This is a genomic window from Arthrobacter sp. UNCCL28, assembly GCF_900102805.1.
Lineage (GTDB): Bacteria > Actinomycetota > Actinomycetes > Actinomycetales > Micrococcaceae > Arthrobacter > Arthrobacter nicotinovorans_A.
On sequence record NZ_FMWE01000003.1, the window covers coordinates 171,697 to 287,039 of the forward strand.

Consider the following 115,343-nt stretch of genomic DNA (forward strand, 5'->3'; position numbering starts at 1 on the left):
CGAGCAAGCACCAATGCGAGTATCCGGGTTCAAGGAACACGACGCTCCCGCCTTTTCTGAGACTCAAACGTCGCCGCCACGGGCAGGGTATCTGCGGGCAGACGTACTCCGCCAAGATGAGGCCACGGCGGAAATATCATTCCGGGCAGTGAGGCCCTTGCCTCTTCCGCAACGGGCACTGGAAAAGTTGCATCTCTTTGTCCGCGCCCGCGACACTCATGGTCACAAGTATGCACCGAAGACACCTGAACTTCGTTCTGGCGACATCGAGGTCCTAGGCACCGTCACTCAAGTGGTCCTGGTGAAGGTGGCCGTCCGCAATTCGTCAGCGACGTTGAAGGTGGTATCGGGTACGCCCAGCATGCCGAAGATGAAGATCTGGCCCCCGGTGCCAGAGTGCGCATCCGCACGCGTGCGGAATTGGCACTGCTCTATCATGACAAGTCGCTCGTTGCTCACTAAGCCAGTGCGCGCCCCAAGACGACACGCAATAGTTTGCTTCCCGTTTAGGACCGGAAGCATTGCCGCTGCGCGCCGCTGAGGTTCTGGAGTTCTCTCCGCCTTCGACCCTGCCGAGGTAACGGTGGCCGCCACCGTCGGAGATGTTCCCGAACTTGGTCGCGTCGACGTGGAGCATTTCGCCCGGGGCCGTGTGTTCGTAGCGGCGGATTGGTTCGCCTATGATCTGGTCGATGTAGCGCGGCCGGTTGATCTGGCAGCGGACCAGGAGGGCGTGCACGGTCGAGGCCGGAATGCCTAGCCGCCCGGCGATCTGTACTGGGCCTAGCCGCTTGCCCCACCGCAGGGCAGCGATGCGTTTGAGCAGTTTCCGCGGGGGTGTGGTTGGGAATTCCTTGGGGCCTATGTTCGAGGTATCGGGTGACCCAGCGTTGAGCGGTGGGCCAGGAGGCCGTGTAGGGCTTGGCTGCTGCGGTGTTGGTCCGAACGGCCAATTGGGCGAGCTTCAAACGGGCTTTTGGGGTCAACATTGCGTTAGCGGGACACGAAGGCCTCCTAGGTGTGCAGCGGTTTCTTAGACAGCTCCGCTCCATACCCAGGAGGCCTTCGCCATCACGGAAATATCACGCAGTGTCCTCATACGGCTTCAACCAACGTCCCTGAGCAGTACAACTAATGCGGCTTTGGGGGTCACTCGCAGTACCACTAACAGGGGGGACTCCCTTGTACAGCGGGACCGTGATCCGATAGAGATCCTATGAAGACTGCAATGAGAGCGAGGCCTACCTCGCCCAACACATCCACCCCTCTTCAACGGCAAGATGCGGGACCGGTCAGCAGCGAGGAGCATCCTGCGCGCTGGGCCGGGGTCTTCGCCCTGTCATTCGGCGCCTTCGCCCTGGTCGCTTCCGAATTTATGCCCGTCAGCCTGCTCACTCCAATGGCAGCCGATCTACAGGTCTCTGAGGGGGCTGTGGGGCAAGGAATCGCGATCTCCGGACTGTTCGCCGTACTGTCCAGCCTTTCGATATCCAAGCTGGCCGGCAACCTTGACCGGAAGACCCTACTGCTCGGACTGACAGCACTTATGTGCGCCTCCGGTGCCTTGATCGCGTTAGCACCGGGATACTTGCCTTTCATGATCGGCCGGGCACTCATCGGCGTGGTCATCGGAGGCTTTTGGTCCATGTCCGCCGCTACCGCCATCCGATTGGTTCCAACCGTAAAGGTGCCCCGCGCCTTGGCCATCGTTAACGGTGGGAACGCCCTCGCCACGGTCCTCGCAGCACCCCTCGGCAGTTATCTGGGCTCCATCATGGGATGGCGAGGAGCAGTCTTCTGCCTGGTGCCGGTGGCTTTGCTCTGCTTGGTCTGGCTATGGCTCAGCCTTCCGTCACTGAAGGTCCGCCAACGGCCGATAACTTCAGGCGGCGTGTTCGCGATTTTCGGTGCCCTGAGAAACCGCCCGATCGCCTGGGGCATGGCGGCCTGCGGCGCCTTCTTCATGGGCCAGTTCACCCTGTTCACCTACCTGCGTCCCTTCCTGGAGACAGTCACCGTGATCGACGTGACCGCGATTTCAATCGTTTTGCTCGTGCTCGGGGCGACCGGCGTAGTCGGCACCATCGTCATCGGCCGATTCCTGGGGCCGGGGCTATACCGAACCCTCATCATCATTCCCGCCCTCATGGCACTAGTCGCGGCGGTTTTAGTACCATTTGGCAGTTCGTTCGCCGCCGTCGTAGTCCTCCTGGGACTCTGGGGATTGCTCTCTACCTCGGCGCCCGTGGGCTGGTGGAGTTGGGTCGCCAATGCCATGCCAAACAACGCGGAACACGGCGGAGGCCTTATGGTCGCCGTTATCCAGACCTGCATTGCGCTCGGCTCCACCATGGGAGGCCTTCTGTTCGATGCCTTCGGCTACCAGAGCACTTTCCTGACAAGCGCAGCGATGCTGGCTTTGGCCGCCATCTTGGCTCTCGCAACACTCCGGGCCACCCGGCAGACAGCCAAATAGCACGCACTCATGATCCAGGGCACACGAAAAGAATGAACCATGTCATGCGCCTTCGAATCGATGGATACATCTTCGCCGTCGCCTAAAAACCCAGCCAATGTCCCAAGGACACGGATGGACAGCATGGTGCAGTGGAGCCACCATTATTGGCGCAGCGAACCACCAAGGTCAGCCGAAGCGGGCCATCATGCCTTGTCACTATCTTCGAAGAAGGAGCAAAATGAAAACAACCATTGCAATAGTTGGTGCCGGTCCCGGACTGGGTCTAGCCTCTGCCCGACGGTTTGGAGCCGAAGGCTTCAACGTAGCACTTCTCTCCCGTGCTCAGGAACATGTCGATGCTCTCGCCAGTGATTTGACCGACGCAGGCATCACCGCCCGTGGCTACGCGGCGGATGTTCGAGACGATGAGTCTCTTCGAAGTGCTTTGGCTCGGGCAGCCAAGGATTTGGCGCCCGTCGAAATTCTTCACTACAGTCCCGTGCCGTCTCCGAACTATCTCCGGCCGGTGCTGGAGACTACCCTCGAGGAATTCCGTTCAGCTCTCGACTTTTCCGTGCTCGGAGCTGCTGCCGCCGTGAACTCCGTCCTTCCGGGCATGAGGGCCCTCGGCCGCGGAACCGCTCTCTTTATCAACGGCTCCAGCGCGGTCCGACCTAACCATAGATACGCTGGCACGTCCGCCGCGTTCGCCGCTGAATCCGCGTATGCCCACATGCTCCACGAGGCCTTGGCGCCCGAAGGAATCTACGTTGCGCAACTTATCGTTCCCTTGGGTATTGGCGGAGGCGACCCTGCACATGAACCTGCTGCCTTAGCTGAAACCCTTTGGCGCTTATACAGGGCCGGCGAAGACTTCCGTACCTTCGTTAAGCCCTACGCCTGAGCACCTAACCCGCGGCACGAAACGGCGCTTTGTCATAGATCCTCGTCATAGGCTGGTGGTAGGATGTCCGGTTGCCATCCCTGAGGCGGTTCACTAGGGCCTCTCACCAAGGATCCGTGAGGCGCGAGGATTGGCGTGTCGCTGGCCCCGCCGCATTGACATAGTGCAGGCGAGCCAAGGAAAAGCAGTCCCTGTCAACAATTAGAGGAGTTCATTCCATGCGTGGAGTTGTTATGCATGCCCCTGGTGATGTCCGAGTCGAGGACCGCGAGGACCCGACAATTATCGCCCCAACCGATGCGATCATCCGTCTGACCGCGACTTGTATCTGCGGGTCGGACCTTTGGCCGTATAGAGGCATCGAGCCCGTGGACCACACCCTAATGGGCCACGAGTATGTTGGCGTCATCGAGGAAATCGGCTCGGACGTGCAGACCCTCAAGGTCGGCGATTTCGTAGTTGGGTCTTTCGTTATCTCCGACAACACTTGTGAGATTTGCCAGAGTGGTTTCCAGTCCAAGTGTGTCCATGCTTCCTTCGTTGCGGGTGGAATTGGCACGCAGGCACAGCTAGCCCGTATTCCATATGCCGACGGAACGCTGGTCGCGACTCCGGGCCACCCGGATGCCGACTTGATCCCGTCGCTGCTAGCGGCCTCGGATGTCCTGGGGACCGGATGGTTTGCCGCCGACGCAGCGCAGGCTGGTCCAGGTAAGACAGTAGCGGTTGTGGGGGACGGCGCTGTCGGCTTGATGGCCATTCTTGCAGCGAAGCAGCTAGGCGCTGAGCGTATTATCGCGATGTCCCGTCATAAGGACCGTCAGGAACTGGCCCGCTTTTATGGTGCGACGGACATTGTTGAAGAGCGCGGGGAAGACGGAGTGGCAAGAATCAAGGAACTTACCGGCGGGCTCGGAGCACACTCCGTTGTAGAGGCTGTCGGAACGCAGGAGTCCTTCATGCAAGCAGTGGGCGCCACTCGGGGCGGAGGTCATCTGGGATACGTTGGGGTGAACTACGATGTCAGGATCCCCGGCATCGAATTGTTCTTCGCGGGAATCCACACTTTAGGGGGACCAGCTCCAGTTCGCCGGTACTTGCCCGACCTGATTCAGTTGATCTGGGACCGGCAGATCGACCCAGGCAGAGTTTTTGACCTCGTCATGCCCCTCGAAGAGGCGGCCGAAGGTTACAAAGCTATGGATGAACGACGTGCTACCAAGGTCCTGCTGACCCTCAGCTAAGTATCCCCACGTGGGAGGCCCGGGAGGGCCTCCCACGTGGAAGCGGTTCAGCCTAGATTGGATTTCATGAGTAGGAAAGATGACGTTAGGGAATTCTTGATCTCACACAGGGCATACGTGACTCCAACGCAGGCGGGGTTGCCCCACGATGCGGGGAGCGGTGTGTGCCGGGTCTGCGTCGGGAAGAAGTAGCCCTGCTTGCAGGCGTGAGTCTTGACTATTACACCCGCCTGGAATGCGGAAATATCAGGGGTGCGTCCGAGAGCGTTCTGAAAGCAATTGCCGATGCCCTACATCTTAACGCTGTGGAGCGGGGGCACCTTTTCGACTTGGCCCAGGCATCTTCTTCGTTGGGGAGGGACACAGGAAGACGTCCCACTCGCCCCAACGTACGGTCCTCCGTGCAACGAGTGCTGAAGGCACTGGCTGTTCCTGCTGTTCCTGCGATTGTCTACAACACGCGCCAGGATCTCATTGGAGCAAATCTCTTGGGGCGTGCGTTGTATGCCCCGCAGTTTGATACAAATGTCCAGCCCAATTTGGCACGCATTGTCTTTCTCGACCTGAGGGCCCAACGGTACTACTAAGACTGGCCGCTCGCGCGCAGCATGACGACTGCCATGCTGCGGCTGGGAGTAGGGCGCAATCCACTCGATTCGCAGCTAACGTCACTCATCGGGGAATTGTCGACTCTCAGCTCGCACTTCAGGCGGGATTGGGACGAGCATGACGTTCACGAACACAGCACTGGTCAAAAGGTCTTCAGACATCCCGACGTCGGGTCCATCTGCTTGACTTTTGATGTCTTTGAGATGGCGGGTGACTATGGTCTGTCGATCGTCACCTACAGCCCTGACCCTGGGACGGCTGACGCAGATCGCATTGCGCTCCTATCGAGTCTCGATGCCACGCCCCGGTTCCAAGTCGGTCTCCTTCGGGGCGGAATTTTGGGCGAGATTATTCCTGACAGACCGTGGTCCTTGTCCCCTATGAAGACGCGAGAGATTCTCAACAGCAACATCTAACCACCGGGAGCTCTCGCAACTGATTCCACTCCCGTGCCTTAACTGGCATGCATGGGTAGTCGTGAGCCAGGAGTAGGCCCGCTCCTGGAAGAGACTTCTTCCCTGGGGTTACGCCTGGCCAACGTCTTTCGAATCAGTGGAGATTTTCGGCTAACCGCCTATGCTGAGCCGACGGTTTTTGGCCGTGAGTCGAGGCGTGCTCGTGATGAGTCTGCCGTTTAGCCATCGCTTCATGGCGCCATGTTCTTGGATCCAGCAGGCGCAGCCGATCGGCTTTGAGCTAACTTGGGCATACCTTGAGGCGAAGTTGAATCCTTGTTGGTACGAGTCTGACTTCTTATTGCCAGCGATGAATATTTGGAGGCAGAACTAGCAATTCATCTGCGGGACTGCCCCCCGGTTTTGTTGATTCCTTGACCTAGCGGCCCATAGGGCTGGGGTTCTTGGACGAACGGCTGCGCGGCGGCATGACCCAAACAGCCCTATTTTCGGTGGGTGACACCCATCGTCGGGATCGCTTTGCCTGATGGGTACGGGGACCCGCCTTTGGTTCCAACATATGCGCCGTTATCGGCGGTTGCGGCCACGCTACTTCGCTAAGCGGATCTGTGCCCGGACCTGCTTTCCTGACACTGAGGCTTCCTCTGGCGGCGCATCCGAAGAGTTTCACAAGCATCTCCTTCTTGAGATGCTGTTTGGAACTAGCAGTTATTCTTGGCCCGCGCCACCAACCGGAAGCCTCAAGTGCAGTTTCCTTGTGAAAACGACCTCGGCCCAGCAAACGCCCAAAGAAAAGATCCACTTCGGATGGATGGCGGCACTCGTCCTAGGCGGGGCGATCCTCGGATATGTTGCATTTTTCATCAGTCCGCTGTTCGCTTCAGATGACACGCAAAGCTTATCTATCTGGCAGTCCATCCTGACCAACTTCGTAACGGGGCTCGTCTCCGCCGGTCTTTTGCTGCTTGTCGAACCGAAGATACGAAGAGCAGTTAAAACGTCAGTGACTAATGCGACAGTTGACGCAACAGCCGGCATCAAGGAAGATCTCCGTGACGAAGTCCAGGGCGATATCGAGCAGACATTCGCTTCTCTCGAACAGCGAATCAATTTAGCAGTCAACGGCAAATTGAGCGACCAAGACAAGAAGCTGGCTGACCTCTCAAAGGACTTCACACGGACAGCTGTGCTGGCCGCCCTAAAGTCCGCAGTCGACATGAACAGCCTCCACCAACAGGAAATCTTCGTTCAAGCCACCGGAAAATCTGGGGAGCTTCGCATCGGTTTGAGGCTAGCGCTGCCTGCCGAGCTCCAAGCTACACCCAGTTCGGCGGTCAAAAGTACACCTTGGACGACGAGATTCCCTACTTGGTCGCCTACTCAGGCGACTCCCTTGGTTTCTATTCTGAAGTGAGTTGGGATGAAACTGAAGATTTCGGTGACGTCGTTTCAAACCTTTTGACGGAGCTTCAACGCACTGGTAGCTGGGGCATGGCTGTCCCAATTGACTGGAAGGCCGTCACCGAGCGGCTAGTCGCCGGATTGAAAGTCGCCGTGGAATCACGCAGAAAGGAGCCCGGTAGCACTCGGCTCCAAGGCCGGCTCATCGAGGTCATCGGGACCGATGGCCCTTGGTACCTGACAGACGGTTCCATTGAAAACCCGACACATGACTCCGTTCTCGGACGAACTGCGTTTCCTTCTGTAGCCGTTCCTATGATTCCTGGCCAAGTGAATGTCGTTGAACAGATCGCGCCCAGGCCTGAACTTGCCGACCCCGACGAGTGGGACTATGTGGTCGGCAGAGCCTCCGCAGAATTCACAGTCCGATTCTAGGACAGCTATTTATGGGGGTCGCGAGGCCGGTCTCGACGCGGGTGCGACGGTGGCGTGTTGCGGTGAAGCATTCTCAGTGCAGTCACCTGCGTTGCTTTACGTTATTTCACCAGGCGTGGCTGAGGCTGGTGTCATACACGAATTGACTGCCACGAATCTTGTAACTTGTTGATACACAGAAGGGGCGATACGCGTGGTAATCATTGGGGAAACAAGGCGTCTTCATCCAGTCTCTTCGATGGAGAATATTCCGCGAAGCAGACAAAATGATCAAGTATTTTGGCGAGCAGGATTACCACCAGGCTATCCGCGGAACGATGTGGACGAGCAGTGGCGGCGACGAAGAGCTTGTGTCCAGGCATGTCCGGATTGCCTGCTGGGCGCAATCTTTGACCCAGAGGACCTCTAATGGCGATCGAGGTTCTGCTGGATGGCGATGCGGTCCCAATTGAAGAGGCGGCCTTCACTGAACTTCTCGACAATTCGGTAGCGGGAACCTACAGGGGGTATGAGAAGGCTCTTGATTCGGGCAGAATCAGTTTTGCCGACCTCGTTTCATTAGCGGATAAGGGCGACATTCCTTATTCCCTGTTCTTCGCCCCGTACGCGTTGGTACAGGAGCAGGTGAAGAAGAAGACTGAGAAGTTGCTCGCCGGGCTAAGTAAAGACACGTTCTCAATTGGGTCGCGTTCTAAGGTGCAATTACGGGATGTCGAGCTAATCGTCAAAGACCTAATCCGAAAGCAGCAGCTAGTTCGGAAACACGACAAGTCTCTTCACCGGAACAAGATAGTGGGCCTACTGCGTGACGCAGGCCCATCCGTGGAGGCGCAAGCGGCCAAACTTATGTCTGCTATCGGCCTCTCACATGAGTCACTTCGCGCGTGTAAGAGCAAGGAAAGGGCGCTCGAACTAATGATCGACCGTCTTGAGGCCAACCAAGTGCTGGTTTCGCGGAGTGTCCAGCACTATATGCCGCAGCGGCTAACGCATGTGAAGTTTAGTGGCATGACGATTCGAGACAACAAGGTTCCATACATTTTTCTGGCGGGTGGAGATCATGGTGACGATCAGGAACCCGCAGGTCGTACCATCTTTACACTTGCGCTGTTGACGGTTCTGATAGCCCGGCGAATCTTTGCTCCGATGACCTGGGACGGTGGCACTGCCGATATGGAGCCTGGGCTTGAGTATGATATTGCCGGCGCTATGCTGATGCCTGGCGAACGATTCACAGCCGTGAGGCCAACGTCCCTCGACGACATGCACAGCGCCTCGGAGACCTTCAAGGTCACCCCTAGCGCCGCAACTGTGCGCGCAATGCGACTGGGGATCATCAACCCAGCTACTGCAAGCGAATACCTTGAACAGTTCCGAGTAGAATTCCGGAGCCGCCCCAAAGGCGGGCCCAGAAATCAGATCCTCCCTCAGAATGCCGTTAGTAAGTACAACGGGAGGGAGCTCAATCGACGGATGCTGGGGGCGCTTGACGGACAAAACATCTCACCGGGGGAGTTCTGCCGTGCAGTTTGCCTAAACCGCCTCAAACCATCACAAATCGACGACCTCAGAAGGGCTCTCGGATGAGTGAATTCGGGCGACGGTACGTGATCGACACAAACGCGCTTAGTCAACTTGGAAGGCAGCGGCGAGCCAGCACATATTTCCAGGAGAACGCGGTCATACCCGAGGCGGTGCTGCACGAGTCTCAGGGATTTCCGGACATCACTTTGCTGCACAACAACGTCCATCCAACCACCCCAAGGATGCTTCGGCTACTGGTCGAAATTATGGCTTCTATACCGAAGGCAGACACGCGCCTGATTAACCTTTATGCCAATCTCGGTAACGCCGATCCGCTGGTTGTTGCGTGCGCTTTGGAGGGCCAGGAGCACGACGACCAGACTCTCATGCCGCCGGAGTGGTGTGTAGTGACTGGGGACGACGCAGTCAGTGACAAAGCCAGGGAATTCGGGCTGACCGTGCTCACCAACTCAGAGTTTGCCGGACTCATCGATCAGTCTGGACCCCTGCGAACCTTGAGCAACCGTGGCTAGCGGAATTGGTTATTTTGTCGGACACTCAGAAATTGGCAGGCATGGCCATTCTTAACATCCGCTGAAGACTTAAGCGTTCAACCACTAGCTCGTGGAGCCGGGGGTTTATGTCGTGCCAGTCAGGATCGTGAGCTATGAAGTCTCTAGATGAGTAGACGGTGTAACGGTTGAAATCCTCCGCCTTTAATGTCTTCCTTTGGTTTGAGCGATGAAGATGAATTCCCAATTCTGGCGTGAGGGCCATAGTTACACGCGCGGAGTCTTCCAGAGCGGCGGCAAAACCATGCATGGCCCAGCGGCGCTCCGTTTTGGTGTAATTTGGACGCGCTTCGTCCCGGATCCCGCTCTGGGCAGCAAAAGCATCGGAGAGCACGAGACTTGGGGTGCGATAGCGAAGTACGTCCCACCTGAGTTGCCGTAGATCTGCGGAGAACGGATTCCACTTGTCCTTAGCTTGCGCCAGGGGATTGTTGCGGTTCGACCAGGCTCCGAGGAACGGAGAAAGCGTTGAACCTAGTAAGGCCGTCTGTAGCTCTTCCGCTGGAAGGTCGCCAAACTCTTCCGCAATTCCTCCCTGCTCGAGCTGTCGTACGACGTAGCCTAGCGTGAAACTGCTGCGAAGGATCTGGAGCCCAGCAAACCAACACAGGACCTGCATCTGTGAATCTGTCACGTCGCGAGAATGCCCGGTCGCGAGTTCTTCGACCACGGTTGCGGCGTCGCGTTCAAGGTCGCTCATGGCCGACTCAAGCAATGTTCTATTCATGCCGGAGGCGCCGAACTGAGGTCCACACAGTGTGTGTCCATCGTTGCGATGACCCGTATTCCGGACGGTCGAGCGGAAACTCTGATTGCCCGCCAGCCGATGAACTTGAAGCTACTCTTCCGAGTCAGCGAAGTGCCGTAAGAGAAACTGCGGCACGAAGTGATGTTTGATTGGTTCGCTCACTCGAACTCTTTGATCGCAGAGGAATGGCAAAAGTCAAAACACGTGGAGTGATCGGAACAGCGGCACAAGACCGTGATCGCGAAACTTCTGATTGAGAGCGACATGGCTTCTCAGGTCGCCCGTGCACCGGTACACGCAACGAATCGACACCGTAAGGACCGACATGTGGGCCAGACACGGGAAAACGATGCGGTTGTGAGGATTATCGCCGCTGTAGTGTCTTTTTTGTGATGAACGAAGGTGCGGTGCATTCGAAGGCTGCTGATTGGTTGTTCAATGCCGTCCAGGACGCCAACGGCGATGTGCTGTTGGCCAGCCCGTTTCTCTCCTATGACGTTTGTAAGCGTTTAGCTCAGTGGGCCCTACAGGCGGACGCGTCGCGTACGTTGTTCACCTGTCTCGATCCGAGTGCCGTCGCCAACGGTTACTTGAGCGTTGACGGTCTTTTGCAGCTTATCCAGTCGGGCTTCTCGGTCTTACACGTGGACAGGTTGCATGCCAAGGCCTTCCTTCTTGGTTCCCGCGGATTCCTTGGATCAGCGAACCTCACTGGTGCCGGGCTGGGTAGTTCGGCTGCCAGCAATGTTGAGCTCGGCGTCGAACTGGGGCCTGCCCAGGTCCAATCAGTGCGGCAAAGCATGGACGCTTGGGCAAGTCGGCCTGTGACAACAGCCGACCTCCACAAGCTCACGCAGCAGGCCCGTCAACTGACGGTGGTAGACCAACCGGGTACGGATGGGTTGGACAGTGATTCGGGTCTTGCTTTGGTTGAGCAGCTTTTGGTGGATGCGCGCGACAGAGACAGGACCCTTTGGCTGAAGTCCGAGTACGGTGAGCCGGCACTGGATCAATGGCGACAGAACTGGTTCTTTGGCAGTCCTGCTAAGGGGCGGCCAAGCATCAAAGAAGGGGATCTCGTGCTGATCTCCGCACAGACGAGAGACTGCTACGCCGTGGTCGAGGTGACTTCGGAGCCGCTGTACATTCCGGATGACTATCGCGAAGAGCGGGGCGACGAAGCCGATCGTTGGCCGTGGGTCAGCCGTACCAAGCCGCGCTTCGTTCCGGATGGCCTGTTGGAGTTGAAGGCTCACGAGCTGGTCCGAAGCACTGGAGGGTTGCAAAACGGCCATATCAGGCTGAAGTTTGATCAGTTTACCTATGCGGTTCGATCGTTGGCCAGGTTGGTAACTGACTGAGAGGACGCGTCAGCGACTTATTGCGCCCTGTCCGGCGCGACTGACGGCCTTGTTGTGGCGATTTCCCGCTACACCTGCACACCGTCGGTAGCATCGCCCCAAGCTCTGCGAAGTCGAACCGTTTGGTGTGTTGTGGTTGGCCGCTCGGCCTCTTGGGCGGCAGCCCTTTCCAAGCGAGGTGTGCAAGTCAGGTTGCCCCCGGGTCGAATCGGTATGAATGTGCGAAAGGAGTAAATCTGATGATGATGTCCGGCAGAGGTCTTGTCGGCACTGCCGGCGAGGAACGCACCCTCCTCCCTTGTCGGGTTGTGCACTGCGGTTCCCGGTCGAGCGCGTCGTCCGCAAGGCAACATTCATGGGCAAAAATTAGAGTGTGGACAATGTCCACACTCTCCACCCCGGACTGCCTCGTACACCCTTCGGACTGCCCCGGATTCCGCATGTTTCCGCCACTTCCCAGCAATGCCAAGGCCCGGAATCCCGTTCGAGTCCCACCTCGGGCACGGCATACCCCCTCGTCAGAGGGGGTTTTTGCTTTAACGTGTGCACATGCTTGTTGGTCAGGTTCCTCTGACATGGGCCGCGGGGTGTGCCTGGCGCCTCGGGTCGCCTTTTTGGTTGTGGGGGAGCGGGTTCAGGGGCTTGGCTGGTTTGGCCCCCCGTGTGCTGGGGCTACGTGTTCCTCTCTTACTTCGCGCTTAGGGTGGCGTGTTCTCTACATCACGATCCGACTTGGGGAGGCGCTGGAGGAGTTCAGGCTGGTAGTGGATGACTTGCGCCACTCGCATCTCGGGGTTTTGCAGCTTTTCCCATGGGGTGGCTCCACTCGGCACATTGACCGTTGCCGCGAATGCACGCTCGTGGCCCTGTCAACTCGCGAAGCCGGCGCCAAAAACTGGCGTTGAGCTACGGCGTTTATCCGCGCCCATGTGCCCTAGCGACGTGGCGGGGCTGATGTCTTTCGCACGATGAGTCGCGGAGAGACGAGGACGTGCTCGGATTCGGTCCGGCCCTCGATCCTCGAGAGGAGCAGCTCCGCAGCTTGTCTGCCCATCTGGACACCCGACTGGTCGACGGTGCTCAAGCCTATAGGAGGGAGGCCCGTAGCCGGGATGTTGTCATAGCCGACGATCGACATGTCGTCCGGTATGTGGATGCCGGCTTCGAACAGCGCAGTGTAGGCGCCAAGCGCAGCAACATCGGCGCCGCCGTGCAGGGCAGATGGACGTTGGGCAAGGGGCCTGGCGGCGAGTGACCGGCCGGCTTCCAAGCCGCTCTCAGTTCCCCAGCGTCCGGGGACGTGATCAATCCACTGTGAAAGCCCGTGCTTCTCCATGGCGAGATCGTAGCCGTGGCGGCGGACTGTTTGTGGCATGCCTGGTTCGCTGTCGGGCTGCGTGTTGGCGAGCATCGAGATCCGCTCATGCCCCAGTGAGACAAGGTGGTCGACGATGAGCGCGCTGCCGGCGATGTCGTCGCTGGCGACGGTGTCAAAGTACTTCGCTGGTCCGTGGCGGCCCAGGACAACCACGGGGATGGTTTGGCCAAGCTTTTCAAGCTCATCGTTCGGTCCAAATGGTGCGATCAGGACCAGGCCGTCCATGCGTCTGTCGACCATTGCCTCGATGAGTTTCTGCTGTGCGTCGAGGCCTTGTCGCGCCTGCCCGATGAGCACCTGATACCCAAGTTCTTCTGCGACATCGCGGATGCCCTCGGCAAGGACTGAGAAGAAGGTATTCGAAAGGTCCACGAGGAACACGCCCAAGGTGTAGCTGTTACCGCGCATTCCGCGGGCCAGGGCAAGGGGGCGGTAGTTGAGGAGGGCCATTGATTCCTCGACCTTGGTCCGCATGGCGGGGCTGACCCCATAGGCATTGCGCAGGACTTTGGAGACTGCGGCGCGTGAAACGCCCGCGTGCTCAGCGACGTCGCTGATGGTGGCGCGCTTCAATTGCTCCGTCATGTGGATCCCCTCTTGAGTGCCTTCTCCGTAATTGTAGATTGATCTACGAAAAAGTCTTGGCAAGAGCTGTGACATGACTTACAGTAGAAAAACGTAGACCGATCTACACAAATCCACGCAGGGCTCGCAGCTTCACCAAGAGCCCGCTTTGAAACGTTCCACTGACTACGAAGTTCGTGGCTTTACGAGGAGGTAAAGATGGCTGCATCGAGCAAGCAGCGCTGGGCCGCTCTGGCTGGGGGAGTGACAGTCCTGGCGCTGGCTCTGACCGGTTGTAGTGGCAGTGGCTCCACCGCCGGCGGTGATGAAAAGACCATTACATGGCTGGTGGACAACGCCGAGAACACCGTTGCCGCTGCCGAGAAGGTCGCTGAAGACTTCACTGCAGCGAATCCCGGTATCAAAGTAGAGGTGGAAACCCGTCCGCAGGGTGGCGACGGCGACAACATCGTCAAGACGCGGCTCTCTACCGGCGACATGGCCGATGTCTTCAACTACAACACCGGCTCGCTTCTGCAGCAGATCAACCCCGAGCAGAACCTGCAGCCCATCACCAGCGAGCCCTACCTGTCCAACGTCACAGAGTCCTTCAAACCTGTGGTGACGTCCGGAAGTGAAGTGTACGGCGTGCCCTTCAGTACCGGCATGGCCGGAGCGGTGCTCTACAACAAGAAGGTATACGAAAAGCTCGGTTTGTCCGTCCCTAAGACCTGGGATGAGTTCATGGACAACAGCCGGAAGATCAAGGACGCGGGCATCGCGCCGATCATCCAGTCCTACCAAACGACCTGGACCTCCCAGCTCTTCGTCCTGGGTGACTTCGCGAACGTGGTGACCGAGGATCCCAACTTCCCGGCAGACTACACCGCCAATAAGGCCAAGTTCGCGACGAATGCCGCTGCGGTGAAGGGCTTTGAACACCTCGAAGAGGCCGGCAAAGCGGGCCTGTTCAACGAGGACTTCGCTTCCACGACGTATCAGCAGGCACAAGACATGCTGATCAACGGCGAAGGAGCGCAATACCCGATCCTGAGTTTTGCCCTGAACAACATCAAAGTGACCTACCCGGACAAGCTCAACGATCTGGGGCTCTTCCCGCTTCCCGGGGATGATGCTTCCAAGAACAAGCTAACAGTCTGGATGCCCGGCGGCACCTACATCCCCAAGTCCTCCAAAAACATGGAGGAAGCCAAAAAGCTCCAAGCATTCATCGCCAGCAAGGCAGGCTGTGACGCCCAAACCGCCGCAGTCGGCGCAGCCGGGCCGTACCTCGTCAAAGACTGCGAGCTGCCCTCTGATGTACCGGATGCGGTGAAGGACATGCTCCCGTACTTCGAAGATGAAGCCAAGAACAGCCCCGCGCTGGAATTCCTGTCCCCGGTCAAGGGTCCCGCCCTTGAACAGATCACCGTCGAGGTCGGCTCGGGTATCCGCTCCGCCAAGGACGGCGCCGCCCTCTACGACGAGGACGTCAAAAAGCAGGCCAAGCAGCTGAACCTGCCTGGCTGGAACTAACCTCCGAAACCTACAAGCCGTCCGGGCTTTCCCGGTCCGGACGGCCCTTGGAGAGATCTCATGACACTCAACACCGCACCGACGGCGACGGCGGTACGTCAAGTACCGCAGGTCACCAACCCCAAGCGCCGCAAGGGTAAGTCAGCTTATCCGTACTGGTTTTACCTTCCCGCTGCGGTCATTTACACCGCACTGTTCCTGGTCCCTACGGTTGTCTCGTTCTTCTTCAGCCTGACGCGCTGGAACCTCAACGAATTCACCTTCATTGGCATGGATAACTTTGTGCAGTTCTTCCAGGAACCTGCGCTGATCAAGGGCCTGACCAACACCTTCATCTATGGGATAGTCACCTCCGTCCTGAAGGTCGTCCTGGGGATGCTTCTCGCAGTCCTGCTGACCTCCCAGATCATCGCCCGCGGTTACCTTCGCTCGGTCATGTTCTTTCCCGTGCTTCTGAGCAGCATCGGCGTCGGCATAGTCTTCACCGCCTTGATGGATCCCCGTAACGGCATGATCAACGAGGGCCTCGCGGCCATCGGCATCCAAGGGCCCGCGTGGCTCACCGACCCGGCGTGGGCGCTGCTTTCTGTAGCTTTGGTGGATGTCTGGAAGGGCGTTGGCCTGGCCACGGTCATCTACATCGCGGGCATCGTCTCCATCCCCCAGGAGTACTTTGAAGCTGCCAAGATGGACGGCGCCAGCTCTTTCAAGAGCTTCTTCAACATCACCCTGCCACTGGCCCGCCCGGCTACCGCAACGGTCATCATCCTGTCGCTCATTGGCGGACTCCGCTCCTTCGACCTGATCTGGGCCATTACCAAGGGCGGCCCGGGATTTACCTCGGACGTCATCGCGTCCGTCATCTACAAGCAGTACCAAGCCGGCTTCTACGGCCTGTCCACGGCCGGGAACGTGGTCCTGTTCCTCATTGTCACGGCCATCATCCTGCCCCTGTCCATGTTCCTGAACCGTAAGGAGGTTGAACAGTGACCACCGCCCTCAAGCGCTATGGATTCGGTGTCCTGGCCATTGCCGTCAGCATTGTTGTTTTCATCATTCCGCTGCTCTTCATGGTCCTCACCGCCGTGAAGGACCGCAAGGAAGCGGCAAAGCTGGACTTCGCCTGGCCCACCAACTTCCAGTTCGTGGAGAACTTCACAGCAGTACTCTCGGCCAGAAAATTCATGCTGGTCACTGCCTTCATCAACAGCACCATACTGACGGTGGTCAGCGTGACCATCTTGGTGATCCTCGCGGCCATGGTGGCCTGGGTACTTCAGCGCCGTAAGTCCCGCTGGAACGGCGTTGCCAACTTCCTGATCCTGTCCGGCCTGATCATCCCGCCGGCGATCGTCCCCACGATTTGGGTGTTGCAGGGCATGGGACTCTTCAAGACGCTCCCTGGCCTGATCCTCATTGAAGTGGCCTTCGGCCTATCCTTCTGCGTCATGTTGTTCCGGGCGTTCATTGCCTCGATTCCCAAGGAACTCGATGAGGCCGCGGTCATTGATGGTTGCGGGCCCGTGAGGTTGTTCTTCCGGGTGATCTTCCCGCTCCTGCGCTCAGTCATTGTGACCGTGATCGTGGTCCAGTCGGTTCATATCTTCAACGACTTCCAGAATCCGCTCTACTTCCTCCCGGGAGACGCCAACGCCACCGTGCAGCTCACCCTGTTCAACTTCCAGAGCCAGTTCACCACCAACTACAACCTGCTGTTTATGAACATCCTGCTCATCACAGTGCCGCCGTTCATCATGTACCTGTTCTTCAACCGCCAGATTGTCGCTGGCATGACAGCCGGCGCCGTCAAGGGCTAACCCAACAAACCAACCGTCGCCACCACATCCGTCTAGGAGGCTTCCCTAATGCCTGCCATCGTGCACCCGGCAACGTTCGAACACCTGCCCCCAACGCTTGAAAACGGCACCCTGGGGATAGGACTGGCAGCCCCCCGAATCTCGTGGAAAACCAGCGCCGAACCCTGCTGGATCCAGGAGGCTTACCAAGTGTCCGTCACCACAACCAGGGGCACCTGGACCAGCAGCCGGACCGAATCCACGGAGTCAGTGCTCGTTCCATGGGAGGCAGCGCCGTTGACGTCTGCGGAGCGTGCAGAGGTCAGTGTCCGCGTCTGGGGCAACGGGGACGTGGAGCCCAGCGACTGGAGCCAGCCATCCGCCGTCGAAACCGGCCTTTTGGAGCCAGAGGACTGGACGGCCAGAGCCATCACCCCAGCGTGGGATGAAGATCCGGAAGCGGATCGGAGGCCACCCCTGCTGCGTCGCGGATTCACCGTGGACCGGCCAGTGGCCGCGGCAAGGCTGTACGTCACGGCTCATGGGCTCTACGAGGTGGAAATCAATGGAGTGCGCGTGGGCGACGACGCGTTGTCGCCGGGCTGGACAGTCTACGGCCAGAGGCTCCGCTACTACACCTACGACGTCACGCAGCATGTGGCCGACGGCGACAACGCGATCGGGGCGTTCCTTGCGGATGGTTGGTACAGGGGTCGTATCGGCTTTAAGGGTGGCTACGCCAACCTCTACGGTGACAAAGTGGCGCTGTTGGCTCAACTCCACATCACGCACGACGACGGCTCGGTCACCGTGGTGGGTACTGACGAAAGCTGGAAAGCCTCTTTCGGGCCTATCCTTCTTTCCAGCTTGTACAAGGGCGAAAGCTATGATGCCCGTGAACTGCCAGCCGGCTGGAGCAGCCCGGCGTTCGATGACTGCGGCTGGGAGCGGGTGTCCGGCGTCGAACGCGATCCAAGGACGCTGGTGGCACCGGAAGGTCCGCCGGTCCGGTGCACTGACGAAGTCCGTCCGGTTCGGGTGTGGACCTCGCCAGCGGGAAAGACGTTGCTGGACTTCGGCCAGAACCTCGTGGGCCGGCTCCGCATCACGGTAGTTGGCGAGGCCGGTTCGACGGTCACTCTCCGCCACGCTGAGGTTCTGCAGGACGGCGAGCTGTACACGCGCCCACTGCGCGGCGCGGACTCCACGGACCACTACACCCTGGCCGGAACCGGAGAAGAAACCTGGGAGCCTCGATTCACGATTCACGGCTTCCGGTATGCCGAGATCACAGGGTGGGTGGGCGGGCACATCGCCGAAAACGTCACAGCCCGGGTGTACCACACCGACATGGAGCGAACAGGCTGGTTTGAGTCTTCAAACCCGGACCTGAACCGCTTGCATGAGAACGTGCTGTGGAGCATGAAAGGGAACTTCGTGGACATCCCCACTGATTGCCCCCAACGCGACGAACGACTCGGGTGGACCGGCGACATCCAAGTATTCGCGCCGACGGCCAGTTTCCTCTACGACTGCTCCGGCATGCTGTCATCATGGCTGAAGGACGTAGCTGCCGAACAGCTGCCGGACGGCACTGTACCCTGGTACGTTCCCGTCATTCCCGGAGGCAACTACTGGACGCCCATCCGCCCGGGAGCGGTGTGGGGAGACGTTGCGGTACTGACGCCCTGGACCCTTCACGAGCGATTCAACGACCCCGGAATTCTGGCTGAGCAGTATGAGAGCGCCAAGGCATGGGTGGACCTGGTGGACCGGCTGGCGGGCGAAAGCCACCTCTGGAACGGCAGCTTCCAACTGGGCGACTGGCTCGATCCCACCGCGCCGCCGGAAGACCCCACCCAAGCAATGACTGATCCGCATCTGGTAGCAACGGCCTACTTCGCATGGTCCGCACGGCACCTCGCGAAGTCGGCTGGAGTTTTGGGCAATTCCGACGACGAATTGCGCTACCTTACCTTGTCCAGCGACGTGGCAGCGGCGTTTGCCCGCGAGTACATCCAACCGGACGGCATCATGAGCAGCGACGCGCAGACGGCTTACGCACTCGCGCTGGTGTTCGATCTCTTCCCTGATGCTGCTTCGAAAGCACGTGCGGGCTCCCGCCTGGCCGAGCTTGTCCGGGCGAACGGAAACCGGATCGGCACAGGATTTGCCGGCACTCCCGTGGTCGCTGACGCGCTCACGCTTTCGGGTGAAATCGACGCCGCTTACGATCTGCTGCTGGAAAAAGAATGCCCCTCGTGGCTCTACGCCGTGGGTCAGGGCGGAACTACCATCTGGGAGCGCTGGGACTCGATGCTCCCGGACGGTTCCATCAACCCCGGCGAAATGACGTCCTTCAACCACTACGCTGTGGGCGCCGTGGCTGACTGGATGCACCGCGTGGTCGCAGGCCTCGCACCCCTGGAACCCGGATACCGTAAAATCCTCGTCAAGCCGCAGCCAGGAGGTGGCCTCAGCTGGGCCTCAGCCCGGCATGAGACGCCGTACGGTACCGCTTCGGTGCAGTGGCGGATCGACGACGGCGACCTCACCGTCGTCGTTGAGATTCCCACCGGGACGACGGCGCGCGTCGAGCTGCCAGGGCAGGACCCGCTGGACGTTGGGTCGGGCCGTCACGAATTCGCGGCGCAGCTGGTTTCCTAGGGATTGACATGAAGCGCCGGGCAGAGGAGTTCCCTTGCCCGGCGACGTGGCTGTAGACGTTGAGTTGATCTCGAAAATCACGGAGGGTAGGGCCATGTCCCGTACTCAAGGTGGAGAGTCTGTCCTCTCCCGCGCCGTCCGGATCATTGAAGCCTTCGGGCCCGGTGATACTGCGTTGACCGTTACAGAGATTTCCCGTCGTTCGGGGCTGCATATCGCCACAGCCTCACGGCTTGTAGAGGAACTCGGCGGGTTTGGGTGGCTCCAGCGCGACGAGGACCGGAAGGTTCGGATCGGCGTCCGGATGTGGGAGTTGGCTTCCCGTGCTTCACCGACGCTGAGCCTCAGGGAAGCGGCGATGCCGGTCATGGAAGATCTGCACTCGATCGTCGGCCAGCACATCCAGCTGGGCGTCATGGAGGGCGATGAAGTGCTCTTCGTTGAACGGCTGACAGCTCCCGGGGCTGTCATCAATTACACCCGCGTTGCAGGCCGCTTGCCCTTGCATGCTTCCTCGTCGGGCCTTCTGTTGTTGGCTTATGCTCCGGCGGCCCAGCAGGAACGAATCATTGCCAGGCCTCTTGAGGTGTTCACCGACCAGACCATCAGCACTCCGCAGCAACTCAGGTCTGTCCTTGCCGAGGTGCGCCGGAATGGGTTCGCTTTTCTGGCGGGGCACCTTCACCCGGCCGCTGCCGGTGCGGCCGTTCCGGTCAGGGATCCCTTGGGCAACGTGGTGGCGTCGTTGGCTGTCATTGTGCCGAATGACGCCATTGCGAAGTCCCGCATTGCCGTACTGCAGGCTGCGTCGGCAGCTGTGGCCCGTTCGATGGAGTATCCCGCACCGCCTCCGAGGTGACGCACCTCTCAAAAGTGTTCTCAACCATTGAGAATTCCATGGTGGCGACGGACGGCTGAAAGCGAGTCTTTACGGAGAACAACGCGAGCAAAGGAGCTGAATGTTCACCGAAGAGAATTCCGATTCATACGCCTTGCAGACGAGGTTGGTAGTCACTGCGAAGAAGCACGTTGCAGATGGAGTAGTGTCCCTGAACCTGGCTCACCCGGCAGGGCGCAGATTGCCCGACTGGACGCCCGGATCGCACATAGACCTGGTACTGCCTTCCGGCATCAACCGCCAGTACTCCCTTTGCGGAGACCGATGGGATGCCCACACCTACCGCATTGCTGTCCTCCATGAGAGGGACGGACGCGGCGGATCGGACTTCATCCATCATGAACTTAGGGAGGGCATGACACTCGCCCTTGGCGGGCCCCGTAACAACTTCCGCCTCGTGCCGTCCGAAAAGTACGTCTTCATCGCCGGAGGCATCGGAATCACACCCCTGTTGCCCATGATCCAGCAGGCTCACATGATGGGGGTGGACTGGAAGCTGCTGTACTTTGGACGGTCACGGCGCACTATGGCATTCCTGGACGAGCTCGCGGCCTATGGTGATCGCGTCATGATCATGCCCAAGGACCAAGCAGGACCCTGTAGCGTATCGGATCTCATCGGGGGATCCGAAGCCGACACCAAGGTGTACGTCTGCGGGCCGCAGAGGCTCCTTGCCGCCGTCGAACGCCACTGCGCTGACTGGCAGCCCGGCCTCCTGCGCCTTGAACACTTCGCCGCGAAGCCGCACGGCGCCCCCATCAGAGACGCTTCTTTCGACGTCGAGCTGGCCCGCGCAGGGGTCACCGTCACCGTTCAACCGGAGGTAAGCGTCCTTGAAGCGATCCAGAGAGCCGGCGTGCGGATGTTGACCTCGTGCAGGGAAGGCACGTGCGGAACCTGCGAAGTCACAGTCCTTGACGGCCAACCAGACCACCGCGACTCCATTCTTGGCGACGCGGATCGGGCCGCGGGAAACTGCATGTTTCCTTGCGTCTCACGCTCCTGCGGGGACCGCCTCGTTCTTGACGTTTAGCCCCGGCACATCTCACGAAGGACCCACCCATGACAACCATCATCAGCGACCCCAAAACCCCCTGCACGGACGTCGATCCGTTCAGCCGGGATGTGTTGGAAAATCCACTCCCGTTCCAGTCAGATCTCCGGGCTGCCGGCCCTGTGGTCTATCTCAACAAATACGACGTCTACGCCATGGGCCGGTACGGGGAAGTGCAGGCCGCGCTGACCGACTGGCAAACATTCCAGTCCGCAGCCGGTGTGGGCCTCAGTAACTTCAGGAAGGAAATGCCATGGCGACCACCGAGCCTTCTTCTCGAAGCTGACCCGCCCCACCATGACGCGCCACGTGCCGTGCTGACCAAGATTCTAGGGCCCCGGGAGATCCGCAAACTGGCGGAATCCTGGACAGCCGATGCGGAAGAGCTGGTGGACCAGGTCCTGTCCCGTGGCCCGGAGTTCGACGCCGTCGCGGACTTGGCTGCGGCTTTCCCGCTTCGTGTCTTTCCCGATGCTGTGGGCATCCCCCAGACCGGACGAGAGAACCTGCTGCCGTACGGGGACCACGTATTCAATGCCTTTGGCCCGCCCAACGAGCTCGTGGCCAAGGGAACACCGAGGGTGCCCGAGCTGTCCGCTTCGATCGCCTCGCAGTGTGCTCGGGAGGTGCTGACCACGGACGGACTCGGTGCCCAAATCTGGGCCGCGGCCGATCGTGGGGACATCACCGAGGCGCAGGCTCCGTTGATTGTCCGGTCGCTGCTCACCGCCGGCGTGGACACCACTGTTAATGGCCTGGCCGCTGTTCTTTACGCGTTTGCCACGAACCCTGACCAATGGTCCCGGCTTCGCGAAAACTCCGCGCTGTCACGTACGGCCTTTGACGAAGCAGTCCGCTTCGAGTCACCGGTCCAGACCTTCTTCCGGACCACCACGCGGGATATCGAGGTGGGCGGGACGCTCATCCCCGAGGGCAGGAAGATTCTCATGTTTTTGGGATCAGCCAACCGGGATCCTCGGCGCTGGGACAATCCGGACACCTTCGACCTGAACCGGGATCCCTCCGGACACGTGGGGTTCGGTTTTGGGATCCACCAGTGCGTCGGCCAACACATTGCCAGGCTCGAAGCGTCCACCCTCCTCGAAGTGCTCGCTCGAAGGATCGAAACCATCGAAATCTCCGGCCCCACACGCAGGCACCACAACAACACGCTGCGGGCGTGGCAATCCTTGCCCGTGCGCGTGAAGACCAGTCCCACCTTTACAAGGAAGTAAACATGGACATTCTCAAAGACCTTCGCTCATCCCCAATGAGCAGGCTGCAAGTCCGGGCAGTTGCGGTAGCAATCGCCCTGATGCTCATCGACGGCATGGATGTTGCGGTGGCCGCTTACGCTGCGCCGGCGCTGTCCAAAGCGTGGAGCCTGGACCCCGTCACGCTTGGTTTCCTGCTCAGCTCCGGTCTGGTGGGTATGGCAGCCGGCTCACTGATTCTCACACCGTTTTCTGACAAGATCGGCCGACGCCGAATGATGCTGGTGGCACTGATCCTCGTGAGCACGGGCATGGTCCTCTCAGTCTTCGCCGGCGACGTCATCCAACTCATGGCCTACCGGGTGCTGGCCGGCCTGGGCATCGGCGGCATGATCGCCAACTTGAACGTGTTCGTCTCGGAGTACTCGTCGGATAAACGCCGCGGAAGTATTTTCGGGTTGTTCACTTCAGGGTTCGCCATCGGCGCGACTCTCGGCGGTTTCATTGCGGGCCCGCTGATTCCACACTTTGGCTGGCGCTCTGTGTTCGCCGTCGGGGCCGCAGCCAGCATCATCATGCTTGCGGTGACCTGGCGTTTCCTCCCCGAATCGCTGGAGTATTTAGTCGGCAAGCGCCCGCCCAACGCGCTGGCACGGATAAATGCCCTTCTCCTGCAAATGCGCAGGACGCCGCTGGACGCGCTCCCTGACCTGCCTGAGGAACAGTCGGCACAGCGCGGAATCAGAGACCTGTTTGCCGGGCGAATGGCCATCCAATCGCTCCTGCTATGGACAGGTTACGGCCTGATGATCGCGGCCTACTATTTCGCCAGCACGTGGACGCCCAAGCTTATTGCAACATCATCGGGCGACGACAGCCTGGGCGTGACCATGGGGCTGGTGGTCAACTTCGGTGGCATTATCGGATGCTTCATCTTCAGCATCCTGGCTGTCTTCCTCCGCAGTCGGCACCTGCTGCTGGGATCTCTGTTGGTCTCCGCCCTGATCTACGTACTTTTCGGGATGACGTTCAACCAAACATCACTGGCCATCGTCATCGGTGCAGTTCTCGGCGTGGTCACCTCTGCCAACGTTGCCGGGTTCTACGCCACTACGCCCACCCTGTTCCCGGCCGCTCTGCGCGGAGCGGGCATCGGTTGGATGGTGGGCATCGGACGACTCGTCTCGATCGTTTCACCCATCCTTGTGGGCTATCTGCTGGCCGGCGGGTGGAAGGCCGAAAATGTCTTCATCCTCTTCGGCATTCCCTTGGTGCTGTCGACCCTGGCGATGGCGTCCATCTGGTCACTCACCTCCCGTAAGCCGGTAGGGGAGCGGGATAGTGAGACGGTGAGTGTGGGCTAAGCAGCCCGAACGAGTTCGACGTCGGCACTTACCTCAGTACCGACGTCGAACGCTGCGGGGATGGAGGCCACACCTAAGGCCGAAGGCTTTCGCATAGACCGCGCTGAATTTGCGGACTACAGCTAAATACCCTCTTGTGGGTAGGTTTTTAACTTGCTAGGCTTCTTTGAAAGCAGGATCGAAACGATTCAAAAGTGTCCTGCTCCCCACAACACTTTGTGATTCAAAGGAGAGTCCCATGAATACCCTTGACCAACGGGCCGCAACCCGCCACGGGTGGCGGGTTGCGTTTGCCTCAGGCCTTGCCTCCTACGTTGACGCCGGAGCCATCGCAGGCACAGGCACCGCTCTGGTGATCCTTCAAGGTCCTCTAGGTTTGACGCCCGGCCAGATCGGACAGCTATCAGCGCTCCTGACCGTCATGATCGCCGGCGGTGCCCTGATAGGTGGGCGTCTGGGTGACAGGTTGGGTCGTCGTCGTGTTTTCCTCGCCACGTTGAGCATTTTCATCGTGGCCGCGCTGGCTCTCATGCTTTTCCCGAGCGTTGCAGTCCTCTATGTCGGTTTGGCCGTGCTCGGGTTCGCGGCCGGTGCGGATCTCCCTGTTTCGATGGCCATGATTGCCGAATCGGCGCCGGAGGATAAGCGCGGAAAGATGGTGACCTTCACCCATGTGCTCTGGATGGCGGGCATTCTGGGCGTCATTATCATCAGCATCTTCTTCGGTAACGCAGGGGTTCTCGGTGCTCAAATCATCTATGGCCATTTGGCGGTGGTTGCATTGCTCGCGGTCGCGCTGCGGTGGGGGATCAAGGAATCGCCCCTCTGGATCGAAGCACACAATCGTCCTGGAGCTATTGACGCAGTCGATGAGGAGCGCGTGGATCTGCGATCCTTGCGTGCGCTCTTCGCACCCAAGCTCCTGGCACCTCTGGCAGCCACTGGCCTCTTCTACGCCCTGGTCAATATCGCGGCCAACACCAACGGCCAGTTCTCCACTTACCTCTTCGTAAATGTAGCCGGCACCGATGTTGCCACGGCCTCGATGTTGGGCCTTGGCATTCTCCTGCTCAGCGTGGGAGGCCTGTTCGTCATGATGAAAATCGTGGATACCTCAAAGCGTCACCGTTCGTTTATCATCGCGGCCATCCTCGCCCTTGCGGGGTTGGCAGTGCCGCTGGTCTTCGGAGTCACCGCCGTGACACTGGTGATTATGGGCGTGCTGGGTGCTCTGGGCGGTGCCATCGCCGGCGAACCGATGTACAAGATCTGGTCACAGGAGCTGTTCCCCACCAGCCACCGAAGCACGGCGCAAGGCATCACCATCGCCTTCGCCCGCCTCGTTGCGGCCGCGGCTGCCTTGGTGACCCCGCTGATCATCTCCGCAGGCCCTGCGCTGCTCTTTGTCTTCTTGATCATCACCTCCGGCGCGGCGTATCTGATCGGTATCTTCTGGATCTTCCGGATGCGCACCTTCCTTAAGGGTGACGACGGCGTGACGGTCACCCAGGACGCACGGCAGAACGTGGCAGGCTAGGGGGCTAAGTTATGACGATGCACACCGAGGTAAGCCAGAAGTCCACTGAGCGCCCCAAGCGCGTTCGCCGGACTGGTCCGTACAAGGCAGCCGATGCGCGGCGCCAGGCCATCCTTGAATCGGCTATTGAGCACTTTGCCCAGTGGGGATACTTCAACTCTTCCATGCCAAGGATCGCTGCCGATGTGGGGCTGACCAAGGCCGGTCTCATGCACCATTTCAGCAGCAAGGAAGAACTCCTCTCAGCAGTTCTTGAACTGCGTGACCAGCGGGCATTCAGCGCCTTCTACGCGGAAGACTTCGACAATGATCCGGTCAGGTACTTCGGACAAGTGGCTGCCCAAACGGCATTCAACGAAAGCCAGCCGGGACTGACTCAAATGTTCAGCGTGCTGGCAGCTGAATCGTCCAACGAGGAACATCCCGCACACGATTACTTCCAGCGGCGATACAAAAGCATCGTCGACGCAAGTTCCGGTTTTATGGCGCCGATGATCACTGCTGGAACCCTTCGAGAAGGCACCGATGTGCGTCAGGTCGCCGCTGAAATCCTGGCAGTCGTGGATGGATTCACCATCCAGTGGGCCTTGGATAAAGCGAACACCTCGTTGCACAGCACTGTCTTTAACTACCTTGACCGGCTTTCGCGGTCAGTCACCACTGACGGCCGCGGGCTCGGGGACTGACGTCGTCGCCCGCCCGTCCTGCCGGCCACCTACTCCTCACGCATTAGAGAAAGAAGCTCATGACAGCACTACTCCCGTGGTCCGCGACGATGATTGCGCCCAACGAGGACTTCAATGGAGCACCGCTGCTGCGGAAAGAATTCCCCTTGGCAGACGGCCACGGCTTACCGGTCAAGGCGATCCTTCGCGCGACGTCCTTCGGCGTTTTCGAGGCCTCCATCAACGGCCGTCGGGTGGGCGAAGATGTCCTGAGCCCCGGCTGGAGTGCCTACGAGTGGCGGCTCCGTTACCGCAGCTACGACGTCACCCATCTGCTGGAACCCGACAATGTTATCGGCGCCGCCCTTGGCAATGGCTGGTACCGGGGCAACTTGTCCTGGAACGGCAACTCAGCATTTTACGGATCGGAATTGGGCTTCTTCGGCCAGCTGGTCATCGAGTACGCCGATGGCTTCATCCAGACCATCAGCACTGATACGTCCTGGCAGTCCGGCCCCTCGGCCACCCTCGCCAACGACCTCTATAACGGGCAAACCATTGACGCCAGGCTCGCCACTGACGCCTGGACCAAGTCCGGTTTTGATGCGAAGTCCTGGGGTGGGGTCCATGCTCTGGAGTTTGAAACCGCTCGCCTTGCAGAGCCGATCAGCCCGCCAGTGGTCCGCAATGAAGTCCTTAAGCCCGTGGATATTTTCACTTCCCCCAGCGGCAAGACACTCGTGGACTTTGGACAGAACTTGGTTGGATGGCTCCGGTTTACGGTGCAGGGCGCCCGCGGTGACATTGTTTCCGTGCGCCACGCCGAAGTGCTCGAGGACGGTGAACTTGGCGTCCGTCCACTACGGACGGCGCAGGCCACGGACAGCCTCATTCTTTCCGGTGGGCAGGACTTCTTTGAGCCGACGTTCACCTTCCACGGCTTTCGCTATGCCGAGGTGAGTGGCTGGCCAGGTGAGTTGACAGTGGATGCTGTGGAGGCCGTCGTCGTGCATTCCGCGTTGGAGCGGACCGGCACGTTCGAATGCTCCAATCCACTGGTGAACCAGCTGCACCGGAATATCGTTTGGGGCTTGAAGGGCAACTTCCTGGACCTGCCCACGGATTGCCCGCAACGCAACGAGCGGCTCGGCTGGACTGGAGACATCGCAGTGTTCACGCCAACGGCGGCCTACCTGTACGACGTCAAGGACTTCCTGCAGGACTGGCTCCGGGACCTCGCAGCCGAGCAGAAAGCTGCCGACGGGATGGTCCCGTTCACCGTGCCGGACATCCTCAAATATGAGGAACACCCCAAAGAATTCCCGGCACCCGAATCCACGGCCCTATGGAGTGAAGCCGCCGTATGGGTTCCCTGGGCACTATGGGAAGCCTATGGAGACAAGGAAGTGCTTCGCCGACAGTACGAATCCATGACGGCCCACACCCGGCGAGTGGAGGGCTTGCTCTCCGACAACGGTTTGTGGGACCAAGGTTTCCAGTTCGGCGATTGGCTGGATCCCGACGCCGCACCCGATCAGCCGTGGAATTCCAAAGCGGATAACGGCGTCGTAGCCACCGCCTGCCTCTACCGCACCGCCCGGGTCACGTCGGAGACAGCGTCGATCCTGGGCCACACTGAGGACGCGAAGCACTTCAGTGACCTAGCGGACCGGGTTCGCGCCGCCTTCAACACCCATTACGTTGGCCCGGACGGCACCATCCTCAGCGACTGCACTACCGTTTACGCCCTGGCCCTTGCCTTTGAAGTACTCGACGGCGGTGATGACCGAACGTTCGCAGGGAACCGCCTCTCTGAACTCGTCTCCCGCAATGGATACCGGGTGTCCACCGGTTTCGCTGGAACTCCCTTCATCACGTGGGCGCTCTCCGAATCGGGACACCTTGAGGACGCGTATCGCCTCCTGCTGGAGGAGCAATGCCCGTCCTGGCTCTACCCGGTAACCATGGGGGCAACCACTGTCTGGGAACGCTGGGACTCAATGCTGCCCGACGGAACAATCAACCAAGGCGAGATGACCAGCTTCAATCACTATGCGCTGGGCGCCGTAGCGGATTGGCTGCACCAGGTGGTGGGCGGCATCAGGCCACTTGAGCCCGGCTATGCCAAGGTTCTCTATGCACCCAGGCCCGGGCACGGAATCGACTGGGCCAAGACCAGCTTGGTGACGCCGCACGGAACCGTGGCCGGCGAGTGGCAGTTCCAAGACGGGGGAGAGTACGAATTCACGCTTACCGTTCCGGCTGGGGCGACGGCTGAAATTGATGTACCCACGTTGCCCCGGCAGGAAGTAGGGGCAGGCAGGCATTCGTTCCGCACTGCCGGACTCGTTCTGGCAGGAGAAGGCAAATGAGAGCGACAGCCACGCAAGCCCCCTACCTGGATGCATCCCTCCCGGTGAACCAGCGGGTGGAAGACCTCCTCGGACGCATGACCCTGGAAGAAAAGGCCGGGCAAATGTTCCACGCCATCACTTTCGGTGGGGCGGACGTAGACTCCGGAACCCAGGGTTTGATTGGCGAGGGCTTCATGAGCCACTTCAACGTCCACCAACTGCCGGATGCGCGGACGGCGGCCCGCTGGCATAACGCCATTCAGGAGCTGGCATCCCGGACGAGACTGGGCATTCCCATCACAGTCTCGACGGATCCCCGGCATGCCTTCGCTGAGAACCAGGGCGCGTCCTTCGCGGCCGGCTTTTTCTCCGCATGGCCTGAGCCCATTGGCATGGCCGCACTCCGGGATCCCGAAACGGTTCGGCGTTTCGCTGACACGGCACGCCAGGAGTACCTCGCCGTTGGACTGCGCGCAGCCTTGCACCCCACCGTGGACCTCGCCACCGAACCGCGGTGGGCACGGCAGTACAGCGGCTTCGGACAGGATCCCGAGCTCACAGGGCAGCTCGCCGCGGCCTACCTCGAGGGATTCCAGGGCGGTTCTGTAGGCAATCAGAGTGTTGCGTGCATGACAAAGCATTTCCCTGGAGGCGGGCCCCAAAAAGACGGGGAAGACCCGCACTTCCCGTATGGGCGTGAACAGGTCTATCCGGGTGGCAGGTTCGAGGACCACCTCCTGCCCTTCCGCGATGCCATCAGTGCCGGAACCAGCGCCATCATGCCCTATTACGGAATGCCAGTGGGGCTCGAGCGCCACGGCGAGCCAATCGAGGAAGTAGGCTTCGGGTTTAACCGCCAAATGGTCACCGGACTGCTGCGCGAGGAGCTCGGCTACGACGGTGTGGTGTGTACGGACTGGGGGCTCCTTCACGATTCAGAAGTGTTCGGCATGAACTTGCCCGCCAGGGCCTGGGGTGTTGAGGACCTCTCCGTGGAGGACCGCATGGTCAAGGCCATTGAGGCCGGTTGCGACCAGTTCGGGGGAGAAGCCTGCCCCGAAATCCTCGTGGCCCTGGCGAAGTCAGGCCGCATCCAGATCCAGCGCATCGACGAATCAGTGCGACGGTTGCTGAAGGTCAAGTTCGAACTGGGGCTCTTCGATAACCGCTACGTGGATGAGGAAGCGGCGGTGGCCATTGTGGGCAACGCCGTGTTCCGGGAGGAGGGCCTCAAAGCACAAAGCCGCTCCATGGTGGCCCTCAAAAGTGCAACGGGAATCCTGCCTCTGAGCTCCTCGACGCGGGTCTACGTGGAAGGGATGTCCCTTGACGCCCTCGCTGATTGTGCTCTCATCGCATCGACTCCGGACGACGCCGACGTCGCGATTGTCCGTCTCGATGCCCCTTACGAACTACGCAATGACCTGTTCCTTGAGGCGATGTTCCATGCCGGGAGTCTTGAGTTCGATGCCGCCACAGCAGCTCACATTGAAGGGATCGCCGCGAAAGTACCTGTGGTTCTCGTGGTCAACCTGGACCGCCCGGCGATCCTTACGCCGTTGGAGCCGCACTGTTCGGCAATCTTGGCCACGTTCGGAGTCTCCGATCAAGCCCTCGTGCGGGTGCTGATTGGCGAAGTAAACCCCGAAGGCCGGCTTCCCTTTGAATTGCCCCGATCAACTCAAGCTGTCCTTGAGGCCCACAGCGATGAGCCCGGTGGTACCCGGGATCCTTTGTACGCCTACGGTTTCGGTCTGGGCGGACTGGTTGTTCCTGTATGCGAGATAGACGCTTGATCTCGGCGATCGGAAGTCCGGGCAGCTAGTTCCAGGCCCCGAGTGTAATCGGCAGATGTCCAACGCTCTGTCGTTGGGCCGGGCCGACGGTGTTGTCAGGATGCTCGGTGTCGTCTCCAATTTGAAGGTGTTCGATGTGAGCGTGCAGGGGATGATTCGTGTCCTTGTTATCGTTGGTCGGTCGCTCAAAAAGGAAGTGTGGACAATGTTCACACGTTCCAGCTCGGACTGTCTCGTAGACCTTTCGAATTGGCCCGGGTACCGCATGTTGCCGCCACTTCCCAGCAATAACAAGGCCTGGAATCCCGTTCGCGTCCCACCTCGGGCACGGCATACCCCCTCGTCAGAGGGGGTTTTTGCTTTAACGTGTGTACATTCTGGGTGGTCAGGTCCCCCTGAGATGGGCCGCGGGGTGTGCCAGGCGCCGCGGTTCGCCTGTTCAGTTGTGGGGGAGCGGGTTCAGGGTCTTGGCCGGTAGGCCCTCCGCTTGCTCTGAACTGTGGTTATGCACTCCTCTCATGGTTCGTCCGGTAGGTCCTGGTTGGCCTACATTTCTTCATGGGTCGGGCGACTGAGCGCGACATGACCTTCGACATCCTGCGTCAAGAATTCGAGCTTGCGCTCTTTCAGGAACTGTAGGGATTTGGCTTGTCGATGCTTTGTCAGGCCAAAGAGTGTGTGGACATTGTCCACACTTAAATCTCCTTTATTGTTACGGCCTGTGGGCATTCGCTCTCCTCTGTGGATCTTTACCTACTCATGCAGATGAGCGTCCATGGCAACATGACGCCGATAAGCAAGCAGCCGGCGCACAGGGTGCGTGGGCAGAGGGTGCGTGGGCACAGGGTGCGCGGCGGGCGCAGGCACTCAAAGGGTGCAGACTTTAGTACATGAAGATGACAGCGGGACGACGGGCAGCGCCAACGCAAGAGCTGGCATTTTCGACGGCGACGGCGCGGCGCAGCGCGTACGACGACGCGGTCCGGGCAGTCCGGGCGGGCGAGATCACCGCGGATGAGGCGGCGAACCAGCTGATCACCATGATGACGGACGGGGAGATGCTCGGGCTGCTCGACGGCGATTCGCCGAGGTTGGTGCTCCCGTTCATCCCGATACTCCTCCACAGGGTGCCGTTCGTGGCGGGGGCGGTCCCGCGGCTCGGTATACCGGGCATTCGATTCAGTGACGGTGGCCGTGGCGTGGTGATCGGCGCCTCAACGGCTTTCCCGGTGACGATGGCGAGGGCAGCGACCTGGGATCCATCGCTGGAAGAACGCGTCGGTGTCGCGATCGGCCTGGAAACCAGGGCGAGGGGAGCGAACTACTCAGCCTCGATCTGCGTGAACCTGCTTCGCCACCCGGCGTGGGGCCGGGCCCAGGAGTGCTACGGGGAGGAACCGGTGCTCACTGCCTGGATGGGATCGGCGCTTACCCGAGGTGTGCGGGTGAACACGATGGCGTGCGTCAAACACTTCGCGCTGAACTCGATGGAGAACGAGCGCTTTGAGGTGGACGTGGCGGTGGACGAACACTCCTTGCACGAGGTGTATCTACCGCACTTCAAAGCGGTCGTTGATGCCGGTGCGGACTCCGTGATGAGTTCTTATAACCGTGTGCGGGGCCAGTACATGGACGTCAACCGCGCCCTGCTCACCGACGTATTGAGGCACGAATGGGGCTTCACTGGATTCGTGACGAGCGACTGGGTCTTCGGCACGCACGATGCGGTGGTCAGCCTCGAGGCAGGAATGGACGTGGAAATGCCGCTCAGGCTGCTTCGCGCCCGCGCGCTGCCAGTCGCGCTGCGCAACGGTGGCTTGGCTCGCGCCACAGTGATGCAGTCCGCACGCCGCATTCTGCGCACGTTCGTGCAGCACGCGGCGATCCGGGAATCGGTGATCCCTTCGCGCGCCGTCATCGCCTCTCCGGCACATCGGGCGCTTGCCCGCGAGGTGGCCACAGAGTCGATCGTCCTGCTGAAGAACGAGGCCGTCGGTGCGGCGCCGCTGCTGCCGTTGGCTCCTGCTACCCGGCATCTCGCCGTGATCGGACGACTCGCGGCACAAGCAAACCTCGGCGATCATGGCTCCTCCCGCGTCAGGCCCCCCTCCACTGTCTCGCCGCTTCAGGGCCTGCGGGAGGCGCTTCCCGGAGTGCGGATCACTTCTGAAACCGGCAAGAATGAGCGGCGGGCGGCAGCGCTGGCGGCCGCGGCGGAGACGGCGATCGTCGTTGTAGGACTGGACCAACACGATGAGGGCGAATCCGTCGTCACCGGAGGTGTTGACGTGGGTGTGATCGGTCGGGAGTTCGGCTCGGGGCCTCTCCGTCGTGCGCTCATCGGACTCGCACACCTGGCCTCCCGCTTCGTCCGGGGCGGCGACCGCAGCTCGCTCAACCTCCGCCCCTCTGACGAGCGGCTTATCAAGGTGGTGGCCGCCGCGAACCCGCGGACCGTCGTCGTGCTTGTCAGCGGCAGCGCGATCCTCACCGAAACATGGCGGGACCGCGTGCCAGCGCTCCTCCTCGCCTGGTACGGCGGGATGGAAGGCGGCCGAGCACTGGCCAGTGTGCTGACCGGCAATGAGGAGCCCGGAGGACGTCTGCCCTTTGTACTGCCCACGGACGCCGCGCACCTACCGTTTTTCGACTCCGCGGCAAAGGCCGTTGTCTATGATGACCAGTGGGGTCAGCGCCTGCTCGACTGCGAGGGGCACAGGCCAGCGTTCCCGTTTGGATTCGGCCTGGGATATACCACCATTGAGCACCGACTCATTGGCCACACGTTTGACAACTCAGGCGGCCATGCGGACGTGCACGTAACAAACAGAGGTGACCGAAAGGGATCCACCGTCGTTCAAATTTACGCCGCAAATTTTTCCCTCGGAAGACCCGTGGCTCAGCTCCTGGGCTTCCGGAAGGTGACCCTGCAGCCCGGTGCGGAAACCACTGTGCGGGTCGTTTTGGATGCGGGGCCCACCTTGCAGCGCGATCCGACCACACGGCGCTGGTCTCCCCGTTCGGGGGAGTGGGCTCTGCAAGCGTGCCAACACAGCCCAGCCAGCTGGGAGAATGCCGTCCGCTTGCGGCGCAGGGAGGTTTTGATTGACCTGGAAGATGCTTCAGACGGCAAGCTGGCCTGAAGGAGTCAGGGGTTCGGCCATCTATCCGGGAAGATCGCGGAACGGCGCGAGCGGACCTTCCGCACGGACTGGCAGTTCGTCGTCGCCCCGCAGCATTGCGCGGAGCAGTCGACGTTCCTCCCAATGGAGAAGCAGCGACGCTCGGCCAGGGCGCAGGACCAAGTCTCCCTCCGGCGTCGTGTACCGCTTTTGCAGGTCTGCCAGTTCCTCCTCTTGCAGGAGCGCAACCGTGCTTCCGGAGGCTTGGTCGACCAAGCGGGCCAAGGAGGACGGCCCCGTGAGATCGGTCGCGACGAAGCGCTTCTCGCTGGCGGCAAGAATAGTCCTTTGCGCTGCCCGCGTTACCACCAGCGGACGGGACGGCCCGCCCAGCAGCTCGCTCAGTACGTTGGCCGCGGCATCGGGGCGACCTGTTCTCAGCGCCGCCGCCTGCATCATCTGCAAACGGCCGGGCTCGCGCAACACCTCATCAATCTTCCAGCCGATCGTTGCAGCTGCGTTGCAGCGGACGGCCGCCCCCTGCTCCATGAGGTAATCACCGTTGCGAACCTCCTGACCCGGGATCGGGTTCACGAGCACCATGGGGAGCCCCGCGGTCATGCACTCCGACGCCGACAGCCCGCCTGGCTTACCCACGAACAAATCTGCCCGCTGCAGTAGCTCCGGCATTTCGGTCGTGAATCCGAGCACGGTGTAGCGGTCACCAGCCGGCACGACGAGCGTCTCGATGCGCTGACGCAGCGCATCATTGTGTCCGCAGACGACCGTGGCCGTGAACGCCGAGCGCATATGCATCGTCTGCCGCACCACCGAGAGTGCGTAGTCGCCACCTGTAGCGCCAGCCGAGATGAGCAGCATGGGTGGCTTGTTGGCATCGCGTTCGGGCGCTGGACTGAGTTGTCTGTTAATCGGGATTCCAGTGGCAGCTACACGGTCGGGGGGAAGACCGAGCGCCATCAGTTCCACTTTGCCCTCCTCCCTGGCCACAAAGATCTTGTGGAAGGCGCCCGTGAGCGACAAGCCTTGAAAGTCGTAGTCGGTTGTCACCACAGCTGTTTTCGCATCTACCACGCCACGAAGAAGCAGTGAGGCCAACAGCTGTGCGGGGAGGAAGTGTGTGCACACAATTGCGGTGGGCCGGAATCGCTTAATGGCACTGACAACTGGACCGGCGTTCACCCGCGTCCAGGGATCTATGGGCCCACGGCGCCGGAATGGCGGGTTGCTGATGTCGTAGCCCCACTCGACCAGCCACGGCAAGTCTTCCACGAGGACGAAGTAACCCTTACCCAGGAGAGCGCGGTAGAGAACGCTGCTCACTTGCAGCACGTCCAGCACCTGCACCTCGGCGATGTCATCGCGTGCGTCACATGCCTGCTGCACCGCCGCCGCAGCGCTGTTGTGTCCTGATCCCACGCCTGCGGACAGGATTAGTACGCGCTCTCCGCTGGCGGTGGCCTTGGTTCGTGCCGACGTTGTGCGCATGAGGAGAGGCTAGCAGGCTGTATCCCCGTGGACCCGCGACGGAGGAGCCATGGACCTGGCCAGCGGGAAGCTGATCAAGGTGCCTTCCGAACGTGGCCGCCTCAGATGATGGTGAGGGCATGTTTGGCGCTTTCCACCAAGACCTGGGTGTTTGCCGGAATGTGAACTACTTTCCCATCAATCTGACAGGGAATGGCGTTCCGCGATATGAAGGAATAACTGTTGACGCTGGGCTGACGTCCGAGGCCCAAAGTCACCGCGCGCAGCGTCATCAAGGCCATCCGCCAGCGCCCGGTGTGCGGTAATGTCACAACTTCGAATTGACCGTCGTTGGGATTGTTGTTCTCGCTTACTGTTCCGTACTTCGCCATTCGGGAGATGTTAGCCAGGACAAAACTGTCGAACTCGGCAGTTGCGCCGTCCGACCGCTCAAGCTCAAACGGCTCCAGACTGGACAGTGTTCTGGTCACCGAGAGTAGTTCAAGTATTTTGCCTTTGCCGCCCTTCTCAATTCCGATTGCCATCAATGGGGTTAGCCCGAAACCTATATAGGAGTGGGCGTACTGGATTCGATCCGCGCTTTCTCCACCCAGGGTGATGCGGAGCAGATCCATAGGGCGGACCGAACCATTGCGGACAGCTTCCCTCAGCTGCCGTACCGGCATGCTCCTGAAGTGGTCGTTGGCGTTGCCGGCGGGAAGAACGGTCCACACTGCGCGCGTAGATGGAACGTCCATGACGCCGTTGACGACCTCGTTGTATCCGCCGTCGCCACTGACGGAAATGATGAGCGGAGATCCCTTACTGGCCGCTGAGCGGGCAAGCTCGCGGGCGTGCCCCGCGAAAGCGGTTGGCTGTGCCTGGACTTTCATGTCGGGCAGCGCGGCTAGCAGTTCCTGTTCAATAGCGTCGATCTGCGCTCCCATTCCGGGTTTGTCCGGATTGAAGATCAGGACCACCCGATCAAAGTGTGGTGCTGACGCGTCTGTCACTACTCACCTCATATCCTCCCCGTCGTCCCGTGCGGCCACTCACCGCCAGTCCGTGTGAATCACTTCCAGGCTAGTCTTGGCACCGGTACGGCACATGAGGTTTCTGGAGCCGGACAAGGCACGGAGTGTGGACAACGCCACACTCCTTCCACAGAACGTCCGCTGCAAATCTCGACGACGACATCGCCGCCATGGCCTCCGGTAGGTGTCTCAGTCGAAGTGGATTTCGGCTGCGGCTTGGCGGAGGGCTTCCTGACGTCGTTCTTCGATTAGTCCGAGAGCATCCAGTTCTTCCGCACGGTCGGAGCGTTCCTGCAGCGCCTGCGCAGAAACCTCACTCAGGATCGGACCAACGAGGTGGGCCAAACCGGTCTTGAGTTCGGCGAGGTTGGTGTTGCTGATCAGGAGGCGGCGGTCCGAGACGCGGATGCCAACGTCACCGTAGCCGGCTTCGGCGAGTCGGTGGCTGGTGTCGGGTCCGTGCATCAGGTCGATCTCCCGCGGCTGGGGTCGGCGGGAGAAGACGGCCGGGACGGTATAGCGCGAGGGGCCCTGGGATGTGCCCAGGTCATGGGGCAATGCGGAGGCGAGGACGCCGCTGAGCGTCAGTGCTGCTTCGGAGCGTACCGGGAGTTCGTGGATGGTGGTCATGGCAGTCTGCCAACGTTCTTTGAGGATGCACTGTCGGACCCGCGGGAACGTGGAACGGCTGTGGCTGGTTCAGGGACCCGGGTCCGGGTCAACCGAATGGAAGGCGCTGGCTGGTGGCCGTTCCGCCTGCGCAGTTCGGTCATGGCCGCCCTCGTTGTCCCAATTCTCAGCCGCTTCAGCATCGGTTTGACCCGATGGACTCCCAAGAAGTTTGGAAGGGGCAGACGAGATGGGCTCATTCTTCGGGGAACCGGATGTCCAGTCACGACGTCCCGACATACTCCGAGTCTACGCTTCTTAGGAAGTGCTGATCTTTTTCAGTTCTTGCAGTATTGCGAGTTGCTCCCGGTTGATGGTGATCAGGAGTTCGATTTCTTCTTTTGCCTTTGTATTGGTGTCGTAGTCGTGCTGCGCCATTACGGCGGCAATGGCGTCTTGCCGTTTGGCGGCGATGAGGAGGATGGCTCCTTGCAGGCCGGCGAGCATGGAGAGCAGGAGGTTCAGCAGGATGTAGGGGTAGGGGTCCCAGGCGTTGGCCAGGAGCGCCCAGGTGTTGATGGCGGCCCAGATCATCATGAAGAGGATGAAGCTGCCTACGAAGGGCCAGCTTCCCATTCCGTTCCGCATGATGTCTGCGGCCCGTTGGCCTTTGGTAAGGGAGGCTTTGTGTCGGTCGTGCCAGGTCTCTGGGCGGTCGGTCATGCCTCACACTAGGCCTTGGACCACTACGAATGGATGTCTTCACGGGTACTTTGTTCGGTACTGGCCTTGCTAATGGCCCGTGAGCGTCGAATATTGGGTGTGGGACCAGCGTGTCGGAGGCACACACATATGAGCAGGACATTTCTGGGTCGTTGGGTGCTTGCGGTCACAGCAGGTGAAGCGATCGGATTCATGGTCCCGGCCGCGATTGGCGGGATGATGGCCTTGGCAGCTGCTCCGGCCTGGGCGGTCTACCCCGTGATGATCGCCGCGGGTGCCTGCGAGGGGGCCCTGCTCGGCCTCGGGCAGTCAATAGGCTTTGGCCCTTTGGTCGTTCCTCGATCCTTGTGGGTGGCCGCTACTGCTGCCGGGGCGGCTGTGGCTTGGTCAATCGGTATGCTCCCCAGCACACTCTCCGGTTTTGACGCAAGCAGTCCCGGGACGCTCCCTTGGATTGGCATCGGTGCGGGGCTGCCGATGGCACTAACTGTGGCAGCGTTGACAGGTCTCGCGGCGCGGCGCATTGCGACGTCCGTGAAGGACCACGACGGCGAAGATGCTTCCGGTTAGCTGCTGTCCTGGCCAGCAATTACCTATGGGAGACCGATCGGCTGGCTACTCAAATAGGACCCGGCGTGCATCTTTCGGTTTTGTTTTCCATAGATCCATTGACCGCGGGGCGTGCCCGGCGCCTCGGACACGACGCCCTCAACTTCCTCGCCACATGGGCTGCAACGATGCGCAGCGAAAGGATCAAAGTGGGCGAGCTGCCTGCACATCCCGGTACTACGTAATACTTATCCGGCACCACCGGTACTTGTTGCGGTGTCCTCAGCATTCGATGAACGGCCGTTGTACTCGTCGTCAGTGATGTGCTCGCCCCAAAGGGTGGTTTTTGAGGGGTCTTCGCCGTTTTGAAGCATGGCAAGATGTTCCATGAAGCAGCCCGGGGCGGCGGCGTGCCAGTGTTCCTCCCCGGGTGGGGTGTAGATCGTCTGACCAGCGTGGACTTCGATGATGTTGCCGTCACGGGTACCGAAGCGACCCACCCCTTGGGTTACGCGCAGGTACTGACCGTGCTGATGCGAGTGCCACGCTGTCCTGGCACCCGGAGCGAAGCGGACGGTGGCAACGACCATGGTTTGGTCGGGCTCGTGGGGGAGTGCGATTGGATCGAGCCAGACGTCGCCCGAGAACTGCGCAGGCGGATTTTTGGTGGTTGGAATCGTGGGTTCAATATTCATGGGTTTCCCTACTTGGTATCCGTGAAAAGTTCCTTGGCGACGCCCATTGCGGACATGCCCTGGGGCCAGCCAGCGTAGAACGTGACATGGGTGATCGCTTCAATCAGCTCTTCCTGGGTCACGCCGTTGTCGATGGCGCGGCCGAGGTGGAAACCCAGCTGGTCTGTATTCCCACCAGCTGTCAAGACGGCTACTGTAATGAGGCTTCGGTCGCGGGCGCTCAGTTCGGGGCGGTTCCAGATGTCTTCGAAGAGCACGTCGTCGGTCAGTTCGGCGAGCTTCGGAGCGAACTCTCCTAACATTTGCGGCCTCCGCCTAGTTGCTTGGGTTGATCAGTCACGATGGTCCTTCTCTCTCTGATGAGTCCTGATAATGGCCGGTTGTTCGCAAAATATCCCTCGTTTCCAGTGAACACCGGCGGTAGATCTTGTGGGAGTCCTGGTCAGTACCCCCATCAGGAGGCCTGGCCAGCAAGTAGCCCGGCTGGGTTTTCCGGGCACCGGATCCCCACCACGTCGGCTATGGCAGTAGAGGCTGAAACCCAAGCAAGGAGATGTACCCCAAATGTTCCAAACCCAGCAGGAATTGGGTGAGAAGCGGGACTCGCGGGCGCCCCTGTTGGGTACCTTTGCTGAGGATCTGGGCTGGGGTGCAAGGATTTCATCAAGATATAAGCGCTCAAGCAGAAGCGATGGGTACTTGGTGCTAGGTTCGCCGTAGGAGTCAGGGTACGCATCCCACGGGAGGCAGTTATGACCACTATGAGCAGGCCCCCAGCGGATCCGTCCGCCCTTGGTCCAAGGGTTCCGGAGCGATTCAGATCGTGGCTGTTGTTCGGCCTCCAGGACTCCAGAGGTTCCCATCAGGGGCCCGGCGGTGTGCGTTCGACGCGGGAAAAGACGCATTCCTGGTGGCAGGTCATGTGCCTGACCGGGGTCGACTATTTCTCCACTCTTGGCTATCAACCGGCCATCGCGGCATTGGCGGCAGGGGTGATCTCCCCTTTGGCTACGCTGGTCCTCGTTGCTGTAACGCTGTTGGGGGCGCTACCTGTGTATCGCCGTGTTGCGGGAGAAAGCCACAGGGGCGAGGGTTCGATCGCCATGCTCGAGCGTTTGCTGCCAAGATGGGGCGGAAAGTTATTGGTCCTGGTCCTGCTCGGTTTCGCGGCAACCGATTTCATGATCACCATGACACTCTCTGCAGCCGACGCGACGGCACACCTGATTGAGAATCCTTTCGTGCCCGGATGGTTCCACGGGCAGCATGTGGCCATCACACTGATTTTGCTTGCTTTGCTTGCCGCCGTCTTTTTGCGCGGGTTCAAGGAGGCCATTGGCGTGGCAGTGGTGCTGGTTGCCCTGTATCTGGCACTGAATGTTGTGGTGGTGGCAACAACACTCGTGGAGGTTTTCACGCACCCGTCTGCTGTGGGGGATTGGTGGACAGCGCTGACAACGTCACATGGGAATCCGTTCATGGCCGTCGGAATCGCCTTGCTGGTGTTCCCCAAGCTCGCTCTGGGCTTGTCGGGATTTGAAACCGGAGTGGCCGTAATGCCCCAGGTAAGGGGCCACGTTTCGGATGCGGAAGCGTACCCTGAAGGGCGCATCAAGGGGACCCGCCGGCTGTTGACAACAGCGGCGGTGATCATGAGTTCGTTCCTGATCACCAGCAGTTTCACCACAGTGGTGCTCATCCCTGAAAGTGAATTCCAACCAGGCGGAGAGGCCAACGGGCGTGCCTTGGCGTTTCTGGCCCACGAGCATCTGGGTGCCGGTTTTGGCACCTTGTACGACGTCAGCACGATTGCCATTCTCTGGTTCGCCGGCGCTTCGGCCATGGCGGGGCTCTTGAACCTCGTTCCACGGTACCTTCCACGGTTTGGCATGGCACCGGAGTGGGCTAAAGCCGTGCGCCCCCTGGTGTTGGTCTTCGCGGCCATCGCTTTTCTGGTCACCTACCTCTTCGATGCCGATGTGGACGCCCAAGGCGGAGCGTATGCCACCGGTGTCCTGGTGCTCATGACCTCTGCCGCCGTTGCAGTGACCCTATCGGCCCGCAGACGACAGCAACCCAAACGCACCTGGGGCTTCGGAGTCATTGCCGTGGTCTTCATCTACACAACAGTGGCAAACATTATTGAGAGGCCAGAGGGTATCAGGATCGCCGGTTTTTTCATTCTGGGCATCATCTTGATCTCGCTGTTGTCCAGGGTGCTGCGCTCGTTCGAACTGCACGCCACTCATGTCCGCTTTGACCAAAAGGCCATCGAGTTCATCACAGCCATCGAGGACGGACCCATTGGCATCATCTCGCATGAACCTTTGAGGCAAACCGCGAAGGCATACCGGGATAAGTTCGACTCTGCCGTTGCTGTCAGCCACCTGCCTGCGGACTTCCCGGCGCTGTTCCTGGAAGTGGTGGTGGATGACTCCTCGGATTTCGAAACCGCATTGGAAGTGAAGGGGGTTGTCCGGCACGGTTACCGGGTCCTGGAAGTTCACGCACCGGCTGTTCCGAACACCATCGCCTCAGTACTTCTGCATATCCGGGACGTAACAGGGTTGATGCCGCATATCTATTTCCGCTGGACGGAGGGCAATCCCGTGCTCAATCTAGTGCGTTTCCTTTTCCTGGGCGAAGGTGAAATCGCCCCGGTAACACGTGAAGTCTTGCGGCAAGCCGAACCGGATGTCACGCGGCGGCCTTGGGTCCACGTCGGCTGAACCTTGAGCCGGCCCGTCTTGGCGTTAAGGATTCATCAAGAACCACCCCGCCGGCATTAAGGAACCGTAAGGATCGTCTTTTCGTCCCGTTTCAAGGGATTGACTGACATCAGCCCCGCGAACGGGGCGCTGATGAAAGGACGTTCCAGTGGCCGACGTGGCTGTTGTGGTGATTCTTATGGCGTGCATGGGAATCGTGATGTGGGTTGCCCACCTCTTGGGCAAAATGGTCGACGGCGATGGTCCGGTGAGCGGGCAATGACGCTGGATGCGATCATGTGGATCGGACTGTTCCTGGCCGGCCTCGCCGCTGTGGGCTATTTGCTGACAGTGTTGCTTCACCCGGAAAAGTGGTGATGGCCGGTGGTCTTCAGCGCTGCTTCCTTCATCACCCAGTTAGTCGTCCTGGTGCTCGTTCTCGTGCTGTTGCACAAGCCCTTGGGCGTGTATCTGGAACGGGTTTTCTCGGGCACTGAATCGTCGCGGCCTGAGAGGTTGTTCCATCGCTTGGCCGGGGTCGATGCCGGAACTGAACAGAGCTGGTCTGTGTATCTGCGCAGCGTTCTGGTGTTCTCGGCGGTCTCCATTTTAATGATTTTCCTGTTGCAGCGACTCCAAGGCGTTCTTCCCGGCAGCAATGACCTTCCGGGCGTGGATCCGTGGATTGCAATGAACACAGCCATCTCGTTCGTCACGAATACCAACTGGCAAACGTACGTGCCGGAGGCCACTGTGGGCATTTTCGTCCAGATGTGCCTGCTGGCCGTCCAGAACTTCCTTTCGGCCGCCGTAGGGATTGTGGTGGTGGTCGCCCTGATCCGCGGCATTATGCGAACCAAGACAGAGCGTCTTGGCAACTTCTGGGTTGACCTCGCAAGGGCCTCCTTCCGTGTCCTTCTTCCCTTGGCAACCGTGGGGGCCATCGCATTGGTGATCGGCGGCGTCGTCCAGAACTTCTGGTCCACGGAGGTCACCAATACGGCCAGTGGGGTCACCCAGGTGATTCCGGGTGGACCGGTCGCTTCCCAGGAAGCAATAAAGGTTCTGGGCACCAACGGTGGCGGCTACTTCAATGCAAACTCCGCGCATCCGTTTGAGAATCCGAGCATTTTCACAAGTATGTTCCAGGTCTTCCTGATCCTGCTGATCCCTTCGGCGCTCCCGAACATGTACGGGCGGATGGTGGGGGACCAGCGTCAGGGCTACACCGTTGCGGGCGTCATGGCTGGGCTTTGGCTGACGTCCACAGCATTGATGGGGTGGGCTGTTGCTTCGGCCCAAGGAACCGCGACGGCGGCTGCCGGAGGTCTGGGCGAAGGTTTCGAACAGCGTCTGGGACCGGCTGCCGGCTCGATCTTCGCAGCTTCCACCACCCTTACGTCCACCGGAGCGGTCAACGTTGCCCACGACTCGTTGCCCCCACTGGCGGGTGGTGTCGCCATGCTGAACATGATGCTCGGCGAGGTGGCCCCCGGAGGAACCGGGTCCGGACTGTACGGAATGCTGGTCCTGGCCATCATCGCCGTCTTCATTGCGGGCCTTATGGTGGGCCGCACGCCTGAATTCCTGGGCAAGAAGATCGGTCCACGGGAGATGAAGCTCACAGCCCTCTACATTCTGGTGACACCTGCGTTGGTGTTGGTCATGGCAGGCGTCACGGTGCTGTTGCCGGGCGTCATGTCCAACGCCCCCGCATCCGGTCCGCACCAGTTCAGCGAGGTGCTCTACGCCTTTACCTCCGGAGCCAACAACAACGGTTCTGCTTTTGGCGGCATCACCAGCTCCGGTCCATACCTTTCGGTGATGCTCGGGATCGCCATGCTCCTCGGCCGCTTGCTGCCCATTGCGCTCGTGCTGGCGCTGGCCGGTTCGCTGGCCAGGCAACGAAAAATCCCGGCCTCTTCCGGAACCGTGCCCACCCATGGCTGGCTCTTCGGCTTGCTGCTGTTCAGCGTGACCGTGATCATGACCGCACTTAGCTACTTCCCGGCCCTGGCTTTGGGCCCCCTCGCAGAAGGACTCATCAAATGACTCCGTCCACCACGGCATCGGCAACGGATGACGCCGCGCTGACGTACGCCGACGGCAACCCCCTTGGCACTCCGGGAGAACATAAACACCACACCAAAGCGCCGGCGAAGCTGAACGCAGCTACTATCCGGGCGGCCCTTCCCGTGGCCGTGAAAAAACTTTCCCCTCGGCAAATGATCCATTCGCCAGTGATGTTCGTGGTGCTGGTAGGCGCCGCCATTTGCACGGTGATCTGTACGGTCAAACCAGACGTGTTTGGCATAGCCGTGACTGTTTGGCTCTGGCTCACCGCGCTGTTCGGCACGCTGTCGGAGGCCATCGCCGAAGGCCGCGGGAAGGCCCAGGCCCTCAGTCTTCGGGCCAGCCGCCAAGGGGTTCTCGCGCGGCTCCGTTTGGAGGATGGGATCCTCAAGGAGGTTCCTGGAACGGACCTTAAGTTGAACGATGTGGTCATCTGTGAAGCCGGCGACGTCATCCCGTCCGATGGCGAGATCATCGAGGGCCTTGCCAGCGTTGACGAGTCCACCATCACGGGCGAATCAGCGCCGGTGATCCGTGAATCCGGTGGTGACCGTTCGTCCGTCACCGGTGGCACCAAGGTTCTCTCAGACCGCATCCTGGTCCGCATTACTGCCGAGCCTGGAGCGACGTTCATTGACCGGATGATCAAACTCGTTGAGGGAGCAGTCCGTCAAAAGACGCCCAACGAAATCGCCCTGCACGTGCTGCTGGTATCGCTCACCATCGTCTTCCTGGTGGTCACCATGACTCTGGCGCCGTTCGCATCCTTGGCCGGGGCCACGCCGTCACCCATCGTGCTGGTAGCCCTGTTGGTGTGCTTGATTCCTACCACCATTGGCGCATTGGTTCCGGCTATCGGCATCGCGGGCATGGACCGGCTGGTCCAGCATAATGTCCTGGCAACGTCAGGGCGCGCGGTGGAAACGGCGGGCGATATCACCACGTTGCTGCTGGATAAGACCGGCACCATCACCTACGGCAACCGGCGCGCAGTCAATTTCTTCCCGGCCAATGACGTGGAGCACTCCGATCTCATCGAGGCCGCTCGCCTGTCCAGTTTGGCCGATGAAACCCCTGAAGGGCGCTCCATTGTGGACCTTGCCAACGACAAAGGCAGGAACGGTCCGGATATGGAGGAGATCCGGAATGCGTCGAAGGAGGTTGCCATCGTTGAATTCACGGCCAGCACCCGCATGAGCGGCTTGGACGTTGACGGACGCCGGATCCGAAAAGGTGCCGCGTCCGCCGTCGAACGCTATGTCATGGAGGCCGGCGGGCGCATGCCCGCCGAGGTTCAGCGACGGGTGCAGGAAATTTCGGCGGAGGGTGGCACACCGCTGCTGGTCGCCGAAAGCACGCACGACGGCGGAACCCGGGTTTTGGGAACAGTGCACCTGGCCGACGTGGTCAAGCCCGGCATGCACGCCAGATTCGCCGAGCTCCGGCGGATGGGCATCCGAACGGTGATGATCACCGGCGACAACCCTGTCACGGCCAAAGCGATTGCCGCGGAGGCCGGAGTCGACGACTTTGTCGCTGAAGCCACCCCCGAAGACAAACTGGACGTCATCCGCCGCGAACAGGGCGAAGGCCGCCTGGTTGCCATGACCGGCGACGGCACCAACGACGCACCGGCCCTTGCCGCCGCCGACGTGGGCGTGGCGATGAACTCAGGGACACCGGCTGCCAAGGAAGCGGCGAACATGGTGGATCTGGATTCCGATCCCACCAAGCTGATCAACATCGTGGGCATCGGAAAACAACTTCTCATCACCCGGGGTGCGTTGACTACGTTCTCCGTAGCTAATGACGTTGCAAAGTACTTCGCCATTGTCCCCGCGCTCTTCACCGCAGCTTTCCCGGGCCTGGGACTGCTGAACCTCATGGGCCTGGCCACCCCGGCCTCGGCCATCCTGTCAGCTGTGATCTTCAACGCCCTCATCATCATCGTTCTGGTGCCTCTGGCACTGCGCGGCGTGAAATACCGGGCGGTCTCAGCAAACCAGGCGCTTGGCAGGAACTTGCTCCTCTACGGCCTCGGCGGGCTCGTGGCGCCGTTCATCGGCATCAAATTGATTGACCTGCTCATTTCCCTCATCCCCGGCATCGGCTAGGACCACCATGAACATGCTGCTCGGTTATCTCCGTCAAGCAGGCACCGCCCTGCGGTTCCTGCTGCTCTCCACCCTCATCCTGGGGCTTGCCTATCCGCTGGCAGTCTTCGGTGTGGGACAGGCTGTTGCCCCGTTCCAAGCCAACGGGTCCATCGTGAAAGACGACGCCGGAAATCCGGCGGCATCAGCGCTGATCGCGCAGGCCTCCGCAGACGAGGCAGGTACACAGGACCCGGCCTGGTTCCATGCACGGCCTTCGGCGGTCGGCTGGGACCCGGCGACGTCGTCGGCCAGTAACCTGGGTCCCAACGACACAAAATTGCTCGACGCCGTCACCGCCAACCGTGCCGCTGTTGCGGAGCTGGAAGGCGTCAGCGAGTCCGCCGTGCCTGCAGATGCCGTGACGGCCAGCGGCTCAGGACTGGATCCGGACATCTCTGTCGAGTACGCCACCCTCCAGATCCCAAGAGTTGCCAAAGCGCAAGAGCTCACCCCGGACGCGCTTCAGGGCCTCGTGACCAAGCACACGAGCCATGGACTGGAGGCTTTCCTCGGTCAGCCCTCGGTGAATGTCGCCGAACTGAACCTGGCGGTTGCGGAGGCCGCGCGGTGAGGCACCTGACCGTCGGAGCGGAGGGCCTTCGGGGTGAAAGAATGAGGCTATGGCACGGGCGACACTGAGAATCTTCCTGGGGGCTGCCCCGGGTGTTGGCAAGACCTACGCCATGCTCGAAGAGGCCCACCGGCTGCTTGGTCGCGGCGAGGACGTTGTGGTGGCCTTCGCCATGGATCACGGCCGCAGCGATACCCGGGCGTTGACCCAGGGCCTGGAATCAATCCCATCACGGACCATCCAGTACCGGGGGACGGCCTTTGAGGAAATGGATCTCGACGCCGTCTTGGCGCGGCGGCCGCACACCGCCGTCGTCGATGAGTACGCCCACTCCAACGTCCCGGGCAGTGGCAATAAAAAACGCTGGGAGGATATCGAGGAACTCCTCGAGGCAGGCATCAACGTGCTGTCCACCGTGAACGTCCAACATCTGGCCTCACTGGGGGACGTTGTCCTGGCGATCACGGAAGTCCGCCAAGCAGAGACCGTTCCCGACGACGTCGTGCGCCGTGCCGACCAGATCCATCTGGTGGACATCTCCCCGGAACTGCTCCGCCAACGTTTAGGGGACGGGAAGATCTATGCTGCCGACAAAGTGGATGCAGCCCTGTCGAACTACTTCCGGCTCGGAAATCTGACGGCATTGCGGGAGCTCGCCTTGCTCTGGCTTGCCGACCGCGTGGATGAAGGACTGGCTAAGTACAGGGCAGAGAACAACATCGATGCCAGCTGGCCAGCCCGGGAACGCATCGTTATCGGGCTGACCGGTGGCCCCGAAGGCGAAGTCCTGATCCGCAGGGCCGCCCGAATACTCAAACGGGTCAACGGCGGCGACCTCCTGGCCGTCCACGTCCGCGCAGCCGATGGTGTTGCCGCTGAGTCACCACAGGAACTCGAATCGCAGCGACACCTGATCCGGGACCTCGGCGGCAGCTACCACACGGTGGCGGGGGAGGACCCGGCCCAGGCGCTCCTGGACTTCGCACGCAGCGTTAACGCGACACAGATCGTGGTGGGCGTTTCCCGCCACCGTTCCCTGGCCGGGCGGTTGATGGGCAGCGGCGTCGGTAACAGGGTTGTCCGGGAATCAGGAGACATCGACGTTCACATGGTCTCCCATCCGCTGGGCGGCCAGGGTGTGGACCGACCCTACCGTGGTGAACTCGGGAAGACCCGGGCGGCAGTAGGGTTTGGACTTGCGGTTGTCCTGCCGGCATTGTTGCAGCTCATTCTGGCGGCGAGTCCGTCCCACAACATCGCGACGGCGGTTCTCGTCCAGCTCACCGGTTCGGTCGCTGTTGCCTTGGTCGGTGGACTCTGGCCTGCGCTCCTGGGGGCAGTCTGGAGCAGCCTTTTGGTGAACTACTTCTCCACGCCACCTGTTGGAAACCTGACCATCAGCGATCCCCAGAACCTGCTGGCGCTCCTTGTCTTCGTCGGCGTCTCGGCCGCGGTGGCCGCCGTCGTCGACATCTCGGCAAGGCGATCAAAGGAGGCCAGGCGCGCCAGTGCAGAAGCTGCAACCATGGCTGATTTGACGCGCGGAGCAACGGATGCGGAGGATACCGTCCAAGGACTGCTGGCACAGGCCTTGGAAGTCTTCCAAATGCGGGGGGCGGCATTGTTCACGGCCGACGACGGATCCGAGCCCGAAAGGGCCCGGCGACTGCTGGCCAAAGCCGGTGAGATAGACTCAGCGACTCCTGAAAGCAATGGTCAGCTTGCCGGCGGCACCACGGAGCGGATCGATGATCGGACCCGTCTGATTCTGTATGGCAGGACTCTTCCAGCGAGCGACCGACGCCTTCTTGGAGCCTTCGGCACGCATCTTGCAGCCCAGCTGGAGCGCAGGCAGCTTGCGGCCAGCCGCCGCGAAGTCATGCGGCTGGCCGAAAGCAACATCATGCGAACGTCCATCCTTCGCGCCGTTTCCCACGATCTCCGCACACCCCTGGCCGGCATCAAACTGGCGGTCGGTGGACTTAAACAACAAGACGTGGCCTACACGCCCGAGGAACAGCAGGACCTGCTGACGACAATCGACGAGTGTTCGGATCGGCTCGATGTCCTGGTGGGAAACCTCCTGGACATGTCCAGGATCACCTCAGACTCGGTCAACGCCCTGATCAAACCCGTCCGTTGGCATGAGGTCATCCCGCCCGCGTTACGTGGAGTACCTTCCGGCAGTATCCGCGTGGACCTGCCGTCGAACCTGCCCGCCATCGACGCTGACGCCGGCATGCTGGAACGCGTGATCGCCAACGTCGCGGAGAATGCCGTCAAGTATGCGCCGGGCTCGGACATCGTGATCGTTGCTTCGGGCGGCGGGCTGAGCACCACGTCCTTGGGCGGCCGCCCCTCGGGAGAGCTGCGGATCATCGACCACGGCCAAGGCGTTCCCGCCGACGGCGTCGTGCGCATGTTCCAGCCCTTCCAGCGCCTGGATGACGTACCCGCGAGCACCGGCGTCGGATTGGGCCTGGCGGTCGCAAAGGGCTTCGCGGAAGCCATGGGAGGAACCCTGACGGCCGAGGCAACACCGGGCGGAGGCCTGACCATGGTCATCCGGATGCCGCTGTCCACCGGAGCGCCCATGGAACGGGCTTCAGGGCAGGCGCAATCTGTGCTGCTTCACCACCCCCATGTCCCACCTGCTGACATCAGGCGGGTCCTCTGATGAGCAACATTTTGGTGGTGGATGACGATCCGCACATCCTCAAAGCCCTGCAGATCACCCTGAAGGCCCACGGCTATGACGTAACGACCGCCGCAGACGGTGAAGCCGCCTTACTATCAGCGGCACAGTACCCGGTCGCCGTCGTCGTCCTTGACCTCGGACTACCCGACATCGAGGGGATTCACGTCATCACCAGGATCCGCGAATGGAGCGACGTGCCCATCCTGGTCCTGTCCGCACGGCACGGGTCCACCGATAAAGTTGAGGCACTGGATGCCGGAGCGGACGACTACATCACCAAGCCGTTTGGCCTGGAGGAACTACTGGCGCGGCTCCGGGCGATCCTACGACGGACGGTGGAACCTTCCGATGAATCTCCCGTAGTTGCGACGTCCTCATTCACGCTCGATCTGGCAGGGAGAAAGGCCAACCGCGGTGGTGATGACGTTCGATTAACTCCCACCGAGTGGAGCATTCTGGACGTTCTTGTCCGGAACCCCGGAAAACTCATCACCCAGCAACAGCTCCTCACCGAGGTATGGGGGCCGGCCTATGCCAAGGAAGCCAACTATCTCCGGGTTTACATGGCGCAGCTTCGGCGCAAGCTCGAACTGGAGGCGGGTAATCCGCAACACTTCATCACCGAACCAGGGATGGGTTACCGCTTCCAGCCGTGAGTGCTTTGATACGTCTGGTATAGGCTTGGCGCCCCGCGTTGTTGGCGAGGCGCTTAGCCCTCGAGCTTGGAATGCTCGCCGAGTCGGTGCCATGAGCGGTTGTGGTAGACCAGGGCGTCGCCGGGTTCGCCCGCTGGGACGTCACGCATCACGCGGGACTCCAGGGCGTGAACGGCGATGATGGTGGAGGTCCCTACCTCCATGCGGTTGATGACGGCGCAGCGCACCCAGGCGCGGACATCGTTATATACCGCTTCGCCGGTTGCAAGGGCGGACCAGCGGTGCGTCTGGTCAAAGCGGTCCGCACCGGGGGTCGCTCCGAACTTCGCCAAGTCGACGTCGTGCGCGTCCAGCAGGTGCACGACGACGGTTTCGGCGCGCGAAAGCACCGTAGACGCAGAGGACAGTGCCGAGACCGAGAAAATCAGCAACGGAGGTTCCGCACTCACTGACACCACAGACGACACTGTCAGTGCCACCGGTCCTTCGCCGGCATCGGCCGTGATGACGGCGACACCGCCTGGGTGGCCACGAAACAGTGCTTTGAATTCGTCGGCCGAGAGGGAGGAGGGGAAGCTTTGCTCCGGAGCCCCGAGCCAGGTGTCTGGGGGGTAGGCGTGGAACATCGTTAGGACACCTTGGGGGCGGAGCGCTCGAGTTCCTCGCGAACGATTCCCGTCCCTGCGCTGAGGGCACTCAGCTTGGCCAGTGCGACGTCCCGGGGGAATGGTGCCATGCCGCAGTTGGAGCTGGCAATGAGCTTGTCCGCGTCGACGAACTGCAGGGCTTTGCGGAGGGTGTCGGCGACTTCCTCCGGGGTCTCGATGGTCTCGCTTGCGACGTCGATTGCCCCGAGCATGACTTTCTTGCCGCGGAGGAGCTCGATGAGGTCCATGGGCACGTGGGAGTTCTGGGATTCCAGGGAGATGATGTCGATGCTGGAGCTCTGAAGCAGCGGGAACGTTTCCTCGTACTGCCGCCACTGCGAGCCGAGCGTCGCCTTCCAGTCGTTGTTGGCCTTGATCCCGTAGCCGTAGCAGATGTGCACGGCGGTTTCCGCACGCAGTCCTTCTGCCGCTCGCTCTAGCGCAGCGACGCCCCAGTCCTTGACCTCATCGAGGAAGACGTTGAACGCGGGCTCGTCGAACTGGATGATGTCCACACCGGCCGCCTCGAGTTCTTTCGCTTCCTGGTTCAAGATCGCAGCGAACTCCCAGGCCAGCTTCTCGCGGCTCTTGTAGTGGTCATCGAAGAGTGTGTCCACCATGGTCATGGGACCGGGAAGCGTCCATTTGATCGGCCGGTCCGTGGTTGCACGGAGGAACTTCGCGTCGTCGACGAATACCGGCCGCTCGCGGCGCACCGGTCCGACGACGGTGGGCACGCTTGCGTCGTAGCGATCGCGGATGCGCACGGTCTTGCGCTGTTCAAAGTCGACCCCGCTGAGATGCTCGATGAAGGTGGTGACGAAGTGCTGGCGGGTTTGCTCGCCGTCGCTGACGATGTCGATGCCGCGTCGGCTCTGTTCGTGGATGGCGATGCGCAGCGCATCCTGCTTGCCCTCGAGCAGCGCATCTCCCTCCAGTTTCCAGGGAGACCACAGAGTCTCGGGCTGTGCGAGCCACGATGGTTTGGGCAGGCTTCCGACAACAGTGGTGGGCAAAAGTGTGTTCATGATTGACGTTTCTCCGTGGGTCAGTTGACGAGGGCGGGGTATTTGGCGGTCCACTGGTCCAATAGATCCTTGTGGGGCGTGATGAAGTGTTCCTCCGTGTACTTCGCCTGAGTGACCGCGAGCTGACTGCGCTCGACGCGGTCGTAATCGATCTGGGTCCGCGAATAGTCCTGCTCTCCCAGGCTCGGCTGATAGACGACGGCGGCGGCGGAGTTCGCGTTGTAGACTTCCGGGCGGTAGATCTTCTGGAACGTCTCCATGGTGCTGATCGTGCCGATGAGCTGCAGGTTGGAGTAGTCGTTGAGCAGGTCGCCGCGGAAATAGAAGGCCAGCGGCGCAACGCTGCCGCGTGGCATGAAGTAGCGAACCTGCAGCCCCATCTTTGCGAAGTACGCGTCCGTCAGTGAGAACTCGTCCTGCTGGTACTCGACGCCCAGGACGGGGTGATGGTTTTCCGTTCGCCGGTACGTCTTGGTGGTGGAGACGCTGATGCACACCACTGGCGGCTGCGGGAAACGTTCCTGGCATGCCGGGGAATCGAGGAATTGCTGGAACAGTTTGCCGTGCAGATCGCCGAAGTTCTCCGGGACGGTGGGCTTGCCTGCCTCTGCTGATGCCGCTGGCAGTACGACGCTGAAGTCGAAGTCACGGACGTAGGAGGAGAAGTTGTTCCCGACGATCCCTTGGTGGCGGACCCCGTTCAGTTGGTCGACGATTTGGATGTCGAGAACCTCGAACAAGGGGAACTTCTGATCCGTACCTTCCGCAGTGAACTCAATCTGCACGGAAACGATCTCAAGCTCGAGCGTGTAACGGTCCCGGTCCGGGTTGTCCCAGCTTGCGAGATCGTTGAAGCGGCGTCGAATCATGGTCAAGGCGTTGCGGAGGTTCTCCTGGCGGTGCTCGCCGCGTGCCAGGTTGGCGAAATTCGTGGTGATCCGCGAGCCTTCCGAGGGTGAGTAGTCCTCGTCGAAGGGGGTGGTGGTGATGCTGAACGTGAAGTCGTCTGCCATGTGCTGCCATTCCGTTGATGGGCCGGAGACGGCCTTTCCGAAGGTGATGTATCCATGGTGCAGCCTGGGGCGAGGTATCAGGTAACTAGTGGTTGCTATGCATTGATATAGAATTTTCCTATGGCCCAGATTTCGAGCGGATTGACCCTGCAACAGCTCCGCTACTTCATAGAAGTTGCAGCAGAGGGGTCGATCTCCGCGGCTGCCGATCTTCTCTACGTAGCGCAGCCGACCATGTCCGCATCGATGAAGGACCTTGAGGCGCGGGTGGGCCGTGCGCTCCTGGTTCGCTCCGCCCGCGGGGCCACCCTCACCGCCGACGGGGTAGAGTTCCTCGGCTACGCGAGGCAGGTCGTCGAGCAGTTCGCTCTCCTTGAACAGCGCTACCTTGGCAGGCCGCCGCGGCGGCGTCTGCTCGGGGTGTCAACACAGCACTACTCGTTCGCGGTGGACGCCTTCGTCCGGATGGTCAAGGCCACTGATGTAGCCGAATACGAGTTCTCGCTGCGTGAGTCCCGCACGTGGGACATCATTGAGGATGTCCGGACGCTCCGGAGTGAGATAGGCATCCTCTACCGGAACGATTTCAACCGGAAAGTCATCGACAAGCTGCTCCGGGAATCCGGGCTCGCGTTCACTCCGCTTTTCCTCGCCGATCCTCACATTTTCGTTGCACGGAACAACCCGCTCGCTTCAAAAGAGCGTGCGACCCTCGATGATCTCGCCGGGATGCCGCGGCTGACCTTCGATCAAGGTGCGAACAACTCCTTTTACTTCGCAGAGGAGATTCTCTCCACCATGTCCAGTAAGCAGGAGATCCGGGTCTCTGACCGTGCCACGATCTTCAACCTCATGATCGGGCTCCACGGCTACACCATCTCCACGGGCATCATCAGCGGGGAGCTCGACCCGGAGATCGTCGCCATCCCGCTCGACGTTGACGAACGCATCGAGATCGGCTGGATCGGCCACGCCGCGATCCCGCTCACCGACCAGGCGCAGCACTACCTCAGGGAACTGCGGGCCGTCGTCGCCGAGTTCGGCGTAGCGCTGCTCGACTGACCCCAGGTGAGCGCGCGGGTCTTTACCGCTTCGGTGATTGGACCTGGTTGTGGCACCGGAGCGGGCTGCAGGTGCCGCTGACTACTGGGAACCTGGGTATGCCTGAATCGGGCCTGTTCGTCGCACGGCGCGTGGGGCAGATGATCCGAACAGGAAAAGGAACTGGCCAGAAAGATCTGCCCCTATGCTGCAGAGAAGCCAGCCCGCCGCGATCGCAGACCAGCGGAATACCCCTTTGCAATCGAATATCTCCGTCAGGAACAAGCAGAAGCGAAAGCCGCAGACGAATGAGACGTAGCTTGACTCGAGAGCGTAGCTACTGCTGGCTCCCCCTGCTGTACTCAAGAACCGGCTCCCCGTCATCTTCATAACCGGTGACGCCCGCCAGGTCGCGTCCGGCAATGTACCCGAAAGTCAGCGCCGGCCCGAGGTTGATGCCTCCGGCTGGGTAGTGCCCGCCCATGACGGAGGCTTGGTCGTTGCCTGCGACGTAGAGTCCGTTGATGGGTTGGCCAGTCGAGTCCAAGGCACGTGCGCGAGGGTCCGTGGCGAGGCCTGCGAATGTGCCGAAGGATCCGGGGAGCACTTTGACTGCGTAGAAGGGTCCTTTCTCCAGTGGGCGGAGGGACGGGTTGGGGGATTGTTTGGGGTCCCCGCCGTATCGGTTGAATTCGGTGGCTCCGCGGTTGAATTCGGGGTCGATGCCCTTGCGCGCGTTGTCATTGAATCGGGCTACGGTTTGAGCCAAGGCGTGCGGAACGATGCCACATGCGGTGGCTAGTTCTTCGATGGTGTCGCCTTTTTTCAGGTAGCCCGATCGAAGGTAGGGGAACAGTGGTACGGGCAGTGGTTTGGCCATTCCAAGCGGGAATTTGCGGACGTATTCGGCGTCTGCGATTTGCCAGGCTTCAACGGGTTCGCCCTCGGGCGTGGCGTGGAGCATTCCTTCGACGTAGTCGTAGTAACCGTTGGCTTCGTTGACGAATCGTTGACCGTTCCTCAGCACACCGATGCTGCCTGGTTTGGCCCGGTCCATGATGTGGGGGAAGGTTCCTGTGCGGCCGTTGCGGTAGGGGACCAGGGAGACGGGGCACCAGGCCGCGGGCGATTCGAGGTCGGTGTCGAATCTGGCACCGATGGCTTGTGCCATGGTGATGCCGTCTCCAGTGGTTTCCTTGGGAGCCAGGGTCCAGTGTTCTTCACCGGTGGGAGTGTTGGGGAATAGCTGGGCGCGCCGGGCGACGTCTTTGGGGAAGCCGCCCGTGGCCAGTACGACGCCGCGGGATGCGTTGATGGTGCGGCTGCCGTCGGGTGAATGTACGACGGCGCCACTGACCTTTCCTGTCTCGTCGGTGAGGAGGCGTTCGGCGGGGGTGGAGACGCGAATGTCGACGCCAAGGTCGTCAGCTGACTTGAGGAGCCTGGCGGTAAGTGCTGTGCCGTTGACGAGTTGCATGTTTCGGCGGTGGACGATCAGGTCCAGGATGTGAAGTCCTACCCGCCAGGTTGCATGCAGCAGTCCGCCAATGTTGCCCTGGGATGCGGAGAGGAATTTGGTGAGGTCGGGTCCGGCCATGATGCCCATTCCCAGGAATGATGTTTCGTAGAGTTGGTGGCGTGCTTTGGCTCGTAGCTCCGGCTTGATGTTTCGGGCGTTGAAGGGTTTGGGGCCGACGGAGCGGTTTCCGCTTCCCGCGCCCGGTGTTTGCCCGTAGATGTCTTTGATCTTGGCCCCGGGGACGAATTGGAGGCTCGTTTTGTTGTGAAAGAAGCCAACCATGTGGGGTACCGCTTCGAGGAATGCTTCGATCCTTTCCGGGTTGTAGTTTCTCCCGAGCCGGTGCCGGAGATAGGTTCGGAAGAGTTCGCGGTCCTCGTGGATTCCGGCTGCCTTGGCCAAGGGGTTTCCCGGGGTCCAGGCCCAGCCCCCGGACCAGCTTGTGGCACCGCCGCAGACGTCCGCCTTTTCCACAACAATGACTTTCAGGCCGTGGTATGCGGCTGTGACCGCTGCTGACAGGCCGCCGGCGCCCGATCCGATCACCAGGACATCGCAATCCAGGGTAGTGCGTGGCGTTGTGCTTGTTTCATTGGTTTTGGTGGTCTTCACTCGGTTCTGGCCTTCGTTGTTGTTCTCGTGGACTGGATTGGTGGCTGGGTGTTGGTCTGGACCTAGTGGTGTTCCTTGTTGGCCCATTTGTAGGACCAGAGGCTTGAGACGAGGGCGATGAGACTGAGCCCGGCGAGCAGTGCCGCAGCAGGGACCCAACTGCCACTGCTGGCCATGAGGGCGGTGGCGATCAGGGGGATGAAACCGCCCACGGCGCCGGCCAGTGCGTAGGCGAACCCTGCGCCGCTGTATCGGATGCGGACGTCGAACATATCGGTGAACCAGGTTTGCTGAACGCAGGTGGAGATGTTGTGTCCGAGATTGATGAGGGCCACAAAGCCAAGGATCATCGGGAAGAGGTCTCCGCTTTCAAGGGCTGCGAAGAACGGTGCGGCTGAGAGCGCTGCGGCCAGCGGGCCGATGATGTAGAACCATTTCCTGCCGAACTTGTCGGCGAGCCGACCCCAAAGTGCCAGGAAGGGGATGGCTAGAACCATGGCGACCATTGACGCGGTCAAAACTGTGGACGAGGGGGTGTCAGTGAAATTCTTGACGTAGGCAAGCGAGAACGTGAAGCCCATGTAGAAAGTGCTTTGATCCACCATCCGCATGCCTATCACTGCCAGGATTTTCTTGGGGCTGGTCCTCAGTGCCTCTGCCAATGGTGCGCGGGCGGCTTGTTGCTCTTCTTTGGCTGCAGCGAACTCTGCCGATTCCGGTACCCCTGCACGGATCCAGAGACCGACGAGTGCGAACAGGATGCTGATCAGGAATGGCAGCCGCCAGCCCCATGCAAGGAACTGTTCGGGGGTGGTCATGGCGGTCACCAGGGAGAAGGCGGCAGTGCCGAGCAGCAAGCCGACGAACGAACCGATCTGGACGCCTGTTGCCAGGAAATTCCGTTTGCCGGCGGGTGCGTTTTCAACGGCCATCAATGCGGCACCGCCCCATTCTCCGCCGACAGCCATGCCTTGGACGGCGCGCAGGGTTACGAGCAGGATGGGTGCTCCGACGCCGATCGCGGCGTAGCCGGGGAGCAATCCTATGGCAGTGCTGGCCAGGCCCATCATGACGACGGTGATGAAGAGCATGGTGCGGCGTCCGTATTTATCACCGAAGTGGCCGAAGATGGCCCCGCCCAGCGGACGGAACAAGAACCCCACGGCGAAGGAGCCCATGGAGGCCAGAAGGCCGGCCACTTGGTTGTCGGATGGGAAGAAGAGGGGACCGAAGACAACGGCGGCGGCTGTGCCATAGAGAAAGAAGTCATACCAGTCGACTACGGCGCCGACGGTGCTTGCCAGTGCGGCGCGGCGGCCGGCCTTGGCGTTGATGGTTACCGGGGGATGGGTGGGCGTACTCACCGTGGTGGAACTTCCGGTCTTTGGGGTTTGGGGACTCGACATTGCGGTTCACCGCAACCTTTCTGTAGCTCGGCTGCACCTTTGCTGGCGAGCGGGATGAGTGCTTTAATGACTACGTAGTCATTTAGTGATTTTGATCATACGCGCATCGTTTGAGCATGGTCAAACACCCATTGAGCAGGACGGAATTCATGAAGAGAACCATTGGCCTGGCCCACCTGTCAGCGTTGCATTTGAGCCCGCCCCAGCTGGTGGATGCCGCGGCGGATGCCGGTTTTACCTCCGTCGGGGTCCGTGTTTTCCCGGCCACCACGGGCGAATCGACCTATCCCATGGCGGCTGGCTCAGTCATGTCCGCGCGGACGCTTGACCGACTCGCAGCCAGGGGAGTCGCCGTACGGGACGTAGAGGTATTCACCCTCAACGGGAACCGGGGCAGGGCGGAGTGGGAGCCCGTTCTGGAGGCTGGAGCGGCTCTGGGGGCGAGTGTTCTCAACGTCATCGGGAGCGATCCGGAGGTTCCCCGGCTCACGGATACTCTCGCAGCACTGGTCGGGGATGCACGGGAATATGGCATCAGGCCCTCGGTGGAACCGATTTCCTACCAGCCACTTTCGTCCGTGGCAGCCGCGGCGCAGCTGGTCAAGGAGACAGGATGCGGGATCATGCTGGACATTTTGCACTTCGTAAGGGCGGGTGGCCGGCTGACGGAATTGGAGGAACTGCCCGCCGGGGCAGTGACAGTGATCCAGCTCTGTGACGGGCCGGCTGACACCCCGGATTTGCCGGTCCCGCACGCCATGCCATTGGGCCAGGACGTCAATGGTTCCCCCCGGCAAATCGAATCCCGTTCAAAGAGGCTGCCCCCTGGAGAAGGCGTCTTTCCACTCAGGGAGATACTTGCGCTCTTCCCGGATACACCTGTCAGCGTGGAAGTCCCCGATGTCCGGGCCGTGGAGGTACAAGGGATCGACTCCCACCTCCGTGGCCTCCATCAGGCTGCCGCAAGCCTGATTCATTCCTCCTGAAAACCGAATCGAAGTGAACACGATGACTGAACTTACCCATGAAAATTTGACCCGCACGGCCACTCCGGAGACCTACTGGCCCGGGCGCTTCCAGGGCCAGGTGATACTGGTGACCGGAGCTGCCGGCGGGCTTGGCTCGGATACGGCCGATCGTCTGGCACGTGAAGGTGCCACCGTTGTGTGCACGGATGTCTTCTCAGGCGGCCGCGGCAATGGCAGCAGCCCTTCAAACAGCCTGGCCCTGGATGTCACCAGCAGGCAGGACTGGGATCAAACGGTGCACGCTGTCCTGGACCGGCACGGCAAGATTGACGGTGCGCTCTTTGCCCACGGCATTCAGGGGCCGGAGGTCCCTGTGACGGAGATGCCGGCAGAGGGATGGTCCAAGACTCTGAGCGTTAATCTGGATGGCTGCCTGCACGGTCTGGCCGCCCTCCTGCCAATCCTCACAAAGAACTCCTACGGCAGGATTGCCATTCTTTCCTCCATCTCTGCCCGCGAAGGAAATCCGCACCAGGCAGCCTATTCAGCGTCGAAGGCGGGCCTTGTTGCGTTGGTAAAAACGGCCGCAAAGGAGGTGGCACCCTATGGTGTGACGGTCAATTCAATCGCGCCATCCATGATGAAAACCAGGCTCCTGCAGGACTTGAGCCCGGAACGAAATGCCCAACTCCTCGCCAAGGTTCCCATGGGCAGGATCGGTTTACCGGAAGAATTCTCTGCTTTGGCCACATGGCTGCTTTCCACAGAGGCCAGCTACATGACGGGTCAGACCCTGGACCTCAGCGGTGGCCGCAACACCGCCTAAACCGCGGGCCCCGTCGTCGCCCTGACCTGCAAACGGACCGGAAACACGGTCTTCATCGTTTCGCTGGGAGGCTCACCTTCGATCCTCCCAGCAAGACGATCGACGGCCAGATACGACATTTCCGGGATCGGCTGATGCACAGTGGTGAGGTTAATGAAGGCCCATCCCGCCGGGCCGGAATCGTCAAATCCCACCACGGAAAGATCCTGCGGAACACTGATTCCCAACTGCGCAGCGGCATCCAAGACGGCAAAGGCCAACGCATCCGTCACACAGTAGACGGCCGTGGGCCGATCGCCGCTGTTCAGCAACTCCAGCGCGGCCCGAACACCCTCATCATGGGTGAGCCGAAGATGCCTGATCCAGTCCTCGCGAACCTCCAGCCCGCGCCGTTCCATGGCCGCCCGAAAGCCGTCCTCACGGTCCCGACCATTGGAGCGGTCCCGCAGCGTGGTCAGGACACCAATGTGCTTGTGGCCTAATCCTTCAAGATGCTCAACGACGATCTCACCAGCCCGTCGGTCATCGGCAAGCACGGCCTCGACTTCAACAGTGGTGTCATCACGGCTAAGCAGCACCACAGGTGTCCCTCGCTCCAACACCCTGCGAACCGCGGCAGATGATTCCCGCGCCGAAACAAAAATCATCCCGTCAACCGTTGCGCTGTCCAGAACGTCAACAGCTTCCGGATCAGATGAGATATCTGGGTCCCGGATCAAGACCATCCGGTACCCGCGCTCCAGGAGCCGGTTCTGCAGGGACTCAACAATAACCGGGTAGATAGGACTTGTCAGGTCAGCAACAACCACTCCCACGGCGTGCGTCCGCCGTGTCACCATCATCCGGGCAGCAGCATCCGGCACATAGCCGAGCTCCCTCGCCACCGAAAGAATCCGCGCTTTCGTAGCCGGAGCGACGGACGGATGGCCCCTCAAGGCACGCGACACAGTCGACTGGGACAAACCCAAATGACGGGCCACATCAACACTGGTAACCATGCCCCCATCGTATTTCACACGTCTGGCCGGGGCCGAAGGCAAACTTAACGCCGTTTCGTGTGGACGGGTGTTGCGGAGCCACATGCCGAGGAGCAGTCTATGGCCTGATGACACATAGCAGCTGTCACACGCCTCTGGAATGCTGGGGCGTGCGGCACCGCCAAGGTTGCCGCTTATCCCATCCCACGAGAGTTAAACACAATGTCGTGTGCGCACGCAGCGGGTACCAGTCCCGCGACTTTCGGCGTCCTTCGGTTGCCACGCACGGTCGTCGTCGGCGCCCGGCAACGTTTCTCCGTCGCCGATATCGCAGCCCAATTCGGCGCGAACGTCCTCATTTGCACGGATCCGCGATTAGCCCTTTCAGAGGAACTCCGGGCGTTGGTCCGGATTCTGAAGGATAGGGACCTGACCGTACGGGTCTATGGAGATACTCAGGCCGAGCTTCCCACTCCCGCAATTCTGGCTTGTGTTGACGGGCTCGATGGCCAAGAGCCCGATGTCATTATTGGTTTTGGCGGCGGCAGCTGCATCGATATGGCAAAGGTCGTGTCCGTTCTGCTCACTCACGGCGGCAAGCCCAGCGACTATTACGGTGAGTTCGCAGTTCCCGGTCCAACCAAGCCCGTCATTGCCGTCCCGACCACTTCCGGCACCGGGTCCGAGGCGACAGCAGTCGCTGTAGTCTCTGACCCACAACTGGGAATGAAAATGGGCATATCGAGCCTCCACATCATCCCGTATGCCGCAGTGTGCGATCCCGCCGCCACGGGCGCAGACACCTTCGTGCACCTGGTGGAATCGTTCACGGCCATAACCCGCAAACCCACCGCCGCACTGGCTGATGAACGCGTCTTCGTCGGCAAAAACGTGCTGACAGACGAGATTGCCCTGAATGGCATCGGCTTGGTGGGACGCCACCTGGTGACAGCCTACAAGGACCCGGAAAATGAAGAAGCCCGGGCCGGGATGATGCTCGCAGCACTCTACGGCGGGGTGGTCCTCAGCAATGCCGGAACTGCCGCAGCGCACGCCATCCAGTACCCGGTAGGTGCCGTGACACACACTCCCCACGGCGTAGGAGTCGGCCTGTTGTTGCCCTATGTCGTTCGGCATAACTTTGAGGCAATTCAGCCTCAGCTGGCCCGGATAGCCGATGCCTTGGGGCGCAATATCAGCGAACTCAACCAACGCGCCGCCGCCCTGGCCGGCGTCGAGGCCATCGACGAGGTCATCGCCGCGATTGAACTGCCCGCCACGCTCAAGGATCTCGGCGTGCAGGAAAGCGACCTCGCCCACGTTGCCAGGTTGTCGATGAATTCCAAACGGCTCATAGACAACAACCCCGTGCCGCTTGACCTGGAAGCCGTGAATTCCATTGTTCATGCGGCTTTTGTTGGCTACCGCACTATCCGCTGATCCCGAGCCTGATTGGCGCCGCCAGCTCCCTCCATTTCCACCTGAAAGAGAAGACCAATGACGATCTCCCACAGTAAAACCACGACGACGCGTTGGCGGGTACCGCTAGCCAGCTTCGCAGGCACCACCATCGAGTGGTACGACTACTACATCTTCGGCTTGCTCGCCGCTACCGGCGTCTTCAGTCGACTCTATTTTCCTGCGCAGGACCCTGCGACGGGACTCCTTCTGGCCTTTGTGACCTATGCCGTTGGCTTCGTCGCACGGCCCTTCGGTGGCATGTTCGCGGGCCACTTCGGTGACAAAATCGGCCGTAAGCCCATGCTGGTACTGTCACTTCTCATCATGGGCTTTGCCACCTTGGCCATGGGATTGCTTCCCACATACGCCCAGATCGGAGTCTGGGCCCCGATTCTCCTGACGGTCCTGCGACTTCTGCAGGGTTTCGGTGCTGGTGCCGAATGGGCTGGTGCCGCTGTCATTTCCATTGAGCATGCCCCCGCGGGACGCAGCGGATTCTTCGGCAGTTTCACGCAGATGGGTGTCCCGGCCGGGATGCTGCTTGCCAACGCAAGCGTCCTGATCGTCAAGTCCGCTGTTCCTGTTGAGGTTTTCGACGCCTGGGCTTGGCGAGTCCCGTTCCTGCTGAGTGTGGTGCTGATCGTCGTCGGGCTGGTGGTTCGGGCCAAGCTTGAGGACTCTGACGATTTCAAAGAGCTGGTTGCGACGAAACAGACCTCTAAGAAGCCTCTCGGCGAAGCCATGAAGAAGGAGTCCAAGGGAATCTGGTTGGTTGTTGGCATGCGATTGGCAGAAAACTCCGCCTTCTACCTCTACACAACGTTCTCGGTGGTCTACATCATGCGGACGTTTGGGCCCGAGCGCGCCAACCAGGGCACACTGTCGGTACTTATCGCCTCCGCCATAGGTGTCTTTGCCGTACCGCTGTGGGCGATCCTCTCTGACAAAATCGGCCGCAAACCCCTTTACTTGTTTGGCTCTATCGGCGGGCTCCTGTTCTTCCCCCTCTACTTCGTCATGACGGATACTGGCAGCGCACTGCTGGCAACGCTCGCAATCATCATCGGGCTCGCGGTCTTCCACAACTCCATGTACGGTCCCCAGACCGCCTTCTTCTCGGAGTTGTTCTCCACCAAGTTGCGTTACAGCGGAGCCTCCATGGGGTACCAGTTCGGTTCAGTTCTGGCCGGTGGCATCGCACCGTTGGTCGCTGTCGCCCTCCTGAACGCTGGAAACGGCGAGCCGGGTTGGGTGATCCTCTACTTCAGCGGGATCGGGATTATCACAGTAGTAGCGACACTACTCGCGCCGGAAACCCTCGGAAAGCTGGATCAACGCGTAGCTGCAGCCCAGGTTGAGGATGAGAAGCAGGCAGGAGCAACCGACGTGCCTGCCAGCGCTGGCTAGCCTCACCTCAAGGCGGGCGTCGTCCGGGTCAAAGACCTTGGACGGCGCCCTGTTTGGATGTTGGGGGAGCCAACTTCCAGAGCCGAAGCGCGAAGTGCACGTCTATGCGACGTGACGGCGTGCGCCATTGGGCGCCGAGCAGGGAGTCAATCCGCTCGAGTCGCTGCCTGACGGTGTTCTGGTGGATATGAAGTTGTGAGGACGTTCTTTGAAGACTGCTCCCGGACTCGAGATAAGACCAGAGCGTGCCGAGGAGTTCCGTTCGATGCGCGCGGTCATAGTCCCGGACAGGGCCGAGGCTTCTTTCCACAATCCTCGCTGCAGTTGAAGCGCTGTCGTGGCTGAGCATAATTCCGGCAATCCCCAGATCGTTGAGCTCGGCAAATCCTCGCCTCCAGCCGAGTTCCTTTGCTGCCGTAACAACCTCTGAGGCCTCGTCGTGGGCCTCACGGATGCCGCTGATGCTGCCGCTGGTGGATGTTGCGTGGCCTATGACTGCACGGATCCCTTCCTGGTGCAGAATCTGGTCCATTTCCCTGGCCAACGCTTCGCCGCTCGACGTCGTGACCACGCAGATATGGCCTATGTGCGTAGAGACGAGCATTGGACCTCTACGAAGCCTTTGCTGAACGGTTGCAAGTGCGCTGTGGCGTACCGGAGGATCGACCAGGATGACCAGTACGGCAGTATCGTTGCGCAGTTCAAGGCCGAAGGTAACGAACCTGGCTCTCACAGCTTGCGCCTGGTCCTCTGTCCGGCTGGCAAGCAAGTCTTCCATGAGTGTTGATTGCGCGCGGTTGTTGGCGTCCACAAGTGTGCGTTCGAAGAGAAGCGCTGCGCTCACGAACACCGAACCCCGCTCAAGAAGGGCAATCTCCTTGCCTGCGGTGCCGTTCATGACCAACGTCGCCAGGTGCTCCTTGCCGGCCGCCACTGCGACGACGGTGTAGACCTCGCCTTTGTGGCGCCCGGTTGCTGCGCCCGCGCCGTGGAGAGATGTGTTGATTGCTGATTGCACACCCCAGTTTTCAAACGCGGACTTGGTCAGGGTTACCGACCCGAATCGGTGACGTCCTGTTGGATCAAACAGGCCCAGGGGCCGGCCCGTGGCCTCTTCGAGGACAGCTACGACTCCCTCGGCATTGACGGAGGCCACCATGCTCCCCATCAGCCGCTCATCGAGTGCGAGCATTGCTTGCAGTTCCCGGGTGCGGCCCTCGTTGCTGGTAGTCGTGCTTCCTATCAGTGCCCGAAGCTGCGTGATCTCACTGCCGCGGCGCGTCTGTTCAAGAGCGATGGCGGCTTGGGCGGCCATGTGCTCAAGTGCCCGTTCCCCGGCCGGAGGTAGACTCGCCGGCGTTCGATGGGCGACGAGGAGGGCTCCAACGATTCGGCCACCCACCCGGAGTGGCGCCCCTGCGATCGCTTTAACGCCTTCGGCGGCGACCACCTGGTCGATGGTGGGAATGTGGTTCATGTTTGGGTCTGCCAGGTAATCCAGCGTCGACGCCGTCGAACCGCCCGCTGCTACTGCTCCCAGGACGCCGGTGCCCAAGGGCATGCGGATATTTCGGTAGGCCTCGGTTTGTACGTTGTCGGTTACGTGGATATACGTTTCCCCGGAGGGAAGGTCGTTCAGGCTGAGGTAGGCCATGTCGGCGTCCAAAAGGGTGCGGGTGCGTCGCAGGATTCCCTTCAGGATAAGGGTGCGGTCGCGCACGCTTGCCAGATCCCTTGAGCTTTCGGTTGTGGCGTTGAGTATCTCGGTATCTTCCGGAGCCCTGAAGTGCCGGTTGCTTGCCTCATCCATACCGCGATTCTACGCGGGAGGTGTTTGATTCTGCCATGACATGCACGCCCATATGTCGCCTGGAGCCATGGTTTTGCCGATGATCAACCTGCAGAGTTGGGGACACGGCAAAAGTTGCCGGCAACAACAAGGAGGTTGTAGTGACGGACATGCGAGTCCATATTCTGTCCACAGGGGTCATGGAAACAGATCTCACGTGGCTTCTGCTCAAAGGCGGGCGGACCATTCGCGACCGACACCACAAGGAGGATCCGGTGGTCTGGGGAGAGTGCCCCACTCATGCTGTGCTCATCGAGCACCCAGAGGGACGGATACTGTGGGACACAGGCGTTCCCCGTGATTGGGAGCAACGATGGGCGCCGACGGGATTTCAGGATTTTTTCCCGGTACGCGAACCCGTGGACGGGCCGGGCTATCTGGACTCTTCACTCGCGCAGTTGGAATTGACACCGGACGACATCGACATCCTGGTGCTCTCTCACCTGCATTTCGATCACGCCGCCAATGCCTCAATGTTCAGCAACGGCAAGACCCGGATCATCGCGAACAGCGCCGAAATCGCAGGCGCGCGGGCCATTGAGGGCTACTCACAGGGAGCGCATATCGTCTCGGACTACGACTCCTTGGAGCTGGAGGGGATAAGCGGCGACGTGGAGATCGTTCCCGGCGTCAAGGCACTGGAGACTCCTGGACATACGTGGGGAACCATGTCGTTGCAACTGGATCTCAAGAACGAGGGCACGAAAATCTTCACCTCGGACGCCGTGTACCTCGCTGACAGCTGGGGGCCTCCAGCCGTGGGCGCGGCAATCGTCTGGGACAACCTTCGCTGGCTCGAGTCCGTCGAAAAACTTCGGGGCATCGCAGATCGCACCGGGGCGGAGGTCATCTTCGGCCATGACGGAGATCAAGCCCAAACACTGCGCTATGCACCCAACGGTTTCTACAACTGACCCGCTAACCGGGAGAGAACCATGATCCTCTACGATTTCGGCTGCCAGAACGGGCACCTCTTCGAGGCTGGCCTCAAAAGCATGTCATCGGCCAACCCGCCCTGCCCGGCCTGTCAGGCAGAAACCAACAGGCGTCCCAGCCGGCTCAACATCGGCGGACGCGCTTCCGCGGGACCCTCCCGTGAGCAGATGCCGCGAAGCTGGAATGCGGTGGGGCAAGGCGACCCGGACGCGATAGCGCATTGGCACCGTCTGGCAGGACGCCGCGAGGCACTTGAAGAAAAGTACCCCGAGCTGGCCGGAGACCGACGCCCCATCCTCGCGCACGAAGGCATCTTCTCGGGCCGCCCGCTCCGTGCCGGTGATGACATTGCCGAGGCAGTGTCCTCGGCCATGGCAGAGGGAGCAACCCCGCATACTCACCCGGCCCCTGGTCCGGGGACCACCAACATGAAAGCCACACCGTGAAAATAGTAGGAGCAGTACTCGAAGATATCGGCAGCCCAAGGCCTTTCGCAGCCTCGCGACCCATCAGCGTCAGAGAACTCGACCTCGACCCGCCAGGTGAGGGAGAAGTGCTGATCAAAATCGAAGCCGCAGGAATTTGCCACTCCGACCTCTCTGTGGTGGACGGCAACCGCATTCGTCCCGTACCGATGCTGCTGGGGCATGAAGCGGCCGGTCGCGTCGTCAGCTGCGGGTCCGGGGTCGAGGACCTCAGCATTGGACAGCAGGTAGTGATGGCTTTCCTGCCTCGTTGTGGGGAATGCTCCAACTGCCACACCAACGGCCGTCTTCCCTGCACACCCGGGTCCAAGGCTAACAACGCCGGAACGTTGCTTTCGGGCGGAGTTCGGCTGCATAGTAACGGGCAGGACGTTCACCATCATTTGGGCGTGTCCGCGTTCGCATCCCACGCCGTCGTCGATCGTCGCTCGCTGGTGCCTGTTGGCGACGACATCCCGCCGGAGGTCGCGGCTGTCCTTGGATGCGCTGTGCTCACCGGCGGAGGAGCCGTCATTAATGCTGCGAAGCCCGAGCCGGGGGAGGCGATCGTGGTTGTTGGACTCGGTGGCGTTGGAATGGCCGCACTGCTCACAGCGGTTTCCCTTGGTACAGGCGATGTCATCGGGGTGGACGCCGTCCCTGACAAGCTTGAAAGGGCCATGGCCCTGGGTGCCACGGCCGTTTATTCCCCTGGCCAAGCCTCCGAAGCAGGGCTTAAAGCGCCGATTGTGATTGAGGCGGCCGGGAATGCCAGGGCCTTTGAGGCCGCAGTGGCGCTGACCGGCGTCGGTGGCAGGACCGTCACCGTTGGCCTCCCAGCCCCAACTGCTGAAGCTGTCATCAAGCCGCTTGGGCTTACGGCCGAAGCGCGCACCATCATTGGTAGCTATCTCGGGTCGGCTGTACCCGCCCGTGACATCCCGGCGTTCGCGCAACTCTGGCGTGAAGGCCGTCTCCCCATCGAAGCGCTGATTTCATCGACCATCACGCTCGGAGAAGTGAACCAAGCCATGGACGACCTCGCTGATGGGCTCGCCGTACGCCAGATCATAAGGTTCGACGCAACCGAAGCATGACTTCGGTGAGCGGGGCTTTGAGTGGAGGGCAGCGCATGCGCCCTCCACTCATGTGCCTTACCGGTCCTTTAGTCAGCGGTTCTCCAGGAGGCTGACTATGTGCCTGAAGCCGGCTGCGTGTGCCCGGCTTAGTTCCAGGCCCACCGGTTGTGCGCACGAGGAGAACTTCGCTATGACAATGTTGCTGACAGGGTCGATCCAGATGAATTGCCCATGGATTCCTGCGGCGTAGAGCGTGCCCCTCTCATCGCCGAGGACCCACCATTGGTTTCTGTACGAACCTTCAGGGTGGACTTTCTGGTATGCGCTCCCTCTGGCAAGTTGCGGGTCTCCGCCCCGCATTGTGTCGCTGATCCACCAAGACGGCACCACCGTGCGGCCGTTAACGTTGCCATCGTCCAGCAACAGCTGTCCGATCTTGGCCAAGTCCCGTGCCGTGCAGGCAATCCCGCCATTGGCAAACGCGAAACCGCCGGAATCGGTGGTGATGAGTGCATCATCCTTGGTCTGGAGCCGGGACCAGAGCTCATCTGAGACCACGTCAGCATACCGTTTACCCGTCACGTTCTCGATGATCCATGCAAGCACGTCGGTGCCTGCCGAGCAGTATTGGAATGACTGGCCATGCTCTCCGGACGGCTTGAGGCGCGTGAGGAATTCGTAAGTGTCCCCGGCATCCGTTTCGAGCTTCGGACGCCAGCCGGCAATCCGGTCCTGCTGCTGGACTTCAGCGTCTGAATCCAGGTAGTCCTCGCTGTACTGGACCGCTGCCGTCATATCGAGGACTTGGCGGACAGTCGCATCACCGTAGGCGCTTTCCTTGAGAGCGGGGACGTAGCGATGGACGCTTTGTTCGGTATCGATGAGTCCACGGCCCACCAAAATGCCTACAACGAGTGCGCAGACAGATTTGCTGACAGACATCAGAACGTGACGGTCATGCGAGTGGAACGCACCAAAATAGCGTTCCATGACCACTTTCCCGTCCTGAAGCACAACGATGGCATCTGTTTGCGTTGCGGTCAGGAAGTCCTCAACACCGTGCCACTTCTCCCCGTGTCCAACGCTTGACGAACCGGTTCGGGAAGTGGGCTGGCACAAGCTTCCTCGACGGATTGTTGCCGTAGTGATCAGCTCGCTGATGTGGGCGAATCCCCAGCGGTTAAAGGGGCTTTCCTGCCAGTTGTCCAAGGTAACGCGCCCCTTGAAGTCCTGTCCGGCGTAGCGATCGATCCTGCCCGGGCCGGAGGGGAGGAAACCATTTGCGGTTGTCTCAAGCATGTTCTAGTTGCTGCCTTGCGTGTTAGGGGTGGAAAGAGTGTGCGAGCCGACTCCAGGTGATGCCTTGTGTCCAGGTGCAGCCTCGAGGAGTGTGCGCGTGTAGTCATGCTGTGGATCTGTAAAGATCCGTTCAGCTGCCCCGCTCTCTACGATCTTTCCGGACTTCATGACTGCCACTTCATCGCTGAGATAACGGACGACGTCGAGGTCGTGCGAGATGAGCAGGTAGGTGAGCCCTTTTTGCTGCTGCAGATCCTGAAGAAGGTTCAGAATCTGGGCTTGGACTGAAACGTCAAGGGCGCTTGTGGGTTCATCCAGGATCAACAGGCGGGGCGATGTGGCCAGTGCGCGCGCTATCCCAACTCGTTGGCACTGTCCTCCGGAGAGTTGGTGTGGCAGCCGGTGGGCGTGCCCGGCCCCCAACCCGACCTCGTCCAAGAGATCTTCGATTTTCGATTGGAGAGCCTGCCCCTTCAGGGTGGTGTGGGCCCGGAGGGGTTCCGCCACCGATGCGCCGATGGTCATGCGAGGATTCAAGGACGCCACCGGGTTTTGAAGAACCATTCCCATCCGCGAACGGACGTTCCTTAATGCTCTGGGTGCGAGTTTGCCGAGGTCATCTCCTTCAAAAATTGTCCTTCCGGATGTTGGGCGCATCAGTTGCATGGCACAGCGGGCGAGGGTGCTTTTGCCGGAGCCGGATTCGCCGACAAGTCCGTAGACCGTACCTTCCTTGATGCTGAGGGAGACATCGTCCACTGCGGTGAAGACTCTCTTGTGGTGAGGAAAGGTCTTGACGATTCTTTCGAGGCTGAGGACGTTGGTCATAGTTCGTCTTCCTTGATGCATGCGACTGCGTGGTCTGACCCGTTGCGGGTGAGCAAAGGGTCTGTGAAGGAACAGCCGATGACTGCATGCGGGCATCGGTTCATGAAGGCGCACCCTGTGATGGACAGGAGGTTCCCTGGCACTGATCCAGGGATGGCATTCAGTCTTTCGCCGTGGATTCGTCCTGCCGGCAGGGCGCCCAAGAGTCCGCGCGTGTATGGATGGCGAGGGTTGTTCATGACAGCGTCGACGGTCCCGGTTTCGATCACCCTGCCGGCGTAGAGGACGGATACCCTGTCACAGACATCGCGAATGATGCCAAGGTTATGGCTGATGAGCAGCACTCCGAACCCGAACTTATGCCTGAGTTCGTCGATGAGGACCAAAATTTGCCGTGCGACGGTGACATCAAGAGCCGTTGTGGGCTCATCCAGGATCAGTAGCCGGGGTTGGCGCAGCAGGGCCATGGCAATCATGGCACGCTGCAGCATCCCGCCGGATAATTGGTGCGGATAACTGAGGTAGACCCGCTCAGGGTCCGGAAGACCTACAAGACCGAGATGCCGCAGCACTTCGGATTTACTGTCGGACCTTGAGATCTGCCGGTGCCGGCTCAGGACATCACTAAGTTGGCGGCCAAGCGTGAAGACGGGGTTGAAAGCGGTCCCGGGGTTCTGAAAGACGATTGCTGCCGGACTGTCAGGCTCCGACGACGGCTGCAGTGGATCACCGCCCATGGTCACTTTCCCCGTACGCCGCGCGCCGCGTGGAAGGATGCCCAAAGCGGCGAGTCCTGTCAGGGATTTGCCGCAGCCGGTTTCCCCCACCAGACCAAGGATCTCACCGGCTGAAACATCGAGGTCGATCCCGCGGACCGGACGATTGGTGACTTTTCCCCGATCGATGAATTCCACGTTGAGGTCGCGGATGGTCAGTACATGTGTCATCGCTTTACCTGCCTGGGGTCAAGGAGGTCGCGCAGCGAGTCTCCGAGGAGATTGAATCCGAGGACTGCCAGGAAGATGGCCAGACCCGGGAAGGTGGCTATCCACCAGGAACTGAAGATGAGTCCTCGTCCCTCAGCAACCATCAGGCCCCAATCGGGCAGGGGTGGCTGGGTTCCGAGACCAATGAATGCCAAGGATCCCGCGGCCAGGATCACCGTACCGATGTCGACCGTTGCCTGGACAAGGATGGGTGTCATGCAATTGCGAAGTACATGGCGGGTGATGATCAGCAGCTGGGGGATGCCCATGGCGCGTGCTGCTTCCACGTAGGAGCGTTCGCGAAGGGATCTTGCTTCCGCACGCACGAGGCGTGCGTACCACGGCCACCAGCTGATGGCCAAAGCGATACCAGCGTTGGTCAGGCTTGGCCCAAGGATGGCAACGGTGACCATTGCCAGGAGCAGCGGCGGGAACGCTTGGAAGACCTCGGTCACGCGCATCAAGGTTTCGTCGAGCCAACCGCCGCAGTACCCTGCCACGGCACCGAGTGGAATGCCTATGAGGGCAGCTGCGGCGACAACGGTCGCAGAGATCGTCAGCGCTGGGTTGGCGCCCATGATGATTCGGCTGAGAACGTCGCGGCCAAGCTGGTCGGTGCCAAGCCAGTTAAGGGCGTTGGGAGCGAGGTTCCGGGCAGAGGCATTTGTGGAGCCCATGCCCTGGTCGGGGAAGGGTGCCAGCCATTGCCCAAAAACTGCCAGGACAATGACAAGGACAATGATCGCTGCCCCAGCCGCGGCCAGACGGTCGCGGCCCAAGGTCTGCTTCAGAAGTTTCAGCGGTTTGAGGTTGGCATGTTCTGCGGACGTATGGGATTGCGTTGGGGTGGTGATTTCGGTTGTGGGGCTCATGACATTCTCACTCTGGGATCGATTCGGGATTGCAGGATGTCCACCAGGAGGTTGGCCACGAGGTATGCCGTGGCGCCCATGAGAGTAATGGCCATGATGGCCGGGTAGTCCACTGCCAACATGGAGGATGTGGCGAATTGCCCGATCCCCGGCCAGTTGAAGACTGCCTCGACGAAGAACGTTCCGGTCAGGGCGTAGGCTGTCGCCATTCCGGCGATCGATAGAACGGGCGGCAGGGCATTTTTCAGGGCAAGGCGCCAACGGATGGCGACTTCCTTTAGACCGTACGCCTGGGCCGTGAAGATGTAGTCCTGGTTCATGACATCGAGCATGGCGGCCCGGGTCATACGCGCCATGAGTCCGAGGGGGTACGCGGCAAGGGTGAGCGCCGGCAATATCATGTGTTGCAATCCATCCTGGAAAGCCGCACCATTTCCGGTGACCAGGCTGTCGAACAAGGGAAACCCCGTGATGTGAGTGATCGGATCGGAGTACTTGATGGAATTACTGAACTGTCCCGTGGCTGGAAGTACACCCAGCCCGCCGACGAACAACAGCTGGAGAAGCAACCCGAGCCAGAACGCGGGCACGGAAATTCCCCCGATGGACAGGAATCGAATCGTGCCGTCCAGGAACTTTCCAGGGCGACGGGACGCAACCACGCCCAGGAAGACCCCTGCGAGAACAGCCAGGCACATGGCAAAACCGATGAGTTCCAAGGTGGCAGGGAGGCGTGAGAACAATTCATCCAACACCGGGCGTTTTGTGGCAAGGGAATTGCCCCAGTCGCCGGTGAGCAGGTTCTTCACGTATTCGAAGTACTGAACGATCATGGGCCGGTCAAAGCCCAGTTCCTGACGAACCCGGTCAAGCTCGGCAGGCGGAGCCTTGGGGCCGGCATAAATGACGGCCGGATCGCTGGGAACGATACGGGCCAGCACGAAAACGATCACTGTGAGCACGGCGAGAACCAGCACCGATGTGATGAGCCGTCTGAGGACAAAGCGCAACATGGTTCTCCTTATCTTTAACAATTGTTTGAAGGTCGGGCAGGGGAGAGACGAGGCCCGGTCCAGTTCGCCCGGGCCTCGTCTCTGGATGGGTGACTATGCAGCGGGTTTCATATCCGCGAAGAACACCGTGAAGGGATAGTTTTCGTTGAACTGGGAAACACTCAGTCCAGCCGGCACGACGGAGACGCCGCGGGCGTCGTAGAGGAATGCCGCAGGTGCTTCCCTGTAGAGGAGGTCCATGGCTTGCTTGTATAGGTCTTGGGCTGCAGCTCTGTCCGTGCCCGTCAACGTCGCCGCCTGGTCCACCAACTTGTCGTACTCCGGGGAATTCCAGTAGCTCAAGTTGAAGGACGGCTTTTCGCTGGAACGGAAGAGAGTGGTGAGGTTGTCACTTCCGGCATCGCTGTAGGTGGGCCAGTAGTACAAGACGAAGATGTCCTGAGCTGTTGCGGGGTCTGCTTTGGCTGCATCCCACTGCTGATTGAACAACTGCGCCTTGACCTCAAGTTCCACCCCTATCTTGGCGAACGCGTCCTTGATCAGTGGCACAAATCGGGCTTCGGCAGGGTTCTCGGATGCGTAGCTAAGCGTCAGCTTCATGCCGTCGGCATGACCAGCTGAGGCCAAAAGCTGTTTGGCCTTCTCCAAGTCCTGGGAGTACTGCGGCACATCCGGGCTGAAGGGGAAGATACCCCGGGGAGCCGGTCCATGGGACTGTGTGCCGTAGCCTTGGGCTCCTATGTCAATAATCTCCTTGTACGGAATGGCATAGCTGAGCGCGCGGCGGACCTCCGGATCGTTGAGCGGCGCGCGGGTCGTGTTGAACATGGCCATGAAGTTGAACGGAGAGTTGAAGTCTTTCACCGTGAACTTCGGATCGTCGGCTAACGTTTTGGCGTTTTCCAGCGGAATGCTGGTCGCGTAGTCGACCTCGCCTGCCGTCAACATCTGCTGGGCGGTTACAGCATCGGGGGTGATGGAGATGTCCACCACGTCGAAATGAGGGGCAGATGCTCTGTTCCAGTGACCCTCAAATTTTTTCAGCACAACCTCAGAGCCGGGTTTGTAGGAGTCGATCGTGTAAGGTCCAGAGCCCCCATCGATTCCGGCATCAAAGTACTTGTCGTCCTTCTCGGATGCTGCGAGTGCCTTAGGGGAAACGATCCATGCACCATAGGTGGAGGAAGCGACGAGGTCCATCGGGGCGGCGTATTTGAGTTTGATGGCGACCGTAGAGTCGTCAGGAGCATCAATGCTCTCCACCGGCGCCCAGATAAAGGATGCTGCTGCCCGCGTCCTCGCAGCATCAATGCTGGCCTTGACAGCGGCGGCGTTGACGGGCTCGCCATCATGGAAGGTCGCGCCGGAACGGATCTTGAAAGTCCAGGCCTTTCCATCCTCACTGGCGCTCCAGGACTCGGCGATAGCGGGCTTGAATTCCTCGGCCGAACCCTCCGGGTTCTTCCACAGCAAAGGCTCGTAAATGTTGCCCATATACAGGGCTTCGGTTGAAAAGGATCGGACTGGATCCCAGGTTGTAATGGCCGCAGACGCAGCAACGCTGAAGACCTCAGGTTTTGACGATGTGTCCGGCGTCGAGGTACAGCCGGCTGAACTTAGGGCAAGTATGGCTGCAGCGGCCGCGGCGAAAGCGGTCCGAGCAGGGTGTTGAAATAAGGGTGCCACAGAGACTCCTTGAAGAAGGTGGGGAAGTGTGACGAGTCTAACTATGAGCGACTATGCCTGGGAAATGCCTATGATGAGTAAAACCAATACCTTGGAGGCATAGTGGATCTGAGACACCTGACGTACTTTTTGAGCATCGCTGATGAAGGATCAATCAACGCAGCTTCACGTTCTCTGTTGGTCGCCCAGCCGTCTCTTTCCAGGCAGCTTCGTTCCTTGGAGAAGGAGCTCGGGCTGACCCTCTTTGATAGATCGGGAGCAAGGTTGTCCCTGACTGCGGCGGGCACTGCGTTTCTGCCGATTGCCAAGGACCTGGTCACTCGCGCGGCACAGGCCAAATCATCCGCTCGCGCAATGGCGGGCGGTTCCGTTCAAAGGCTTACGATAGCGGCGGCCTCCGCGACCATCGCCGACATCATCGCCCCGTTCATCGTTTCCCAAGGGCCGGGGGGAATACTGACCGACGTCGTCGAGGCAACCCCCGAGTTTGTCTACCAGGAGTTGCAGGAGGGCAGGGCTGACTTTGCCCTGGGGACCAAGCCGCCACCATCGAATCTGGAATCGATTGTTGTTGGCAGTGCGTTCCTCTGGGCTCAGTGCAACGCCGAGCATCCTCTGGCGGGCAGGGAGAAAATCGGCCTCTCCGAACTTGTCCAATGGCCTCTCATTGCCATGACAGCTGATTTTGGCGTTCGGACGATGTTCGACGATGCTGTCAGTGCCGAGCACCTCACCTACACCGCCGAATTTGAAGTGCGTTCAGCCCGCGTCGGCCAAGCCTTGGCAGCAGCCGGTAAGGGAATCTGCGTACTCTCGGATGATCCAAGTTTTGGGGTGCACGCCATGCCTATCACGCATAGGGGAAAGGATCTTGTGTTCACCCTCTTCGGCGTCTGGAATCCCTTGCATTTCGCGGCGCCGGCAATAGGGGAGTGCCTGCAGAACCTTTCACGTTTTACCGCGGACCTGTATCCAGCCGCCCGACTGTAGCATCACCATCGGACCAACGTGGCGCTGGCCATTGCAGCGCGGGAGTTCAGTTGAGCTGCAAGTCTTTTCCGGGTCTGGTCTTGACCATGTTCATCGCATAGCTGATCAGGAATTCGTATTCGTCGTCCGGCGTGAGGTCCCCGAGCAGGACATCCATGACGAGTCCGTCTTCCAGCGCTACGAAGCTACGTGCCAGGAATGCCGCTGGTGCTGACAAGGTGAAAGCGTCCGCCTGTGCCCCGCGATCCAGGATCCCTTGGTAGAGATTCGTTTGGCGTTCGACGAAGGCCATCTGCTGGCGTGCGGCCGCTTCATTGCGCAGGTACACAGGGATGAGTTCCACGAGGATGCGGCTGGCGGTTTCGCTTTCGCCCGGCCATGGGACCCCGGAATGGATGCAGGCCCTGAGCTGGTTTTCAGGTCCGCTTTCAGCCTGGATCCGGGCTTCCCTACGGTCGCAGTACTCCGTGACACCTTGATGGAAGACCTCACTGAAGAGTTCATCAACGTCGCGGTAGTAATACAGAACCGCAGCGGGGGTGACGCCCGCTTCGTTTGCAATGTCGGAGAGGCGTGCCGCCGATGATCCTCTATCCAGCAGGACTCGTGCGGCTGCTGCTACGAGTTGATCCCGGCGTTCTCTTTGATTCCGTGGTCTTGCCATGGTCACCATGCTTTCATACCGCTTCGACGTGAGCCTTGACACATCATAGTTCGTTAATTAATCTTTAATTAATATTTAGTTAATGAACTCTCCCTCTAGGAATCCCACGCCATGACTCGACTTCTCCCTCTGGCTCTTGTGCAATCGCCCGCAGAGACCTTGACTGATTTTGCAGCTGGTCTCGAGCGGAAGGTCAAAGCACATGCGGTCGCCGACCTCTTCGTCTACCCGGAGTTGCACTTGAATAGCGCAGATGCTCCTGGTCCTGCCGAGCGGCAGGCCTACATGGAGGCCTCTGCCGAACCTCTTGATGGCCCGCGCGGGAGCATTCTTGCCGAGCTCGCCGGCGATCTGGGTATCTGGCTGTTGCCTGGCAGTGTTCTTGAACGTGGCACTGATGGTCGCATCTACAACACCGCCGTTGTTTACTCACCGCAGGGAAAAGCCGTGGCTGCCTACCGGAAGATCTTTCCGTGGAAGCCTTACGAAACGGTTTCCTCGGGTACAGACTTCGTGGTCTTCGATATGGCCGGCTACGGCAGGGTGGGTTTGTCCATTTGCTACGACGCCTGGTTCCCCGAGCACAGCAGGCATTTGGCATGGATGGGCGCGGAGCTCATTCTCAATGTTGTTCAGACCCCCACCAATGACCGGGTGCAAGAAGTAGTAATCAGCCAAGCCAACGCAATCGTCAACCAGAACTTCGTTGCCAGCGTCAACGCGGCCGGCCCCCACGGGGTGGGGCGCAGCCTCCTGATCGACCCCGAGGGCCGCGTGCGGGTCTCGGCGACCGGACCTGAAGATGCGACCTTGGTGGATGTGATCGACCTGGACCAGGTGGTCAATGTTCGTCGGCATGGCACGGCGGGCGTGACCCGACCCTGGGACCAGTTCGCTGAAAACGACGAATCGATTCCCTTGCCGCTTTACTCGGGCCGGCTTGATCCCCTTCTCTGGCGCCAGACAAACTCCCCGACTATCATGACCGACCTCAGCACTGCCTTAGCCCAAGGAACCTCCCATGTCCGCTGAGCCCACCAAACTTGCCCCCAAGCTATCGCTGTTATCGGTAGTCGTGTTCGGGCTGGCCTACATGGCCCCGGGGATCGTCATTTCGATTTTCGGCGTTATCGCCGCCACCAGCGAGGGAACAGCGCCCACGGCGTTCGCACTAGCCGCCGTCGCCATGTTGCTGACGGCACTTAGCTACGCGAAGATGGCAAAGATTTTCCCGAACTCCGGTTCTGCGTACGTGTATGCGAGGAGGTTGCTCGATTCCCGCGTCGGATTTCTCGTGGGGTGGGCAATCCTCTTGGACTACCTCTTCCTTCCCACCGTGGCCTGGCTTTTCCAGTCCTTCTATCTGGCAGCGCAGTTTCCCAACATCCCGGTTTGGGCCTGGCTCGCGCTGAATGCAGGTCTGACGACGATCATCAACGTCACGGGAATCGTACTCACCGACCGCGTCAACAAAGTCCTGACGCTTCTGGTGGTCACTCTCATCGGCATCTTCATCGCATACTGTCTGGCCTACCTCGGCGGAAACCCGGCGGCGTCGTTCACGGATCCCTTCTGGAACAACGCCACCACGGTGGGCGGCGTCGCCGCTGCCGCCGCCATTGCTGCCTACTCCTTCCTGGGATTCGACGCCGTAAGCACGCTCAGCGAAGAGACCAAAAACGCTGAGCGGAACATCCCACGCGCGATCCTCCTGACTGTCATCGTCGGTGGAATACTCTTCGTTGTTGTCTCCTTGATCATGCAGCTGGTACACCCCGGTGGGGACTTTGAGGAAGCGGCAACTGCCGCGTACGCCATGCAGGTCCTGGTCGGGGGTCAGTTCTACGCCAACGTCACCAATATCCTGGGCATCATTGGCGGATTCGCATCCGGCCTTGCCATCCAAGCCAGCACCAGCCGCCTCCTCTATGTCATGGGCCGTGACGGAGTCCTGCCCCGCAGGCTCTTCGGGCGCCTCAATCGCCGAACCAAAACGCCCGTCTTCAATCTCGTCCTGGTCGGCGCAATGGCGATGCTGGCACTGAACATCTCCGTGGAAATCGCCACATCCTTTATCAACTTCGGAGCCTTCCTGGCATTCACAACGGTCAACCTTTGCGTTATCGCCTACTTCATCCGAAGCCGTAAGCAGGGCAAAAAGATGTCGGTCATCGGCTTCATAGTGTTACCCATCCTGGGTGCCGGCGTCGACATTTACCTCCTGACCCAGCTCAGTTCCATTGCCATCACCATCGGACTTTGCTGGATCGCCCTGGGCGTTATCTACCTCGCCTTCCTGACCAAGGGCTTCCGCAAGGAACCACCGGAGATGCGTCTCCACGAGCGAGAGAGCAACGCTGCTCAAAGTGTCGAGGACCTCCAAAATCCGGACAGCGGACACCAACCACCCATCAAGCACGGTGGCGGCCGAGTCCAGTCAACCGAAATCTGAACCCTCCGGGAACCACCAGGGCGGGCCTGTCCATCAGGCCCGCCCTTTGGCGGCATACACGACCTCGAAGGGCAGAACAGGCGCAATAGGAAGACGTTCTGACTCTTACGGCTTGTGGTCCGGCTCGAGTGCGACGAACTTGTGGCTTGCCAACGGTGGCGGTCCGATGAGTTTGCTTAGGCCTCCTTGAATCTGATGGACCAGGTGCATGTGCCCCAATGAGGCATCCAAGGTGTCATCAGGAAATGACAGTGCTCTTTGCCCCGCTCCGCCAAAGTAATACGGTCCTGCGGCTCCGCGGTACACAGTGTCCCTGAGCGCCGCTTTGACAACTTCAAAATCCCACGGAGCGTTCACTTGCGACCAGGCCGAAGCGAGAACGTTGACCATGTCAAAGTGCATTGCCGCCCCGCCGGATCCAGGATCCTGCGCGTAAGTGGCAGTGTAAAGCTTCCTGAACGGTGCACTGACCGGATCATCATAGGTTCCGATGACGGTGGACCATACCAACCCTTCTGCCAACCGTCCCAGACGGGCGGCAAAGTTCGGGACGGTCGGTGACCATGCCGTGTATACCAGCGGAGGACTTCCATGGGTCTTGAGTCCGCCGATAAAGGCCTCGAGATCGCGTTCTGGAAAAACGGAGATGTAGGCAGCCGCTGGACGTGCCAGTGAAACCTCGGCGGCCACCTTGGCGAGGTTGGGTTCACTGTCATCAACGGTAATCACCAACCCAACCTTCCATCCGCTGTTTTCAACCTCGCGCTGGAGGTCTTCGACGCTCGCCCGCGCCAGCGAACTTTGCCGCACCACCAAGGCCACGGACTTGCCCGGGGGCTCCCACTGTCCGGTGTCCACGAACATGCTAAGTGTTCGGGAAAAACCGGACAGATAGGCGATTTCTGTCGCGCAGACCTGGAAGGTGTTTCCCAGTATCGTCGAGTTTTCCATCACGTCGTGGCTCAGGGCCGGATTAACCATGCCGTGCAACAAGGGTGTACCGCTACGTGATGCGACGTGGAGCGCCGCGGACGCAGCGGGCAGCGGGAAGTTTCCCAGCGTGAATGCGTCCATATCGATGTCCTGCATATTTCCCACGACCCGGGCAAGACTCTCTGCTGAGGTCTCGATTGACACGTGTTCTACCGGGCGTCCGTTAACACCGCCGATCCGGTTCAGCCGGGCAACAGCAAGCTCAGAGCCGCGACGCATGCTTCCCACGTCATGCCGGCCTGCGATTCCCTCTGGAAAAATTGAGGCCAGACGAATAGGCCTCATGCTCGCCGCCCGCTGAAGGCTAGCCGGCCCTCGCCTCTCCGCCACCTGTGTGAGGAGAACCTGTCGAAGGTCTTCCGGTAACTCGATCCTGGTAGTGCACAGTGGAGCAACGTAAGCGTTGGCTGCCGCGATCAAGGCAGCTACAGCGGCCCTGGAGGCGACGTTGAGTTTCGTGAGGATGTGTTCGATGTGAGTAGCGACTGTTCGTCGGGCACAGTGAAACAGCTCCGCGATTTCGGGATTGGAAAGGCCGCCAGCTACGCAGGAGGCCACTTCGAGCTCTCTGACCGTTAATCCGAAGGGCGGAGGTGTGGACTCGGCCGTCAAAACCGTGGAAAGCCTATGGCCAACTGCAGTCTCAATTCGTATTCTCCGTACGTGTCGTCCATCGACGAATAAGAACGACACGTGGGAAACCTTGTTATTCAGAGCACGGACAGCATAGTCAACTAAGGAAGCTCTGGCAGCAAAAAATCCGGGGCTGGTGGTTTGAGTGTTGTCTACATCCCACACGATGATCTGATGATCCGTTTTCGCGGGCAGTGGAGCACAAGTGCGGCGATCCATCATCCAGTCCTGTCAGCGACCTAGGGTGACCTTTAGTTCGTCAATTTTACTCCCGACGTAAGGGCCCGAAAGGGCGTAACACTGCTTACAGAGTGTCTATTTCAGCCAGTTCGGAGCATTCTGCGACCCAAGACTGGTGCCGCCATCAACCACTAGTGTCTGACCTGTGACCCAGTGTGATTCCGCGCTAAGGAGCCACATAATCGCTGGTGTGATGTCCTGCGGGATCGCGACCCTTCCGTGAGGCGAAGCGGTGCTGAGCGCGGCGACGTAATCCCGCGGGACTGCGTTGAGGGGAGAACTACCGTCAACAAACCCGGGAGCGACAGCATTGACGCGGAAGCCCCTTGAACAATTCTCCAGTGCGACTCCACGGACTATTGCTTCCAGGGCGGCCTTGGAAGCTGCGTAGGCGGTGGTACCGGTCCTCGCCCGGGCCGCTGCGGTGCTACTAATGACAACTACCGAGCACTGCCGGGAGTCAGCCACAGTCAGCCGGGCCATGGTCGTTATCGCGATCAACGCCGAGCGTGCATTGACCACCATGAGTTCATCGAACTGATCCTCGCTCGTTTCGTCGGCCAGTATTGCCGGAAACATTCCGGCCGCGAAAACCAAGCCGTCGAACGGACCCGACTCCAGCCACTTGGTTTCAATCATTGGCCGCAAAGTTCCGTTGACCTTCAGATCTACTTCAGGCAGGTCCAAGCCAGTAAAAGAATGTTTGGAGGTTTCCATGGCTGCGGTTACGGAGTTCCCGAGACCTCCCTCTGAGCCGATGACAAGATATTTGCGCGAGAGATCTTTCATTTCGTTAGAAGCTCCCTGCGCTTCTCCCTGGACGCATTGAGGCAAGTCTCAAAGGCAACGCCCAAATCCAGGCACTGCTCAATGAACTGCTCCAAGGCCAGGAGGCGCCCGCCCCGGCCGATTACTTGCGGATGGAGCGTCACCACACATACTCCTCCGGTTTCCTCACGGACCATAAATTCCACATCGCGGAGGAAGGATCTGAACATGGCTTGCGGATCTGCAAGCCCGGGCATGACGAAGTCCTTGGTGCGTACAAACTCAAGGTGTGGATAATCGTCCAAGGTCCAGGAAACCGGCAGTTCCATGATTGAAGAGGGCGTTCCGAACTCGAAGGAAGCGTCGGGCGGGCAGTGGTCGCCGTAACGCGCAAAGTAGGGCTGGTAGTCCTGACCCATAAGGGAGGAGTCATATTCGATCCCCAGTTGTTCAAGGATTTTTACTGTGTGGTTCGTGAAGTCGAAACTTGGTGTGCGATGACCCTTGGGCGCCGAGCCAGTCAGCTTCGTAATAAGGGCGATGCTTCGTTCATTGATACTCCTTTCTTCACTTTCGGTCAGAAGCGAAACGTTTTCGTGGGCGTATCCGTGCAGGGAGATTTCGTGGCCGGCGTCGGCTATCCACTGGCTCTCTTGGGGATAGGTTTCCAAGGTGTGCCCAGGGATGAAGAACGTCGAGGTGATGCCGTTGCGCGAAAGCAGGCGAAGTATTCTGGGGATGGCGTAAGCACCAAACTCGCCCCGCGACACCGGGCCGGGCGAGGTCATGGACCTCGCAATCCACAATGAGATGGCATCGAAGTCGAAGGTCAGGCAAACGGTTCCCCTTTTAGTGGACATGTGCAGCCTCCAGAGGGTGGAACTCAAGGTTCGGCTGCTGGCCAGGGGTAAAGAGTGAGTGCAGATTCCATCTCGAGTAGGGGTTTTCACTTGGTGAACCTGGCGCAATCCATAAGTCCAGGGTGTTAAGGTCCATCACCACGGAATAGACGGTGGATACCTGTTCGTTCCCTGGGACTCCGGGGTCCGGGTAACGGCAGATTCCGTCAGGGTAGGAGTAGGTGTCTCTGAGGGCGCTGATCAGATCGGAGACTTCGACGGCGCGATCCTGGGCCTTGCCTTCCAGTAGTCGGCGCAACCGGGAGGACCTCAGAAGAGTCAGTGCGCTTGTACCAGCCTTCAAGTCTTTGAGGTTGAGCCCGCTTTCAAAATGATTCGCGTGGACAATCATTCCGTCTGCCGGCAGGAGATAACCGAAGTCGTCCGGAGCCAACTCGAAATCGATTGATTCCCCGTCGGCGTCAGCCAGGAGAATATTGCCTGAAGAGACCCGGCTGACCCCAAGAACCGCCTTGTGAGCCTTGCTCATGGTCCTGGCTTGCAGGACCCCGCGAAGCAAGTAGTGGTACGGCACACCATGGCCGCCTGCGTCCCGGTCAGATACAAGCAGGTTGGCGCAGACACCCAGCCCGGCGGAGTTCAACCCTGACTTGGCAAGCATGCCTGCTTCCGTTAGTGACAACACGGAGAAGCCGTTCGTGTCACGGGTCGCCAAAAGGAAGGTGGCAGGCCCTTGCTCAGGATGCCAGTCCCAATTCTGTCCGATCAGTGTGTGACCATTTGCGGTATGGGTCGATACGACGGAAACCGAAGTACATCCTTCTTCGGTATATCCGGATCCGTAGAGTATCTCGGTCCGCGCGTTCAAAGCCGCAAGTCGTCCTACGCGTTGACGCGAACCCTTGGCCATGCCCTCGAGCATGGCAGCAATGTCAGTGTTGTAGCTTCTCAAGATTTGCCAATACCGTTCGCCCCAACGGTCAATGTCGTTGTCCGTGAGCCCGGCATCGTCCTTGAAACGCTGGACGTATGTGTTCAGGCTTTGCTCTATGAGGTTGGCGGATTGTTGTCCCAGTTGCTCTCCCATGTCCAAGTAGGAGCCCTGAACAGCGACGAGAGCTGGCGTGTTGGTGATTGATTGCATGGGGTGGTCCTAACGAAGGGGAGTGCGGAAAGTTTCGGGCATCCGCAGGACAACGAGCAGGGTTACCAGAGCGGCGGCCATCGGAAGCAAAGCCACCATTTCGGGGAGGCCCGTTGCCGTCACGAGCCCTGTAGCGAAGAAGGCGGCCGTGCCACCGAAGAGCATGACGGAGAAGTTGTAGCCGATGCCCAGCGATGAATAGCGAACGCTGGTGGGAAAGAGCTCGGACAGGGCTGCGGGGCCCGGGCCTGAAAAAGCGGCCAGGATGACAGCCACCACGATCTGTGCGAGATACACCAGGAAGTCGTTTCCAGTGCCGAACATCAGGAGAATCGGATAACTCAGTACGACGAAACCGCCTGACCCGATGAGCAACAGGGGTTTGCGGCCAATTCGGTCGGACAAAGCACCGAAGCCGGCGATTGCAAGAACCATGACCGCGAGGCTCACCAGGTTGGAGGACTTGGCTACGTTCGGAGAGACCCCGGCGACGGTCGTGAGATACGTAGGTATGTAGGTGAGAAAGAAAAAGTAGGCGACAGTCCAACCGACCGTAAATCCAAATCCCTTTGCTATCGCCAGCTTTTGAGTAGCGAATGCAATCCGTAACGGCTTGTCTGCGGTTTGTCCCGCGTCCTTTTCAGCCTGGAACGAAGGGGTGTCGGCCAAGCCAAAACGGAGGAACACCGCCACGCCCGCCGTGAGTACACCAATCAGGAAAGGTACGCGCCAACCAAAATCGATCATCTCCTCCTGATCGAAGAACAGGGAATTCAGGGCGACGACCGCCGAAGCAAGGAGAAATCCGGCCGCCGTGGTTACTTGGTTGAAACTTCCAAATAAGCCGCGGCGGTGCGGGGGAGCGTACTCGACTAGCATAGCGGCGGAGCCCGCCCACTCACCCGCGACGGCGGCGCCTTGAATAAGGCGTACGGCAACCAGCAGTGCGGGAGCCCAGGCGCCTATGGAGTTGTAGGTGGGCAGGCAACCTATCAGTAAAGTTGCTGCACCCATCAACCCCACACTCACAATAAGGGCCTGTTTTCGGCCGACTTTGTCGCCAATATGGCCAAAAATCAGTGTTCCAGCGGGTCGGGCAAGGAAACCAACTGCAAAAACGGCGAAGGTTGCCAATATTCCTGTGATGCCTTCTGCTGTTGGAAAGAACAGCACTGCCAAAAGACTGGCCGAGTATGCGTACACGAGGTTGTCGTACTGTTCCAAAAGATTTCCGAAACTGCCGGCCAGAACTGCTCGGCGTTGGGCTACCCCGGAAGTCGGGGTTTGCAGCAAGTTGATTTGTTGCTTTGACATTATTTGTAACCTTTAGGCCTGGTGGTTAGGGCAAACGGTGGATGGGTTAGGACGCTGCCAGGTAACCCCCGTCCACCGGTAGCAATGCACCTGTCACGAACGAGGACTCGTTGCTTGCGAGAAACGCGACGGCGGCGGCGAGTTCCTGCACTTGACCTGCACGGTTCATGGGTGCCCCGGCGATGCGAAGACGGGCTTCGGAATCAGGGAGGTCCTCCAGGAGCGGTGTTCTGAAGACTCCGGGCATAACTGCGTTGACACGGATGCCCATGGTGGCCAGCTCAACGGCGGCCACCTTCGTCAGTCTGTGCAGCCCCGCCTTGCTCACTTGATATGCGACAGAAGCAGGCAGTTCACCAGTCATGGGAGGCACAGTCTCGCCGTAAATGGAACCCACATTTATGACCGTTCCGTTGGTTTGCTGAAGCTGGGAGGAGAACACTTTGATTCCCTTCCATGGAGCCCACAGATTGGTCCGGATGATCCGGTCCCACTTCTCGTCGGACGTTCGCAGCAAGTCCGTCCGAATACTGACGCCGGCGTTGTTGACCAGAACCGAAATAGGGCCGAAACGCCGCTCCACGCAGGAAGCGAAGTCCTCCCACGAAGAGGAGTCAGTCACGTCAAGTTCAAGGAACAGTCTGGAGTCCCTATCGCCTTCGTAGCGGATATCCCCACGGACAACGGTTGCACCTTGTCCAGCGAAGGTAGCGGCAATTGCTTCGCCCAGCCCACTGCCTGCACCGGTAACAACCACAACTTTTGCTTCTTGCATGACGAACTCTCCTGGATGATGACTGTGTGACACGGTCACCACATGCTAGAGATTTCGAAACGTCGCAACATCGGTCACATGACCGATGACTGAAAGGTCCTGGCCGCCCATAGTTGTCGTAGAAGTGACCTGCACCTCTTTTTACGACAAACAAGGAGACAACAACATGGCCAAGATCCCTGCGGATCGCACAACGGCGCAAAGGCGCGCCACTCTGGGGGCCTTCGTCGGAACCGCCATCGAGTGGTACGACTTCTACATTTTCGGCACTGCCGCAGCCTTGGTTTTCAGCAAAGTCTTCTACCCTCAGGCGGCGGAGGGTGCAGCTCTCATGGCGTCTTTTGCCACTTTCTGGGTGGGTTTCCTTGCCCGCCCGCTTGGCGGCATCATCTTTGGGCATTTCGGGGACAAGATCGGGCGGAAAAACACGCTCATCATCACTTTGATGCTGATGGGCATTGCTACCGCTATGATCGGCGTCCTTCCGGGCTACGCCAGCATAGGTATTGCCGCTCCTGTGCTGTTGATCTTGCTCCGCGCGCTGCAGGGGATAGCAGTTGGAGGTGAATGGGGCGGCGCAGTCCTCCTTGCCACAGAGAATGCATCCGAACAAAACAAGGGGCGGGCAGGGACATGGGTGCAACAGGGCTCACCGGCCGGCTCCATCCTGGCGACCTTGGCATTTCTGCTGGTCGGTCTTCTACCCAACGAGCAATTCCTGTCATGGGGGTGGCGGATACCGTTCCTGTTCTCTGCCGTTCTTGTGGTCGTAGGGCTGGTCATCAGGGCCAAAGTAGAGGAATCTGCGGCCTTTACCGAGGCGAAGGCACGCCGGAAGGTCGCTGAGGTCCCGGTCGTGACTGTGTTTCGTGTTGCACGCACGGCCGTGATGCTCGGAGTTTTGGCATCCATTTTGGGAATTTCATCGGCCTACTTCGGCAACACTTTCTTACTCGCCTGGACGACTGGGCAATTGAAGATGGACCGTCAAGTAATCCTCAATATCTTCCTTGCCACCGCAATCCTCCAGTTCATTTGGCAGCCTATGGCAGCGCGGATTGCCGAACGAATCGGTGTTCTCAAACTAATGCTCGGTGCTTTGGGCCTTGCTCTGTTGATGATTGTGCCCCTGTTCCTGGCGCTCTTGTCAGGCAACATCGTGTTCTTAGCCACCATGATGGTCCTGAATGTTTTCGGAGGGTCGGCCTATTATGCCCTGTTGGCCTCGACCTTAGCGGCGGCTTTCCCGATCCACGTACGCTACACCGGAGTTTCGGTCGCCTATCAACTGTGCGCAACGATCATTGGTGGCTCCACCCCATTGGTAGCCCAAGCATTGTTGGTGGGCACCGGGCCGTGGAGCGTAGCTGCCTTCTACGCGCTGCTCGTCATCGCCACGGCCACTGGCGTCGTGGCTCTGGAACGCTACAGGCTAAAAAGCCTGCCCGTCGACTCTCCCGCCATGATTGGCTCCTGAAAAACGCCGAGGTTCCTGAAAGGACTCCATGACAACGCCCCAGCAACAACACGCTATTCTTTCAGCTGTAGATGCAGCCTTCGATGAACAGTTGGCCTTCACTGTTTCCTTGGTCGAAACCCCTTCCTTAAGGGGTTCTGAGAAGGCGGCCCAGGACCTGATGGAGTCCCGCTACAGGACTTTGGGGCTGTCCATCGACCGGTGGACCCTCGACCCTGTGGAACTTGCCCTCCACCCGGCCGCGGGCGCAATCGACGTCGACTATTCCGGCAGTGAAGTCGTGGTCGGTACCTATACTCCGGACGTGGAGACCGGACGCAGCTTGATAGTGAACGGACACGTTGACGTCGTACCGACGGGCTTGCCCGAACTCTGGAGCCGCGGACCCTTCAACGCTGTGATAGCTGAGGGGTGGCTCTATGGCCGAGGAGCTGCGGACATGAAAGCAGGATTGGCAGCCGCCCCTTTCGCTTTGGCTGCCGTGCAGGCTGCCGGTCTTCGCCCTCTAGGCCGAGTTCATCTGCAGTCTGTACCTGAAGAAGAAAGCACTGGCAACGGCACTGTTTCAACTCTCCAGCACGGCTATCACGCAGATGCGGTTTTGATCCCGGAGCCAGTGGGCGGCGAGCTGGTCAGGGCACACGTCGGTGTCATATGGTTCAAAGTCCGCCTTGCCGGACAAGCCGCTCATGCAGCCGAGATGTCCGAAGGCTTCAATGCCGTGGATGCTGCCTACGCCCTCGTCTCGGACTTGCGAAGAGTCGAATCACAGTGGAACCAGACCTCGAAATCAGCCAAGTATTTTGAAGAACTGCAGCACCCTTTCAACTTCAACGTGGGTCTCATTAATGGCGGCGACTGGACTTCATCAGTGCCGGACTGGTGTGAGTTCAGTATGCGAATAGCCTTTCCCCCGGGACGTGCCGCCGATGACGCCTGGGCTGAAATACTTCAAGCAATCGAACAGGCGGCGCAGGAAAATCCAGTCCTCGGGGGCGTTAGGCCGAGCGTCACCAAGACGGGCTTTTACGCGGACGGTTACTCCTTGGAGCCCGGAAGCGAGGCAGAAGATTCCTTTGCCAGAGCCTTCGCCGCGGCCAGCGGCCGGCCATTGGGCACCGTTACCTCGGCTGCCTATCTCGACGCACGGGTCTATGGGTTGTTCGATAACACTCCATCGCTGGTGTTCGGACCCGAGTGTCAGCGTACACACGGTGCCGACGAATGTGTGTCTGTGGAATCGCTGCGCGAGGTCACCAGGGCGATGGCGCTGTTCATCGCTGACTGGTGCGGGGTAGAGCAACGATAGAGCCGTTCGTGCGCCCGCCGGATCATGGGCAAGTATGGGCTGGCGCAGTTGAGCGGTGGGCAGGAAGCTATTGGGCATGGTAGCCGCCGTCGACCGGTAGTGAGCCGCCGGTGACGTAGGCGGCAGCGGGACTTGCAAGGGAAGCCACCGCTGCTGCCACGTATGCGGGTTCGGCTATCCGTCCCAAGGGGATTGCGCCAGCGACATGACGCATGGTTTCCTCCGGGTTGGGCTGGGCAGACGACCGCTCGGAGTAAAGGGGCGTGTTTGTCATGCCCGGTGCGACAGCATTGACACGGATATTGTGGGGTGCCAGCTCAACGGCTGCTGCAGATGTAAGTGCGAGCATGGCCCCCTTGCTGGCACTGTAGATCGACATGGAGGGCACACCAGCGCTGGCCAAACGGGAGGTGATATTGATAATTGCCCACCTGTACCTTGGGCAAGCATGGCGCTGCGGACGAAGATAGCGATGGCGTTCTTGCCCAGTTTGGGACTTTCGGGGCATCCAGGAATTCAACGTGATCTCACCACGTCAGGTCAATTGAAACTGGCGACGACGATGCTCCGAGTGGCAGCTGTCATGCACGTTCTAACGGGATCCGACTTCTCGGACAGTTTCCCGAGAATAAAGGGGTCGTGCGCCACGAAAGAGGGAGGCCGCCTCTTTCGTGGCGCTCTGCGGCATATAGCCACGCGAATGTCACGACCACGGCGAGTGTTCCAACGACTGGGTCCGCGACGTCGTTAATAATGAGGAATGTGATCATGATGTGCGCCAGAACAATGGCCAGTGTTATCGGCCAAAATGGGGAGCGTCCTGCATAGATTTTTGGTTTCCATTGAGTCATTGTGAGTTCCTCGGGTTCAGGCAGGGTAAGGTGGCGATCAAACTGCAGTAGCCCCCAGAGTAGTTCCAAGGCCGCCGGGTCGCTGCGGGCGGGATTCCTGCGAAGTGAAGTTCCAGACATTCGCCGTGGTTCATCCTGCGACGGTGCAACCTGCGATGAGTGCCCCGTGCGTTGGTGCTGACGCCGTTGCCCAGTCGCGGTTTTCAAAATTGTTGAACTGGATTGTGCAGCTGGTGAAGCCGCAACCGTAGGAGGGGTCCGCTTCGACAGGAAAAACGGCTCCGGTCAGGTCTATCGTTTGTGTGATGACGTTTCCGTGAACTGTGTAGTGCGTTGAAAGGCCCTGTCTCGGCCATGTACTTGATGAAGGAGCGGTTCCCACTGTGCCGAGTTATTCAGCGTTCTGGCGGGTGGGGTGCTGTCGCGTTTTGGGTTGTCATAACGGCCGAGGGCTCAGTCAGGCCCTGGAGATGGGGGCCTCATCCTGACTGGAGGCCCCGCGCGGTCTGAGCGGTGCCATCCAGCAGGCAATCTGCAAAGGGAGCGCCGATTCCCGGCCCAGGCAATGAGTATGCAGGGGACGCTTCAAGTCCTCGCTTCTTGGTGTTCGATCGACCAAAAAAGAAGTGTGGACAGTGTCCACACTTTCCACCACGAACTGCCTCGTACAACCACCGGGCCGCCGTTGGAATCTCGTTCGAGTCCCACCTCGGGCACGGCAAACCCCTCCTCAAGGGGGTTGCTTTGACGGTTGGACATTTCGGGTGGCCAGGTCCTGCGAAATCACCCCAAGACCACAAAAACTGATCCCAGGACCGCAAAGTAAACCTCGAGCCCTTCATCACCGGAGCGACCCCTCGGAAGATCTGGTGGATAAGGGTTTCGGTAACCAGCGCTCAGTTGGTCATATCCGGTCAGTTGAACGTGAGTCCAAGCAACGCGTTTTCGGTGACTTCGGGAAGTCCAGGGTGAATCCAGTATTGATTTGCAGCGAACTGTCGCACGTCGAGGTCGAACGCCAGGACGGTGATCATTTGCTGGATCAGGGTTGATGCTTGCGGGCCCATGTAGTGGGCCCCGAGGAGTTTGCCGGTGTCCTGATCTGCGATGAGTTTGCAGATGCCGGTGGTGTCTTCCATGGCCCAGCCGAAGGCGACGTCCCCGTAGTCCTGGACTTTGACAGCGACGTTGTGGCCTTCTTTGCGGGCTTGGGCCTCGGTCATCCCCACGGTGGCAATCTGCGGGTGGGTGAACACGGCGGCTGGGACATGGTCGTGCGGCATCTTCTGCAGCTTTTCCGGGTTCAACAGGTTGTGCCGGACGGCCCGCATCTCGGCGTTGGCGACGTGTTTGAGCATGTAGGGCGAGGAAACATCGCCAAGGGCCCAAACACCTGCAGCGGAGGTTGAGCGGCCATAGTCATCGACCCGGACCCGACCGGCACCGATCGTTTCGATCCCGCCGGAGGGCAGGTCCAACAGGTCTCCGTTGGGGATGCGCCCGGCGGCAACCAGCAGTACCTCCCCGGTGGCGGTGGAGCCGTCGTCGAGCTTGACGCTGATGCCCTCATCCGTTTGATCGGCACCGATAGTGGTCCGGCCCAACCGGACGTCGAAGCGTTCGGCAGCCAGGGCGTTAAAGCGATCATGGAGGTCCTCGTCGAGGTTCCCAAGGAGCGTCGAGCGGGCGATGATCGTAACGTCCGTTCCGAGGGCATCGAAGACATGGGCGAACTCCATGGCGATGTAACCGCCGCCGATGATCACCAGGGATTTGGGAAGCCGCGGCATCCGCATGATGTCCTCGTTGGTGTGGTACCTCACGCCTGAAGTGGCAATGGCCTCCGGGATGAAGGGCCGGGAGCCGGCGGCGACGACGACCTGGTCACCGGAGATGGTTCTCTGGTGGGCACCTTGCCCGGTGCGCAAGGTGCGTTCTCCGACAAAAACGGCGTGTTGATCGTAGACGTCAATGTTCGGGGTGTTTGGTCCGCGCCGATATTCTTCACCGGCAGTTGCGATGGGGTCGACGCGGTTCTCAAAGATGCGGGACACCATGCCCGGCCAGTCGACGGAGTTGACCTCGGCGTCCAGGCCCAGTCTTCCGGCCTCGGCAGTCTGCAGCGCGACGTCGGCGGTGTGTACGTACATTTTGGTCGGGATGCAGCCTGCGTTCAGGCAGGTCCCGCCGAACAAGGCTTTCTCGATGATCGCGATCGATTGGTCCTCGAACCCAGGCCCGGGAATGGAGTTCCCGGATCCTGTGCCGATGATGATCAAGTCGTAGTGCCGGTCCACGGCAGTCTTGCTGGCAGGGCTGTTCACGGGGCTGTCCTCATTCCGGGGTCACCCTAACCCTACTGAACGTGGAGTCCTGCTTTTCAGTTTCCACACCGGAAACGGTGGGGAAATACTGGCCGATATCTACCGAACCAAGCCCTCGCGGCCGTGACAGCGGTTATCGGCACGGCCTCCGGCGCGGCTCCGGAGATCGTCTACGACGGGTTGACTGGCTTCCTGGCGCCGGTTTCGGAACTCGCCGGACTCTTGTCACGGGCCACGGAGCTGGACCGCGCCGCCTGCAGAGCTGCAGCCGAACAGCGGTTCAGCGCCACGACGATGGTTGCCAGCCACATCGCGCTCTACCAGCAGCTCCTGACAAGCCAGGAACAGAGGCGCCTCTCATTGGCCGGGCGAGTGCCTGCGGCGGGGCCGAGCCCTGTCGTTGAAAGTTCCGCCCGTGACCGGGGCAGGGTTCACGGGCGGGAGCGGCCGGTCCGCAACGAAATTCCTGGGACGGGGGCGATGAACCCTTCCGCCTCGACGACGGATCATCACGTACCGGACACGGGAGGCCTATCGTCTGACGATTTTTGGGTCTAGCGTGTGTCTTAACGGCCCGGGTTGATGTGGGCTGCGCCAAAGAGCCGGTCCGGGGACGGCGACCTTTCATCGTCTCAGCGGTGATGCCAGTAGCAGTGACCCACCAGCCGGCACCGGCCGGTTCAGGTGGCGCGGGAACGGAAGCGGCGTCATGGCTATACGCGAACCGGAATCACGACATGCCCTAGCCAGGCCGGGCGTATACCTGCTGAGCAACCATGAGATCCTTCGACGTGGCCTTCGTCGGCTTCTGGAACCAGAAGGGTTCGTGATCGTCGGTGAATCCGGGTCGGCCCGGACTGGGACCAAGGAGATTCTTGTCTTGTGCCCGGATCTGGCCATCCTGGACGATGCGCTGCCTGATGGGTCCGGGGCCGGAGCGTGCCGGAGCATCGCGGTGCGGAATACCTCTCTGCGTTGCGTGCTCATTACCGGGGAAACCGATGAAGCGGTGCTGATCGAAGCCGTTCTTGCCGGGGCCTGGGGATGCCTGACAAAGGAAGACTCCAACACTGAACAACTCCGGTTGATACGCCGGGCCGTGGCAGGTTTCACCGCATTCAGTCCTCGGTTCACCCGGGAGCTGCTTGCACAGGTGCCGCATGCCCGGCTTGACCGGCCCGAGGACAGGCTCCTTGCCCTGTCGCGACAGGAACTCAGGGTCGCCTTCGGTGTCAGCGGCGGGCTCAGTAACGGTGAGATCGGTCAGGAACTGACTCTGGCGGACAAGACAGTAAAAAACATTGTTTCCTCTGTTCTGATGAAGCTCGGGGTTCAGCGCCGGACCCAGGCCGCGGTGCTCATCACCCGGACTCTGGATTCAGCCTGTAGGTCCTCGGACACGGATTTCATGTTCGCCCGGTTCCCGGAACTGACCGCTGGGATCGTGCTGGCGCTTCAGGAATGTACCGGGGACACCGGCGCCGAACCCCAGACGTGGCAGATACACGATGAGGAAGCGGTCCGGCTCGCTGATGCCCTCACAGCGTCCCGGACCAAGCTCACATCCCATCGCCCAAAAAGGACCCGACGCCCACCACAGGCCAACAGCGATGACCATGCAAACTGAAACCCTGACCGTGGTGCGTGAAGACATTGGCGATACCGCGTGGTGGGTCAGGATCCTGACCATTCTCGGATCGCAGTATGGGAGCACCCAGCAACGGTTCGTCGGTCGAATTTGCGGGAAGACCAAGTACAGGAGCTCGACGTTCCCTGTTCCCGGGTCGGTCGGACCGGTCACTCCGGACGAGCAATGGGCGCCAGGAATGACCGCCGCACTGGAGGAACTGAAACAGGACCTGGGGCGGGATGGGTGGGAACAGACCTCTCAAAGCACGCAGCCCTGGTCATTGACCTACACCAGGGAAACTCCCGGCGGCTCCTAGCCGGCCCAGGCCGCCAGCGCATGCTGCTGCTCAACTTTTCACCGCGGTGCACGGTTTCCCGCTGCTTACGCCCGGCTATCATCCGAGTGGACAAGATTTAGGGTTCGGGGGCTGGCACCAAGGGAACGGACCGCTCTGCACGGCGCTTAGAGCCCAGCTTGATCAGCAGCGACGAGATCAGTTTCCTCATCGTCTCCCCAGATAAGGACAGACGCTCTCCGATCTGGCGATTAGTCATGTCCGCTCCGATCAACTCCAACACCTGTCGTTCCCGGGTAGTCAGCAGGGCGGCCCTCGGATCCGGCGCCCCGGGCTGGATGAGACTCTGAATGATCGTGGCCCTGACGCTGGCACTGAAGAGGGACTGACCATGTGCAGCGCGCTGCATTGCCCCTAGCAGCGCCCCTCGGTCGAGCTCCTTCAGCACGTACCCGCAAGCGCCGGCAAGGACCACACTGCGCGCCGCGTGTCCGTCGTCGAAAATGGTCATCATGAGGCAATTGAGAGACGGATTAACGGAACGAACATCCCGGCAGACTTCAATTCCGGTACCGTCCGGCACCCAGGCGTCCAAGACCGCAAGATCAGGCCGCAACACGGGAATACGCGACGTGGCCTCCCGCGCCGAGCCGGACATGCCGATTACCACGAAACCCGCGGACTCCAGAAGATCCTGAAGGCCCAACCGAACGAGTTCGTGGTCCTCCAAGATGAAGACACGAAGCGATTCCGGTTCACGGCCCGAGGGGAGCGCTGCCCGATGATCCACGTTTCTCCCCTCCGGCGGCTGGCGGGGTCGCGGGTAACGCCAGAACAAGGACGAGTCAACTGAACGAGGTGCAAGCGCGAGCAGAAAGGAGCGGACTGCGGACCAGCCGAGACTTCACAGCTACTGACGCCCCAAGGACGTCAACCTGATTTGGGCCATGGATGACCTACGGGTCTTTCCCAAGCACGTTGAGGTACTCGCGGTACTGCTCTGCTGTGAGCTCCCCTTTGGCAAATCGATCATCGAGGATCTGCCGTGCACTGCTCCTTTTCACCGGTGGCGGGTCCCCGGACCCTTGAGGGCCCGAAGAAACGTAACCGCCACCCAAGACTCTTACTGCCAGAAGGACAAGCAGCGCGATGCCGACAAGTAGCAGGGGAACCCAAAGCCACATCGACACCATGCCCTGTCCATAGCCCCACATCATGATCTGCACCCTTCGCTTCTTAGCTCTACTCCCAGTGTTAGCCCCAAATCCAAGCCGCAAATAGAGTCCGAGGTCCCGGTCCTGCAGCGGATTGGTTCATGCTGAGGAGAAAACTGCGCATGTGCGCTTCTATAGACGGGTGGACCTGCCGGAACAGGGCGGTTCGCGCGGTGGGCGACGCGCAGAGTCTCGTCAAAGTGGTGCTCCTCCATGTTTCTTATAACTGAGGGGTGAACAGGCCATTAGCGCGGCTTGCAAAGACTTGGCTCCGACAGCACCCCCAGCATTTGGTGGAGGCCGGGCCGCTTTGCTCCAGGACCTTCGACCCTGTTCCGTTATCACCAAGAAAGTCATCCTGAGAGCCTTAGTAAGCGGAGCGGCGGAGCCGCCCGCGCAGCCTGGGAGGCGAACATGAAATCAACAACGGTCAGCATCATTGCCGGAGTCGCCCTCATCACGATGGGCGCGCTGCTGCTTTTGGACCGTCTTGGCATTGTGGAGAGCGGGGTCTTTGCACCGTTGATCACTTTCACGGGGCTGGGAAGTGTGTTTGTGGCCCTCTTCATCCTCCGGCGCGGGAACTGGTGGGCGGCAATCCCCGGTTCCGTGTTCTTGGGCTTGTCCGCGGTCATGGCCGCCACCCGCTTCATGGAGGGGGTACCGGTGGGGGCTTTTCTGTTCCTCTTCATGGCAGCAGGATTCGGGGCGGTCTACCTGCGCGAGCGTAACTTTTGGTGGGCTCTGATTCCGTGCGGCCTCATGTCCGCATTGGCGCTGGTGGCGTTCCTTCCGCCGGAATTGCAGGGCACGTCGGCTGCTGCGGTTCTGTTCCTCGGCCTTGCTGCGACATTTGGGCTGCTGTCAGTAGTCCCCGTCCGGCTTCCCAACGGTACGGAGGGAAACCGGACGGGAAGAATGAGGTGGCCACTGATACCCGCGGCAGTGCTTGGCATGCTCGGTGTGACATTCGCCTTTCAGTCAGCGGTCCAGATCATCTCCGGAGACGTAGTGGTCCTGGCCGTGGTGATTCTGGCGGGCCTGGAATTACTGGCCTACGGTTACCATGCCCACAACGTCGGACAGAGGAGCGTCCACGGACATTAGCATCGAGAACCGTTGCGTCGATGCCGTCCGTAGGGGTCATTGACTTCTCTTCTGGCCTTGACGCTGGAGGCCCCTGCCTTGCCGCCACAGCGTTTCCAACGCGGCCAGGTCCTCAGCTGTGGCGTTACCGAAGGGAGGATTGTCCGGCTCGGGAAGTGCCCGGCGCTCCTGTCCCCGGGTGGCCCAGAGGCTCGCCCCGATGGATACGCCGAGAATTGTTGCGATGACGGCGAGGGAGATCGTCGTGGGGACGTAGAAGATGTCAATCTTGAGGAACATCTTGATGCCAACCCAGACCAGGACCAACGCCAGGCCAATCTTGAGGTAGACGAATCGGTGGATCAAGTCGGCGAGAAGGAAGTACATCGCCCTGAGGCCGAGAATTGCGAAAGCGTTGGCGGTGAACACGAGGAAGACTTCATCGGTGACGGCGAAGATCGCCGGGATGGAGTCCACTGCGAAGACGATGTCGGTTGCTTCGACCAGGACCAGGACGGCGAGCAGTGGAGTCGCCAGAACAACACCGTTCTTTCGGATCAGGAACCGCTGTCCATGGAACTTATCCGTCATCGGTACACGTCTGCGGAACAGGGCCAGAATCTTTGACCTTTCGGGTTCAAGATGTGAATTGCGATGAAGGATCATACGGATTCCAGTGATGAGGAGGAATGCGGCAAACAGGTACAACACCCAACCGGCGCTGGCGATGGTCGCCGAACCGGCTGCAATGAAGATCCCTCGGAAGACCAACGCCCCAAGTACGCCGAAGAACAACACTCTGTGCTGGTACTCGCGTGGAACCATGAAGTACGTAAAGATGATGGCCCAGATGAAGACGTTATCGACCGCAAGTGACTTTTCAATCAGGTATCCCGCGAAATATTGCTGGCCGAACTCGGGTCCGTAAATCCGCCAGACCAGGAGGCCGAAGCCCACACCGAACGCTGTCCACAAGGCGGACCACGCAGCGGCTTCTCTTACCTTGATAACGTGCGCTCGTCGATGCGCAAACAAGTCAACGGCCAGCATAGCGAGGATAAAGCCGATAACGGCCAGCCAAGACCACAATGAAACGTGCATCAGGAACCTACTTCCAGTCAGTAAACCAACTGGAGGTCTTTCCCGGCCACATTCAGCATGGCCTGCTCCGCCGGGCCCGAAACAGCCGGCCGTACTGACGACGGAGCATCAGGGGATACTCCCCTCCGTTAATAAGAAACATCATAATTCACGAAACGGGAGTCTGCATATGAACTGGGTCCAGAGGAAGCCAATTTTGAGTTGCTAGGGAGCGGCGTTCAACTCACCTGTTTGGGTGCAGCCATCAGGTCCGGTCTCCTTGTCCATGCTGTAGGGCGCTCGGAGAGTGCACCCCAGATCCGCCACGAGTTCGTTAACGGCGTGTGAGATTGCGTCCCTGTCCTGCTGGCATAGCGTGCACTCAAAGCGCAAGTAAGCGCAGAACCGCAACCACCCCGCGTTGCCCCCTGTGGCCAACTGCGCGACCCAGACCTCGTTCAAACTGAGGTCCAGGAACTCGATGACGGACAGTGTGAGTGCCTGCTGGTAGCGATCATTCATCTCCAACCTCATAAGGTTCGTTGGTAGAGATGCTAGTTTATCTAGGTATTTTCCGTATAGCTAGAGACGAGCCGTTGGTAGTGAACCCACCCTGATCCAGGTGGGTTCGGGCTTTACCAGCAAGGTCCCGGATCCGACTTCGTACCTCAGTACCTCTGTCACGAGGAACCTCCTGTTGATATGGCGGCCAGGCTAACGCTGGTCCGAAGCATGTCCGGGTGGAATGACGATGGTTGGACACGTAATGTGCGTCAAGACACCATGCACGGTGGAGCCCAACAGCAATCGCGAGAATCCGCCCCGTCCGCGACTGCCTAGTACAAGCAACCTTGCTTTAAACGACGCTTCCACCAAGGCACGGACCGGCTCCTTGTGTGGCACCGACACCTTCTTCACAGCCAAGTCGGGGTACGAGACTCTCAGCCCGGCAATAGTCTCCGCGAGGATGAGACGCTCTTGGTCGTTGATGAGCCGCCTGAGTTCGGCTGGGGCCAACCCGGCGTCGGTGGAAGGTTCAGGCGCGCTATATGCATGGAGCACCGTGAGCTCCTGCCCATCCCGATCTGCCTCTGCGGCGGCGAACGCAACGGCTCTGAGTGAATGCTCGGAACCGTCCACGCCAACAACGACTCCGTGCCTGTCCTGGTAATCGTCTATCGCAGCAACAACGGCCACAGGACCTTCCGATGCGCCGGCTTTTTGAAGGGCGCGGTCTGTCAAGGTTCCACCAAGGTGGGGGCTTCCCGAACCGACGACCATAGGCGCGGTATTCCTTGCGTACTGCCCTAAAGATGCGGACACGCTCCCGATCAACAGTTCGGTGGCAACATCGATGTGGAACAGATCGCCGATGCGGGCCGATGCAGCCTCCAACAGCTTGTCGCCGGAACGCTTGAAGGAGTCCCGCCACGATGAAGGTTCAATCAGCCACCTGTCATCAACCACATGCACGATGGTGAGCGGCACGCTCCGTTGCTCGGCCCGAAGTCCCGCCCATATCAGGGCCTGATTCGCTCTGGGTGGAGTCCTTGATGCCAACGGCCATGGCGTGGTTCGTACTCATATTGTCGCCTGCTTTCGGTGAAATTGTCTGGTGCGAGTCATGTCGGATGGTGTGAAGAGTCCTCAATCCGAAGGCGGCACGGAATGCGGGCGGGATCCACCGAAAGGGGAAGCAAGCCGTTTTTGGCGACATCCCGGAGCTGTTCCAGTGCGTCGTCCGTGATACTGGCATGGCCGAGATCCACGGAGATGGCTGCACCGGCTACAGCAGCGTTGATCCTGCGAGCAACGGCGAAGATGACCAGGATGTTCCGGGTTGAGACCCGTCCACCGACGATGATGCACACAGCCGGATAATCCGGCTCAACTTTCACCACCAACTGCAATTTCCCGCTGATGGTGGCGTCTTTTTCATCAGCGCTGAGTGCCCGGGGGTCCAAGTGGTGCCCGTGCCGCTTTTCCGCAAGGAATTCGCTGGGATTCTCATGATGGGGACGTCCGCGCAGCTCAGGTAATGGGCCAAACAACCCGGGTCTGCCACTTTGCCGGGTCAGGCTCTTTTTCGGGGTCACTCAAATAGAACTCCCACATGGTGTCTGAGGGTGTCATCCCTTCTGCGCTCATGCGCTCAAGGATCAGCGCGTACGTCCGTTCCAGGGTGTCGTAAGGTCCCAGGTGCACAGCTTCCAGGGCCTCCGACGCCGGCAGCAGCCCGCCGATAACCTCTCCGGCAGCGGAAAAACCAGGAGCGACGGGGAAGCCAGCCTCTACGTCAACGGTTTCAGTTGGCATTCCGTGGTACATGGCGAACGGTGGGCCTGTAGGGCTGGCATTCTGCGCCTTTGTAGCAGTCATGACTGCCCCGAAGGCACGGCCGAAGAAATCCGTGAGATTCGCCATGGGGACGCGCTCCCGGACAACCGCAGTTGGCTGGTCGGTGGTTCGAATCACTGTGGGTTGCTGATCAAGGATGCTCATGTTTCAAGACTTCCCTGATCGGGTTGCTGACAGTAGGGTCGAACGACTCTAAGAGGGGGGAGGGTCGCTGGATGCGCCGGCAGCCCCCGGAGCCAATTCAGCTAGGCCGCTTCAAAGGCCTCCCTGATCCAAGTCCTCACTTCGGCATCAACCATGCTGGGATCGTGGAGCTCCAAGTGATGCATCCACACGGAAGGAGCGGGGTGAGCTACTTCTTTGAACCTGGGAGAGTCGGGCTCGTAGGGCAACGCCAACGACAACACGGCAGGCACCCTCGAATGGACGTACGTGTCAGGCCGCCATAGATAGGCGAACCCACGATGCCGTCGAAGAGCGACCTGGCTCTTGGAGACGCGGACGTGAATATCACCGAGTCCACCAGCGCTGGCGAAGACGGCCTCGCAGATGGCCAGTCCTTGAGGCGATCCATCAAAAAAGGACACGGCGTCCGGGGGAAGAACTGCGGTCATAGCACCCTTTGGAGGCTGCGCCGGAGGAGCCACGCACCACTCAAAAGAAGAGCTGCGGCCATCGCTGGTGCCATCCCGAAGCTTCCCACTGCCGGCCCGGCAATCGTTTGACCGCTGGATAAGGGTGCGGCCATGGTGCGCGCGATGACTCCGTACCGGCGGGCCTGGATCAGCGTGGCGGCGCCAGACAGGGAACTGAGGAAAGATGAACAGCAGCAGCTGCTGCACCGCTCCAAGATCGAAAACCCCAAGTTCGCGGAACTCCTGCGCGGTGTTGTCGGTGTCCAGGATGTCTACCCGGCGTGCCTGGACAGCTTCTCGAGCCTGCGCCAAGGCGGGAGCCGCGGCCTCTGCTGGAAGGGTTACCGAATCTCTTGACCAGCCGCTCTGCTGACAAGACTGTTCCGGTGCGTGGAGGTGCCACCGGATTCTTCAAGGACGCACCGACTATTCCAGGCCGGCCCTGGTTGCGTCGTTGAGTGAGGTCCCGAGCGACATCGGTGTCGAAAGGTCGAATCGTCTCCCGGTTACCGAGGCCGGAACGATCCTGAAGAGGTGGTCCTGGCCCACTCCCTGCCACGGGAAAAGGGCCCGCCTGATCTCATCAAGTCGGGGGCCTTCGGATCCGGCGCCTTCAACTGTGCCTTTCACCACTACACTCCACGCAATCCCGAATTCTGCGCTGACGGAGTCTGCCTCGATGGCTACCACGGCGTCATCCTCCATGGCCCACTGTTTCGTCCCCGGCCCGGTCCTGAAAACCACTGTGTTGTTGTCCACCGCGAAGTTCACGGGAAAGATGTCAGGGTGGCCGTTGACGATTACCGAAAGCCGCCCGACCTTGGCCTCGCCAAGGAGCCGCCAACAATCGTCCGCTTCCAGTACTTGTGCCTCAGGAACTATGTTTTTGTCGGTCATGTGGAGATCCTACGGCCGCTTTCCAGCCTCCAACAGGGCCCAAAGGCCCCTCTGTTCCCGGAATGCCGGCCGCTTGCTTTCGGGAAGCGACTCCAAGCAAAAGCAGGAGCAAACCTACTTCCCCCAAGCCAGCTCCAAAGTAGACCGCCTGCAGTGTACTGAACGGAATCAGTGCCATTTGGACAAAGATCCACACGAGGATGGAATAGCCCGCCGTGGCCGCCGCCAGGGATACCAGTCCACGTTGCCGAATAAGCAGGAGGAACGCCAACGTGTGTGAGCCGCCTACGATGACGGCCAGCAGAAGGCCCGGAACCAGGTAGGTGCTGAACGGAGACCCGTCCAGGTATTCGACCGGGAGCTCAAGCCCGGGCGGCAAAGCACTCTTCTCAACTCCCGGCCACGATCCGACAGCCATGACCAGGCCGCCGGCAATCGATGTCACCGCGACCAACGCCTGCATGGTTAGAAGCATCACTCGAATCATGGTTCCTCCTAAATGATGGTGCGTCGAAAATGTTTGTCAGTGGCTACCGCCACGGAGGCAATTACGCCGACGCCCAGAATTCCCAGCCAGGTGCCCGGCGCCAGGGGCGCGGTGTGGAAGAGATGGTTCATGGCGGGAAGGTAGGTAATTGCTGCCTGCCCTGCGAGCTGGACCAGGACGCCGATAACCAGCCAGCGGTTGCTGAAGGGCCGGAGCTTCCACACGGATCGTGTCAAGGAGCGACAACTGAAGACATAGAAGAGTTGCACGATCACGAACAAATTGACTGCCGCTGTCCGGGCCTCGTCAAGAGATGCGCCGCGGGCAAGTTCGAACTCGAAAATCCACCATGTCCCGCTGACCAGTAGTGCGGAGACCAGCAATGTACGGAACGCCAAGGCCCATGTCAGCAGCGGGCGGTCCGGATCCCTGGGAGCCCGGACCATGAGTCCCGGCTCCTTGGGTTCGAAGGCCAACATCAGCCCGAGCGCTACGGCCGTGGTCATGTTGATCCACAAAATCTGGGTAGGAAGGATGGGGAGGGTCCAGCCCATGATGATGGCCACCAGAATAACCAAGCCCTCGCCCATATTGGTGGGAAGGGTCCAGACGATGAACTTGACCAGGTTGTCGAAAACGTTGCGGCCTTCTTCGACGGCGGCTTCAATGGTGGCGAAGTTATCGTCGGCGAGGACAATGTCAGATGCCTCTTTGGCTACTTCGGTGCCGGCATGGCCCATTGCTATGCCAACATTTGCTTGGCGCAAGGCGGGGGCGTCGTTGACGCCGTCGCCTGTCATGGCCACTATGTGGCCGTTGTGCTGCAGAGCATGGATCAGGAGGAGTTTTTGGGCCGGAGATACCCGCGCGAACACCGAAGCCTCTTCGACAACGTCGGCGAGATCCCCTACCGCTTTGCCCTCCAGATCGGCGCCCACCACGATGCCCGCATGACCGCCGTCGAGCCCCACCGCAACAGCGATGGCGTTGGCCGTCCCCGGATGGTCACCGGTGATCATCTTGACCTTGATGCCGGCCATCCTGCACGAAGTCACTGCAGCAGCGGCAGCTTCCCGCGGCGGATCGAACATTGCCTGCAGACCGAGGAAGATCAGGTCGCCCGGGCTGGCATCCGGGTCGACTAGGGACAGGTCTTTGGTTCGCGTTAGTGCTGTGGCGAGAACCCGCAGCCCTTGCCCTGCCAAGTTTTCTGCCGCCTGCGTGATGCCCTCGACATCGAGGGGCTTGGATTCACCCTTACTGCCCATTTGCCGGATGCAGAGCTCAAGGACGCGTTCGACGCTTCCCTTCATCAGCAATAGGCCGCCTTCGCCTCCCTCAGCGTCCTTATGGAGCGTTGCCATGAAATGGCGTTCGTAGGTGAAAGGGATCGTGCTGACCCTGGGATGTCGGTCAAGGAAACCCTGAAGGTCTGCACGTCCCTTGCCAGAGGCCACCATCATGGCCGCTTCAGTGGGATCGCCGCGGATCCGCCAGACGTCATCCTGCTGAAAAACGTCGGAGTCGTTGCATGCCGCACCGGCTATGAGACACCACGTCAGACTCGCATCGTCCCCGACGCTTGTTCCCGGGAGCGCACCTTGGTGTGTTTCCCGTCTGCTGATGGATCCATCCGGACCGTATCCCACGCCGGTGAGATCATACGTGGCAGTGGGTGTCCACAGTGCAGCAACCGTCATTTGATTTTCCGTGAAAGTTCCCGTCTTGTCGGAACAAATGACAGTGGTGCTGCCCAGGGTTTCGACGACAGCGAGGCGCCTGACAATGGCCCGGCGTTTGGCCATCCTCCCCACGCCAATGGCCAGGGTCACGGACACGGCGGCCGGTAGCCCTTCCGGTATGGCACCAACGGCCATTGCGACAACTGACGTGAACATCAGCGCAGGTTCTTGCCCCCTTGCAAGCCCCACAACAAAAGCGCAAGCGGATAGCGCAAGGATGGCAATGGTGAGCGTCATACTGAACTTGGCCAGTTTGCTGGTGAGCGGCGTGGGTGCTGGACGGACGGTTCCAATCAACCGGTGGATCTCGCCGAGCTCGGTTTCACCACCTGTGGCAACGACGACTCCGGCTCCGCTCCCAGAGGTTATCAACGTCCCTCCATAGACCATGTTGCGCCGATCCGCCACCGGAGTGGTGACGGGAAGGACAACCTCGTCTTTGGCTACTGTGTCGGACTCTCCCGTTAGCGCTGATTCGTCAGCTTTCAGACCGGATACCCTGACCAGGCGGATGTCGGCGGGGACCTTGTCTCCGGCTTCCAGGAGGACCAGGTCACCGGGAACCAACTCCTCCGAAGGGATGATCAACCGGTGGCCGTCCCTGATCACCACACTCCGGGTAAGGACCAGCGCGCGCAATGCATCGAGTGCTGCCTCGGCTCGTATTTCCTGAACCAGGCCAATGGTTGTGTTGACGGCAACGACACCCAAAATTACGGAACTGTCCACGTATTCACCCAGGAACATGGTCACCACGGCTGCGGCAAGCAGGACATAGATCAAGGGATTATTGAACTGACGGGGAGCAGAACGCAGGAGACTGTCGTGGTGGGTTCCAGGCAGACGGTTGGACCCAAAGGTAACGGCCCGTTCGGCCACGACATCCGGACTCAGCCCACGGGCGGCGTCAGCTTCGAGAAGCAGGACAACTTCGTGTGCCGGCAAACCGTGATGAGCGGAGTCTTTGATGACGTGATTCAGGTTGGCGGCCATCCCTAGCCAACCAGCAATTGGTCAAGGGTCACCAAGCCGTACCCGGCTGTCTTGATCTCTTTGATCATGCCCGGCAGCGCGTCAGCATCCAAGGTAGTGCCGTCTTCCGGATTTGAACCAATATGCATCAGCACTATGGCACCGGGGCGGAGACCGTCAACAACGCGCCGAAGGACTGTTTCCCGGGTTACTCCGCCGCTGGTTCCCTTCCAGCCAAGAGTGTCCACGCTCCAGCGCACAGCAACATAGCCGAGCCTGTTAACGGTGGCGATGACCCGGGAATCCCGCTCGCCGAACGGGAACCTGAAGAACGGACGGGGATCGCCGCCCGCAGCGAAGACCGCCGCTTCAGCTCCTCGAATCTCCTCCGTGATCTGCGCATCCGTCAGCTGTGTGAAACCGGGATGACTCATCGAATGGTTGCCCAGCCGATGGCCTTCCGCGAGAATGCGGTCCAAGCTCCCGCGGTTTGCCTGAGCCCAGCTGCCGGTCACGAAGAATGTTGCCTTCACCTGGTCCGCTGAAAGACTGGACAGGATGCTCGCCAACGCGGCTGAGTTGGCCCCCGCGTCAAACGTCAGTGCGACCACATTCCCTGCCCCCGGCAGTTCCTCAAGATCCCGTCCCAGCAGTGCTTCCGGCAGCGCTGCAACCACCGGTCCACCGGGCTCTGACTCGCCAGGCTTAGGCTCACCAGCTTCCGAAGAAAACAGCGGCGACTCATCAGGGACCGGTGAAACCGTCGAAGCACTTGACGTAGGTAAACGTGAATCCGTGGTGGTGGTCGGCGTCGTTGTCGACATGGCCGACGTTGACGTCAGCGGGCTTGGCGCCCCCTGTGGCTGCGCGGTGACCAGGAGTATGACCCCGCCGGCGAGAATTACCAAGGCGAGTAAAACCACGACGGCGACCACTCGCCGTCGTACGTTTCTTCGCGACGCCGGTGGTACTCCGGATGCGCGGCCGTCATTCACGGCAGGCTGGCCTTCCCGTCAGCGTCCGGAGGCTGCACTGAATCGTGGTCGGTGGGTCCTTGATCCAGGCGGAACGGCGGATAGTCGTCGCGCAGGAGGGCCCCGTAGATGAGCACGCGGTACACCCATCGGTTGATGCCCATGATGAAGGCGAACAGGGGGCGTGGGTAGCTGCCGGTGAACAAAAGGATCACCAAGGCGATGAGGACCAGTAGAGCCAGCAAGGACAGCCCTCCGCCGCGATCGCTGACCACGCCAGAGGGTCCGTTCTCGGTTCTCCACGCCCACGTTGCCGTTCCTGTGAACGCTCCCACGATCAGCAAGTGCGGTATGAGCAGCAACCAGGACTTTACAAGAACCAGGCCCCGGGAGAGGCGGGCCGGATAATCAACCTCCACGTTCGCCGGGTAGTCCGTCCGGGAGAGGCTGAACGGAGGATAGTGATCGGTCCCGCCTGCGGCGTAAGCATAGAAGGCCACGCGCCAGTTCCATCTGAGGACGCCGACATTGAAATGAAAGAGGGACAGCGGGTAGCGGCCCGTGAAGAGTATGGCGAACCAGGCAATGACGCTGGTGACGGCGAACGCGAACCAGAGGAAGAACAGCACGAAGAAATGGGGGATGGCGAGAAACCATTTCACCAGCCACATCCATGGCGACAGTGCGGGGTCCAGCTGGCCAGTGAAATGAAGCGGTGAGTTCACGATCCTTGCCGGAGGGGAACCTTGCACTACCGCAGAGGTCGAAGGGGGCTGCACCGGCGAACCCCCGCCACGCCCCAGACCTACGGCGCCCAAAACCAACAGTGGCACACCGATGAGAATGGCCAGGGCTCCGGCAAACAGCAGGCCCGTTGCCGCGGGCTTGATGAGGTCGGAACGGAAACCGGCTTGCAGATCGGCGGAGACTCCGCCGCCGGCGTCGGCGTTCATCACCACCACGGTCCAATTGCCCGGGGCTATGTTCCAGATAAGCTCTTGCTCACCCGGTCCGGAGGCCGATGCTGCCCAGAACTGCCGGGAACCGGGCGTTGCGGGGGCGGATGATCCTGGAACGTCCCTGTAAACAGGCCGGAAAGGCTGGAACTTCACTTCACGCAATTCGGTGTGGTGTACCCCGGCAAGGTACGCATCCACCTCGTTTTGGGGCGCAATGCCGATGAACACATCACGGCCGGTTTCCGTCGCAGTGGCACGCAGCCGCAGGGTTCCGACGTCGAAGGGCAACCTTTCGGGGGTGCCTTCGCCCACAGCGTCGAACTGGGGGGGGGAGACCAATGCGCGGGACGAAACCGTGTACCGCTCAGTTGGCGAGGCGTAGAAGCCTCCATCGTCTTGGGAAGAGGCGAGCCATGCTCCTGCCGCACCTGCTGAAGCCATCGTGAAGCCCAGCAGGGCGAGAACAATGCCGACAACAAGGAGGACGATGTGGCCTGGCTTTTTCATGGCTACAGTTCCTTCCGGTTGAAGATCAGGGAGGCAACGCCGAGGGCACCAGCGGCGGCGGCAAGGCTGCTCACCGCGGGCCAAGCAGGCGAGACATGTTCCTGGCCGGCGGCGATTGCGGCTGCGATGCCGGGGACGCCTGGCGGTCCAAAGGTTGCCAGCGGATCCCAGGCCGCCCCCACGGCGAGCAAAGCGTAAATCCCCAATCCTGTTCCGGCTGCCCCGGTCGGCGCCGGGATCAAAACCGAGAACAGCATGGTGTAAGACAGCGCCAGGATCCCGTAGAGCAGGAGCAGCAACGCCGCACCCCACAGTTGCCCGGTGGGGGCGTTCCCGAAGGTCAGTAAGGTGACTACCCAGGTGGTGAGGGTTCCCAAGGCAAACACGACCGTGATGAACGTGGCGTGCACAGATGCCTTTGCCGCGATGAAAGTGGCCCTTGATACTGGCTTGGTGAGTATGAAGGCGGCGGTGCCCTCACGGATCTCGCTGGAAACTACTCCGCCGTACATGACGACGATGGTGAAGAGGACGATTTGTGAAAGGTTTTTTATCCACTGCCCGTAAGCATCACTGAAGGTGGCGTCCGGCAATGCCAACGAACCGGGCGCTGCTGCTGTGAGGGAGCCCAGGAGTTCCGGAGTAACTTTGGCCAAAGGCGGGCCAACCACTGCGAAGAACATGACTATTGTGGGCAACACCCATATTCGCCAGGTCCGAAAGATTTCCTGGCCTTCCTTGGCGGCCAGGACCGAGAAAGTGCTCACTGCTTCCCCTTTCCCACAAGCTCCAGGAAGGCTTCTTCAAGACCGGATTCAGCGTTTTCCATGCGTATGAGGCCCGTGCCTTGCCTGCTGATCAGGCGGGGGATTTCACGCTGTGCGGTTTCCTCGTCCGATACCCGGACCTCAATCTCACCGCGCGGTCCTGGTTGGACTGAGACCGCCCAGTCCTGTTGACCGAAGACTCCGGCGAGTGCTTCCGCACCCTGACTGACAACGATCAGAATTCGTCGCTGTCCGCGACGGGAGCGCAGTTCTTCCATGGTGGATTGGGCCAGGACCCGTCCCTTGTCCAGGATTGCCACGGAATCGCAGATGCGCTCCACATCGCTGAGAATATGGGTTGAGAAGAACACCGTGGTCTTCCCGCGCAGTGCTCCAATGAAGTCCAAGAGTTCCCTGCGGCCTTCAGGGTCAAGGGCGCTGGTGGGCTCGTCAAGCAAAAGCAGCCTTGGGGAATTGATCAGTGCCTGAGCTACGCCCAGCCGTTGCCGCATTCCCCGGGAGTACTTGCCGATGGGTTGATCGATTCCACTGAGCCGGACAAAATCCAGCAGTTCCTCCGTCTTTGCATTCAACTCCGGTCCACCCAGCCCAAAAAGGCTGCCCGCGAGATGAAGCGTTTGCGGCGCGTTCATCCATTCGTAGAACGCGGGTACATCCGGTAGGTAACCTATGCTGTGGCGGATGGACGGCCTGCTTGACGTTGCATCTTCGTCGAGAAGCCGCAGCGAACCCGAAGTCGCCCGGGAAAGTCCGCTCATGATACGGAGGAAGGTGGTCTTGCCAGCCCCGTTCAATCCGAGGAAGCCGAAGATGGAACCCTCCGGGACCTCCAGGTTCATGGCGTCGAGCGCATGATTCTTCCCAAAGGTCTTGGTCAGCCCCAGCGCCTCGATCACGGCAGGCGCGCCGGTAACCGGTCGCCCTTGAGCCGCCGGGACTGACATCTGCCCTGTGGTCATCTCAATGGTCTTTTTCGGGGGAGTGGACCACCAGGACGGGGCAGTGCGCGTGGGCGACGCAGGCCGAACTGACCGAACCCAGGAGAAGTCCTCCAAAACCGCCGTGACCGCGCCGGCCTACCACCAGAAGTGACGCGTGCTTGCTGCCTTCAACGAGCCCCGCACGGGGTGAACGTTGAACCAGCCGGGAACTGACGTTCCTGGGCTTCTCAGTACCGAAAGCCTCCACCACCGCCTTGTCGAGTCCCTCTTCGGCATCATGGGCAAAGCCATCCACGCCCATGGCCAGATATCCCTCGTATCCCAGCGGCATCTCCCAGCACCCCCACGCTTCAAGCGGCGCATTCACGGCCAGGGCAATGCGCTGTCCTTGGCGCAGCGCCTCCACCGAAGCTTGGGATCCGTCGACGCCAACAATGATCTTGCTCGGGTCAAGCCAGCTTGCCATTACGCGCTCCTCTGGGTTCCATATGCTCTGGCGGTTGCCAAGAGTTCTTCACCCCATGCAGTTGCCCGGGACGTCTCCCCGTCAAGCAAGGGCCCCTCAGTTCCCTTGACGTAGAAAGCCATGGGATTGCCAACGATGCTGGCTCCGGCGTCTTTCAGGGTTTTTGTGATCTTTTTGGCCGCATCACCGTGGATGAACAGCTTGACCCTCGTGTCAAAGCCGGCCGCAACCACTCCGGAAAGCCCATGGCTACCCAGTCGGGCCAGGGCCTCCATTATCTTTTGAGTGGGGCGCCAACCATTGATGGGGCTTCCCACCACCAAAAGGTCGCCGGAAGAGATATCTTCGGGTCGGAGCTGTCCGACAGGCAGTACTTTCGCGTTGAGTGAGTTGAGGCCCGCTGCGATGGCCTCAGCGATCGTCTTCGTGTTGCCAAAACCGGAATCGTAAACGACGAGTGCTTTCATGACTGTTCCTTGTTCTTCTCGTGGGCGTTTGTCCGGGGGCTCGGCCTCCAGCGAAGCGGGCGGTCACCAGCGAAAAGGGTTGCCCAGTACGTTCCCCCACCCATAACAAGGAAACCCACCACACCCAGTGCCAGACTGCCTAGTGGGAAACTCACCAGCATCAATCCAAGGCCGCCGAGCGCAGCAAGGCCCCCTCGCCTTATGCCCTTCCAGCGGCGTCGATCAAGGTCTTCCAAGCTCATGAGTGCTGCCAGCTTGGGGTCCTCCTCCAGAAGACCCTGCGAAATGTTGTCAAGTTCGAGCCGTTCGAACTCCGAAAGTGCCATGGTGTGCCTCCTGCCTTCCCTCCCAGCATGTGTGGTGCCGGATCCCGGAAACAGGGCCGAAAGTCACTCCAGCATTCGGGACCAAAGACTCTGCCCGGGTTGTCCCGCGCCGCCCAGAATCAAGGCATGCAGACAGCCGGCGAAGAGTCAGAAGTCAGATGGTTTGAGGACATCGGAATGGGCGATGTTCCCGAAGTGGGCGGCAAGAATGCATCGCTGGGTGAACTAACCACTTCAATGCGCTCAGCAGGGGTGAAGGTCCCCGACGGCTTCGCGACGACGTCCGGTGCGTACAGGAAGTTCTTGGCAGCCAACGGACTCGAAGCGGTCATCAGTCATTCCATCAGTGAACTCAGGTCGGGCAAGTTGTCCCTTCGTGAGGCGGGGCATGCCATCCGGGAGTCGATGTTGGCCGGGGAGTTTCCGGACGGGCTTATCGGGAGCATCAGGCAGAACTATCGGCGCCTGGGCGAACGGGCAGGGATGGAGCGGATGGCAGTTGCTGTTCGCAGCAGCGCAACCGCAGAGGATCTGCCGGACGCCAGCTTTGCCGGGCAACAGGAGACATTCTTGAATATCTCCGGTGAAAGTGCACTTTTGGACGCCTGCCGACGCTGCTTTGCCTCGCTTTTTACTGATCGCGCCATTAGCTACCGGGAGATCAAAGGCTTTGGTCACTTGGACGTAGCCCTGTCCGTGGGTATCCAGCGCATGGTGAGATCCGACGGCGGTGCTTCGGGAGTGATGTTCTCCATCGATACGGAGTCGGGCTTTCCACGGAGTGTGGTCATCAGTGCGGCATGGGGATTAGGCGAGACCGTTGTCCAGGGCACCATCAACCCCGACAAGTACCAAGTGTTCAAGCCGCTGCTGGCGAACCCCGCACTGGTGCCCGTGATCGAAAGATCCGTGGGATCCAAAGAGCGGAAAATGATCTACCGCCTCGGCGGGACCGTCTCCACGAAGATGGTGGAAACCACCGACAAGGAACGACGTGCCACTGTTCTCCCGGACCACGACATCATCAAGCTCGCCCAGTGGGCCGTGTCCGTGGAAAACCACTATGGACGTCCTATGGACATGGAGTGGGCCAAGGACGGCATTACAGGCGAGTTGTTCATGGTGCAGGCGAGGCCCGAAACAGTCCAGGCCCAAAAAAGCGGGACCCTCTTCCGCATGTACCATCTGGGGCAGAACGGCCGTCTCCTGGCATCCGGCGCCGCTGTGGGAAATTCCATTGCCGTGGGCCCTGTATGCATCATCCGGGATGCCAAGGACATCGAGGCGTTTGTTGATGGGGCCATTCTGGTAACCCGGATGACGGACCCGGACTGGGTTCCGGTGATGAAGAGGGCAGCCGGGATCGTGACCGACCACGGGGGACCTACCAGCCACGCGGCGATTGTGAGCAGGGAGCTAGGCGTTCCCGCCGTGGTAGGTACCGGCGACGCAACCGACGCGCTTGAAGGCAGGGAAGTCGTGACGCTCTCGTGCGCCGAAGGCGAAGAGGGACACGTCTATGACGGGATGCTGGACTTCGAGGTAGAAGAAGTGGACACAGGGAGCCTTGGGAAAACCCGCACGGACATCATGGTCAACATCGCCAGCCCGGCCGCCGCTTTCAACTGGTGGCGTCTTCCTGCGGCCGGAGTCGGCCTCGCGAGGATGGAATTCATCATCAACAACTTGATCCGTGTTCATCCGATGGCGCTTATCCATCCCGAGCTGGTGAAGGATGAAGCCGAGTCCGCTGTTATTGAACAACTGACCAGGGACTACACCAACCCCGAGGAGTACTTCGTCAGTGTCCTTGCCACAGGCATAGCCAAAATTGCTGCCCCTTTCCATCCCAAACCAGTGGTTGTCCGACTCAGCGATTTCAAGAGCAACGAATACGCGCACCTCATCGGAGGCAGCTTCTTTGAACGCCCTGAAGAGAATCCCATGCTGGGATTCCGGGGGGCTTCACGCTATTACGACAAGCACTACCGCGAAGCTTTCGCGCTGGAATGCCAGGCCCTGAAACGCGCCCGTGAAGTGATTGGGTTCTCAAACGTCATTGTCATGGTTCCTTTCTGCCGAACAGTGGACGAAGCGGACAAGGTACTCAACGCGATGTCGGAGAACGGACTTGTGCGTGGAGAGCACGGGCTGCGCATCTACATGATGTGTGAGATCCCGTCCAACGTGGTGATGGCGGAAAAATTCGCCCATCGCTTTGATGGTTTCTCCATCGGTTCCAATGATTTGACCCAATTGGTGCTTGGCGTTGACCGTGATTCGGAACAATTGGCGGGGCTCTTCGATGAACGCGATGAAGCCGTGACCACCATGATCTCGGAGGTCATCGGGAAGGCACATACAGCAGGAATCCGGATAGGGATTTGTGGGCAAGGACCAAGCAATCATCCTGACTTTGCGCAGTTTCTTGTTCGGGAGGGCATTGACTCGATTTCACTGAACCCCGATACCTTCATCCGGACGGTCCCCTTGATAGCTGCTGCAGAAAAGCAGCTTTACCGGCCGGACCCAGAGTAGAGCCATGAAGGGATCACCCACCGCAGCTGCGGCGAGACCCCCGTACGACGCAGTCATCTTCGATCTGGACGGCGTCGTCACCCGTACAGCCACGGTGCATCAGCTGGCGTGGCGCGACGCTTATGGGGCGATTACGGCTGATCCCAGGTTCCCCAAGGCCCAAGCCGTGAGCCCCTTTACTTCAGAGGACTATGTGTCCTTGGTGGACGGCAGGCCCCGCGAAGCCGGGCTCATGAACCTGTTGGCCTCCCGGGGCGTCGCGGTTGACCTCGGCTCACCAACTGACGCAACCGGTGATTGGACCGCCTACGGGCTTGGGGCGCTGAAGAATAAGGCCTACCTCGCCCGGCTAAATAGAGACGGCGTCCAGGCGTACCCCGGAACGCTGGAACTACTGGACAGTTTGCAAGCAGCCGGGGTACCGGCGGGCGTGGTCACGTCGAGCCGCAATGCCACGCCTGTTCTTGCCGCGGCGGGAATGACGGGCACCTTCGCCGCCGTGGTGGACGGCACGGTGGCCTCAACGCTGGGGCTTCCAGGTAAACCTGAACCTGATGTGTTCCTTGAGGCAGCCAGACGCCTTGGAGTCTCACCGGGTCGCACCGTGGTCATCGAGGACTCGGTGGCGGGGGTGACATCCGCCCGTCGCGGTGGATTCGGGCTTGTGGTGGGCATCGACCGGCAGGGGACCCGCCGGGAACTCGAAGCAGCCGGCGCGCAGGTGGTCCTCAACGATGTGGGCGAGCTGGACCTGGGCCTGGTCATGAATGATCCGTGGCAGCTCACCTACGAAGGGACAGCGCCTGAACACGAAGGGCACCGGGAAGCCCTCACGGCGCTGGGCAACGGATATATGGGTGTTCGCGGGGCTGCCTCCGAGGGCGGAAGGGAGTCGCGATATGCCGGCATGTACCTCGCCGGTGTCTATAACAGGGTGGCCGCCAGTATCGGCGGGGAGTCTGTTACCGAGGAGCACATGGTCAACGCACCCGATTGTCTTCCCCTGGACTTATGCCTGGAGAGCGGCACGTGGTGGTCCGAGGGCGGCTTGCAGCTGGTGGAGGAGCGGCGGACCCTGGATATGGGTCAGGCTCTGTTGATTCGTCATGTCCTTCTGGAGTCCCCGGATGGCCGTCGTCTGGACGTCGTCGAAAGGCGCTTGGTGTCCATGGCGGAGCCGCACGTGCTGGCTGTCGAGACCCTCCTGACACCGCTGGGCTGGAACGGAACAGTTTCGGTACGGGCCGGCGTCGATGCCGGTACCAGGAATGCGAACCTGCCCGAGCCTGCCATGGGAACCCACGTCCACCTACGCGACAAGACCGCAGGAGACCGTGGCGGCTCAAGCAGCTTTCTCCTGGTCGAGGCTGAAACCAGGCAGAGCCAAATTCGTGTGGCCGTTGCCTTCCATGCAGATGCTGCAGGCAATGAAGGGGCGCCTGGAAGCGTCAAGGCGTACCACTTCCTCCACTTTGATGTCCCTTGCACTGATGGTGCAGCGACCCCCTTTACCAGGGTTGCCGCCGTCGTGACATCCCGGGATAAGCCAATATCATCCGCGGGTTCGGCTGCTTCGGCCGTTCTTACGCGGGCCGGCACAAACTTCCAGGCCCTGCTCTGCTCCCACGTGGCCGCTTGGAGGCGGACCCTCGCTCCGTTCCTGGTGGAACTGGACTCGTCCACCCAGGTCCAATTGGTCTTGAACCTGCACCTGTTCCACCTCTTGCAAACCCTGACGCATCACACGGCAGAGCTCGACGCCGGTGTTCCGGCCAGGGGACTGCACGGCGAGGGTTATCGGGGCCACGTCTTTTGGGACGAGCTCTTCGTCCTGCCCGTCCTCACTGCCAGGACCCCCGAGGTTGCCCGGGCGCTGATCGAATACCGATGGCGGCGGCTTCCGGCAGCAAGGCAAGCGGCTTCCAGGCTTGGTTTGCGCGGGGCAATGTTCCCGTGGCAAAGCGGCAGCGACGGAAGCGAAGAAACTCCACACTGGCTTTACAATGCCAGGTCCGGGCGCTGGGTGCCGGATCATTCCAGGATGCAACGGCACGTGGGGCTGGCAGTTGCCTTCAACGTCTGGGATTACTTTGAAGCCACTGGTGACAAGACTTGGTTCCTGCACAAAGGAGCAGAACTCGTTGTGGAAGTGGCACGCTTCTTTGCCGCGTCAGCCGCTTATGACCCAAACGATCACCGCTTCCACCTCAGGGGCGTTGTGGGCCCGGATGAGTACCACACCCGTCGCCCAGGGGAGCCGGATCCTGGCCTTGATGACAACGCCTACACCAACGTCCTGGCGGCATGGACCTGCGAGCGCGCCGCAGAGATTCACGGGATGCTGAAGGGCCACGAGTTATCTGAGCTCATGGAGCGTTTGAGCATCACGGCTGATGAGGTGTCGTTATGGAAGCGGGTGTCCCGGAGGATGTTTGTACCGTTCCACTCCGATGGTGTCATTAGTCAGTTTTCCGGGTACGAGGCGTTGGAAGAGCTTGATTGGGACAAGTACCGCCAGGTGTACGAGAACATCGAGCGGCTGGATCTGATCCTTGAAGCGGAGGGCGACGACGTCAACCGCTACAAACTCGCGAAGCAGGCCGACGTGTTGATGTTGCCGTACCTGCTGGGCCATGAGGGGCTCCGGGAGTTCATGGCGGGACTTGGTTACGCCGTGTCCAACGAGCAACTGGGCCGGACTATTGAGTACTACCTGGCCAGGACGGCTCACGGTTCCACTCTGAGCCGCGTTGCCCATGCCTCTGTCCTGGCTTCCGTGGACCCGGATCGGGCATGGGATAGCTTTCGGGAGGCCTTGGACGCGGACCTGGATGACACGCAGCATGGGACAACCAAAGCGGGCATTCACTTGGGTGCCATGGCAGGTTCCATAGACGTGGTTCAGCGGAGCTTTGCCGGACTGAAGTTGGGGCGGGACGGTTTGTCTTTTACGCCGTGCATGCCAAGGGGATTGCGCTCGGTTGCCTTTCACGTGAATTACAGGGGGCATTCGTTGCAGGTCCAGCTGAAGGATGGTCGCGTCCGGGTATCGTCCGCGGACGGCGATGCCGCTCCCATTTCTCTCCGTATGGAAGGGCAGTCTGTCATGTTGGCACCCGGGGAGAGTAGAAGCTTCAGGATGAGTCCTGGCCAGAAGGTTGCCCGGTCATGAGGCGCTTGGGGATTCTCACAAGTGGTGGTGACTGCCCGGGGCTGAATGCAGTCATCCGGGGGGCAGTTCTTAGGGGAACAATCAGCGGCGAGTTCGATTTCGTTGGATTCCGCGATGGGTGGAAAGGTGTCCTGGATGAGGATGTGCTCCCATTGCCCAGGGCTGCGGTACGGGGGATTTCCGGGAGGGGTGGCACCATGCTGGGCACATCCCGGACGAATCCTCTGCGGGACGGTGGATCGGGGGCAGTGCGCCGGTCCCTTCGCAGACACGGTGTGGACGGGCTGATCGCCATAGGGGGCGAAGGAACCCTTGCGGCGGCCCGTATCTTGTCAGAGCAAGGAGTCAACGTTGTTGGTGTGCCAAAGACAATTGACAACGACTTGGGTGCTACGGATTACACCTTTGGATTCGACACAGCCGTGCAGACGGCTACCGAGGCAATCGACCGCCTGCGGACTACGGGGGAGTCCCATCATCGGTGCATGATTGCTGAAGTCATGGGAAGGAATGCCGGGTGGATTGCCTTGCATGCGGGGATGGCCTCGGGCGCCCACGCGATCTTGATACCTGAGCACAGGGTCTCTTTGGAGCAAATAGCCGTGTGGGTCAGCTCGGCCCATGAACGTGGCAGGGCTCCGTTGGTAGTGGTTGCCGAGGCCTTTGTACCCAAAGGTCAGGACGCGCCGTATTCGCCACGGGGCATGGATACCTTTTGCCGGCCACGGCTTGGTGGCATCGGAATAATGCTGGAAGGGCTGGTGCAGGAGATGACCGGGATCGAGACCAGGGCCACCGTCCTGGGCCATATCCAGCGCGGGGGCGCACCCACGGCTTTTGACAGAGTTCTGGCCACCCGCTTGGGGATGGCCGCGGTCGCTCTGGCGCTGGAGCAACAGTGGGGCACCATGGTCTCACTGAATGGAACCGATATCACCAATGTTCCCCTTGCGTCGGCTTTGGTGGATCTTAAGACCGTTCCGGAGGCACGTTTCGTGGAAGCCGAAGCCTTGTTCGGCTAGCGCGGAGCGTGGTCATCTTCAGAAGGCAGGCCTTCCAGAGTCCAAGGTCCTGCACCGGGACCGCGGTTCCAGAAGAAGCGGGACTTCCGGCCCTTACGACTTGACTCTGCCGGCGGCATGCTGAAGGAAGGCATAGGGGGACCGATGATGCCGTGATCAGTAAGCGCAGAAGGGGCGGCCCCATGAATGGGATCTTTGAGCTTTTTACCGACGGCCAAGCCAACGTCAGGTTCCGGCTGGTGGACGCCGAGGGACGGGAAACTCGCAGTCTCGGGCTCATACTCAGACAAGGACTCCGCGGTGCAGGGCATCTCCCACGTCCGCGAGTGCGCAGGGATGGGATTGGTCCAGGATCATTGTTCGCCGATGACGCCAGCCGACGCGACACCCGCAGGCAGCAGCCGGGCTTCCGTTGCAGGGCATGTTCGCAGGGCTGGTGAATGATGATCGACATCACCCCTGAGACACCGGACCCGCTCGGTCCTCAAGGCCCATCTGAGCC

At 60.3% G+C, this 115,343-nt stretch carries 100 protein-coding genes and 1 pseudogene (1 of these 101 running past the window's edge); 51 read left to right on the forward strand and 50 right to left on the reverse strand.

Annotated elements, in window-relative coordinates; all coding sequences use genetic code 11:
• Positions 1–288: 288 nt before the first annotated feature.
• Positions 289–438: a hypothetical protein gene (locus tag BLQ01_RS22335; protein WP_175493401.1), complete on the reverse strand. Its 150-nt coding sequence runs from the start codon at positions 436–438 to the stop codon at positions 289–291.
• 898 nt (positions 439–1,336) lie between these two features.
• Here BLQ01_RS22335 and BLQ01_RS09415 point away from each other — a divergent pair.
• The 7 genes and pseudogenes from BLQ01_RS09415 (at position 1,337) to BLQ01_RS09455 (ending at position 9,524) form a co-directional block, all read left to right on the forward strand.
• Positions 1,337–2,476: an MFS transporter gene (locus tag BLQ01_RS09415; protein WP_302846719.1), complete on the forward strand. Its 1,140-nt coding sequence runs from the start codon at positions 1,337–1,339 to the stop codon at positions 2,474–2,476.
• 220 nt (positions 2,477–2,696) lie between these two features.
• Positions 2,697–3,362: an SDR family NAD(P)-dependent oxidoreductase gene (locus tag BLQ01_RS09420; RefSeq protein ID WP_091551367.1), complete on the forward strand. Its 666-nt coding sequence runs from the start codon at positions 2,697–2,699 to the stop codon at positions 3,360–3,362.
• A 218-nt stretch (positions 3,363–3,580) separates the two neighbouring features.
• Positions 3,581–4,606: a zinc-dependent alcohol dehydrogenase family protein gene (locus BLQ01_RS09425; RefSeq protein ID WP_217638366.1), complete on the forward strand. Its 1,026-nt coding sequence runs from the start codon at positions 3,581–3,583 to the stop codon at positions 4,604–4,606.
• A 206-nt stretch (positions 4,607–4,812) separates the two neighbouring features.
• Positions 4,813–5,631: pseudogene (locus BLQ01_RS09430) on the forward strand (transcriptional regulator).
• Positions 5,632–6,388: 757 nt separating this feature from the next.
• The gene (locus BLQ01_RS09440) at positions 6,389–7,045 is read left to right on the forward strand and encodes a hypothetical protein (RefSeq protein ID WP_091551372.1); all 657 of its coding nucleotides are present in this window, start codon (positions 6,389–6,391) and stop codon (positions 7,043–7,045) included.
• An 830-nt stretch (positions 7,046–7,875) separates the two neighbouring features.
• Positions 7,876–9,054, forward strand: coding sequence for a hypothetical protein (locus BLQ01_RS09450; RefSeq protein ID WP_091551375.1), 1,179 nt, complete (start codon positions 7,876–7,878; stop codon positions 9,052–9,054).
• On the forward strand, positions 9,051–9,524 hold the full coding sequence (locus BLQ01_RS09455; RefSeq protein ID WP_091551376.1) for a hypothetical protein: 474 nt from the start codon (positions 9,051–9,053) through the stop codon (positions 9,522–9,524). The genes BLQ01_RS09450 and BLQ01_RS09455 overlap by 4 nt, the downstream gene beginning before the upstream one ends.
• A gap of 25 nt (positions 9,525–9,549) precedes the next feature.
• Here the strand turns inward: BLQ01_RS09455 and BLQ01_RS09460 are convergent, their stop codons facing one another.
• Positions 9,550–10,386 (reverse strand): DUF4238 domain-containing protein, encoded by an 837-nt coding sequence (locus BLQ01_RS09460; protein WP_091551378.1) that lies wholly within the window; start codon positions 10,384–10,386, stop codon positions 9,550–9,552.
• 314 nt (positions 10,387–10,700) lie between these two features.
• Between BLQ01_RS09460 and BLQ01_RS09465 the strand changes: the two genes are divergently transcribed.
• Positions 10,701–11,672 carry a phospholipase D-like domain-containing protein gene (locus tag BLQ01_RS09465; RefSeq protein WP_139183470.1) on the forward strand — a complete coding sequence of 324 codons (972 nt, stop codon included), beginning with the start codon at positions 10,701–10,703 and terminating at the stop codon, positions 11,670–11,672.
• A 934-nt stretch (positions 11,673–12,606) separates the two neighbouring features.
• On the opposite strand, the gene BLQ01_RS09470 is transcribed toward BLQ01_RS09465, so the two are convergent.
• Positions 12,607–13,635 (reverse strand): LacI family DNA-binding transcriptional regulator, encoded by a 1,029-nt coding sequence (locus tag BLQ01_RS09470; protein WP_091551381.1) that lies wholly within the window; start codon positions 13,633–13,635, stop codon positions 12,607–12,609.
• Between the two features lie 198 nt (positions 13,636–13,833).
• On the opposite strand from BLQ01_RS09470, the gene BLQ01_RS09475 reads away from it, so the two are divergent.
• The 12 genes from BLQ01_RS09475 (at position 13,834) to BLQ01_RS09530 (ending at position 30,495) form a co-directional block, all read left to right on the forward strand.
• Positions 13,834–15,150, forward strand: a complete 1,317-nt coding sequence (locus tag BLQ01_RS09475) for an ABC transporter substrate-binding protein (RefSeq protein ID WP_091551382.1) — start codon at positions 13,834–13,836, stop codon at positions 15,148–15,150.
• A gap of 60 nt (positions 15,151–15,210) precedes the next feature.
• Positions 15,211–16,140 (forward strand): carbohydrate ABC transporter permease, encoded by a 930-nt coding sequence (locus BLQ01_RS09480; protein WP_091551384.1) that lies wholly within the window; start codon positions 15,211–15,213, stop codon positions 16,138–16,140.
• On the forward strand, positions 16,137–16,967 hold the full coding sequence (locus BLQ01_RS09485; RefSeq protein ID WP_091551385.1) for a carbohydrate ABC transporter permease: 831 nt from the start codon (positions 16,137–16,139) through the stop codon (positions 16,965–16,967). Before BLQ01_RS09480 ends, BLQ01_RS09485 begins: the two co-directional genes overlap by 4 nt.
• Before the next feature lie 48 nt (positions 16,968–17,015).
• Positions 17,016–19,613, forward strand: a complete 2,598-nt coding sequence (locus BLQ01_RS09490) for a glycoside hydrolase family 78 protein (protein ID WP_091551387.1) — start codon at positions 17,016–17,018, stop codon at positions 19,611–19,613.
• Positions 19,614–19,707: 94 nt separating this feature from the next.
• On the forward strand, positions 19,708–20,472 hold the full coding sequence (locus BLQ01_RS09495; RefSeq protein WP_091551963.1) for an IclR family transcriptional regulator: 765 nt from the start codon (positions 19,708–19,710) through the stop codon (positions 20,470–20,472).
• Between the two features lie 100 nt (positions 20,473–20,572).
• On the forward strand, positions 20,573–21,544 hold the full coding sequence (locus BLQ01_RS09500) for a PDR/VanB family oxidoreductase (protein WP_091551388.1): 972 nt from the start codon (positions 20,573–20,575) through the stop codon (positions 21,542–21,544).
• A 29-nt stretch (positions 21,545–21,573) separates the two neighbouring features.
• Positions 21,574–22,800, forward strand: a complete 1,227-nt coding sequence (locus BLQ01_RS09505) for a cytochrome P450 (RefSeq protein WP_091551390.1) — start codon at positions 21,574–21,576, stop codon at positions 22,798–22,800.
• Between the two features lie 2 nt (positions 22,801–22,802).
• Positions 22,803–24,143: an MFS transporter gene (locus tag BLQ01_RS09510; protein WP_091551392.1), complete on the forward strand. Its 1,341-nt coding sequence runs from the start codon at positions 22,803–22,805 to the stop codon at positions 24,141–24,143.
• A gap of 238 nt (positions 24,144–24,381) precedes the next feature.
• Complete coding sequence (locus tag BLQ01_RS09515; RefSeq protein WP_091551393.1) at positions 24,382–25,680, forward strand: MFS transporter; 1,299 nt, start codon at positions 24,382–24,384, stop codon at positions 25,678–25,680.
• 11 nt (positions 25,681–25,691) lie between these two features.
• On the forward strand, positions 25,692–26,366 hold the full coding sequence (locus BLQ01_RS09520; protein ID WP_091551395.1) for a TetR/AcrR family transcriptional regulator: 675 nt from the start codon (positions 25,692–25,694) through the stop codon (positions 26,364–26,366).
• A gap of 59 nt (positions 26,367–26,425) precedes the next feature.
• Positions 26,426–28,717: an alpha-L-rhamnosidase gene (locus tag BLQ01_RS09525; protein ID WP_091551396.1), complete on the forward strand. Its 2,292-nt coding sequence runs from the start codon at positions 26,426–26,428 to the stop codon at positions 28,715–28,717.
• Positions 28,714–30,495: a glycoside hydrolase family 3 protein gene (locus BLQ01_RS09530; protein WP_091551398.1), complete on the forward strand. Its 1,782-nt coding sequence runs from the start codon at positions 28,714–28,716 to the stop codon at positions 30,493–30,495. The genes BLQ01_RS09525 and BLQ01_RS09530 overlap by 4 nt, the downstream gene beginning before the upstream one ends.
• 546 nt (positions 30,496–31,041) lie before the next feature.
• On the opposite strand, the gene BLQ01_RS22105 is transcribed toward BLQ01_RS09530, so the two are convergent.
• Positions 31,042–31,224, reverse strand: a complete 183-nt coding sequence (locus tag BLQ01_RS22105; RefSeq protein WP_139183471.1) for a hypothetical protein — start codon at positions 31,222–31,224, stop codon at positions 31,042–31,044.
• Positions 31,225–31,385: 161 nt separating this feature from the next.
• On the opposite strand from BLQ01_RS22105, the gene BLQ01_RS09535 reads away from it, so the two are divergent.
• Positions 31,386–33,638: a beta-glucosidase gene (locus BLQ01_RS09535; RefSeq protein ID WP_091551400.1), complete on the forward strand. Its 2,253-nt coding sequence runs from the start codon at positions 31,386–31,388 to the stop codon at positions 33,636–33,638.
• Between the two features lie 21 nt (positions 33,639–33,659).
• On the opposite strand, the gene BLQ01_RS09540 is transcribed toward BLQ01_RS09535, so the two are convergent.
• From BLQ01_RS09540 to BLQ01_RS09555, 4 genes are all read right to left on the reverse strand, one after another.
• On the reverse strand, positions 33,660–35,123 hold the full coding sequence (locus BLQ01_RS09540) for an MGDG synthase family glycosyltransferase (protein WP_091551401.1): 1,464 nt from the start codon (positions 35,121–35,123) through the stop codon (positions 33,660–33,662).
• 101 nt (positions 35,124–35,224) lie between these two features.
• Positions 35,225–36,115, reverse strand: coding sequence for a diacylglycerol/lipid kinase family protein (locus BLQ01_RS09545; protein ID WP_091551403.1), 891 nt, complete (start codon positions 36,113–36,115; stop codon positions 35,225–35,227).
• Positions 36,116–36,325: 210 nt separating this feature from the next.
• Positions 36,326–36,766 (reverse strand): hypothetical protein, encoded by a 441-nt coding sequence (locus BLQ01_RS09550; protein ID WP_091551404.1) that lies wholly within the window; start codon positions 36,764–36,766, stop codon positions 36,326–36,328.
• Positions 36,767–37,063: 297 nt separating this feature from the next.
• Positions 37,064–37,468: a DUF1003 domain-containing protein gene (locus BLQ01_RS09555; protein WP_091551406.1), complete on the reverse strand. Its 405-nt coding sequence runs from the start codon at positions 37,466–37,468 to the stop codon at positions 37,064–37,066.
• Between the two features lie 129 nt (positions 37,469–37,597).
• On the opposite strand from BLQ01_RS09555, the gene BLQ01_RS09560 reads away from it, so the two are divergent.
• A complete protein-coding gene (locus tag BLQ01_RS09560) occupies positions 37,598–38,038 on the forward strand; it encodes a hypothetical protein (RefSeq protein WP_091551407.1) in 441 nt (146 codons plus the stop codon).
• Positions 38,039–38,265: 227 nt separating this feature from the next.
• Here the strand turns inward: BLQ01_RS09560 and BLQ01_RS09565 are convergent, their stop codons facing one another.
• Positions 38,266–38,712: a (R)-mandelonitrile lyase gene (locus tag BLQ01_RS09565; protein ID WP_091551409.1), complete on the reverse strand. Its 447-nt coding sequence runs from the start codon at positions 38,710–38,712 to the stop codon at positions 38,266–38,268.
• Between the two features lie 8 nt (positions 38,713–38,720).
• Positions 38,721–39,014, reverse strand: coding sequence for a carboxymuconolactone decarboxylase family protein (locus BLQ01_RS09570; protein WP_175493402.1), 294 nt, complete (start codon positions 39,012–39,014; stop codon positions 38,721–38,723).
• A 450-nt stretch (positions 39,015–39,464) separates the two neighbouring features.
• Between BLQ01_RS09570 and BLQ01_RS09575 the strand changes: the two genes are divergently transcribed.
• From BLQ01_RS09575 to BLQ01_RS09600, 7 genes are all read left to right on the forward strand, one after another.
• On the forward strand, positions 39,465–41,441 hold the full coding sequence (locus tag BLQ01_RS09575; protein ID WP_091551410.1) for an APC family permease: 1,977 nt from the start codon (positions 39,465–39,467) through the stop codon (positions 41,439–41,441).
• Positions 41,442–41,699: 258 nt separating this feature from the next.
• A complete protein-coding gene (locus tag BLQ01_RS22110) occupies positions 41,700–41,798 on the forward strand; it encodes a potassium-transporting ATPase subunit F (RefSeq protein WP_139183472.1) in 99 nt (32 codons plus the stop codon).
• A gap of 6 nt (positions 41,799–41,804) precedes the next feature.
• Complete coding sequence (gene kdpA / locus BLQ01_RS09580) at positions 41,805–43,472, forward strand: potassium-transporting ATPase subunit KdpA (protein ID WP_091551412.1); 1,668 nt, start codon at positions 41,805–41,807, stop codon at positions 43,470–43,472.
• The gene (kdpB, locus tag BLQ01_RS09585) at positions 43,469–45,607 is read left to right on the forward strand and encodes a potassium-transporting ATPase subunit KdpB (protein WP_091551413.1); all 2,139 of its coding nucleotides are present in this window, start codon (positions 43,469–43,471) and stop codon (positions 45,605–45,607) included. Before kdpA ends, kdpB begins: the two co-directional genes overlap by 4 nt.
• Before the next feature lie 7 nt (positions 45,608–45,614).
• Positions 45,615–46,220 (forward strand): K(+)-transporting ATPase subunit C, encoded by a 606-nt coding sequence (gene kdpC, locus BLQ01_RS09590; RefSeq protein ID WP_091551415.1) that lies wholly within the window; start codon positions 45,615–45,617, stop codon positions 46,218–46,220.
• 49 nt (positions 46,221–46,269) lie between these two features.
• Positions 46,270–48,897, forward strand: coding sequence for a DUF4118 domain-containing protein (locus BLQ01_RS09595; protein WP_091551416.1), 2,628 nt, complete (start codon positions 46,270–46,272; stop codon positions 48,895–48,897).
• Positions 48,897–49,574 (forward strand): response regulator, encoded by a 678-nt coding sequence (locus BLQ01_RS09600; RefSeq protein ID WP_091551418.1) that lies wholly within the window; start codon positions 48,897–48,899, stop codon positions 49,572–49,574. The genes BLQ01_RS09595 and BLQ01_RS09600 overlap by 1 nt, the downstream gene beginning before the upstream one ends.
• Positions 49,575–49,627: 53 nt before the next feature.
• On the opposite strand, the gene BLQ01_RS09605 is transcribed toward BLQ01_RS09600, so the two are convergent.
• From BLQ01_RS09605 to BLQ01_RS09615, 3 genes are read right to left on the reverse strand one after another with little or no spacing between them, the layout of a single operon-like run.
• Positions 49,628–50,200, reverse strand: a complete 573-nt coding sequence (locus tag BLQ01_RS09605) for a flavin reductase family protein (RefSeq protein WP_091551420.1) — start codon at positions 50,198–50,200, stop codon at positions 49,628–49,630.
• 2 nt (positions 50,201–50,202) lie between these two features.
• Positions 50,203–51,249 (reverse strand): methionine synthase, encoded by a 1,047-nt coding sequence (locus tag BLQ01_RS09610; RefSeq protein ID WP_026546660.1) that lies wholly within the window; start codon positions 51,247–51,249, stop codon positions 50,203–50,205.
• Between the two features lie 20 nt (positions 51,250–51,269).
• A complete protein-coding gene (locus BLQ01_RS09615; protein ID WP_091551422.1) occupies positions 51,270–52,262 on the reverse strand; it encodes a DUF1852 domain-containing protein in 993 nt (330 codons plus the stop codon).
• 120 nt (positions 52,263–52,382) lie between these two features.
• Here BLQ01_RS09615 and BLQ01_RS09620 point away from each other — a divergent pair, with 120 nt between their 5' ends.
• Positions 52,383–53,324, forward strand: a complete 942-nt coding sequence (locus BLQ01_RS09620; protein ID WP_091551424.1) for a LysR family transcriptional regulator — start codon at positions 52,383–52,385, stop codon at positions 53,322–53,324.
• A gap of 316 nt (positions 53,325–53,640) precedes the next feature.
• Here BLQ01_RS09620 and BLQ01_RS09625 read toward each other — a convergent pair whose 3' ends face one another.
• Positions 53,641–55,434, reverse strand: coding sequence for an FAD-dependent oxidoreductase (locus tag BLQ01_RS09625; RefSeq protein ID WP_254779329.1), 1,794 nt, complete (start codon positions 55,432–55,434; stop codon positions 53,641–53,643).
• A gap of 62 nt (positions 55,435–55,496) precedes the next feature.
• Positions 55,497–56,798 carry an MFS transporter gene (locus tag BLQ01_RS09630; protein WP_254779332.1) on the reverse strand — a complete coding sequence of 434 codons (1,302 nt, stop codon included), beginning with the start codon at positions 56,796–56,798 and terminating at the stop codon, positions 55,497–55,499.
• A gap of 191 nt (positions 56,799–56,989) precedes the next feature.
• Here BLQ01_RS09630 and BLQ01_RS09635 point away from each other — a divergent pair, with 191 nt between their 5' ends.
• Positions 56,990–57,826, forward strand: a complete 837-nt coding sequence (locus BLQ01_RS09635) for a sugar phosphate isomerase/epimerase family protein (RefSeq protein ID WP_175493403.1) — start codon at positions 56,990–56,992, stop codon at positions 57,824–57,826.
• 22 nt (positions 57,827–57,848) lie between these two features.
• Complete coding sequence (locus BLQ01_RS09640) at positions 57,849–58,634, forward strand: SDR family NAD(P)-dependent oxidoreductase (RefSeq protein WP_139183473.1); 786 nt, start codon at positions 57,849–57,851, stop codon at positions 58,632–58,634.
• Here the strand turns inward: BLQ01_RS09640 and BLQ01_RS09645 are convergent.
• Complete coding sequence (locus BLQ01_RS09645) at positions 58,631–59,632, reverse strand: LacI family DNA-binding transcriptional regulator (RefSeq protein ID WP_175493404.1); 1,002 nt, start codon at positions 59,630–59,632, stop codon at positions 58,631–58,633. The two genes, BLQ01_RS09640 and BLQ01_RS09645, sit on opposite strands and share 4 nt — an antisense overlap.
• Before the next feature lie 255 nt (positions 59,633–59,887).
• Between BLQ01_RS09645 and BLQ01_RS09650 the strand changes: the two genes are divergently transcribed.
• Together BLQ01_RS09650 and BLQ01_RS09655 are read left to right on the forward strand one after the other, a co-directional pair.
• Positions 59,888–61,051, forward strand: coding sequence for an iron-containing alcohol dehydrogenase (locus BLQ01_RS09650; RefSeq protein WP_254779334.1), 1,164 nt, complete (start codon positions 59,888–59,890; stop codon positions 61,049–61,051).
• A gap of 57 nt (positions 61,052–61,108) precedes the next feature.
• Entirely contained in the window at positions 61,109–62,479 is a 1,371-nt protein-coding gene (locus BLQ01_RS09655) for an MFS transporter (protein ID WP_091551435.1), read from the forward strand.
• A gap of 28 nt (positions 62,480–62,507) precedes the next feature.
• On the opposite strand, the gene BLQ01_RS09660 is transcribed toward BLQ01_RS09655, so the two are convergent.
• On the reverse strand, positions 62,508–64,289 hold the full coding sequence (locus tag BLQ01_RS09660) for a helix-turn-helix domain-containing protein (RefSeq protein ID WP_091551437.1): 1,782 nt from the start codon (positions 64,287–64,289) through the stop codon (positions 62,508–62,510).
• A 149-nt stretch (positions 64,290–64,438) separates the two neighbouring features.
• On the opposite strand from BLQ01_RS09660, the gene BLQ01_RS09665 reads away from it, so the two are divergent.
• The 3 genes from BLQ01_RS09665 to BLQ01_RS09675 are packed head-to-tail and all read left to right on the forward strand — an operon-like array spanning position 64,439 to position 66,825.
• Positions 64,439–65,242, forward strand: a complete 804-nt coding sequence (locus BLQ01_RS09665) for an N-acyl homoserine lactonase family protein (protein WP_035760710.1) — start codon at positions 64,439–64,441, stop codon at positions 65,240–65,242.
• Positions 65,243–65,263: 21 nt separating this feature from the next.
• Entirely contained in the window at positions 65,264–65,710 is a 447-nt protein-coding gene (locus BLQ01_RS09670; RefSeq protein ID WP_175493405.1) for a zinc ribbon domain-containing protein, read from the forward strand.
• Entirely contained in the window at positions 65,707–66,825 is a 1,119-nt protein-coding gene (locus tag BLQ01_RS09675) for an alcohol dehydrogenase catalytic domain-containing protein (RefSeq protein WP_091551438.1), read from the forward strand. Before BLQ01_RS09670 ends, BLQ01_RS09675 begins: the two co-directional genes overlap by 4 nt.
• A 72-nt stretch (positions 66,826–66,897) precedes the next feature.
• Here BLQ01_RS09675 and BLQ01_RS09680 read toward each other — a convergent pair whose 3' ends face one another.
• The 6 genes from BLQ01_RS09680 to BLQ01_RS09705 all read right to left on the reverse strand — a co-directional run bounded on the left by BLQ01_RS09680 (position 66,898) and on the right by BLQ01_RS09705 (position 73,299).
• A complete protein-coding gene (locus tag BLQ01_RS09680) occupies positions 66,898–68,106 on the reverse strand; it encodes a serine hydrolase domain-containing protein (protein ID WP_091551440.1) in 1,209 nt (402 codons plus the stop codon).
• 3 nt (positions 68,107–68,109) lie between these two features.
• Complete coding sequence (locus BLQ01_RS09685) at positions 68,110–68,934, reverse strand: ABC transporter ATP-binding protein (RefSeq protein WP_091551442.1); 825 nt, start codon at positions 68,932–68,934, stop codon at positions 68,110–68,112.
• Entirely contained in the window at positions 68,931–69,881 is a 951-nt protein-coding gene (locus BLQ01_RS09690; protein WP_091551444.1) for an ABC transporter ATP-binding protein, read from the reverse strand. Before BLQ01_RS09690 ends, BLQ01_RS09685 begins: the two co-directional genes overlap by 4 nt.
• Entirely contained in the window at positions 69,878–70,792 is a 915-nt protein-coding gene (locus BLQ01_RS09695) for an ABC transporter permease (RefSeq protein ID WP_091551445.1), read from the reverse strand. The genes BLQ01_RS09690 and BLQ01_RS09695 overlap by 4 nt, the downstream gene beginning before the upstream one ends.
• Positions 70,789–71,805, reverse strand: a complete 1,017-nt coding sequence (locus BLQ01_RS09700; RefSeq protein ID WP_091551447.1) for an ABC transporter permease — start codon at positions 71,803–71,805, stop codon at positions 70,789–70,791. Before BLQ01_RS09700 ends, BLQ01_RS09695 begins: the two co-directional genes overlap by 4 nt.
• 93 nt (positions 71,806–71,898) lie before the next feature.
• Positions 71,899–73,299 carry an ABC transporter substrate-binding protein gene (locus tag BLQ01_RS09705; protein WP_091551448.1) on the reverse strand — a complete coding sequence of 467 codons (1,401 nt, stop codon included), beginning with the start codon at positions 73,297–73,299 and terminating at the stop codon, positions 71,899–71,901.
• A 294-nt stretch (positions 73,300–73,593) separates the two neighbouring features.
• Between BLQ01_RS09705 and BLQ01_RS09710 the strand changes: the two genes are divergently transcribed.
• Positions 73,594–74,481 (forward strand): LysR family transcriptional regulator, encoded by an 888-nt coding sequence (locus BLQ01_RS09710; protein WP_026540396.1) that lies wholly within the window; start codon positions 73,594–73,596, stop codon positions 74,479–74,481.
• Between the two features lie 46 nt (positions 74,482–74,527).
• Here BLQ01_RS09710 and BLQ01_RS09715 read toward each other — a convergent pair whose 3' ends face one another.
• Positions 74,528–75,145 (reverse strand): TetR/AcrR family transcriptional regulator, encoded by a 618-nt coding sequence (locus BLQ01_RS09715; RefSeq protein WP_051420801.1) that lies wholly within the window; start codon positions 75,143–75,145, stop codon positions 74,528–74,530.
• Positions 75,146–75,256: 111 nt separating this feature from the next.
• Between BLQ01_RS09715 and BLQ01_RS09720 the strand changes: the two genes are divergently transcribed.
• Both BLQ01_RS09720 and BLQ01_RS09725 read left to right on the forward strand, forming a co-directional pair.
• On the forward strand, positions 75,257–76,177 hold the full coding sequence (locus tag BLQ01_RS09720; protein ID WP_051420755.1) for a carbon-nitrogen hydrolase family protein: 921 nt from the start codon (positions 75,257–75,259) through the stop codon (positions 76,175–76,177).
• Positions 76,167–77,597, forward strand: coding sequence for an APC family permease (locus BLQ01_RS09725; RefSeq protein WP_081733261.1), 1,431 nt, complete (start codon positions 76,167–76,169; stop codon positions 77,595–77,597). The genes BLQ01_RS09720 and BLQ01_RS09725 overlap by 11 nt, the downstream gene beginning before the upstream one ends.
• A gap of 105 nt (positions 77,598–77,702) precedes the next feature.
• Here the strand turns inward: BLQ01_RS09725 and BLQ01_RS09730 are convergent, their stop codons facing one another.
• From BLQ01_RS09730 to BLQ01_RS09755, 6 genes are all read right to left on the reverse strand, one after another.
• Positions 77,703–79,445, reverse strand: a complete 1,743-nt coding sequence (locus BLQ01_RS09730; protein ID WP_091551450.1) for an ABC transporter substrate-binding protein — start codon at positions 79,443–79,445, stop codon at positions 77,703–77,705.
• A 93-nt stretch (positions 79,446–79,538) separates the two neighbouring features.
• Positions 79,539–80,252: an SDR family NAD(P)-dependent oxidoreductase gene (locus BLQ01_RS09735; RefSeq protein ID WP_091551452.1), complete on the reverse strand. Its 714-nt coding sequence runs from the start codon at positions 80,250–80,252 to the stop codon at positions 79,539–79,541.
• The gene (locus BLQ01_RS09740; RefSeq protein WP_026540398.1) at positions 80,249–81,091 is read right to left on the reverse strand and encodes a polysaccharide deacetylase family protein; all 843 of its coding nucleotides are present in this window, start codon (positions 81,089–81,091) and stop codon (positions 80,249–80,251) included. The genes BLQ01_RS09735 and BLQ01_RS09740 overlap by 4 nt, the downstream gene beginning before the upstream one ends.
• Complete coding sequence (locus BLQ01_RS09745; RefSeq protein WP_202900151.1) at positions 81,081–82,235, reverse strand: C45 family autoproteolytic acyltransferase/hydrolase; 1,155 nt, start codon at positions 82,233–82,235, stop codon at positions 81,081–81,083. Before BLQ01_RS09745 ends, BLQ01_RS09740 begins: the two co-directional genes overlap by 11 nt.
• A gap of 9 nt (positions 82,236–82,244) precedes the next feature.
• Positions 82,245–83,549, reverse strand: coding sequence for an MFS transporter (locus BLQ01_RS09750; RefSeq protein ID WP_081733263.1), 1,305 nt, complete (start codon positions 83,547–83,549; stop codon positions 82,245–82,247).
• Positions 83,550–83,595: 46 nt separating this feature from the next.
• Positions 83,596–84,324 carry an SDR family NAD(P)-dependent oxidoreductase gene (locus BLQ01_RS09755; protein ID WP_091551453.1) on the reverse strand — a complete coding sequence of 243 codons (729 nt, stop codon included), beginning with the start codon at positions 84,322–84,324 and terminating at the stop codon, positions 83,596–83,598.
• A 166-nt stretch (positions 84,325–84,490) separates the two neighbouring features.
• Between BLQ01_RS09755 and BLQ01_RS09760 the strand changes: the two genes are divergently transcribed.
• Positions 84,491–85,801: an MFS transporter gene (locus BLQ01_RS09760; RefSeq protein ID WP_091551455.1), complete on the forward strand. Its 1,311-nt coding sequence runs from the start codon at positions 84,491–84,493 to the stop codon at positions 85,799–85,801.
• 28 nt (positions 85,802–85,829) lie between these two features.
• Entirely contained in the window at positions 85,830–87,110 is a 1,281-nt protein-coding gene (locus BLQ01_RS09765) for an ArgE/DapE family deacylase (RefSeq protein WP_091551457.1), read from the forward strand.
• Between the two features lie 67 nt (positions 87,111–87,177).
• Here the strand turns inward: BLQ01_RS09765 and BLQ01_RS09770 are convergent, their stop codons facing one another.
• A complete protein-coding gene (locus BLQ01_RS09770; protein WP_091551459.1) occupies positions 87,178–87,618 on the reverse strand; it encodes an SDR family NAD(P)-dependent oxidoreductase in 441 nt (146 codons plus the stop codon).
• Between the two features lie 1,257 nt (positions 87,619–88,875).
• Positions 88,876–90,285 carry a mycothione reductase gene (gene mtr, locus BLQ01_RS09775; protein WP_091551461.1) on the reverse strand — a complete coding sequence of 470 codons (1,410 nt, stop codon included), beginning with the start codon at positions 90,283–90,285 and terminating at the stop codon, positions 88,876–88,878.
• A 123-nt stretch (positions 90,286–90,408) separates the two neighbouring features.
• On the opposite strand from mtr, the gene BLQ01_RS09780 reads away from it, so the two are divergent.
• The 3 genes from BLQ01_RS09780 to BLQ01_RS09790 all read left to right on the forward strand — a co-directional run bounded on the left by BLQ01_RS09780 (position 90,409) and on the right by BLQ01_RS09790 (position 92,231).
• Positions 90,409–90,843 carry a glycosyltransferase family protein gene (locus BLQ01_RS09780; RefSeq protein ID WP_091551463.1) on the forward strand — a complete coding sequence of 145 codons (435 nt, stop codon included), beginning with the start codon at positions 90,409–90,411 and terminating at the stop codon, positions 90,841–90,843.
• Between the two features lie 151 nt (positions 90,844–90,994).
• Positions 90,995–91,912 (forward strand): response regulator, encoded by a 918-nt coding sequence (locus tag BLQ01_RS09785; RefSeq protein WP_091551465.1) that lies wholly within the window; start codon positions 90,995–90,997, stop codon positions 91,910–91,912.
• Positions 91,896–92,231 carry a hypothetical protein gene (locus tag BLQ01_RS09790; protein WP_091551467.1) on the forward strand — a complete coding sequence of 112 codons (336 nt, stop codon included), beginning with the start codon at positions 91,896–91,898 and terminating at the stop codon, positions 92,229–92,231. Before BLQ01_RS09785 ends, BLQ01_RS09790 begins: the two co-directional genes overlap by 17 nt.
• Positions 92,232–92,328: 97 nt before the next feature.
• On the opposite strand, the gene BLQ01_RS09795 is transcribed toward BLQ01_RS09790, so the two are convergent.
• Positions 92,329–93,000, reverse strand: a complete 672-nt coding sequence (locus BLQ01_RS09795; protein ID WP_091551468.1) for a response regulator — start codon at positions 92,998–93,000, stop codon at positions 92,329–92,331.
• Positions 93,001–93,166: 166 nt separating this feature from the next.
• Positions 93,167–93,427, reverse strand: a complete 261-nt coding sequence (locus BLQ01_RS09800) for an SHOCT domain-containing protein (RefSeq protein WP_091551965.1) — start codon at positions 93,425–93,427, stop codon at positions 93,167–93,169.
• 411 nt (positions 93,428–93,838) lie between these two features.
• On the opposite strand from BLQ01_RS09800, the gene BLQ01_RS09805 reads away from it, so the two are divergent.
• Positions 93,839–94,531, forward strand: a complete 693-nt coding sequence (locus tag BLQ01_RS09805; protein ID WP_091551470.1) for a hypothetical protein — start codon at positions 93,839–93,841, stop codon at positions 94,529–94,531.
• A gap of 36 nt (positions 94,532–94,567) precedes the next feature.
• Here BLQ01_RS09805 and BLQ01_RS09810 read toward each other — a convergent pair whose 3' ends face one another.
• The 6 genes from BLQ01_RS09810 to BLQ01_RS09835 form a co-directional block, all read right to left on the reverse strand.
• A complete protein-coding gene (locus BLQ01_RS09810; protein WP_091551471.1) occupies positions 94,568–95,611 on the reverse strand; it encodes a TerC family protein in 1,044 nt (347 codons plus the stop codon).
• 204 nt (positions 95,612–95,815) lie between these two features.
• The gene (locus BLQ01_RS09815; RefSeq protein WP_091551473.1) at positions 95,816–96,112 is read right to left on the reverse strand and encodes a hypothetical protein; all 297 of its coding nucleotides are present in this window, start codon (positions 96,110–96,112) and stop codon (positions 95,816–95,818) included.
• A 192-nt stretch (positions 96,113–96,304) separates the two neighbouring features.
• Positions 96,305–97,078: a universal stress protein gene (locus BLQ01_RS09820; RefSeq protein WP_254779339.1), complete on the reverse strand. Its 774-nt coding sequence runs from the start codon at positions 97,076–97,078 to the stop codon at positions 96,305–96,307.
• A 134-nt stretch (positions 97,079–97,212) separates the two neighbouring features.
• Entirely contained in the window at positions 97,213–97,554 is a 342-nt protein-coding gene (locus BLQ01_RS09825) for a hypothetical protein (protein ID WP_091551474.1), read from the reverse strand.
• Positions 97,555–97,621: 67 nt separating this feature from the next.
• Positions 97,622–98,092, reverse strand: a complete 471-nt coding sequence (locus BLQ01_RS09830; RefSeq protein WP_091551476.1) for a GyrI-like domain-containing protein — start codon at positions 98,090–98,092, stop codon at positions 97,622–97,624.
• A 101-nt stretch (positions 98,093–98,193) separates the two neighbouring features.
• The gene (locus BLQ01_RS09835) at positions 98,194–98,562 is read right to left on the reverse strand and encodes a DUF5655 domain-containing protein (protein WP_091551478.1); all 369 of its coding nucleotides are present in this window, start codon (positions 98,560–98,562) and stop codon (positions 98,194–98,196) included.
• 132 nt (positions 98,563–98,694) lie between these two features.
• On the opposite strand from BLQ01_RS09835, the gene BLQ01_RS09840 reads away from it, so the two are divergent.
• Positions 98,695–98,940 (forward strand): hypothetical protein, encoded by a 246-nt coding sequence (locus BLQ01_RS09840; protein ID WP_091551479.1) that lies wholly within the window; start codon positions 98,695–98,697, stop codon positions 98,938–98,940.
• Positions 98,941–99,009: 69 nt separating this feature from the next.
• Here the strand turns inward: BLQ01_RS09840 and BLQ01_RS09845 are convergent, their stop codons facing one another.
• The 10 genes from BLQ01_RS09845 to BLQ01_RS09890 are packed head-to-tail and all read right to left on the reverse strand — an operon-like array spanning position 99,010 to position 108,109.
• Complete coding sequence (locus BLQ01_RS09845) at positions 99,010–99,480, reverse strand: pyridoxamine 5'-phosphate oxidase family protein (protein WP_091551481.1); 471 nt, start codon at positions 99,478–99,480, stop codon at positions 99,010–99,012.
• Positions 99,455–99,967: a hypothetical protein gene (locus BLQ01_RS09850; protein WP_254779342.1), complete on the reverse strand. Its 513-nt coding sequence runs from the start codon at positions 99,965–99,967 to the stop codon at positions 99,455–99,457. Before BLQ01_RS09850 ends, BLQ01_RS09845 begins: the two co-directional genes overlap by 26 nt.
• Before the next feature lie 8 nt (positions 99,968–99,975).
• Complete coding sequence (locus BLQ01_RS09855) at positions 99,976–102,702, reverse strand: HAD-IC family P-type ATPase (protein ID WP_139183477.1); 2,727 nt, start codon at positions 102,700–102,702, stop codon at positions 99,976–99,978.
• Positions 102,703–102,704: 2 nt separating this feature from the next.
• Positions 102,705–103,616 (reverse strand): polysaccharide deacetylase family protein, encoded by a 912-nt coding sequence (locus tag BLQ01_RS09860; RefSeq protein ID WP_254779344.1) that lies wholly within the window; start codon positions 103,614–103,616, stop codon positions 102,705–102,707.
• Between the two features lie 56 nt (positions 103,617–103,672).
• Complete coding sequence (locus BLQ01_RS09865; RefSeq protein WP_091551484.1) at positions 103,673–105,121, reverse strand: DUF4389 domain-containing protein; 1,449 nt, start codon at positions 105,119–105,121, stop codon at positions 103,673–103,675.
• Positions 105,122–105,123: 2 nt separating this feature from the next.
• Positions 105,124–105,888 carry an ABC transporter permease gene (locus BLQ01_RS09870; protein ID WP_091551485.1) on the reverse strand — a complete coding sequence of 255 codons (765 nt, stop codon included), beginning with the start codon at positions 105,886–105,888 and terminating at the stop codon, positions 105,124–105,126.
• The gene (locus BLQ01_RS09875) at positions 105,885–106,868 is read right to left on the reverse strand and encodes an ABC transporter ATP-binding protein (protein WP_091551487.1); all 984 of its coding nucleotides are present in this window, start codon (positions 106,866–106,868) and stop codon (positions 105,885–105,887) included. Before BLQ01_RS09875 ends, BLQ01_RS09870 begins: the two co-directional genes overlap by 4 nt.
• Position 106,869: 1 nt before the next feature.
• Positions 106,870–107,316 carry a universal stress protein gene (locus BLQ01_RS09880; RefSeq protein WP_091551489.1) on the reverse strand — a complete coding sequence of 149 codons (447 nt, stop codon included), beginning with the start codon at positions 107,314–107,316 and terminating at the stop codon, positions 106,870–106,872.
• Complete coding sequence (locus tag BLQ01_RS09885; RefSeq protein ID WP_091551490.1) at positions 107,316–107,783, reverse strand: flavodoxin family protein; 468 nt, start codon at positions 107,781–107,783, stop codon at positions 107,316–107,318. Before BLQ01_RS09885 ends, BLQ01_RS09880 begins: the two co-directional genes overlap by 1 nt.
• Entirely contained in the window at positions 107,780–108,109 is a 330-nt protein-coding gene (locus BLQ01_RS09890; RefSeq protein ID WP_091551492.1) for a DUF3040 domain-containing protein, read from the reverse strand. Before BLQ01_RS09890 ends, BLQ01_RS09885 begins: the two co-directional genes overlap by 4 nt.
• Before the next feature lie 126 nt (positions 108,110–108,235).
• Between BLQ01_RS09890 and ppsA the strand changes: the two genes are divergently transcribed.
• The 4 genes from ppsA to BLQ01_RS22115 all read left to right on the forward strand — a co-directional run.
• Positions 108,236–110,647 carry a phosphoenolpyruvate synthase gene (gene ppsA, locus BLQ01_RS09895; RefSeq protein ID WP_091551493.1) on the forward strand — a complete coding sequence of 804 codons (2,412 nt, stop codon included), beginning with the start codon at positions 108,236–108,238 and terminating at the stop codon, positions 110,645–110,647.
• Between the two features lie 4 nt (positions 110,648–110,651).
• A complete protein-coding gene (locus tag BLQ01_RS09900) occupies positions 110,652–113,819 on the forward strand; it encodes an HAD-IA family hydrolase (protein ID WP_091551495.1) in 3,168 nt (1,055 codons plus the stop codon).
• Positions 113,816–114,841, forward strand: coding sequence for a 6-phosphofructokinase (locus BLQ01_RS09905; protein WP_091551497.1), 1,026 nt, complete (start codon positions 113,816–113,818; stop codon positions 114,839–114,841). The genes BLQ01_RS09900 and BLQ01_RS09905 overlap by 4 nt, the downstream gene beginning before the upstream one ends.
• A gap of 440 nt (positions 114,842–115,281) precedes the next feature.
• Positions 115,282–115,343, forward strand: partial view of a hypothetical protein gene (locus BLQ01_RS22115; RefSeq protein ID WP_139183478.1) — the start only. The gene runs 163 nt beyond the window's last position; 62 of the gene's 225 nt are visible here — the first part of the coding sequence; its start codon is at positions 115,282–115,284; its stop codon lies off the right edge, out of view.

Coding starts and splice junctions, on each gene's coding strand:
- BLQ01_RS22335 (WP_175493401.1), bottom strand. CDS start 438: ATGATAGAGCAGTGCCAATTCCGCACGCGTGCGGATGCGCACTCTGGC.
- BLQ01_RS09420 (WP_091551367.1), top strand. CDS start 2,697: ATGAAAACAACCATTGCAATAGTTGGTGCCGGTCCCGGACTGGGTCTA.
- BLQ01_RS09425 (WP_217638366.1), top strand. CDS start 3,581: ATGCGTGGAGTTGTTATGCATGCCCCTGGTGATGTCCGAGTCGAGGAC.
- BLQ01_RS09450 (WP_091551375.1), top strand. CDS start 7,876: ATGGCGATCGAGGTTCTGCTGGATGGCGATGCGGTCCCAATTGAAGAG.
- BLQ01_RS09455 (WP_091551376.1), top strand. CDS start 9,051: ATGAGTGAATTCGGGCGACGGTACGTGATCGACACAAACGCGCTTAGT.
- BLQ01_RS09470 (WP_091551381.1), bottom strand. CDS start 13,635: ATGACGGAGCAATTGAAGCGCGCCACCATCAGCGACGTCGCTGAGCAC.
- BLQ01_RS09475 (WP_091551382.1), top strand. CDS start 13,834: ATGGCTGCATCGAGCAAGCAGCGCTGGGCCGCTCTGGCTGGGGGAGTG.
- BLQ01_RS09480 (WP_091551384.1), top strand. CDS start 15,211: ATGACACTCAACACCGCACCGACGGCGACGGCGGTACGTCAAGTACCG.
- BLQ01_RS09490 (WP_091551387.1), top strand. CDS start 17,016: ATGCCTGCCATCGTGCACCCGGCAACGTTCGAACACCTGCCCCCAACG.
- BLQ01_RS09495 (WP_091551963.1), top strand. CDS start 19,708: ATGTCCCGTACTCAAGGTGGAGAGTCTGTCCTCTCCCGCGCCGTCCGG.
- BLQ01_RS09500 (WP_091551388.1), top strand. CDS start 20,573: ATGTTCACCGAAGAGAATTCCGATTCATACGCCTTGCAGACGAGGTTG.
- BLQ01_RS09505 (WP_091551390.1), top strand. CDS start 21,574: ATGACAACCATCATCAGCGACCCCAAAACCCCCTGCACGGACGTCGAT.
- BLQ01_RS09510 (WP_091551392.1), top strand. CDS start 22,803: ATGGACATTCTCAAAGACCTTCGCTCATCCCCAATGAGCAGGCTGCAA.
- BLQ01_RS09515 (WP_091551393.1), top strand. CDS start 24,382: ATGAATACCCTTGACCAACGGGCCGCAACCCGCCACGGGTGGCGGGTT.
- BLQ01_RS09520 (WP_091551395.1), top strand. CDS start 25,692: ATGACGATGCACACCGAGGTAAGCCAGAAGTCCACTGAGCGCCCCAAG.
- BLQ01_RS09525 (WP_091551396.1), top strand. CDS start 26,426: ATGACAGCACTACTCCCGTGGTCCGCGACGATGATTGCGCCCAACGAG.
- BLQ01_RS09530 (WP_091551398.1), top strand. CDS start 28,714: ATGAGAGCGACAGCCACGCAAGCCCCCTACCTGGATGCATCCCTCCCG.
- BLQ01_RS22105 (WP_139183471.1), bottom strand. CDS start 31,224: ATGCCCACAGGCCGTAACAATAAAGGAGATTTAAGTGTGGACAATGTC.
- BLQ01_RS09535 (WP_091551400.1), top strand. CDS start 31,386: ATGAAGATGACAGCGGGACGACGGGCAGCGCCAACGCAAGAGCTGGCA.
- BLQ01_RS09540 (WP_091551401.1), bottom strand. CDS start 35,123: ATGCGCACAACGTCGGCACGAACCAAGGCCACCGCCAGCGGAGAGCGC.
- BLQ01_RS09550 (WP_091551404.1), bottom strand. CDS start 36,766: ATGACCACCATCCACGAACTCCCGGTACGCTCCGAAGCAGCACTGACG.
- BLQ01_RS09555 (WP_091551406.1), bottom strand. CDS start 37,468: ATGACCGACCGCCCAGAGACCTGGCACGACCGACACAAAGCCTCCCTT.
- BLQ01_RS09560 (WP_091551407.1), top strand. CDS start 37,598: ATGAGCAGGACATTTCTGGGTCGTTGGGTGCTTGCGGTCACAGCAGGT.
- BLQ01_RS09565 (WP_091551409.1), bottom strand. CDS start 38,712: ATGAATATTGAACCCACGATTCCAACCACCAAAAATCCGCCTGCGCAG.
- BLQ01_RS09570 (WP_175493402.1), bottom strand. CDS start 39,014: ATGTTAGGAGAGTTCGCTCCGAAGCTCGCCGAACTGACCGACGACGTG.
- BLQ01_RS09575 (WP_091551410.1), top strand. CDS start 39,465: ATGACCACTATGAGCAGGCCCCCAGCGGATCCGTCCGCCCTTGGTCCA.
- BLQ01_RS22110 (WP_139183472.1), top strand. CDS start 41,700: ATGACGCTGGATGCGATCATGTGGATCGGACTGTTCCTGGCCGGCCTC.
- kdpB (WP_091551413.1), top strand. CDS start 43,469: ATGACTCCGTCCACCACGGCATCGGCAACGGATGACGCCGCGCTGACG.
- kdpC (WP_091551415.1), top strand. CDS start 45,615: ATGAACATGCTGCTCGGTTATCTCCGTCAAGCAGGCACCGCCCTGCGG.
- BLQ01_RS09595 (WP_091551416.1), top strand. CDS start 46,270: ATGGCACGGGCGACACTGAGAATCTTCCTGGGGGCTGCCCCGGGTGTT.
- BLQ01_RS09600 (WP_091551418.1), top strand. CDS start 48,897: ATGAGCAACATTTTGGTGGTGGATGACGATCCGCACATCCTCAAAGCC.
- BLQ01_RS09605 (WP_091551420.1), bottom strand. CDS start 50,200: ATGTTCCACGCCTACCCCCCAGACACCTGGCTCGGGGCTCCGGAGCAA.
- BLQ01_RS09610 (WP_026546660.1), bottom strand. CDS start 51,249: ATGAACACACTTTTGCCCACCACTGTTGTCGGAAGCCTGCCCAAACCA.
- BLQ01_RS09615 (WP_091551422.1), bottom strand. CDS start 52,262: ATGGCAGACGACTTCACGTTCAGCATCACCACCACCCCCTTCGACGAG.
- BLQ01_RS09620 (WP_091551424.1), top strand. CDS start 52,383: ATGGCCCAGATTTCGAGCGGATTGACCCTGCAACAGCTCCGCTACTTC.
- BLQ01_RS09635 (WP_175493403.1), top strand. CDS start 56,990: ATGAAGAGAACCATTGGCCTGGCCCACCTGTCAGCGTTGCATTTGAGC.
- BLQ01_RS09640 (WP_139183473.1), top strand. CDS start 57,849: ATGACTGAACTTACCCATGAAAATTTGACCCGCACGGCCACTCCGGAG.
- BLQ01_RS09645 (WP_175493404.1), bottom strand. CDS start 59,632: ATGGTTACCAGTGTTGATGTGGCCCGTCATTTGGGTTTGTCCCAGTCG.
- BLQ01_RS09655 (WP_091551435.1), top strand. CDS start 61,109: ATGACGATCTCCCACAGTAAAACCACGACGACGCGTTGGCGGGTACCG.
- BLQ01_RS09660 (WP_091551437.1), bottom strand. CDS start 64,289: ATGGATGAGGCAAGCAACCGGCACTTCAGGGCTCCGGAAGATACCGAG.
- BLQ01_RS09665 (WP_035760710.1), top strand. CDS start 64,439: ATGCGAGTCCATATTCTGTCCACAGGGGTCATGGAAACAGATCTCACG.
- BLQ01_RS09670 (WP_175493405.1), top strand. CDS start 65,264: ATGATCCTCTACGATTTCGGCTGCCAGAACGGGCACCTCTTCGAGGCT.
- BLQ01_RS09680 (WP_091551440.1), bottom strand. CDS start 68,106: ATGCTTGAGACAACCGCAAATGGTTTCCTCCCCTCCGGCCCGGGCAGG.
- BLQ01_RS09685 (WP_091551442.1), bottom strand. CDS start 68,934: ATGACCAACGTCCTCAGCCTCGAAAGAATCGTCAAGACCTTTCCTCAC.
- BLQ01_RS09690 (WP_091551444.1), bottom strand. CDS start 69,881: ATGACACATGTACTGACCATCCGCGACCTCAACGTGGAATTCATCGAT.
- BLQ01_RS09695 (WP_091551445.1), bottom strand. CDS start 70,792: ATGAGCCCCACAACCGAAATCACCACCCCAACGCAATCCCATACGTCC.
- BLQ01_RS09700 (WP_091551447.1), bottom strand. CDS start 71,805: ATGTTGCGCTTTGTCCTCAGACGGCTCATCACATCGGTGCTGGTTCTC.
- BLQ01_RS09705 (WP_091551448.1), bottom strand. CDS start 73,299: ATGGGCAACATTTACGAGCCTTTGCTGTGGAAGAACCCGGAGGGTTCG.
- BLQ01_RS09715 (WP_051420801.1), bottom strand. CDS start 75,145: ATGGCAAGACCACGGAATCAAAGAGAACGCCGGGATCAACTCGTAGCA.
- BLQ01_RS09720 (WP_051420755.1), top strand. CDS start 75,257: ATGACTCGACTTCTCCCTCTGGCTCTTGTGCAATCGCCCGCAGAGACC.
- BLQ01_RS09725 (WP_081733261.1), top strand. CDS start 76,167: ATGTCCGCTGAGCCCACCAAACTTGCCCCCAAGCTATCGCTGTTATCG.
- BLQ01_RS09730 (WP_091551450.1), bottom strand. CDS start 79,445: ATGATGGATCGCCGCACTTGTGCTCCACTGCCCGCGAAAACGGATCAT.
- BLQ01_RS09735 (WP_091551452.1), bottom strand. CDS start 80,252: ATGAAAGATCTCTCGCGCAAATATCTTGTCATCGGCTCAGAGGGAGGT.
- BLQ01_RS09740 (WP_026540398.1), bottom strand. CDS start 81,091: ATGTCCACTAAAAGGGGAACCGTTTGCCTGACCTTCGACTTCGATGCC.
- BLQ01_RS09745 (WP_202900151.1), bottom strand. CDS start 82,235: ATGCAATCAATCACCAACACGCCAGCTCTCGTCGCTGTTCAGGGCTCC.
- BLQ01_RS09750 (WP_081733263.1), bottom strand. CDS start 83,549: ATGTCAAAGCAACAAATCAACTTGCTGCAAACCCCGACTTCCGGGGTA.
- BLQ01_RS09755 (WP_091551453.1), bottom strand. CDS start 84,324: ATGCAAGAAGCAAAAGTTGTGGTTGTTACCGGTGCAGGCAGTGGGCTG.
- BLQ01_RS09760 (WP_091551455.1), top strand. CDS start 84,491: ATGGCCAAGATCCCTGCGGATCGCACAACGGCGCAAAGGCGCGCCACT.
- BLQ01_RS09765 (WP_091551457.1), top strand. CDS start 85,830: ATGACAACGCCCCAGCAACAACACGCTATTCTTTCAGCTGTAGATGCA.
- BLQ01_RS09770 (WP_091551459.1), bottom strand. CDS start 87,618: ATGCCCCGAAAGTCCCAAACTGGGCAAGAACGCCATCGCTATCTTCGT.
- BLQ01_RS09785 (WP_091551465.1), top strand. CDS start 90,995: ATGGCTATACGCGAACCGGAATCACGACATGCCCTAGCCAGGCCGGGC.
- BLQ01_RS09790 (WP_091551467.1), top strand. CDS start 91,896: ATGACCATGCAAACTGAAACCCTGACCGTGGTGCGTGAAGACATTGGC.
- BLQ01_RS09800 (WP_091551965.1), bottom strand. CDS start 93,427: ATGATGTGGGGCTATGGACAGGGCATGGTGTCGATGTGGCTTTGGGTT.
- BLQ01_RS09805 (WP_091551470.1), top strand. CDS start 93,839: ATGAAATCAACAACGGTCAGCATCATTGCCGGAGTCGCCCTCATCACG.
- BLQ01_RS09810 (WP_091551471.1), bottom strand. CDS start 95,611: ATGCACGTTTCATTGTGGTCTTGGCTGGCCGTTATCGGCTTTATCCTC.
- BLQ01_RS09815 (WP_091551473.1), bottom strand. CDS start 96,112: ATGAATGATCGCTACCAGCAGGCACTCACACTGTCCGTCATCGAGTTC.
- BLQ01_RS09830 (WP_091551476.1), bottom strand. CDS start 98,092: ATGAGCATCCTTGATCAGCAACCCACAGTGATTCGAACCACCGACCAG.
- BLQ01_RS09835 (WP_091551478.1), bottom strand. CDS start 98,562: ATGACCGCAGTTCTTCCCCCGGACGCCGTGTCCTTTTTTGATGGATCG.
- BLQ01_RS09840 (WP_091551479.1), top strand. CDS start 98,695: ATGGTGCGCGCGATGACTCCGTACCGGCGGGCCTGGATCAGCGTGGCG.
- BLQ01_RS09845 (WP_091551481.1), bottom strand. CDS start 99,480: ATGACCGACAAAAACATAGTTCCTGAGGCACAAGTACTGGAAGCGGAC.
- BLQ01_RS09850 (WP_254779342.1), bottom strand. CDS start 99,967: ATGATTCGAGTGATGCTTCTAACCATGCAGGCGTTGGTCGCGGTGACA.
- BLQ01_RS09855 (WP_139183477.1), bottom strand. CDS start 102,702: ATGGCCGCCAACCTGAATCACGTCATCAAAGACTCCGCTCATCACGGT.
- BLQ01_RS09865 (WP_091551484.1), bottom strand. CDS start 105,121: ATGAAAAAGCCAGGCCACATCGTCCTCCTTGTTGTCGGCATTGTTCTC.
- BLQ01_RS09875 (WP_091551487.1), bottom strand. CDS start 106,868: ATGACCACAGGGCAGATGTCAGTCCCGGCGGCTCAAGGGCGACCGGTT.
- BLQ01_RS09880 (WP_091551489.1), bottom strand. CDS start 107,316: ATGGCAAGCTGGCTTGACCCGAGCAAGATCATTGTTGGCGTCGACGGA.
- BLQ01_RS09885 (WP_091551490.1), bottom strand. CDS start 107,783: ATGAAAGCACTCGTCGTTTACGATTCCGGTTTTGGCAACACGAAGACG.
- BLQ01_RS09890 (WP_091551492.1), bottom strand. CDS start 108,109: ATGGCACTTTCGGAGTTCGAACGGCTCGAACTTGACAACATTTCGCAG.
- ppsA (WP_091551493.1), top strand. CDS start 108,236: ATGCAGACAGCCGGCGAAGAGTCAGAAGTCAGATGGTTTGAGGACATC.
- BLQ01_RS09900 (WP_091551495.1), top strand. CDS start 110,652: ATGAAGGGATCACCCACCGCAGCTGCGGCGAGACCCCCGTACGACGCA.
- BLQ01_RS09905 (WP_091551497.1), top strand. CDS start 113,816: ATGAGGCGCTTGGGGATTCTCACAAGTGGTGGTGACTGCCCGGGGCTG.